Genomic DNA, 111,460 nt, shown 5'->3' with positions numbered 1-111,460 from the left:
GGGACCTTGGCCTCGGCCAGCAGCACGTTCATGTGCCCCGGCAGACGCCCCGCGACGGGGTGGATGGCGAAGCGGAACTCCTTGCCCGCCGCGCGCATCTTGCGGGTCAGCTCCGAGACCGACTGCTGCGCCTGCGCCACCGCCATGCCGTAGCCCGGCACCACGATGATCGAGTCCGCCTCCTCCAGCGCCGCGGCCACGCCGTCGGCGTCGATGGCGACCATCTCGCCCTCGACCTCCATCGCCGGGCCCGAGGTCCCGCCGAAGCCGCCCAGGATCACCGAGACGAAGTGCCGGTTCATCGCCTTGCACATGATGTAGCTCAGGATCGCACCGGAAGAACCGACCAGCGCGCCGACCACGATCAGCAGGTCGTTGCCGAGGCTGAAGCCGATCGCCGCCGCCGCCCACCCCGAGTAGGAGTTGAGCATCGACACGACCACCGGCATGTCGGCGCCGCCGATGCCCATGATCAGGTGGTAGCCGATGAACAGCGCGCAGATCGTCATGATCAGCAGGGGCGCCAGCCCGCCGGAGTTGAAGTACCAGATCAGCGACAGCACCGAGATCGCGGCCGCCGAGGCGTTCAGCACATGCCCGCCCGGCAGCTTCTTCGCGGCCGAGGTGACCTTCCCCGCCAGCTTGCCGTAGGCGATGACCGAGCCGGTGAAGGTGATCGCGCCGATGAACACGCCCAGGAACAGCTCGACGCGCAGGATCGCGATCTCCACCGCGTCCTTCTTGGCGAGCAGGGCCGCGAAGCCCTCCAGCCCCACGCGCGCCGCGTCGTCCATGGCCATGACCCGGCCCAGCTCGACATGGGCGTTGTAGCCCACGAAGACCGCGGCCAGACCCACCAGCGAGTGCATCGCCGCGACCAGCTGGGGCATCTCGGTCATCTGCACGCGCTTGGCGACGAAGAAGCCGATGATGCCGCCGGCCGCGATCAGGATCACCGACAGCAGCCACAGGCCCGAGCCGGGGCCCACCAGCGTGGCGGCGACGGCCAGCGCCATGCCGGCGATGCCGTACCAGACCGCGCGCTTGGCCTTCTCCTGGTTCGACAGGCCGCCCAGCGACAGGATGAAGAGAACCGCCGCGACCACATAGGCCGCGGTCGAGAATCCGTAGTCCATGCCCTCGCCCTCCTTACGATTTCTGGAACATGGCGAGCATGCGCCGGGTGACGAGGAAGCCGCCGAAGATGTTGATGCCGGCCATGAACACCGACAGCGCGGCGAGCACGATCACGATCCACGAGCCCGAGCCGATCTGCATCAGCGCGCCCAGGATGATGATCGAGGAGATGGCGTTGGTCACCGCCATCAGCGGCGTGTGCAGCGAATGCGCCACGCCCCAGATCACCTGGAAGCCGACGAAGACCGACAGCACGAAGACGATGAAGTGCTGCATAAAGCTGGCCGGAGCGACCAGGCCCACGCCCAGCAGCAGCGCCGCGCCCACGGCCAGCAGCGTGACCTGGCTGCGGGTCTGCTTCTTGAAGGCGGCGAGCTCGGCGGCCTTCTTCTCCTCGGGGGTCGGCTCCTTCACCTTCTCCTTCGGCTTCGCAGCCGCGATCGCCTTCACCTTGGGGGGCGGCGGCGGGAAGGTGATCTCGCCCTGGTGACACACGGTCGAGCCGCGGATCACGTCGTCGTCCATGTTCACGACCGGCTTGCCGTCCTTCTCGGGCGTCAGGTCGGACATCATGTGGGCGATGTTGGTGCCGTAGAGGTTCGACGACTGGGTCGCCATCCGGCTCGGCAGGTCGGTGTAGCCGATGATGGTGACGCCGTTCTCGGTGACGATCTTGTCGTCGGGCACGGTCAGGTCGCAGTTGCCGCCGCGCTCGGCGGCGAGGTCGACGATGACCGAGCCGTTCTTCATCGCGAGGACCATGTCCTCGGTCCACAGCTTCGGCGCGGGCCGGCCGGGGATCAGCGCCGTCGTGATGACGATGTCGACCTCGGGGGCCTGGGCGCGGAACAGCTCGAGCTGCTTCTCGCGGAACTCAGGGCTGGAGGGGGCCGCGTAGCCGCCCGTGCCGGCGCCGTCCTGGCTGTCCTCGAAGTCGAGGAACAGGAACTCGGCGCCCATGGACTCGATCTGCTCGGCCACCTCGGGGCGCACGTCGAAGGCGCGCACCACGGCGCCCATCGCCTGGGCGGCGCCGATGGCCGCGAGACCCGCGACGCCCGCGCCCACCACCAGGATCTTCGCCGGCGGCACCTTGCCCGCGGCGGTCACCTGGCCGGTGAAGAAGCGGCCGAAGTTGTTCGCCGCCTCGACCACCGCGCGGTAGCCGCCGATGTTGGCCATCGACGACAGCGCGTCCATCTTCTGCGCGCGGCTGATGCGGGGCACCATGTCCATCGCCAGGACGGTCATCCGCTTGGCGTTCAGGGCCGCGAGCATCTCTTCGTTCTGGGCCGGCCAGATGAACGAGATCAGCGTCTTGCCCTCGGGCGCGGCGGCGATCTCCTCGTCCGACGGGGCCCGCACCTTGACGATGACGTCGGCCTGGCTCCACAGGTCCGCGGCGGTCTCGACCACCGTGACGCCGGCCTCGGCATAGGCCTCGTCCTTGAAGCTCGCGGCTTCGCCGGCGCCGCTCTGCACCAGGCACTCGTAGCCCAGCTTCTGCAGGCGCTTCGCGCTTTCTGGCGTGAGGGCGACCCTCTTTTCGCCCTCGAAGATCTCAGCTGGGGCGCCGATCCTCATGCGTCCCTCCTCCATGTTCTCCTCCGGACGCAGCGGCGCCCGGAAGGGAACAGACCTTCCGGGCGCCGCTTTGTCCACCGTCGGTTTGGCCTAGACGTGCGAAACAGGCAAGACGTCCAGACCCCCACTTGCGCAATATTATTGCGCGGCCGTTCGCCGCGGCGCAGCGCCGCTGCGGAAACCGGCGGATTCGTCCGCCCGTTTCCGCAACCGCTCGCGTCGGATTCGCATCAAGGGGCGTCGCTGTCGAGATGCGAAGGAGTCGACGCGCCCGTTTCCGGGGGGTATCATGGCGGAAATTGGGCGCTAAGTTCGCATTCCTTACCGAACGCCCTCCCGTCATCGACCTGTCGCGAACCGCGGGCATCGTGCCATGCCCGCGCAACGATCCGACCGGACCCGCCCGAGCCAGCGGCCGCCAGCGTACCGCGTCCTGTCCCCCACGCGGGATGCGGCCGGCGCAAGCCCCGCGGCGTCCGCCCAATCGAAGGATTTGCCGTCATGACCCTCAAGGCCGTGATCTTCGACGTCGACGGAACCCTCGCCGAGACCGAGGAACTCCACCGCGCCGCCTTCAACGCCGCCTTCGCCGAGGCCGGCCTCGACTGGTCCTGGGACCGCGAGCGCTATCATGAGCTGCTGGCGGTGGAAGGCGGCCTCGCCCGCATGCGCCACTACGCCGAGGCGCACCGCCCCCGCGACCTGACCACCATGGAGCACGCCGGCGACTTCGAGCGCATCCATGAGCGCAAGCAGGCCCTGTTCGTCTCGATGATCGAGGAAGGCGCCGCCCTGCGCCCCGGCGTCGCCCGTCTGCTGGAGGACCTGCGCTCGTCGGGGGTGAAGCTCGCCGCCTGCACCACCTCGTCGCGCGAGACGTTCGAGGCGCTGATCCTCAACGCCTTCGGCTTCGAGGCGCTGGACTGGTTCGCGGTCGTCGTCACCCGCGAGGACGTCGAGACCTCGAAGCCCGATCCCGCCCCCTACCGCCTGACCCTGCAGCGCCTGGGCGTCCCGCCCGAGGCCGCCGTCGCCATCGAGGACAGCGCCCGCGGCGTCGCCTCGGCCAGCGGCGCCGGGCTCGAGGTGCTGGCCGCCCCCGGCCTCTACACCCGCGACGAGGATTTCTCGGGCGCGATGCTGGTGGTCTCCAGCCTCGGCGAGCCGCACACGCCCTTCGAGGTGCTGTCGGGCGACGCGGGGCCGTTCTTCCACGTCACCGCCGACGCGCTCCAGATCTGGCACGCGCGGCGCTGCCACGGCGAGGGCGCGGCGGCCTGAGCCGCGCTCGACGCCGCCCCGCCCCCCTTCCCGGCCGCGCGGCGGGCCTTCCGGCCCCCGCTGCGCGTGCTGCACCGCGGCGGACAGGAACGGTCGCCCTCCTCCCCCCTGCGGCAAGGATCTTGCCGCCGCCTCCGCCGACCGGCGCCGAATGCGGACCGGTCGCATCGCCCTGCGGAACGGGGAGCAATTTACTGCGATCCGCGGCGATCGCCGGTTGATTTCGTCTCCGAAACGTCATTTACGCCGCACCAGCCGCCGCCTAGGCTGCGGTCAGGTCCCTTGCGCATTCGGGAACCAACAGGGAGGTAGGACATGCGCTTTCTCAAGATCGCCGCGACCGCCGCGGCGGCGCTGATGATGACGACCGCCGCTCACGCCGCGTGCGACGCGGGCGAGATGGTCATCAAGTTCAGCCACGTCACCAACACCGACAAGCACCCCAAGGGCATCGCCGCCTCGCTCCTGCAGTCGCGGGTCAACGAGGAGATGAACGGCAAGGCCTGCATGGAGGTCTACGGCAACTCGTCGCTCTACAACGACGACCAGGTGCTCGAGGCGATGCTGAACGGCGACGTCCAGCTCGCCGCGCCGTCGCTGTCGAAGTTCGAGACCTTCACCAAGAAGTTCCGGATCTTCGACCTGCCGTTCATGTTCAAGAACATCGACGCGGTGGACGCCTTCCAGGCCTCCGAGACCGGGCAGGGCCTGCTCGACTCGATGCAGCGGCGCGGCCTGCAGGGGCTCGCCTACTGGCACAACGGCATGAAGCAGATCTCGGCCAACAAGCCGCTGCTGCTGCCCTCCGACGCCAAGGGGCTGAAGTTCCGCGTTCAGCCCTCCGAGGTGCTCAAGGCGCAGTTCGCCGCCCTCGAGGCCAACCCCCAGGCGATGGCCTTCTCCGAGGTCTACGGCGCCCTGCAGACCGGCGTCGTCGACGGGCAGGAGAACACCTGGTCCAACATCTACGGCCAGAAGTTCTTCGAGGTGCAGGACGGCACCACCGAGACCAACCACGGCGTCATCGACTACCTGGTGGTGACCTCGGTCGACTGGCTGGAAGGGCTCGACGCCGACGTGCGCGAGCAGTTCCTGACCATCCTCGACGAGGTGACGGCCGACCGCAACGGCGACAGCTTCCAGGTCAACGAGGAAGCCAAGCAGTCGATCATCGACGCCGGCGGCGAGGTCCGCCAGCTCACCGAAGAGCAGCGCGCCGCCTGGGTCGACGCGATGAAGCCCGTGTGGGCCGAGTTCGAGGGCGACGTGGGGGCCGAGAACATCGAGGCCGCCCAGAAGATCAATGCGTCCATGTAAGAGACCGGACGCCCCCGGCCGCCCTGCGCGGCCCGGGGGCGAACCCGTCCGCATCCATCGCCCGCCCCGACCGGCCCGCCCGGTCGGGGCGGCGCCGTCCGGCGCCGGGACCCTCTGGGAGGAGGCGGCCCCGGCTCGCTCCGGCTCCGGCGGCCGGTCGCGCGGCCTCAAGGCCTCGCGCGCCGCCGCTCCCAAGGGGGGGAGGCCCCATGCACTACAAGGCCCGCACGCCCGCAGGCCGCGCGATCAACGCCGTCGAAGAGACGCTGATCGCCGCGATCCTGGGCGCCATGACGCTGATCACCTTCGCCAACGTGGTCGCGCGATACGTCTTCAACTCCAACATCCTGTGGGCGCTCGAGACCACGTCGTTCCTGTTCGCCTGGCTGGTGCTGCTGGGCGCCAGCTACTGCGTGAAGGTCACCGCCCACCTGGGCGTGGACGCGGTGATCAACATCGTCTCGCCGCCGGTGCGCCGCACGCTGTCGCTGATCTCGGCCGCGATCTGCCTGGCCTTCGCGCTGCTGCTGCTGAAGGGCGCCTGGGACTTCTGGGCCCCCTACGGCGAGATGCAGCCGACCACCGGCCGCTGGTTCCCCACCGGCTTCGCCTCCGCCCGCGGCCAGGGCTGGTACGAGCTCAACGACGTGCCCATGCCCGCCTTCCTCAACCCGCTCTTCGCCGAGTGGTTCAACGAGGGCGAGGCCTACGAGAAGCTGCCCCGCCTGGTGCCCTACGTCATCCTTCCGATCTCGATGCTGCTGCTGGTGCTGCGCTTCGCCCAGGCGGGATGGGAGCTGCTGACCGGCGAGCGCGCCACCCTGATCGCCTCCCACGAGGCCGAGGAGGCGGTCGAGGACGCCCGCTCCCACCACGCCATCCCCGATCCCGGCGCCGCCGATCCGCTGCACCACCACGATCCCGCGCATCGCCGCGGCCCGACGGAGCGCTGAGACCATGGAAGTCGCCATCCTCTTCGCGGTCGTCGTGGGCCTGCTGCTGATCGGCGTGCCGATCGCGGTGGCGCTGGGCGTGTCCTCGACCCTGTTCCTGCTGGTGCTGTCGGACAGCTCGCTCGCCTCCATCGCCCAGACCCTCTACAACGCCATGGCGGGCCACTACACGCTGCTCGCCATCCCCTTCTTCGTGCTGGCCTCGACCTTCATGTCGACGGGGGGCGTGGCGAGCCGGATCATCCGCTTCTCCATCGCCTGCGTCGGCCAGTTCCGCGGCGGCCTCGCCATCGCGGGCGTCTTCGCCTGCATGCTGTTCGCCGCCCTTTCGGGCTCGTCCCCCGCGACGGTCGTGGCCATCGGCGGCATCGTCATCGCGGGCATGCAGCAGGTGGGCTACACGAAAAGCTTCGCCGCCGGCGTGATCTGCAACGCGGGCACGCTGGGCATCCTGATCCCGCCCTCGATCGTGATGGTGGTCTACGCGGCCGCCACCGACGTCTCGGTCGGGCGCATGTTCCTCGCGGGCGTGATCCCGGGGCTGGTGGCGGGCCTGATGCTGATGATCGGCATCTACGTCGCGGCCCGGGTCCAGAACCTGCCCAAGGGCGACTGGCTGGGCTGGGGCGAGGTCTTCGCCTCCGCCCGCGACGCCGGCTGGGGCCTGTTCCTGATCGTGATCATCCTGGGCGGCATCTACGGCGGCATCTTCACCCCGACCGAGGCCGCGGCCGTCGCCGCGATCTACGCCTTCCTGATCGCGAACTTCATCTACCGCGACATGGGCCCGCTGAAGGCGACCACCGAGGACGGCGCGCCGGTCGCCTTCTACCGCAAGCCCTGGACGGCGCTGACGGTCTGGGTCCACCCCGACACGCGCGACGCGCTGTTCGAGGGGGGCAAGCTGACGGTGACGCTGCTGTTCATCATCGCCAACGCGCTGATCCTCAAGCACGTTCTGACCGACGAGCAGATCCCCCAGGCCATCGCCACCTCGATGCTGGACGCGGGCTTCGGGCCGATCATGTTCCTGATCATCGTGAACCTGATCCTGCTGATCGGCGGCCAGTTCATGGAGCCGTCGGGCCTGATCATCATCGTGGCCCCGCTGGTCTTCCCCATCGCGATCAGCCTCGGGATCGACCCGATCCATCTCGGCATCATCATGGTGGTGAACATGGAGATCGGCATGATCACCCCGCCGGTGGGCCTGAACCTCTTCGTCACCTCGGGCGTGGCGGGCATGGCGATGTGGGACGTGGTGAAGGCGGCGCTGCCCTGGCTGGGCATCCTCTTCATCTTCCTGATCATGGTCACCTACATCCCGGGCATGAGCACCTTCCTGCCCACCTACTTCATGGGCCCGGAGCTGATCACCCGCTGAGCCGACGCGGACGAAAGCGAAAGGGCGCGACGGTCCCCCCGTCGCGCCCTTTCTCATCTCCGCCGACCGCCCGCCGCAGGCGCCCCTCGCCCCAGGCCCTGCCGGGAGCGCCTGTTCTCCGGAGCCGTCCGTCGCTGGCGGCCAACGGAGCGACTCGCCCCCTCCGGTCAAGGATCGCGCAGCGACCCCCGAAGGGGGCTTGTCCTTGACCGGCGGGGGCGAGTCGCTCAGGCAGGCCAGAAGCGATGGACGGCTCCGGAGAGCAGGCGCGCGCCTTGTTCTTTGGTGAGTCAGGAGCCCGCCGCAGGCTCCCGACCCGTCACGATCCGGCCCTGGCCTTCCCACCGGCGCGCCGCAGCCAGGCCCGCCCGCAGGGCGCCTGTAGTCCGGTCCTCGCCGGAGGCGTCAGACCTCGCCCACCAGGATCTCCCGCTTGCCGACCTTGTTGGCCGGCGTCACCACGCCCTGCTCCTCCATCTGCTCCACGAGCCGTGCCGCCCGCTGGTAGCCGATGGCGAGCTTGCGCTGGATGTAGGAGGTCGAGCACTTGCGGTCCCGCGCCACGATCGCCACCGCGCGGTCGTAGAGGTCGGCCTCGGAGTCGTCGCCCGAGCCCAGCCCCAGCACCGCGTCGATGTCGGCCGCGTTCTCCTCGTCGGGGCCGTCGGTGACGCCGCTGAGGTATTCCGGCTCGCCCTGGGACTTGAGGTGCATCACCACCTCCTCGACCTCCTCGTCGGAGACGAAGGGCCCGTGCACGCGCGTCACCCGACCGCCGCCGGCCATGTAGAGCATGTCGCCCATGCCCAGCAGCTGCTCGGCGCCCTGCTCGCCCAGGATGGTGCGGCTGTCGATCTTCGAGGTCACCTGGAACGAGATCCGGGTGGGGAAGTTCGCCTTGATCGTGCCGGTGATGACGTCGACCGAGGGGCGCTGCGTCGCCATGATCAGGTGGATGCCCGAGGCGCGGGCCATCTGCGCCAGGCGCTGGATGCAGGCCTCGATCTCCTTGCCCGCGACCATCATCAGGTCGGCCATCTCGTCGACCACGACGACGATGAAGGGCAGCTCCTCGGGCTCGAACTCCTGGGTCTCGATGATCGGCTCGCCGGTGTCGGGGTCGAAGCCGGTCTGCACGGACCGCGTGAAGGCCTCGCCGCGGGACTGGGCGTCGCGGACGCGCTGGTTGTAGCCCTCGATGTTGCGCACGCCCATGCGCGACATCTTGCGGTAACGGTCCTCCATCTCGGCGACCGTCCACTTCAGCGCGACCACCGCCTTCTTGGGGTCCGTCACCACCGGGCTCAGCAGATGCGGGATGCCGTCGTAGACCGACAGCTCCAGCATCTTGGGGTCGATCATGATCATCCGGCACTCCTTCGGCGACAGCCGGTAGAGCAGCGACAGGATCATCACGTTGATCGCCACCGACTTGCCCGAGCCGGTGGTGCCCGCGATCAGCAGGTGCGGCATCCGCGCCAGGTTCGCCACCATCGGCGCCCCGGCGATGTCCTTGCCCAGCGCGATCAGCAGCTTCTCCTTGGCATCCCCGAAGGACTTGGCCGCGAACAGCTCGCGGAGCAGCACCTTCTCGCGCACCTCGTTGGGCAGCTCGATGCCGATGATCGAGCGGCCCGGAACCGTGGACACGCGCGCCGCCAGCGCCGACATCGACCGCGCGATGTCGTCGGCCAGGCCGATCACGCGGCTCGCCTTCAGGCCCGGCGCCGGCTCCAGCTCGTACATCGTCACGACCGGCCCGGGCGAGACCTTCACGATCTCCCCGCGGATGCCGTAGTCGTCCAGCACCGCCTCGAGCATCCGCGCGTTCTCCTCCAGCGCCTCGGTCGAGTGCTGGGGGCGGGAGATCTCGCGCGGGCTCTGCAAGAGCGACAGCGGCGGGCAGGACCAGGCCGCGTCCTCGGAGAGGTCGTCGAACTCGAACTTCGGCTGCGCCTCGGCCTCGGCCCGGCGGCTGACCGGGACCTTCTTCACCGGCGCGGCGACCTCCGCCCGCGGCTGCGGGATCGGCGCCGGCGCCATGGCGCGGGGGACGGGCGCGGGCTCGTAGTCGTCATAGTCGTCGCGATCGTCGTAGAGGACCTCGTCCGCCTCCGGCTCCGGCTCGCGGCGGGTCATCGGGCCGGGCTCGATGCGCCTGGCGGCCGAGCGGATGCGGTCCAGCACGCTCGGCTCCCGCGCGGGAGGCTCGTCGTCGAGCGCCGAGCCCAGCTTCGGCGTGCGGCGGCGCGAGGTGAGGGGCGGCTCGTCCTCCTCCTCTTCCTCCTCCTCGTCGAAGGATCCGGCCGGCTCCCGCCGCGCCGCGCCATAGGGCTCGGGCGGGGCCACGCGGGCCGAGCGCGGGCGCGCCATGCGCCGCGCGGCGCCGCCGGCGGCGAGGCCCAGCAGACCCAGCGCCGTGCGCATCGCCCAGCCCAGGCCCGAGGCCAGCCAGCGCACCAGCTCGGCGGCCTCGGCCGTGTCCATGCCCAGCGCGAGCCCCCCCAGCGCCAGGGTCGCGGCCAACAGCCCGACCGAGAGCATCGGCAGCGCGATCTCCAGCCCCCAGGGCATGTAGGCGACCAGCGTGCGGTCGGCGCCGTCGCCGATCAGCCCGCCCAGCCCGTAGGGATGCGGCCAGGCCTCCGGCGGCACGTGGGCCGAGAGGCACGCGGCCGCGGCCAGGATCGCGAAGGGCGCCACCAGCAGGCGCGACCAGGCCCGCCACTCGCCCTCATGGGTCACCAGCCGCCAGCCCCAGACGCCGGGCAGCAGCACCAGCGACCAGGCCGCCAGCCCCAGCGTGCGCATCAGCGGGTCGGCCAGGTAGGCCCCCGGCAGCCCCAGCCAGTTCGACGGCGCCCCGTCCGAGGCGTTGAAGAAGCTGGGGTCGTTGGGATCGTAGCTCGCCAGCATCATCGCGGCGACGACCGCCAGCAGGCACAGGGCCAGGCCCGCGCCCTCCATGAAGCGGCGGCCGATGGCCTCGGACCAGCTTTCCGGCAGGAAGGCGTCGCGGCCGCCGAAGTCGTCGTCGAGGTCGGAGCGGGAGAAGAACGCCATCTGTGTGCCTGTCATCCTGTCGTTGCAGCCGCGCGCCCGGGCCGGCCCCGTCATGGGGCGGGCGGCGCGCCGGCCGGTCTCAGCCCAGCGCCTCGCGGATCAGGGTCAGCCCCCGCTCGACGTCCTCCACGGATTCCACCAGGGCGATGCGCACATAGGCCTCGCCCGGATCGCCGCCGCCCAGCCAGTCGGGCGAGGGGCGCGAGAGATAGGCCCCCGGCAACACCCGCACCCCGGTCTCCTTCCACAGGTGCAGGGTCGCGGCCTCGCCGTCCCCCCACTTCGCGGAGACGTCGAGCCACAGGAAGAACCCCGCCTCGGGCGGGCGGTAGCCCTCCATGTTCCCCAGGATCCGGTCCGCCATGGCGAACTTCTCGTGGTAGAGCGCGCGGGAGGCGTCCACATGCGCCTCGTCCCGCCACACGGCGGCCGAGGCCATCTGGATCGGCCCCGGCAGCGGCGCCCCGGTATAGGCCCGCAGTTTTCTCATGGCCGCGATGGCCTTCGGACCGCCCGCGCAGAAGCCCGAGCGCAGACCCGGCAGGTTCGAGCGCTTGGACAGCGAGTGGAACGCCAGAACCCGCTCGGGGTCGGCGCCCATCTCCTGGCTGGCCTGCAAGGCCGAGGGCGGGGGCGCGTCGCGCCAGATCTCGGAATAGCATTCGTCGGCGAAGACGAAGAAGTCGTGCTGTTCGGCGAGCGCGATCAGCCCCTTCCACCGCTCCATCCCCGCCACCACCCCCTGCGGGTTGGCGGGCGAGCACAGGTAGACCGCCGCGGTGCGCGCCAGCAGGTCCTCGGGCAGGCTCTCGAAGTCGGGCAGGAAGCCGCTTTCCGGCGTCGCGGGCACGTAGATCGGCTCGGCCCCGGCCGCGAGCGCGGCGACGGCGTAGCACTGGTAGAACGGGTTGGGGATCAGCACCGCCGGGCGCTGGCCGTTCTTGCGCTCGGGCACCAGCGCCAGGCAGGCCGCGAACAGCCCCTCGCGCGTGCCGTTCAGCGGGAACACGTGCCGCTCGGGGTCCGCGCGGTCCCCGGCGATCCCGAAGCGGCTTTGCAGCCAGCCCGCGATCGCCTCGCGCAGCTCCGGATAGCCCTCGTTCGGGGGGTATCGTCCGTAGAGGTCGTGGTGGCGCGCAAGCTCCTCGCCCAGGAAGGGCGGCAGCGGATGGCGCGGTTCGCCCAGCGACATGGGAAGCAGGGGACCGCCGGCGGGGGTCCCCTCCAACAGGGCGCGGAGCCGCGGAAACGCGTACTCCGGCAGGTCCGAGAATCGCTCGGGCTGCTGCATCTTGCCTGGCCTCATTCCGACGGGGCCGTCATTTGGCGCGGCCCTCGTTCGGGGAAAAGATACCTTGCGCAGGGGGATGCGTCCAGTTTTGGATGGCGTGCATGAACGTGTCGGAAATCCCGAGGCCCGAGCGCGCCCGCCAGGCCCCCCCGGTCGACGTCCCGGTCCTGACCTGGTGGGCCAGCATCTACCCCCACGCCTTCGTCGCGCCGAATCCGTTCTACCGCCTGCCCCTGCCCGGCGCCTTCGGCGAAGGGGCCTGGTCGTTCGCCCCCGTCGACCACCCCGACGGCATCGACGACCCCGACGAGGTCCACGAGGCCTTCGAGGCCCGCGCCAAGGCCTCCGCCCACACCCTCTCCTGGCCCGAAGCCCGCGCGCGGGCCGCGCCGGAGGCCCCGCCCGAGCTCTCCGACCGCGCCGCCTGGCTGCTGGCGATCCAGGGCCACGCGCCCGCCCGCGGCCCCGAACTCCTCGCCCTCCAGCACCGCCTCGAGGCGTGGATGCAGGCCGAGCGCTGGTTCCTGCCGACCGACGGCCGCCTGCCCCCTGCCGGCGAGCCCGCAATCGGCCGCTTCCTGGAGGCGCTCGGCGCCCACGAGGTCCTCGCGATCAGCGAGTTCGACGAGGTCTCGACCTCCATCCCCGTCTCGGCCCTCCGGCCCGGCGCCCCGGCCCTGCGTCTGACCCGACGCCTCCCCGACGGGCGGGAGCAGGGGCGCCCGGTCGACCGCCTGCACCTCCCCGACCCGGGCGTCCTCCTCGCCTGGGGCTTCGACTGCGCCGAGGCGCTGATCGGGATGACCGACGCGGCCCTCTCCCGCGCCCGTCCCGACGCGTTCTTCGAGGCCCGGCCGCTCGGCCCCGACGCCTTCTGCGACGTCTTCAACCCCCCGGATTTCCTGCGCCCCGCCCGCTGAGCCGCCCGCCCAGCCGCCCGCCGAGCCGCCCCCCGACCGCAGGTCGACACCGGCCGCGCAGCGGCCGGCTCCCCGGCCCGCGCAGGCTTGCCCGGCCGGCGTCGGCCGGCCGCCGGCGCCCCGGGCATGCCCCTTGGGCGCCCTTGAAACGCCTTGCGGAGGCACGACCTCTGCTGCGAGCGCCCCAGATCCGGAGATCGCACCCGGAGACCTCGACCGGAGACCCCGATGACCCACGCCGCCGCCGCCGATTCCGCCCCGCAGGGCCCGGAGTCCGGCCCGATCTCGACCGTCCTCGACCGCATCGAGGAGACCGCCCGGCAGGAGAAGCCCTCCGCCGGCGAGGTGATCGACGCCGTGGGCCAGCACTCCACCGTGACCCTGCTGCTGGTCCCGGCGCTGGTGGTGGTCACGCCGCTCTCGGGGGTGCCGCTGCTGTCGTCGATCTGCGGGCTGACCATCGCGCTGATCAGCCTGGCGGGGCTGCTGGGGCGCAGCCACGTGTGGCTGCCCGGCTTCGTCACCCGCCGACGGATCGAGGGCAGGCGCCTCTCCGAGGCGGTCGACTGGCTCCGCCGCCCCGTCGGCTGGATCGAGCGGCGCACCCGCCGCCGCCTCCCCGGCCTGGTGAACCCGCCCTTCGACCGGCTGCTTCTGGCGCTGTGCCTGCTCTGCGGCCTGGCGATGCCGGTCCTGGAACTGGTGCCCTTCACCTCCTCCTTCCTCGGCGGCGCCGTGGCGCTGCTGGCGATCTCGATCGTCGCCCGCGACGGCCTGTTCGCGAGCCTCGCCTTCATCGTGATGGCCGCCGTCTTCGCGACCCCCGTGATCCTGCTCGCCTCCGGCGGCGTCTGACCCTCCCGACGCCCGCCCCAGGCGCCCCCGGCCGGCCCCGAGCCCTGCCGGGAGCGCCTGTTCTCCGGAGCCGTCCGTCGCTGATGCCGTAAGAGCGGCTCGCCCGCTCCGGTCAAGGATCGCGAAGCGACCCGGCGCAGCCGGGCTTGTCCTTGACCGGGGCGGGCGAGTCGCTCAGGCATCGTCAGCGACGGACGGATCCGGAGGACAGGCGCGGCCCTGTTCTCGGGTGAGTCCAGAAGCGGCCCCCGCGGGCGCCCGCCCGCCGCGCGCAAGGCGCGCGCATGGCCGAGCGAGCCCCGCCTCGCGAGGCCCGCCCCAGGCGCCCCCGCCCGCCATGCGCCGCGAGCCGAACGGCCCCCGCCGGCGCCCCGCCCGACGCGGCGCCTCCCGCCCGCGAACGCGAAAGGGCCGCGCGATGCGCGGCCCTTGCAGTCTTCCGATCCGGTTCGGCGAAGATCAGTTCTTCGCGTAGAACTCGACGACCAGGTTCGGCTCCATCTGCACCGGGTAGGGCACGTCGCCCAGCGACGGGGTGCGCACGAAGGAGGCGGTCATCTTCGAGTGATCGACCTCGAGGTAGTCGGGCACGTCGCGCTCCGAGCTCTCGGCGGCGGCCATCACCAGCTCGAGCTGGCGGGACTTCTCCTTGACCGCGACCACGTCGCCCTCCTTCACGCGGTAGGAGGGGATGTTCACGCGGCGCCCGTTCACGGTCACGTGGCCGTGGTTCACGAACTGGCGGGCGGCGAAGATCGTCGGCACGAACTTGGCGCGGTAGACCACCGCGTCCAGGCGCCGCTCCAGCAGGCCGATCAGCAGATCGCCGGTGTCGCCGCGCAGACGCTCGGCCTCGGCGTAGATGCGACGGAACTGCTTCTCGGTGATGTCGCCGTAGTAGCCCTTCAGCTTCTGCTTGGCGCGCAGCTGCACGCCGAAGTCCGAGAGCTTGCCCTTGCGGCGCTGGCCGTGCTGGCCGGGGCCGTACTCGCGGCGGTTCACCGGGGACTTGGGACGGCCCCAGATGTTCTCGCCCATGCGGCGGTCGATCTTGTATTTCGCGGACGTGCGCTTGGTCATCGCAGTCGCTCCTCTGACAGGTCTCGCAATCGCGCGCCCTCCTCTGCGCCTCTCCCCGGGGAGAGGGCCGACAGGCCGGCCTGCGGACAGGACGGACCTCGGGCGGCGGTCCGGGCGGGGTCGCGCCGGACCCGCGCCTTTTACGCCCGGAGCGCCGCGAGTCAACCGCCGCCGCGCCCGCGCGCCTGCGGATCCCGCCCGCGCCTGACCTGGATCAAGGCGGCGCGCGGCCGACTCGCCGATCCTCCGCCCGGCGCCGACGACCGGAGGGCGCCCGTCCGCCGGTCCCGCGATCGCGGCCCCCGGGCCGGCCCCGTCGGGCCGCCCGGCCGGCCGCGGCCTCGCCCGCTCCCGGGCGGGGGCGCGCCTATCGAGGGGAGACGCCCCATGGCGATCAAGAACATTCTCGTCTGCTGGACCGGCCTGCCGGGCGCCGAGGACGCCCTGCGCCTCGCCGCCCTGATGGCGCGCAGGCACGACGCCCACCTGACCGGGATGCTGGTCCACGGGACCAGCCGCGCCGCCGCCGCGCTGGGTCCCTGGATCCCCTCCGGCGCCGCCGACCCCCTGCTTGCGGCCGAGCGCGAGCGCCGCGCCGCCATCGCCGCCGCCTTCCATGAGCTGACCCGCGAGCTGGAGCGCGACCGCCCCGGCAAGACCCATTACGTCGAGATCGCGGGCGAGCCCGACGCGGGCCTGATCGAGGCCGCGCGCGTCTACGACATCGTGGTGGTCGGCCGCGACGAGGCGGACGGCGACAGTCTTCACCTCGCGCCGCATCCCGACCTCCTGGCGCTGCGCTGCGGGCGCCCGGTGCTGATCGTGCCGCCCGGCTGCCGGATCGAGCGGCTGGCCGACCGCGCCATCCTCGCCTGGGACGGCGGCAAGGCGGCGGCGCGGGCGCTCTCGGACGCGATGGCGATCCTGGAGACGCAGGCCCATGTCTCGGTGGTCACCGTCGGCGATCCCGACGCCGCCCGCGGGAGCGAGGGCCGCGACGTCGTCGCCCATCTCGCCCGCCACGGCATCCAGGCCGACCTGCGCCGGGCCGAGCGCGGCCCGGGCGGCGTCGCCGCCGCCCTGCGCGCGGCGCTGGCCGAGCAGCGCTCGGGCCTGCTGGTGATGGGCGCCTACGAGCATTCGCGCCTCGCCGAGGAGATCCTGGGCGGCGTCACCCGCCGGATCCTCGCCGAGCTCGACGTCCCCGTCCTGATGGCCCACTGACCGCCGCCCCCGGGCGCCGCGCCGAGCGCCGCTGCGCGGTGGGCCGGCCTCTGTCCGCGCAGCCCGCCCGGCAGCGGCGGCGCGGCGGCGCTCCACGCTCGCCGCTTGCGGGCTGGGCCGGCGGTCCTCTGCGCTCCCCCCGGGGGCGCCGAGGGCCCGCCCTCCCCGCGCCCCGCCCGCGGGCGGCGGCGCGGCGCAGGGGCCGGTCCGTCTCCCCGGGCGGCCACGGAATCCCCGATCCCCGCGGTGCAGCGCCGGGACCGGGGGTCGCAGGCGGGCCGCCGCAAGCCCGCTTGCCGGCCTCGCCCCCCCGGGCGAGCATGCCCCCGGTCCCCTGCCCGGACCGGGGGCTCCGCCTTCCGGGGCCCGGCGCCGGGCCGGCCGCCGGGACGCCCGCCGCGCGTCTGCGCCTGCGCCCTGCCCCTCCTCCTCGGGCTCGGAACCGGGACCGGGCGAGCCTGGGGCGCGGGGCGACGCCGGGGCGACTGCATCGAAAGGGCCCGCATGCTCGACCGCGACCAGACCGTCCGCCTGCTCTCCGCCCTGGTGCGGGCCGAGAGCCCGGATCCCCCGGGCGACGAGACCCGGGTCTGCGCCGTGCTCGCCGCCGAGCTGCGCGCCCTGGGCTTCGCGCCCGAGATCGAGGAATTCGCCCCCGGCCGCTTCAACCTGCTCGTGCGTCTTCGCGGCGACGGCTCGCGCCCCGGCCTGGTCTTCTCCGCCCACATGGACACGCTGCCGCCGGGCGAGGGGGACTGGGCGCGCGATCCGTACTCGGGCCACGACGACGGGGCCCGCGTGCACGGGCGCGGCACGGCGGACATGAAGGCGGGGCTGGCGGCGCTGGTCTCGGCCCTGACCGACCTCGCCCGCGCGGCGCGCGACGGCGAGGCCGGGCGCGGCCCGCGCCTGCGCGGCGACCTGGTGCTGGCGGCGACGGGGGGCGAGAGCTCGAACTGCCTCGGCGCCCGGCGGCTGGTCGAGCGGCGGGCGCTCGACGGCGCGGCGGGGCTGCTGGTGGCCGAGCCGACCTCGCTGGACCTGGTGACGGCGACCACGGCGGCGCTGTGGCTGCGGGTCACGGCGCGGGGGCGGGCGGGGCACGGCTCGGGCGGGCCCGCGGGCGACGCCGAGGGCGGCGCGAACGCGATCGCGGCGATGCTCGAGGCCCTGCCCGGCCTGCCGGCGCTGCTGCCGGCGCAGACGCATCCGCTGCTCGGCGGGGCCACGCTGAGCGTGGGGCGGATCGCGGGCGGGACGGCGATCAACCTCGCCGCCGACCGCTGCACGGCGGAGCTCGACCTGCGCCTGCCCCCCGCGGCGGACGCGCCGGCGCTGGAGGCGGCGATCCGCGCCCGCCTCGGTCCCGGCTTCACGGTCGAGCGGCTGGATTTCAAGCCCGGGGTCGAGAGCCCGGCCGACGCGCCGCTGGCCGCGGCCGTTCTGGCCGCGGCGCAGGCCGAGCGCGGCCGGCCGCTGGCCCCGCGCGGGGCGCGCTATTTCACCGACGCCTGCGTGCTGGCCCCGGCCTTCGGGCTGGAGACGGCGACGCTGGGTCCGGGGGCGCTGGGAGCCTCCGGCGCGCTGGACGAGAGCGTGGCGGTCGCCGACATGCTGGCCGCCGCGCGGATCCACGCCGCGGCCGCACGGGCGATGCTGCTGGACTGAAGCGCCGGCGGCGGGCGGCGGAGGCGCCGCGTCGACCCGCGCGCCCGGCCGGGCGCCTCCGCCCGCGGCGCGCGGCTGCCGGCCCGCCCGGGGCGACCGCCGCCGGCCGCGAGGGCGCGCCGGACGCCCCGGGCCCTGCCCGGCCCGCCGCGGCGGCGCCTGCGGCCGGCGCCGCCCCGACCCTGCGGCCGGGCGCCCCCGGCCGGCGTCGGGGCCCCGGCCCCGCCCTCCCGCCCGGAGCTCCGCCCCGGGTCCCGGCCCGCCCCGACGCGCCCCGCCGGTCCCGCGCCGCGGGTCCGACGCCCGCCCCGGGCGCGGGGGAGACGCGGCGCGCCCGCGGCGTCGCCGCGGGCCCCCGGCCCCGGGAAACGCTGGCCTCGCCGAGGCAAACCCGTCATTCTGAACGACGGGCCGCGGCGATGCGCGCCTCTAGAACCCCGGTGCAGGCCGGCGTATTCCTCGACCCGGCCGGCCCCGCGCCGGCGCCCGAGGAGCCGCCGACCCGACCGACCACGAACGGAGCGCCCGCCGACCGCCAGCCGAGCCAGACCGCCCCGCGCCCCAGCCGGCCGCCGCCCAGGCGCCGCCGAGGGCGCCCGCCGGCCCAGACCCGACCGACCGTCTCCGCGCCCGACCCCGCCCGCAGCCGACCGTCCCGCCCGAACCGCCGCCCGCCTCATGTCCGCCGCCCGCCGATCCGACCCGACCTGCCGCCGCGATCCGCCGCCCGCCCGTCGTCCGCAAGCCGCCCCGACCGCCGCCTTCCGACCCTCCGCCGACCCCACGCGCCGCGCCCGCAAGACCCCCGCCCGCACCTCCGCCCCGACCTCCGCCGCCCGCCCGCCCCTTCCGCAGCCGTCCGCCCCCGGAGCCCGCCCGCGTTGATCGACTTCCTGCTCGCTCATGGACCGGCCCTGATCACCCTCGCGGTGCTCATCGGCATGTTCACGCTGTTCTGCCTCGAGCGCTTCTCGCCCGAGGTCGTGGCCATCGGCGGCGTCGCCGTGCTGATGGCGACCCGTGTGCTGGAGCCGGAGGTGATGCTGGGGGCCTTCTCCAACGCCGCCCCGATCACCATCGGAGCGATGTTCATCCTCTCCGGCGCCCTGGTGCGCACCGGCGCGCTCGACGCCTTCACCCGCCTCGCCCTGGTCTGGGCCGAGACGCGCCCCGCCGCCACGCTCGCCGCCTTCGCGCTGTTCACGCTGACCGCCTCGGCCTTCATGAACAACACGCCCGTCGTGGTGGTGCTGATCCCCATCGCCATCCGCCTCGCCCAGAAGGTCGGCACCACCGGCTCGCGCCTGCTGATCCCGCTGAGCTACCTCGCGATCCTGGGGGGCCTGTGCACCCTGATCGGCACCTCCACCAACCTGCTGGTCGACGGCGTCGCCCGCCAGGCGGGGATGGAGCCCTTCTCGATGTTCGAGGTCACGCCGCTGGGCATCGCCGTGGCGCTCGCCGGCGTCCTCTACCTGCGCATCGCCGCCCCCCGCCTGCTGCCCGAGCGCCAGGCGATCACCGACTTCCTGGGCGAGCGCAAGCGCCTGTCCTTCATGACCGAGGTCGCGGTCCCCCCCGGCTCCCCCGTCATCGGGCAGGAGGTGCTCAAGGTCGACCTCTTCCGCCGCCAGGGGATGCGGGTCATCGACGTGCTGCGCGGCGACGAATCGCTCCGCCGCAACATGGCCGGCGTGGTGCTGCAGGAGGGCGACCGCGTGGTCCTGCGCACCGGCGTCAACGAGCTCCTGGGCCTGCGCGAGACGCGCGCCCTGCACATGGTCGACCGGATCTCCGAGAAGAAGACCGTCACCGTCGAGGCGCTGATCGGCCCCGACTGCCGCCTCGTCGGCCGCCGCCTGGGCGAGCTGCGCCTGCGCCGCCGCTACGGCGTCTACCCGCTGGCGGTGCACCGCCGCTCCCAGAACCTGGGCCGCCAGCTCGACGACATCTTCGTGCGCATCGGCGACACCCTGCTGCTGGAGGGCGACCCCGACGACATCAAGCGCCTCGCCGAGGACGTGCGCCTGGTGGACATCGCCACGCCCACCGAACGCCCCTACCGCCGCGACCGCGCCTGGATCGTGATCTCGGTGCTGGCCGCGGTGGTGATCCTCTCGGCCGTCGAGATCGTGCCCATCGTCGCCGCCGCCGTCATCGGCGTCGCCGTGGTCCTCTTCACCCGCTGCATCGACGCCGACGAGGCGTTCCAGTCGGTCGAGGGCCGCCTGCTGGCCCTGATCTTCGCCATGCTCGGCATCGGCGCGGCGCTGGAGAGCTCGGGCGCCGTGCGCCTGGTGGTCGACGCCATCGCCCCCGCGCTGATGCAGGTGAACCCGCAGGTGGCGCTGTGGCTCCTGTTCCTGATCTGCTCGGCGCTGACCGAGCTGGTGTCGAACAACGCCGTGGCGGTGGTGATGACGCCGATCGCGATCACGCTGGCGCATACGCTCGGCGTCGACCCGCGCCCCTTCGTGGTGGCGGTGATGATCGCAGCCTCGGCCAGCTTCGCCACCCCCATCGGCTACCAGACCAACACGCTGGTCTACGGGCCGGGCGGCTACAAGTTCACCGACTTCGTGAAGATCGGCCTCGGGCTGAACCTTCTGGTCGGCGTCGTCGCCTGCCTGCTGATTCCCCTGATCTGGCCGCTGTGAGGGGCGCATGTCGACGCTGATCGCGCTCTTCGGTCTCGCCCTGCTCGCGGCCCTGACCGCCTGGGGCTGGACCGTGCGCGCCATGGTCCTGCGCATCGAGCGCGCCCACCCCGCCTTCGCCGAGGACCTGCGGATGCGCGCCGCGCGCAAGCCCGCCCGCATGGCCATCGCCTCCGAGCTGCAGAAGGCGCTGGGCCAGGGCGAGGCGCTGCCCCCCGACCCCGCGCTGACCGCCGCCGCCGCGCGCGAGCGGCGCCTGCGCACCGGCCTCATCTTCCTCGCGCCCGCCTTCCTGCTCGCCCTGTTCCTCGCCTGAGGCCCGGCGTCGCGCCGCGCCCGGGCGTCCGTCCCGCGGACCGGGCGCGACGGAGGGGACGGGGGGAGGGACGGCGGGGCCCGCAATCGGCGCCGGCCGCGGCGTCCCCCGCTCGGCGCGCCTTGCCCCCGACGGCGCCTTCGCCTAAGACGGCGGCCCATCGGGACATCGGAAAACCGCGCGAGAGGCTCGTCATGGCCGGCCATTCCAAATGGGCCAACATCCAGCACCGCAAGGGGCGCCAGGACGCGGCGCGCTCCAAGCTCTTCTCCAAGCTCGCCAAGGAAATCACCGTGGCGGCGAAGATGGGCGACCCGGACCCCGACAAGAACCCCCGCCTGCGCCTCGCGGTGCGGGAGGCGAAGTCCCAGTCGGTCCCCAAGGACGTGATCACCCGCGCGATCAACAAGGCCTCCGGCGGCGACGCCGAGACCTATGAGGAGATCCGCTACGAGGGCTACGCCCCCGGCGGCGTCGCCGTGATCGTCGAGGCGCTGAGCGACAACCGCAACCGCACCGCCTCCAACGTGCGCTCGCTGTTCTCCAAGCACGGCGGCAACCTGGGCGAGACCGGCTCGGTCCAGTTCATGTTCGACCGCAAGGGCCAGGTGATCTACGCCGCCTCCGTCGGCGACGCCGACACGGTGATGGAGGCCGCCATCGAGGCCGGCGCCGAGGACGTGGAATCCGACGAGGAGACCCACGTGATCTGGTGCGCCGCCGAGGACCTCAACGAGGTCTCGACCGCGCTGGAGGACTCCCTGGGCGAGGCGGAGACCGCCAAGCTCGTCTGGAAGCCGAACATCACCAACGACCTCGACCAGGAGGCGGCCGAGAAGGTGCTGCGTCTGATCAACGCGCTGGAAGACGACGACGACGTGCAGAACGTCACCGCCAACTTCGAGATGTCCGACGAGGTGATGGCCGCGCTCGCCGGCTGAGCCGCGCCCGCGACGCCGTCGACGAAAGCCCCGGGCCCCGCGCCCGGGGCTTTCGCGTCTGCGCCCCTCAGCGGTGCAGCGGCAGCGCGTCGATGCGGGCCTCGATCCGCGCCAGCTCGGCGCGGTAGGCGGGGCTGTCGATCTCGCCGTAGCGGGCCCGGAACGCCTCGCCCGACAGGATCCGGGGCACGCCCTCGAACGATACGATCACGTCGCCCTCCGCCTCGATCCGCGCGATCAGCTCCGGCCAGGCCTCCAGCGGGGCGGCCATGAAGGTGTTCGACAGCCGGATGCCGGAGTTGTTGGCGGCGATGTCGGTGAAGTCGAACCCGCCCGCCTTGACCGTGTCGTAAAGCTCCTTGAACTCCCCCACCGAGACGGCGAAGCCCCGGTTGCTCGCCGCCTGGATGGCGGCGGCGGTGGTGAAGTGCCGGCGGCTGTCGATGCGGCCGTTGAAGGTCAGCGCGTCGCAGCGCGCGGTCCACGCCCGCGGCTCCGGCGCGGGCGCGTCGCCGCCCATCAGGCTGCCCACCACCATCGCGAAGTCCTTCGCCCCGCAGGTCCGCGCCAGGGCGAAGAAGGCGGCGGTGTAGGCATTGGCCGGCCCGTGCTCGCGCGCCCCCTCCTGCGCGGCCTTCAGGGTGAAGACCAGGTAGGGCAGGTAGCTGCCCTCCAGCGGCAGCGCCCCCGCCTCCATCGCCTCGCGCAGCAGGCGGTGGTAGCGGTCGACCTCGGCGGCGACGGGCATCTCCTCGCCCCGCAGGGCGCCGAAGAGGCCGCGCATCACCCCGTTCTGGCCGAGCTGGTCGATGGCCAGGTCGAAGACCGCCGCGTCCCCCTCGATCCGCATCGCCTGCGCCGCGTCCAGCACCGTGTCGCCCAGCCGGTCGCCGAACAGCAGGTTGGCCCCGATCCGGCCCGCCTCCAGCGTCGGGCCGGGGGGCAGGGGCACGCCGCCGACCTCGACGCTCGACAGTCGGAAGCGGCCCTCGAAGGCGGGCGCGGCGGCGCGCAGGTTCAGCCACAGCCGCTCCCCCGCGCCGGGAACCGGGATCGAGGCCGCGCCGGTCACCCGCCCCTCGCCGATCGCCACCTCGCCCCGGAAGCCCGGCACGAAGCGCGCGCCCAGCCGGACCACGCTGTCGAGCTCGGATTCGGTGGTCGCGAAGCCCCCGTCCGCATCGGCCTGGATCGCCCCGCGCACGCCGCGCACGAAGCGCCGCGCCTCGGTCACGTCCTGCGCCGTGGGGGGCGCCGCGCGCGCGACCAGGGGCGCCGTCTCGAGGAAGACGACGCCCAGCGCCGCCGCGACGACGACCAGCAGCGCGACGAGCGCGAGCGCGATCCTGAAAAGCCTGGCGATCATGAGGAAGGGTCGGCGTCCGGAGCGGCGGGGCGGAACAGCCCGCGGTCGGGCGACGCTACCACGGGCGCGCCGCGATGACAGCCGAAGATGAACGGACCCCCCGGGCGGTCGGCCCGCCTGATCACGGCGTGAGAGACTTGTTTACCAAACGGTCACGTTTTCGCGCCCACGCTCGCGTGTCGCTTGATCCGCAGGCCCCGGCTCGCAGATCAAGGAGCAGGCAGAGCCGGAACGGCCGCCGCGCCGGCCGGGCCTTCGGCCGGGGATCGAGCACAGGGGAAACGCTGATGAACGCGCCGCAGGCGATCCACGCCGCCGAGCCCTCCTTCCGCCAGTCCGTCGAGATGATGTTCAGCCGCGCCGCGGCGCTGATGAACCTCTCGCCCGGGCTCGAGGAGAAGATCCGCGTCTGCAACGCCACCTACATCGTCCGCTTCGGGGTCCGCCTGCGCGGCGGCATCCGCACCTTCACCGGCTACCGCGCCGTGCATTCCGAACATATGGAGCCCGCCAAGGGCGGCATCCGCTACGCGCTCTCGGTCGACCAGGACGAGGTCGAGGCGCTGGCCGCGCTGATGACCTACAAGTGCGCCCTCGTGGAGGCGCCCTTCGGCGGCGCCAAGGGCGGCCTGTGCATCGACCCGCGCGAGTGGACCGAGGAGGAGCTCGAGCGCATCACCCGCCGCTTCGCCTACGAGCTGATCAAGCGCGACCTGATCAACCCCTCCCAGAACGTGCCGGCGCCGGACATGGGCACCTCGGAGCGGGAGATGGCCTGGATCGCCGACCAGTACCGGCGCATGGCCACCACCGACATCAACGCGCGCGCCTGCGTCACCGGCAAGCCGCTGACCCAGGGCGGCATCGCCGGGCGGACCGAGGCCACCGGCCGCGGCATCCAGTACGCCCTGCGGGAGTTCTTCCGCCACCCCGACGACGCCGCCGCCGCGGGGCTGGTGGGCGACCTCTCGGGCAAGCGCGTCATCGTGCAGGGCCTGGGCAACGTCGGCTACCACGCCGCGAAGTTCCTCTCCGAGCAGGACGGCGCCCGCATCGTCGCGGTGGTCGAGCACGACGGCGCGATCCTCGACCCCGACGGCGTCGACATCGAGGCGCTGAAGACCCACCTCGCGGCCTGCGGCGGCGTGCGGGGCTACGCGCAGGGGACCTTCCGCGCCGACGCCATGTCCGCGCTGGAGGAGCCCTGCGACATCCTCATCCCCGCGGCGCTCGAGGGCGCGATCCACGCCGGCAACGCCCACCGCATCCGCGCCAACCTGATCGTCGAGGCCGCCAACGGCCCGATCACCGCCGCCGCGGACGAGCAGCTCCGCGACCGGGGGGTGGTGATCATCCCCGACCTCTACGCCAACGCCGGCGGCGTCACCGTCTCCTATTTCGAATGGGTCAAGAACCTCTCCCACATCCGCTTCGGCCGCATGGAGCGGCGGCGGGAGGAGGCGCGCCACCAGCTTCTGGTCGACGAGCTCGACCGTCTCGGCGGCGGCGCGCCCGGCGAGGGGCTCTCGGCCGGGTTCCGCCAGAACTACCTGCGCGGGGCGACGGAGCTGGAGCTGGTGCGCTCCGGCCTCGACGACACCATGCGCGAGAGCTACCAGGCGATGCGCGAGGTCTGGCGCAGCCGCGACGACGTCCCCGACCTGCGCACCGCCGCCTATCTCGTCGCCATCGACCGGGTGGCGGAGAGCTACCGCGCCATGGGCCTCTGACGGCCGGCCCCCGACCGGGGGCAGCCCCCGGCCCCCGCGCGTCGGGGACGGACGCCGCCGCCCGCACGGGCCCTGCATCCGGCCCGCCGCCCCTCCCGAGGATCGCTCGGCGGGCGGGCCCGGGCGCGTCGTCCGCGCGCCCGGGCCGCCGCCCTCAGCGCCGCCGCAGGCTGGCGCCGCCGGTGGGCGCGAAGGAATAGATCACCGCGCCCGCCACCGTCAGCACGGCCGCGAGCCCCACCGCCAGCAGCATGATCCGCCGGCCGACCGCGTCGGTCTCGGCCGTCGGGGCCTCCACGATCGCCGGCGCCTCCTCGGCCGCAAGCGCGGCGGCGATCACGATGGCGGGGTTCAGCGCCGCGCCCCGGGCCGTGGCCAGCAGGGCGCCGGTCCGGATCGGGTCGTCGCGCCCGCGGAGCGCGTCCTGCAGCGGACCCTCGACGCCGTCGAAGAGCCGCGCCACCATGCCCGCCTCGTCGGGACCCGCCCGCTCGGGCGTCCTGGCGCGCAGCAGGCGGCGCAGGCGGGCGCCGGGCTCGGCCCGCGTCGCCGCCTCCGCCTCGCGCCGGGCCAGCGGATCCTCGAGGCCCGAGCGCAGCGCCGCCGCCGTCGCCTCGAAGCGCAGCGAGCGGCGGGCGGCCTCGGACAGGATCGTCGGCCCCTCGGCGCCGCCGGGCAGGTCGAGCAGCAGCTCCGCCCGCGGCCGGCCGCCGGCCTTCGCGCCCTGCGGCGGCATCACCGCCGCCCCGGTCGGCGCCAGGGGCGCCGGGGTCAGCGTCGCCGCCTCCTCGGTGTGAAAGAAACTGTCGAGAGCGCCGATCTCCTCGGCGTGGGCGGAACCGCCCGTCGCCGCGACGCCGGATCCGCAGGAGATCGCGAGCGCCGCCGCGATTCCCCGCACCGGAGCCAGGCCCGAAGCCCGCATCCTCCCGTCTCCTCGATAAGCGGCCGCGACAGGGCCGGAACGCATACGCATGACCGCAACATTAACACGACGTGCGCACGCGCGCATCGTCCCGACGTCGCAGGGGCTATCGCGGAGGAGGAGCGCGGCGCCGGCGCCTCAGGCGAGGCCGCGGGCGCCCATCTCGATGTACTTGCGACGCCGCGCGGCGCGGCGGTCGTCGGGGGACATCGCGTCGAGCTCGCCCAGCATCTCGCCGATCGCCTGGCCGACCCGCTGCAGGGTCAGGCCGCGGTCGCGCTGGGCGCCGCCGACGGGCTCGGGGATGATCCGGTCGCAGACGCCGAGCTTCCTGAGGTCCTGCGCGGTCAGGCGCAGCGCCTCGGCGGCCTCGCGCATCTTCTCGGCGTTCTTCCACAGGATCGAGGCGCAGCCCTCGGGGCTGATCACCGAGTAGACCGAGTGCTCCAGCATCGCCACGCGGTCGGCGGTGGCGAAGGCCACCGCGCCGCCCGAGCCGCCCTCGCCGATGATCACCGAGATCAGCGGCGCCTTGATCGTCAGGCACATCTCGGTCGAGCGCGCGATGGCCTCGGCCTGGCCGCGCTCCTCCGCGCCCTTGCCGGGATAGGCGCCGGCGGTGTCGACGAGCGTGATCACCGGCAGGTCGAAGCGGTCGGCGAGCTGCATCAGCCGCGCGCCCTTGCGGTAGCCCTCGGGCCGCGCCATGCCGAAGTTGCGGTCGAGCCGCGACTGGGTGTCGTGGCCGCGCTCGTGGCCGAAGACCACCACCGGGCGGTCGTTGAACCGCGCCAGGCCGCCGACGACCGCGCGGTCCTCGGCGAAGGCGCGGTCGCCGGCGAGCGGCGTGTATTCGGTGAACAGCGCCCCGATGTAGTCCAGGGCGTGCGGGCGCAGCGGGTGGCGCGCCACCTGGCATTTCCGCCAAGGCGTCAGCCCCTTGTAGATGTCCGCCAGCATCGTGCGGGCGCGGTCGTCGAGCGAGCGCGCCTCCTTCTCGACATCCATTTCGGGGTCCTGCCGGGCGAGGGCGCGCAGCTCCTCGGCCTTGCCCTCGATCTCGGCGAGCGACTTTTCGAAGTCGAGATAGGTCTGCATCGGCTCCAGCTGCTCCGTCGGATGGGCGTCGCGCCCTTGGCGGGTCGGCCGGGATTTAGGGCGCAAGGGGGGTCCGAGGCAAGGGCGCCCGCCCCGGATCCGCGCCCGGGGCCCCTGTGACGCCCCCGGTGACGCCCCCGGTCAGTCCAGCGGCGCGGGCGGCTTCACCGGCCGGAACAGATCCCGCGACGGGCCGTCGTAGACCGTTCCGGGCCCGTCCGCGCCGGTCCCCTGCAGCGCCATGCCGGGCCGCGTCTCCACCGGCGCGCGCTGTTGGGGCTGGGCGGGGGCGAGGCTCTCCACCCGCGGCGGGGCCGAGAGGGGCCCGGGCGCCTGCTGCTGCAGGCTCAGCCCCCGGGCCGCGCCGCGGGCGTCGTAGGGCTCGCAGCAGGGCTGCACCAGCGGCTGGCGGGCGACGCTGGGCAGGTTGGGCTGATACTGCGCCGCCGCCGGCCCGGCCGCGAGCGTCAAGGCCGCCAGCGGGACGGCGAGCCACGCGGCCGCCGCGGGCGCTGCGACGCGCGAACGGGCCCGGCGGGGTCGCGCCGGGCCCGACGGGCGGGCGACGGAGGGAGGATGCTGGGTCATGCCGCCAGTCTCCCCCGCGATTGCGGCGGAGCGAGGGCGGCGAGAGAGGCCCTCCCGCCCGCCTGTCCACCGCCGATCCGCGCCTCGCGGGCGCGGATCGGGGCGGAACCTCCCCGGCCCGGGCCCGATCCGCTCGGTTCCGGGCCCGGTCCGGTCTCCGGCCCGGTCAGCGCAGGACCGGGCGGCCGTCCTCGTCATGGGTCACGCGGGGCCCGTCGACGCTGCGCGGCGCATCGACGGTCACGTCCTCCTCGGTCAGCGAGGGGGGCGAGCCGAAGAACGGGTCCTGGCTCGAGACCCGGCCCGGCAGCATCGAGTCGCGCCGCGCCGCCTCCGCCCCGCCGTTCAGGGCGCGCAGGTCGTCCTCGTCCGCGGCGCCCAGGCGCTGCTTCATCGCCTCGCGGGCGCGGGCCTGCTCGACCTGCTCGCGATAGCGCCACTCGGCCCGGCGGTCCTGCAGGGCGTCGATCTCGGGCTTCGAGTCGACCGCGGTCTCGGGCGCGGGGCTGTTGAAGGCGTCGCGGGCGTCGGCCGGCAGCGGCGTGAAGCGGGTCCCGCCGCCGGGGTCGGGATAGGCGGTCTGGGCCGAGGCGGCGCCGAGGCCGACGCCGATCATCGCCGCGCAGGCGGCGGCGAGCGCGCCGCGGGTGAAACTGGACTTGGGCATGGTCTCCTCCTTCGCTGTCCGCTCGGATGTCTCCGTCCGGACCAGGAGATCGTCGCGCGGCAAGGCGGAACGGCGCCGATGTCCCGGCGGAACCGCGTCGATCCGCAGGGCGGAGGACCCATCCACCCGCCGAGGGGCGGAAGCCCGTCCCGAAGCCGCCCTCAGCCGTCCAGCGCGACCTGCGCCGGCTCGGCCAGGTCGGCGAGCTCGACGTTGCGCTCGGGGGCGGCGCGGTCGACCACCAGGAAGTCCTGCGCGGCCAGCGTCAGCAGGGGGAAGTGCCAGGCCCCGCGGGCGTATTGCGCGCCCTGGTCGCCGCGGGCGAGGAAGGCGCGCAGCGGCGCGCCCGGCGCCTGCGCGCAGACCGCCAGCCACGGGCGCCCCCCCAGCGGCACGAAGGCCTGGGTGCCGGACGGGTGACGCTCCAGCATGTCGATCACCAGCGGGCGCGGGCGGCCGCGGAAGATCGACAGGATCGGCGCGCCGCCCTCGACCTCCACCTCCGCCAGCGCGTGGAAGCGGGTGGTGAAGCCCGCGTTGATGCCGATGGCCGAGGCGGGGTCCGCCTCGATCACCGTGCCGAAGGGGGCGAAGGCCTCCGGCGTCAGGGGCTCCGGCCTCAGCCGCCTCACGTGCGCCGCCCGAAGATCCGCAGGCGCGAGACGCCCCCGTCGGGGTGGATGTTGAGCTTCACATGGGTGACCGGGCCCAGCGTCTCGAGCTGCTCCTTGCCGAAGACGTGGATCTTGTCGGCCTCCAGCTTCTGCTCCCCCATCAGGCGGGGCCAGAACATCGACTGGGTGACGACCGAGCTGTCAGTGCCCCAGCCCACGTCGGCCGCCTGGATCGAGGCGCGGTCGGGGTAGTTGCCCTTGAAATGCGCCGTGTCGAGCTCGATCCGCTCGACCACGCCCGCGGCGCCGAGCTGCACGATGATCCAGTCGTAGCCGGGCTCCCGCCGGCGCCGCGTCTCCCAGCCGTCGCCCATGTTGCGGCCGCGGCCCTCCGACAGGATCGCCCAGACGTCGCCGTAATGCGCGTCGTTCCAGCCCAGCACGCGCCCGCCGTTGCGCAGGGCCGACAGCTCCACGACGCCCTCGCGGTCCGACCCTTCCCAGCTCGGCGCGGGGGAGCCGTAGACGCGCAGCCGCGCCACGCCGCCGTCGGGATAGATGTTCAGGCGCACCCAGTTGAACAGGCCCGCGTCCCGGGTCTCGACGAAATGGTGCTGCGACGGGCCCAGCGTGACGGAGGGGACGATCTCGACCCACTCGGCGTCCTCGCCCGGGGCCTGCTCGCAATAGGTCGCCCAGACCGAGGCGGCGCGGGGGTAGTTGCCGGTGAAGAACGAGGTGTCGATGTCCACCCCGTGGATCGCGCCCTTGCCGCCCAGGCGCACCACGCACCAGTCGTGGCCCGAGTCGCGGCGGCGGCGGCTTTCCCAGCCGTCCATCCACTTGCCGTTGTCGTCGAAGGCGGCGGGGCGGAACACGGCGGGGCCGTCCTGCAGCATCCGGTTCATCTCGGCGAAGAAGTCGTTCGAGCACGCGACCGCCTCGGCCCCCAGGCGCGGCGAGGCGAGGTTGATCTTGTTCGCGGCCCACTCGGGCAGGTCGGGCAGCGGGGCGACGATCTCTTCGGCCATGGGATCTCCGGAGGGCGAGCGGATGGGGCCGGCGCAGGGCGCGCCCGGCCGGGTCGCCTCCGGTTTAGCGCCGAAACCGCCGCACGCAAAGGCGCCGACGCGCGGAGCGGGCGCCGCCAGGTGGAAAGCGGGAGCCTCCCCCGCGCGCGCCCCGCGGAGGGCGGGCCCGGCCCCGGCGCGCGCCCCCGCCCGCCCCGCCGGGCCCGGGGCCGGGCCCTTCCCGCAGCGGGCGCTCCCGCCGGCTTTCTTCAGGCTTTCTTCACCCTGGCGCGACAGCCTGTCCGGCGCCGCCGCTCTTCGGGCGCAGGCCGCTTGCGCGACGCAGGCGCCCCCGCCCGACGCAGGTCCGGCAGCCGGAGAAGCCGGTCGTCCCCAGGATCCCTGAAGGAGACCGTTCCCATGACCGACGCCGCATCCCCGTCCCGCTTCTTCGCCTTCGCCGGCGCCGTCGCGGCGCGCGCCGACCTCTCCGCCCGCGCCGCTTCCCCCTCCGCCGACCGCGACCCGACGGGCGAGCTTCGCCGCATCCCCGCCGCCGACGGCCGCGGAGGGTCGCGGGCGGACGCCCGGGAGATCGCCCGGCTCGACAGGCGCATCGTCCAGCTGAACCGCGCCCTGTCGCGGCTGATGCGCGGCTCGGGCGCGGCGGCCGGGATCGCGGTGGCGCCGGGGCGCTCCGCCGCCCTGATGCGGCTGGACTACGCGGCCGAGGTCCGCGTCGGCGGCGCCCTGGCGCGCGAGACCGCCTCCTACCGGGCCTGGCGCGATCTCGACGGCGCCGCCGGCCATGTGCAGACCGAATCCCGTTCCCTGACCATCGGCGACCAGAGCCTGAGCTGGCGCTTCGCCGCCGCCTCCGGGGTCCGCGCCGACGGCGCGGCCACGGTCTCCGCCGAGGACCGGATCGCGGGGTCGGACGTCGCCGACGTGCTGAGCTCGGTCGAGATCGACGCGATCTCGCTGGGCCGGTTCGGCGAGCGGCAGGTCCCGGGGGACCTCGACGCCGGCGCCGGCGACGACCGGGTGCTGTTCGACGGGCGGCTCGCCGGGCTCGACTACGGGCGCGTCGACCTGGGCGAGGGGGCGGACGTCTTCGCCGGCGCCGCGCGCTCGGTCCGCGACCTCGACGGCGGGGCCGGCGGCGACGCGATCTCCCTCCGGGTGCAGCTCGACGCCTCCGTCTCCGGCGGGGATGGGGGCGACGCCATCGCCCTCGTGGCGGGCGGGCGCGCGGCGGTCGACGGGGGCGAGGGCGGCGACGCGATCTCGGTCCTGGCGCAGGAGGCGCAGGTCGACGGCGGCGCAGGCGACGACGCGATCTCGGCGGTCGCCGGACGCGCCGCCGTCGACGCGGGGACCGGGGACGACGCCGTCTCGGTCCTCGCCGACCGGGTGGACCGGGTGGCCGGCGGCGCCGGGAACGACGCCCTGACGGTCGAGGGCCGGCGCATCGGCGCGGTCGAGGGCGGCGCCGGCGACGACGCGATCGCCGTCTCCGGCGGCGAGGCGCGGCGGGTCTCCGGCGGCGCCGGCGACGACCTGATCCTGGTGGCGGCCGAGCGCGCGACCGTGACCTTCGCCGCCGGCGACGGCCACGACCGGCTGACGGTCGCCCGGGGCTCCACCGTGCTGGTGCAGGCGGAGGGCGACCACGCCCTCTCCCGCCAGGACGACGGCGCCCTGCTCCTGACCCTCGCTGGCGGCGAGACCCTGCGGATCGAGGGCGCGGGCGAGGTCTTCTTCGCCCCGCCCGGCGGCCTCCCCGCCTCGATCCACGCGACCGCCATCGACGCCCGCCTCTAGGCCCTCCGCCCGGTCGCGCAGCCCGGCCCTGCCCGACGGATCCCGGCCTGCCGCGACGGGGAAGCAGGGCGGGGCGGTCGCGGCCGCGCAGCGGACGCGCCGGGCCGCCCGCGCCCCGCTCTCGCCCCCGCCGCAAGGAATGCTGCACTGCGGGGTTCTTTTTCATGTCGGTTTCCCGCTAACATCGTCGCGAATGGATCAGGCAGAGGAAGGACGACGCATGGCGCTGCTCACCACGGCCGAGGAGATTTCGGACATCGCCTTCGGCTTCATGGGATCCAAGGCCCTGTTCGCGGCGCTCCACTACGGGGTGTTCACCCACCTGGCCGCCGGTCCCCAGTCCGCCGAGCAGGTCGGCGAGGCCGCGGGCCTCCCGGCCGAGCGCGCCCGCACCCTGCTCACCGCGCTCGCCTCCCTGGGCCTCGTCTCGGTCGAGGACGGCGCCTTCGCCAACGCCCCCGCCGCCGAGGCCTTCCTCGTCCGGGGCGCCAAGTACGACTTCGGCGACTACCTGCGCCTGCAGGTCGACCGGCAGATGTACGGCCTGCTCGACCAGATCGAGCCGGCGCTCAACAACACCCTGCCCGACGAGGCCACCGCCTCCTACGCCCAGTGGTTCGAGGACCCGGAGGAGGCGCGCGTCTACTCCGAATCCCAGCACGCCGGCTCCCTCGGTCCGGCCCGCGGCCTGGCCAAGCTGGTGGACCTCTCCCGGGCGAAGAGCTTCCTCGACGTCGGCGGCGGCACCGGCGCCTTCGCCATCACGCTGTGCAAGACCTTCCCCGAGCTCGAGGCGACGGTCGTCGACTTCCCCAACGTGGCCCGGCTCGGCCGCGCCTATGTCGAGGACGCGGGCCTGTCGAACCGCATCCAGTACGTCGACGGCAACGCGCTGGAGACGGAGTGGCCCGCCGGCCAGGACGCGATCCTGATGAGCTACCTGTTCTCCGGCGTCCCGGGCGAGAGCCACGCCGGCCTGATCGCGCGCGCCTACGACACGCTCGCCCCCGGCGGCGCCTTCCTGCTGCACGACTTCGTGGTCGACGCCGAGCGCACCGGCCCCAAGCTCGCCGCCCTCTGGCAGCTCCAGCACACCGCCTTCACCCCCGAGGCGCGGTCCCTCGACGACGCCTGGCTGGCCGAGTCCCTGGGCGAGGCCGGGTTCGAGGACGTCTCGGTGCGCCCGATGATCCCCGGGATGACCATGCTCGCCATGGGCCGCCGCCCCGACTGAGCGGCCCGCCGCCCCGACCCGCCTGCGGCCGGCGCCTCCCCAGGGAGGCGCCGTCGTCGTTTCGGGCCCCCCGGCCCGCGCCCCCGACGCCGGCGCGGGCGAATCGAGGGCCCGCGGCGCCCCGCGGGTCATGCGCCGCGCGCATGGCTTGGGGCGGCAATCGGGCGGCGGCGGGCGGGGCCGTCGCGAAGTTTTCGCAGTGCCGCCATAAACCCTTCATAATGCAGGGTTTCTCGCCGCTTCGGCCACGCAGCGCCTTTACCTGCCGGCCTTGCCGCCCGATCTTTTCATCCCGACGCAGTCCGTCGGGAGATCCCACATGGCCATCGCCGCACCCCTCGTCCTCGCCTTCACGCTGCTCTCGGGCGCGCTCCTGGGCGCGCTCCTGCTGCAGGCGTTCTTCCGACGGCGCTCGGGGTTCTGGCCCTCGCCGAAGGGCTCGCGCGCGCATGCGATCGCCTTCGGCCTGTTCCGCGCCTTCTGCGGGGGGACGGTGGCCTTCGCGCTGCTCGACTGGGGCTCGCTGGGCTGGGATCACTGGAGCCGGCTGGCGCTCGGCGCGCCGCTGATGCTGGGCGCCTTCGCGGTGACCCTGCGCGGCTACCTGTTCCTGGGGCTCGACAACACCTATTGCGCCCAGGACGGGCTGGTGACGGGGGGCATCTACGCCTATTCGCGCAACCCGCAGTACGTCAGCTCGGTGATCGCCACGGTGGGGCTGGCGATCTTCGCCGGCTCCTGGCTCACCTTCTTCCTCGCGGGGGCGCTGTTCGTGCTCTACCTGCTCTTCGCCCTAAACGAGGAGCGCTGGCTTCACGCCTCCTACGGCGAGCGCTTCGCCCAGTACATGCGCGAGGCGCCCCGCTTCCTCGACGCCCGCTCCTTCCGCCGGGCGCGCGCGGCGCTGGCGGCCTGAGGCGCCGGCGCCGGCGCGGGCCGACTCCCCGGCCCGGAGGCGCCCTGCGGGCGGGCCTGGGCGCGCCGCGGCCGGCGCGCCCCGCCGGCTCGGGTCTCGGATCAGGTTTCGGCCGGGGCCAGCAGGGTCATGCCGACGTCCTGCGCCACCGCCATCACCTTCGCGAGGTCCGGCGGCCCGTCCATCGGCGCGGGCGCGACGGTGTCGTCGGGGACCGGACGCCCGACCTCGGTGAAGAACCGCTCGTGCATCAGGCCGGGCGCGTTGAGGATCAGCACCCGCGCGGGCCTGTCGCCCCGCGCCGCGAAGGCATGGGGCGCGCCGTCGGGGATGCGCACATGATCCCCGGGACCGGCGAGGATCGTCTCGCCCGCCACCATGAACTCGATCTCGCCCTCCAGCACATGGAAGGCTTCCGTCTCGCCGGCGTGGTGGTTGGGCGGCGCGCCGAGGCCGGGCGGGACCACCGCCTCGACCAGGCAGTATTTGCCCTGCACATCCTCCGGAAAGGCATGGAATTTCATCAGGATGCCCAGGGTCTCATAGGTCCGGGGCCGAGGCGGCGTGGTCATGGCTCGAAGCTCCGCTTGCCGATTCCGCTTGCAGGCATTAAAGAGACAGAAGTCTCATCATAAGACAAGCGTCTCATGAAAACGTCCTGCCCCCGGGGCCCCCGATGACCGCCGACACGCCCGCCCGCGCCGCGCAGAAGGCGCGCACCCGCAAGGCTTTGCTGGCCGGCGCCCGCGCCCTGACCGCCCGCGGCGAGGAGGTGACCGTCGCCGCCGCCGCGGCGGAGGCCGGCATCTCCAAGGCCACCGCCTACCGCTATTTCTCCGACCCCGCGGCGCTGGCGGCGGAGGCGGGGCTGGACGTGGCGGTGGCCAGCTACGAGGAGGTGACGGCGCAGGCCCGCGACCTGCGCGGCCGGCTGGCGGCGATCAGCCTCTATTTCTACGAGCTCGCCTGCGATCACGAACCGGCCTTCCGCCAGTTCCTGGCGCGCAACCTCGACGCCTCGCTGACGCCCGCGCGGGAGCGCACGCGCCGCGGCGCCCGCCGGGTGGCGATGTACGAGCGCGCGCTGGCCGAGGACGGGACCACGCCGCGCCCCCTCCGCGACCGCCTGGTGCGGGAGCTGTCGATGGCCACCGGGGCCGAGGCGATGATCGCCCTCTTCGACATCGTCGGCGCCAGCCGGGAGGAGGGGCGCGAGGCCGTTCTGGGCGTGGTCGAGGCGGTCTGCGACCGCCGGCTCGGCCCCCGCGGGACCCCGGCCCCGTAACCCCGCGTTAACCGTCAGATGCAAAAAAAGGCGGCGACCCCGAAGGATCGCCGCCGTCGTCTGGTTCAGGGGATTCGCCGGGCGCCGGGCGATGTGGCCGCTGTGGTGGGGCCAGTCCAGGCCGCTGGGGCCGGAGACGCCGTGTCGGGGGATCCCCTGGAAGAGGCTCGCCTCAGGCGGCGGCCTTCTCGTCCTCGTCCTCGTCGCGCTCGCCGCGCAGGGCGACCGAGGTGCGGATGCCCTTCTCGACGAAGGCCATCAGCCCCTTGACCGACCGCTCGTTCGGCTCGATGCCGGCGCAGGACAGGACCTCGCGGCCGTCCTTCGAGCGCGCCCAGCGGGCGATCGATTCGACGCCGGTGCCGGACTTGCGCTGCTCCATCACGGCGTCGTCGAGCGCGGCGAGCACGACGGCGGAGAACAGCTTGCGGGCCCGGGCGCCCTGGTCGTTGGTGTAAGAGCTCATGTCGGCAGCGTCGAACATCGCGCCGGTTCCTCCTGCGGGGTGTGTCGGAAAGTTGCCGGGTACATAGTCCGTCGCATTTCCTTCAAGCTAGGAGCAGAAATGCATGGCAGCCATGCGTCTAATGCATGGCTCGCAAACCACCGCTTGCCCGCGCCCCCCCGCCCGGTCATTCTCGCCGGACCCGAGACGGCGGTGGAGTGCCCCCCTCAAATGCCTGCGACGATTGCAAAAACCGCGCCGCCGAACGGTCGCGCCAGGTGGGCCTGGATGCTGTTCGACTGGGCCGCGCAACCGTATCATACGCTGATCATCACCTTCATCTTCGCGCCATATTTCGCCTCCGCCGTGGCGCCCAATCCCATTCTGGGGCAAGAAATGTGGGCCTGGGCGGCCTCCGCCGGCGGCCTCGTCATCGCCCTGACCGCCCCGATCCTGGGCGCGCTGGCCGATGCGACCGGCCCGCGCAAGCCCTGGATCGCGGGATTCTCGGTCTGCTACGCGCTCGGCTCGGCGCTGCTGTGGCTCTCCGAACCCGGGGCCGCGGACCCGGTGCTGGTGCTCGCCTTCTTCGTGCTGGGCCTGATCGGGGTCGAGTACGCGACCGTCTTCACCAACGCCATGCTCCCCGACCTCGCCCCGCGCGACGCGGTCGGCCGTCTCTCGGGCGACGGCTGGGCGCTGGGCTACGTGGGGGGCGTGGTCAGCCTCGCGATCATGCTGCTGCTTCTGGCGGAGAACGAGCAGGGCGTCACCCTGCTGGGCGCCCCGCCCGCGCTGGGCCTCGACCCCGCGACGCGCGAGGGCACCCGCGCCGTCGGCCCCCTGACCGCCGCCTGGTACCTGGTCTTCGTCCTGCCCCTGTTCCTGTGGGTCCCCGACGCGCCGCGGCGCGGCTCGCGCCGCGGCGCGCTGGCCCGCGGGCTGGCGGAGCTGAAGGCCGACCTGAAGGCGCTGCCCGCCCGGCGGAGCCTCGCGTGGTTCCTCGGCGCCTCGATGATCTACCGCGACGCGCTGAACGGGTTCTACGTCTTCGGCGGGGTCTACGCGGCGGGGGTGCTGGGCTGGTCGGTGGTCGAGATCGGCGTCTTCGGCATCCTCGCCGCCGTGGTCGGCGCCCTCGGCGCCTGGCTCGGCGGCATGGCCGACCATGCCCGCGGGCCCAAGCCGGTGGTCGCGGGCTGCCTCGTGCTGCTGATCCTGTTCTCCGCCGCCGCCGTCTCGGCCAGCCGCGAGGCGATTTTCTTCTGGGTTCCGGTGGACGCGGGCTCCAACCTGCCCGACATCCTGTTCTACATCGCCGGCGCCGGGGTGGGCGGCGCGGGCGGCGCGCTGCAGGCGGCCTCGCGCACGCTGCTGGTGCGCCAGGCCGATGCGGGGCGGATGACCGCCGCCTTCGGCCTCTATGCGCTTGCGGGCAAGGCCACCGCCTTCCTCGCGCCCCTCGCCGTGGCCGTCGCCACGGGCGTGTTCCAGAACCAGCAGGCCGGCGCCGCGCCGGTGATCGGCCTGTTCCTGCTCGGCCTGCTGATGCTGGCCCCCGTCGACCCGGAGGGAGAGAGATGACCCGCCTCGCGCTCCTCGCCGCCGCGCTGGCCGCGGCGCTCGCCGCGCCCGCGGCCGCCGCCCCCCTCGCCAAGACCCTGTTCGGGTCCGAGGCCCGCGGCTCCGACCAGTCGCCCGCGCCCATCGGCTCCTACGCCGAGGGCTGCCTCGCCGGCGGCGTGCCCCTGCCCGCCTCCGGCCCGGGGTGGGAGACGGTGCGCCTGTCGCGCAACCGCTACTGGGCGCATCCGGAGGGGTTCAGCTTCCTCACCCGCCTCGGCGAGGCCGCCCGGACCGCCGGCTGGCCGGGCGTGATGGTCGGCGACGTCAGCCAGCCCCGCGGCGGGCCGATGGTGGACGGGCATTCCTCCCACCAGGTGGGGCTCGACCTCGACATCTTCCTGCGGCCCGCGCCCGCCGGGGGCCTCAGCGACGCGGCGCGCGAGGGGGCGGGATCGGTCTCGGTGGTCGCGGGCGACCGGCGCAGCGTCACCGCCGACTGGACGTCCACCCATCTCGCGGTGGTCCGCGCGGCGGCGCAGGACCCGGCCGTCGCCCGCATCTTCGTCAACGCCGCGATCAAGGCCGAGCTCTGCCGCGCCGCCCCGCAACCGCGGGACTGGCTGCGCAAGGTCCGGCCATGGTGGGGGCACGACGCCCATTTCCACGTCCGCCTCGCCTGCCCCGAGGGCGCGCGCCTGTGCCTCAACCAGGCGCCCCCGCCGCCCGGCGACGGCTGCGACGCCTCGCTCGACTGGTGGTTCTCGGACGAGGCGCTGAACCCGCCCCCGCCCAAGGGCCCGGTCGTGCGGGCGCGGGACGTGATGACGCTCGCGGACCTGCCGGCGGAGTGTCGGGGCGTGCTGGATGCAGACTAGGCGCTGGCTGGCGCTCGCCGCCGCCGTCCTCGTCGCCTGCGGGCCCCGCCCCGCGGCCGAGGGGGCGACGGAGGGCCCCTCCCCCCTCGTCATTGCCGCCCATCCCTTCCCGGTCGAGCTGCCCGTGGGGTCGCGCCTGCGCCTGCTCTCGGCGATCGAGCTGCGCGGCGACCGGCCGGACTTCGGCGGCCTCTCGGCGCTGGAGGTCGATGCCCGGGGCGAGCGGTTCGTGGCCCTCACCGACCAGGGCGCCTGGGTCGAGGGGCGCCTGCAGCGCGCCGGCGGCCGCCTCACGGCGGCGAGCGAGGCGCGCTTCGCGCCGATGCTGAGCGGCGGCGTGCGCCCGTCCCCGCGGATGCGCGACGCCGAGGGGCTCGCCATCGCCGCCCCCGACCTCTCCGGCCCCCGCCACGTCGGGTTCGAGCGGCGCAAGCGCGTCGAGCGGATGCCCGGCGGCGCCGAAGGCCCGGGCGAGGGCGTCATCGTCGCCGAGCCCGAGGCCTGGCTGATCCCCGGCCCCAACGCCGGCCCAGAGGCGCTGGCCGCCGCCCCCGACGGCCGCATCCTCGCGGTCATGGAGAAGCCCTTCGCGCGCGGCGAGCCCTTCTCCGCCGCCTGGATCGGCCCGGGCCCCGAGGCCCCCGCACCCTACCGGCGCGCCACGGTCCCGCAGCTCCTGCCGATGTCGGCCACCGGCGCCGACTTCGACGACAAGGGCCGGCTGTGGCTGCTGATGCGCGACTTCGACTTCGCCGCCGGCTTCTCCTTCGCCATCGTGCGCTTCCGCCGGGAGGGGGACGGCTTCGTCGACGGCGAGGTGATGCTCGAAATGCCCCCCGGCCCCGGTTCGGACAACGCCGAGGGGATCGCCGCCTGGACCGACCCGCTGGGCCGCACCCGGCTGCTGGTGGTCACGGACGACAACCTCAACCTGCTCCAGCGCACCGTGATCTACGAGTTCGAGTCGCCCGACTGAGCCGCGCCCTCACCCCTCGCCGGAGGACAGCACCAGCGTGCCCGCGTCCTCGGCCAGGTCCTCGATCCCCAGCGGGGACTGGGGCCGGGCGATGCGGTTGCGGGTCACCCAGATCAGCCGCTCCTCGGCCCGGGTGATGGCGACGTAGGCCAGCCGCTTCCACAGCGGCAGCCCCGCCTCGTTCCGCCCCGCGCGCCAGGCGGCGTAGAGGTCGGGCGCGTAGACCTGCACCGTGTTCCACTGGCTGCCCTGCGCCTTGTGGATCGTCGCCGCCGCCCCGTGCAGGAAGGCCGCGCCCATGGTGGCGGCGGTGGGGATGAAGGGCTCCTCCTGGTCGGGCAGCTCGATCTGGATGATCGCGGCCACGTTGACCTTGGGCTCCTCGGCGCCGAGCACGTGGATGCGCGCGAACCCCGGCTTGCGCCCGGGGCCGAGGTAGATGCACTGCGCCCCCTTCACCAGCCCGCGCGCCTCGAGGTCGATGCGCTTGCGGCGGTGCTTCATCGGCAGCTCGACCCCGTCGCAGATCAGCGGCTCGCCCGGCAGCAGCTCGGTCTCCGGCGCGCCGTGGACCTGGCGGAAGGCGTGGATCAGGCGGATGCGGGTGGCGTTGCGCCACACCAGCATCGGCGAGCGGGCCATGGCCCCCGCGTCCGCCCGCTCCCCCAGCACCACGCGGTCGTCGCGGCGGGCGGCCTGCTCGACCATCCGCTCGAAGTCCGGGAAGTCCACCGCCGGGTCCGCCAGCGCGTGCGCGAGGTCGAGGATCGGGTTGTCCGCCGCCTGCCGGTGGATGCGGCTCAGCTCGAACTTGCGCTCCTCGGGCAGCTTGTCGAAGACCATCGCGCCGGACTGGCCGACGGGGGCGAGCTGCGCCGGGTCGCCGAACAGGACGATCAGGCGAAAGAGGGCCCGCAGGTCCTCCATCTGCCGGTCGTCGATCATCGAGGCCTCGTCGACCAGCGCGATGTCCAGCGGATCGTCGCGCCGGGTCCAGCCCTTGATGAAGTCCGAGCCGCGCAGCCCCATCGCCGCCAGCGCCCCGGGGATCGAGCCGTGGGACTTGTAGGCGGCCTCGGCGCGGGCGAGCTGCTCCTCGGTGATGGTCTCGCTCTCGGGCCGGTCGGCCTCGCCCGACAGCCACTGGGCGATGCGCTCGTATTCGGGGTCGTAGACGGGCGTGTAGACGATGCGGTGGATGGTGGTCGCCGGGACCCCGAGGTTGCGCAGCACCGAGGCCGCCTTGTTGGTCGGGCTCAGCACCGCGAAGGTGCGCCGGTCGCGCTTCTTGCGGTTCTCCCAGTCGGAGGACACCGCCTCGACCCCCGCCGCCTCCAGCTCCTTGACCAGCGAGGCGAGCAGCCGGGTCTTGCCCGAGCCCGCCTTGCCCAGGATCGCCACCACCTCCGCCGCGCGGGCGTCGTCGTCCTCGATCGACTCGCTCGAGGCCGCGTCGAGGTCCACGCCCAGCCCCTCCAGCCGCGCGGCGACGATGGCGCGCGCGTGGGCCTGGTCCTCGGAGAACTCGATGCGGGCGACGCCGGCGTCCATGCGGGCCTCTGCGGTCGGCTGCGGGGGGACGGGGCGCGGGGCCCCTGCCCCGCCTTCCTATCCCCTCCCGCCCGCCGAGGGAATCCCGGCCGGCCCGGGGCCGGCCCGCGGCCCGCTCAGCCCTCGGGGCGGCCGTCGCCCGCCGCCAGCGCCCGCTCGACCATGGTCCGGTCGTCGGGATCGTCCAGCGCCGCCGCGGCGCGGGCGACGCGGGCGATCAGGCGCTCGGCGGCGTCGCGGTCCTCGGGCGCCGTCGCGGCGTCGCGCAGGGCCGAGAGGCCGCGCGCCGCCGTCTCCAGCACCTGGGCGTGGTGGCGGCCGGCGTGGATGATCGGGTGGATCAGCCGCGGCGCGAGCCACGCCGCCCCGCAGCCCGGCGCCGCCAGGATCGCCTCGCCCCCCGGCTCCCGCCGCAGGCGCGAGGGCGGGCCGCGGCGCGCGAGCCGCAGGCACCCCTCCAGGATCCGGTCGAGGCAGGCCCGCGCCGTGAACGGGTCGTTGAGCGAGGGCGAGAGCGCGCGCATCGCGATCTCCGACAGGGCGTCGCCCTCGAAATCCGCCACCCCGGTGCGCCGGCGGCGCGGGGTCAGCGCCAGGCGCGCGCGCAGCGCGTCCTCGACGCCCCCGGTCCGGTCGGCGTCGTGCATCCCCACCGCCAGCGCCAGCGGGGCGCCGGGCAGCAGGTGGTCGTTCTCCCGCGCCACCAGCACCAGGCGCAGCCCGTGCCCGCGGGCCCATTCCGCCAGCCCGTCGAGGTCGACCGCGGCGAGGTATCCCGCCGAGGCGGCGGGGATCGCCCGGCCCTCGGCCCGCGCCAGCGCCTCCAGCGCCTCCGCCTCGCGGTATTCGCGCTCGTCCGCGCGCTCGGCCGCGTCGGAGGCCACCGCCTCGCAGAACATGTCGCCCACCCGCGCCACGGTGGCGTCGGCCCGGATCGCCTCGGACATCCGCGTGGCGAACAGCACCACCGCCACCAGCGTCAGCGAGCCCAGAACCGAGGCGATCATCACCGCGGTCAGCGAGGACGCGCCCCCCGGATCGCCCTGGGTCAGCACCAGCAGCCCGGACAGCGAGGCGAAGAAGGCCGACAGGCTCAGCCCCAGCAGCGCCTGGGTGACGTTGGCCTGCAGCCAGAAGTCGATGATCCGCGGCCCGATCTGCTGGGAGGTCAGGGTCAGCGCCACGAAGCTCAGCGAGAAGACGATGGAGATCACCGTCACCATGCCGCCCGCGATCATGGTCAGCAGGTCGCGCGCCGCGCTCGCGTCGTAGCCGCTCTCCAGCTCCCGCACCCGGGCGGCGAGGTCGTCGAGCCCCAGCAGGGTCAGGGCCGCCGAGGGCTCGGCCCCCGTGGTCAGCGCCGGCAGCACCAGCGCCTGGCTGACCGCCAGCATCGCCAGCGGCACGAACCACAGGCTTTCCAGCGCGGCGGAGATCAGGCCCCTGAGGCGCGTGCGCACCGCCCTCAGCCCCGGTCCGGCAGGGCGCCGGGCGCCTGCGCGGGGTCGCGCTCGGCGGGATCGCCGGCCTCGGCCGGGGCGGGGGGCCAGCCCTCGGCCCGCATCTCCTCGATGCGCGAGGCGGTGCGTTCGAACTCGAAGGCGCCGGGGCCGTCCTCGTAGAGGCTCTCGGGCTCCGCCGCGGCGGAGACGTAGAGCTTGGTCTTCGCCTCGTAGAGCGCGTCGATCAGGGTCACGAAGCGCTTGGCCTCGTTGTTGCGGGCGCGCGAGAGGCGGGGGACGTCCTCGATCATCACGACCTTCACCGCGTCCGCCAGCGCCAGGTAGTCGGCGGGCCCCAGCGGCCGGGCGCAGAGCTCCTCGAAGCCCGCCCGCAGGGCGCCCGGCTTGCCGCGCTGGAAGGTCTCCTTCCGGCCCGGAAATTCCAGCGTCAGGGGCGCCTCGGGCGCGTCGCCCTGCTCGGCCCAAAGGCGGTCCATCTCGGCTGCGGTCTCGGGGCCGAGCGGCGAGAGATAGCGAACGTCGCCGCGGGTGCGGTCCTGCCGGTGGTCGGCGGCGCCGTCGAGGTGGTGGACGTCGAGCCGGTCCTTCAGGATCTCGATGAAGGGCAGGAAGATCGCGCGGTTGAGCCCGTCCTTGTAGAGGTCGTCGGGGTGGCGGTTGGAGGTGGTCACCACCACCACGCCGCGGGCGAAAAGCGCCTCGAACAACCGCCCCACGATCATCGCGTCGGCGATGTCGGTGATCTGCATCTCGTCGAAGCAGAGCAGCGTGGCCGAGTCGGCGATGGCCTCGGCCACGGGCTGGATGGGGTCCTTCTCGTGCTTCTCGCGGGCCTTCCTGATGCCCGCGTGCACCTCCTGCATGAAGGCGTGGAAGTGAACGCGGCGCTTGGGCGAGACCGGGGCGATGTCGCAGAACAGGTCCATCAGCATCGACTTCCCGCGCCCGACGCCGCCGTAGATGTAGAGCCCGCCCAGCGTCTCCTGCCGGTTCTTCTCGCGCCCCCAGCCGAACCAGCCGCGGGCGACCTTCTTGCCGGCCTTGGGGTCGTAGTTCTTCAGCCGGTCGTGGAGGAGCTGCAGCTGCTCCGCCGCCTGGGCCTGGGCCGGGTCCGCCTTGAGCGTCCCCGCCTTGACCAGGGCGCGGTAGCGGGAGAGGGGCGTCTCGGCGGAGGAGGTCATCGGCAGGCGGGATCCGGGATCGGGGGCGGGACGGGCGCAGGGGGCCGCGAGGCCCGCCCCCGTGAAAAGGCGCGGGCGGGCGGGATGTCAACCGTTCCTGTCTCTCCCGGGGCCGGGCGGGCGGCCTCGGGGGCGTCGAGCCCCCTCGGCCGCGCGGCGGCTGCGCGCCGACAGCCCGAGGGTGCAGGCGCGGGGCGGGAGGCCGGCGAAAGAGGCCCCGGGTCAAGCCCGGGGCGCCCGCGGGTCGGCCGGAGCGAATGCCGGGCGACGGCAGGCGCGAGGGCAGCGGGCGTCGGGCGGGAAGGTCGACAGGCGCGAGCGGCGGCAGACGCGAGAGGCGACAGACGCGAGAGGCGACAGGCGCGAGGGGCGGCAGGCGCGAGCGGAGGCAGGCGCAAGGGGCGGCTGCACCGAGGGTCCACGGGGCCGGCGAGGCGGCGGCGGCGGCCTTCGGGCGGAGCGGATCCGGCGCTCGAATGGCGCGCATCACGAGAATCCATGGCCGCGTTCCGAAAGGGAACCTTGCCTTCGGAGCGCCGAGGGGGTTTTGTGGCGCCTCGCGCGGCCGCCGGCCGCGGCCCCTTCCCGGACCCCCCGCCGGACCGCCTGCCATGACCGCCGCCCCCACCCCTCCCGGCCACTTCATCGAAGGCCACGCCATCGTCTCGCCCGAGGGGATGATCGCCGACGCGCAGGGCGCCTTCCCCCCGGCGCTGGGCGACGACGAGGACTGGGCGCGCTTCCAGGCGGCGCTCGACGCCTGCGTGGCGACCGTGCTCGCCCGCGCCAGCCACGTCGCCACCCCCAATCGCGCCAACCGCCTGCGCGTGGTGATGAGCCGGGGCGCACGGGGCCTGAGCCGGCGCGAGGACGCCTGGTGGTGGAACCCCGCCGAGGTCCCCCCCGCCGCGATGCTGGCGAAGGTCGCCCCCGGCGGCGGGCGCATCGGCGTGCCCGGCGGACGCGCGGCCTTCGACCTGTTCCTGCGCCCCGCCCCCGGCCAGCCCGGCTTCGACGCCTTCCACCTGGCCACCAACCCCGACTGCCCGCTGCCGGGCGGGCGGCCCGTGTTCTCCGGCCTCGCCCCCGGGCGCGGCCCCGAGGCGCTGCTCGCCGAGGCCGGCCTGGTCCCGGGCGAGCCCGAGATCCTGAACCCCGCGCGCGGCGTCAGCCTGCGCATCTGGCGGCGGGAGGGGGGCGAGGCGCCCTCCGCCCGCGGCTCCGTCCTGCCAGGACAGTGAGGACACGACCGATGTCGACCCAGACCGCCCCCGCCCGCGCGGATCGCCTGTTCACCCCGATGCTGGTCTCGGGCGCCGTGATCCTGGCGCTGGGCTTCGGGGTGCGGGCGGCCTTCGGCCTGTTCCAGATCCCCATCGAGTCCACCTTCGGCTGGCCGCGGGCGGAATACTCCCTCGCCATCGCCCTGCAGAACCTCGCCTGGGGCGCCGCGCAGCCGGCCTTCGCGGCGATGGCCGAGAAATACGGCACCCGGCGCACCCTGGCGCTGGGCATGGCGATCTACGCGGTCGGCCTGCTCGGCTCGGCCTGGGCGACGACGCCGGCGGGGCACCAGCTCTTGAACGTGCTGATCGGCTTCGGCATCGCGGGCTCGGGCCTCGGCGTGATCCTGGGCGCGGTGGGGCGCGAGGCGTCGGACGCCAACCGCTCGCTGGCGCTGGGCATCGTGACCTCCGCCGCCTCGGTCGGCCAGCTGGTGCTGCCGCCGATCCTGGGGATGCTGCTGACCGGCATGGCCTGGGAGGACGTGTTCCTGGTCTGCGTCGCCATCCTGGGCGCCGCCGCCCTGCTGCTGCCCCTGACCACCGGCGCCCCCGCGCCCGCGGTTCCCGGCGCCCCGGCGGACGGAGGCTCGCTCGGCCAGGCGGTGAAGCGCGCGATGACCGACCCGTCCTTCATCCTGATCTTCCTGGGCTTCTTCTCCTGCGGCTATCAGCTGGGCTTCATCACCGCCCACTTCCCCGCCTTCATCACCGAGGCCTGCGCGGCCGTGGACCCCGCCGGCCTGCTCGCCTCGGTCGGCATCTCCTCGACCGCGGCGCTGGGGGGCTGGGCGCTGGCGCTGATCGGGGCGGCCAACATCGGCGGCACCCTGCTGGCGGGACGGCTGGGGGGCGTGTTCCCCAAGCGCTGGCTGCTGACGGTGATCTACCTGCTGCGCGCCGCGGTCTGCGCCGCCTTCATCGTGATCCCGATGACGCCGGCGACGGTGCTGTTCTTCTCGGTCGCCATGGGCTCGCTGTGGCTGGCCACGGTGCCGCTGACCGCGGGGCTGGTCGGCTTCATCCACGGCATGCGCTACATGGGGACGCTCTACGGGATCGTGTTCTTCTCCCACCAGGTCGGCGGCTTCCTGGGCGTGTGGCTGGGCGGCGCGCTGCACGACCGCTTCGGCGACTACAACGCCGTGTGGTGGATCGGCGTCGCGATCTCCCTTTTCTCCGCCGCCGTCCACATCCCGGTGCGCGAGAAGCCCCTGCCGGCGCTGGGCGCCGCGGCCTGAGACGGCCCTCGATGCGGGCGCGATCGGGGCCTCTTGCCCCGGTCGCCCCTCGCGTGTATATCCCCCTCGACATAGCGGCGTCGCTGGTTCCCTCGGGAGCCTCCGACGACCGGACCGAAAGGGCGGGCCGCTGAGGCCCGCCTTTTTCATTTCTGGAGCGACCGCATGACCGATCGCGACATCACCGGACTGGTGGCGAAAGCCCCTCTCGACCAGCGCATCGCGCAGATCGTGCGTCCCACCGTCGAAGGCATGGGCTTCGAGCTGGTGCGCCTGCGCTACATGGGCGGCGCTAAGCGCGCGACCCTGCAGATCATGGCCGAACGCCCCGACGGCACCATGGAGGTCGACGACTGCGCCGACCTCTCCCGCGCCGTCTCGGCCGCGCTCGACGTCGACGACCCCGTGGAGGGCGCCTACGCGCTCGAGGTCTCGTCGCCCGGCATCGACCGCCCCCTGACCCGGCTGAAGGACTTCGAGCGCTTCGCCGGCTGGGAGTGCAAGCTCGAGACCAACGAGCTGATCGACGGCCGCAAGCGCTTCAAGGGCGAGCTGGAGGGGGTCGAGGACGACGAGGTCCTGATCCGCATCCCCGAAGGCGTGATCGGCCTGAAGTTCGAGTGGATCGCCGACGCCAAGCTGCTGCTGAGCGACGCGCTGATCGCCGAGTCGCTCAAGGCCCGCAAGGCCGCCGGCACCGCCCAGCCGGACATGGACGAATCTCTCTACGACGACATCGAGGACGCCTCCGACGACGACGCGGACGGCGACGACGAGGAGGATGACGATGGTCAGCGCCAACAGGCTTGAGCTCCTGCAGATCGCCGACGCGGTCGCGCGCGAGAAGCTGATCGACCCCGGCCTCGTGATCGAGGCGATGGAGGACAGCCTGGCCAAGGCCGCGCGCTCCCGCTACGGCGCCGAGTACGACATCCGCGCCGAGATCGACCGCAAGACCGGCGAGCTGCGCATGTCCCGCGCCCGCGAGGTCGTCGAGGAGGTGGAGAACCACTTCACCGAGATCGCGCTCAGCGAAGCCCGCGCCATGAACCCCGAGGCCGAGCCCGGCGACTTCATCGCCGAGCCGCTGCCGACGCTGGAGTTCGGCCGCATCGCCGCCCAGACCGCCAAGCAGGTCATCGTGCAGAAGGTCCGCGAGGCCGAGCGCGAGCGCCAGTACGACGAGTTCAAGGACCGCGTCGGCACGATCATCAACGGCGTGGTGAAGCGGGTCGAATACGGCAACGTCATCGTCGACCTCGGCCGGGGCGAGGGCGTGATCCGTCGCGACCAGCTGATCCCGCGCGAGATGTACCGCAACGGCGACCGCATCCGCGCCTTCATCCGCGACGTCCGCGCCGAGACCCGCGGCCCGCAGATCTTCCTCTCGCGCACCGCGCCCGAGTTCATGTCCGAGCTCTTCAAGATGGAAGTGCCGGAGATCTACGACGGCGTGATCGAGGTGAAGGCCGTGGCCCGCGACCCCGGCTCGCGCGCCAAGATCGGCGTGATCTCGCACGACAGCTCCATCGACCCCGTCGGCGCCTGCGTCGGCATGAGGGGCTCGCGCGTGCAGGCCGTGGTCTCCGAGCTCTCGGGCGAGAAGATCGACATCATCCCGTGGTCCGAGGACCCGGCGACCTTCATCGTCAACGCCCTGCAGCCCGCCGAGGTGGCCAAGGTCGTGCTCGACGAGGACGCGCGCCGCATCGAGGTGGTGGTGCCCGACGAGCAGCTGTCGCTCGCCATCGGCCGCCGCGGCCAGAACGTGCGCCTCGCCAGCCAGCTCACCGGCTGGGACATCGACATCCTGACGGAGGAGGAGGAATCCGCCCGCCGCCAGGCCGAGTTCGCCGAGCGCACCAACCTGTTCATGGAGACCATGAACGTCGACGAATTCGTCGCCCAGCTGCTGGTCTCCGAGGGTTTCACCACCCTCGAGGAAGTCGCCTACGTCGAGATGGACGAGCTTCTGTCCATCGAGGGCGTGGACGAGGAGACCGCCGAGGAGCTCCAGGCCCGCGCCCGCGAGAGCCTCGAGGAGCTCAACCAGCAGGCGCTGGAGAAGGCGCGCGAGCTGGGCGTGAAGGACGACCTGGTTGAATTCGAGGGGCTCACGCCCCAGATGATCCTGGCGCTGGCGCAGGACGGCGTCCTCACGCTCGAGGATTTCGCCACCTGCGCGGACTGGGAGCTTGCCGGCGGCTGGACCGTCGTGGACGGCAAGCGCCAGAAGGACGACGGCGTGCTCGAGCCCTTCGACGTCAGCCTCGAGGAAGCGCAGGCCATGGTCATGCGTGCGCGGCTCGGCCTCGGCTGGGTCACCGAGGAGGACCTCGCCGCCGCCGAAGAGGGCGACGCGGCCGAGGCGGAGGCCGAGGCCTGATCGCGGCTCCCGGCACGGAGGGCGCGATCATGACCCGAGGCGGACGACGCAAGGACCGCGAAACCGGTCCCGAGCGGCGCTGCATCGTCACCGGTGAGAGCGGATCGACCTTCGGGCTGATCCGCTTCGTGGTGGGGCCCGACGGCGAGATCGTTCCCGATCTCGCCGAAAAGCTCCCCGGCCGGGGCGTCTGGCTGAGTTCGGACCGCGACTCGCTGCGCACCGCGGTGAAGAAGCGGGCCTTCTCGCGGGCGGCGCGGACGCAGGTGACGGTTCCCGAGGGGCTCGAGGAGCTCCTCGAATCGTTGCTGGCGCGCCGCGCGGTCGATTCGCTGGGCCTCGCCAGGAAGGCGGGGCTTGCGGTGACGGGGTTCGAGAAGGTAAAGGCTCGCCTCAAGCAGGGTCCGACGGCCGCGCTGCTCCATGCGCGCGACGGCTCGGACCAGGGCCTGGGCAAGCTTCGCCCGCTGGCCCGGGGATCTTCCGTGGTGAATGTCCTTTCCAGCGAAGAACTGGGATTGGCCTTCGGGCGGGACTATGTGATACACGCCGCGCTTGACGCCGGCGGAGCCGCGGACCGTTTCCTCCGGGAGGCGGAGCGGCTGGCGGGCTTCCGGCCCACCGCGCTTCCCCCCTGGGGCGACGCCGGGCCGGACCCGGACCCGGCCGGAAGCGGGGGTGAGGATCGCCAGACCGGCGACGACCCTGCCGGGAGAATCGCTTCTCCGGCAGAGGGTCGCCGGGAAATCGACCCCAAGGCGGGGCCGGCCTGACCGGCGCCGCGGAAGAACGAGAGGGGCGCCGCCGTCCGGCGGGGCCCTGATGGCCGTGGAGGGGTCCCGGACCCCGCCGCGAAACGCAGCCGGGCGCCGAGACCAGGTCCGGCGATCAGCTTGGCGCGAAGGCGAACAGGACGTTGATGGACGACAGAATGGACGGCAACGACAAATCCGGCGGCATGAAGACCCGATCGCGTCCCGGCGGCGAAGGCCCCGGGCGCGTGCGGCAGAGCTTCAGCCATGGCCGGACGAAGTCGGTCGTGGTGGAGACCAAGCGCAGCAAGAAGCTGACGAAGCCGGGCGAGGCCGCGCCTGCGGCCGCCGCCCCCGCTTCGCCGGCTTCCGGCGGCGCGGCCGCGCCCCGGCCCTCCGTGGCCTCGGGCCTGCGCGGGGGCTCCGGCTCCGTGCGCCCGACCGGCGGCGCCGAGGCCCCCGCGGCCGCGGCCGCCCAGCGCGCGGCGGGCTCCGACGCGAAGCCCCAGCGCCGTCAGGGCAAGGGCAACGTGCTGAAAAGCCTGTCGCCCGAGGAATATGAGCGCCGCAAGAAGGCGCTCGAGGCAGCCAAGCAGAACGAAGGCGCCCGCCGCGCCAAGGAAGAAGCCGAGGCCAAGGAACGCGAGGCCGAGCGCCAGCGCCTTCTGAAAGAGAAGGAAGAGCGCGAGCGCAAGGAGGCCGAGGAGCAGATCCGCCGCGAGCGCGAGGAGTCCGAGCGGCTCGCCGCCGAGGAGGAAGCCCGCAAGAAGGCCGACGCCGACAAGAAGGAGCGCGAGCGCGCCAAGGCGGAGCGCGAAGCCGCCCGCATCGCCGCGCCCGATCCGGCCTCCGCCCCCCCTGCCGAGGGCGAGGGCAAGGACCGCACCATGCGCGGCACGCCGCCGCCGCGTCGCGCGGCGCCTGCCGACGACAAGAAGCCCAGCCGCGGCCGCGGCGCCGACGAGCGTCGGCGCTCCGGCAAGCTGACCATCTCTTCGGCGACCTCGGGCGACGAGGGCGGGCGCCAGCGCTCGCTCGCCGCCATGCGCCGCAAGCAGGAGCGTCAGAAGCGCCAGATGGGCGGCCGCGGGCCCGAGCGTGAAAAGGTCATGCGCGACGTGAACGTGCCTGACGCGATCACGGTGCAGGAGCTCGCCAACCGCATGGCCGAACGCGCCGCGGACGTGGTCAAGATGCTGTTCAAGTCGGGCATGATGGTCACCATCAACGACACGCTCGACGCGGACACCGCGGCCCTCGTGGTCGAGGAGTTCGGCCACACGGTCGTGCGCGTCTCCGACTCGGACGTCGAGGACGCGATCTCCACCACCGTCGACTCCGAGGGCGAGCTGAAGCCGCGCGCCCCGGTGGTGACGATCATGGGCCACGTCGACCACGGCAAGACCTCGCTGCTGGACGCGATCCGCAAGGCCAACGTCGTCTCCGGCGAGGCCGGCGGCATCACCCAGCACATCGGCGCCTACCAGGTGACGACGGACTCGGGCGCGCCGGTGACCTTCCTCGACACGCCGGGCCACGCCGCCTTCACCTCGATGCGCGCCCGCGGCGCGCAGGTGACGGACATCGTGATCCTGGTGGTCGCGGCGGACGACGCGGTGATGCCCCAGACGATCGAGGCGATCCACCACGCGAAGGCGGCGAACGTGCCGATCATCGTGGCGATCAACAAGTGCGACAAGCCGGACGCGAACCCCCAGAAGGTGCGCACCGACCTGCTGCAGCATGAGATCGTGGTCGAGGAGATGTCCGGCGACGTGCAGGACGTCGAGGTCTCGGCCAAGACCGGCATGGGTCTCGACACCCTGCTCGAGGCCGTGGCCCTGCAGGCCGAGATCCTCGAGCTGAAGGCCAACCCCGAGCGCGAGGCCGAGGGCGCCGTGATCGAGGCCAAGCTCGACACCGGCCGCGGCCCCGTGGCCACCGTGCTGGTCCAGCGCGGCACCCTGAAGCGCGGCGACATCTTCGTGGTCGGCGAGCAGTGGGGCCGCGTGCGCGCCCTGATCAACGACCAGGGCGAGCGCGTCGACGAGGCAGGTCCCTCGGTTCCGGTCGAGGTCCTGGGTCTCCAGGGCACGCCGGCCGCCGGCGACGTGCTGAACGTGGTCGAGTCCGAGGGCAAGGCCCGCGAGATCGCCGACTACCGCCAGCGCAAGGCCAAGGAGAAGCAGGCCGCCGCCGGCGCCCGCGGCACGCTCGATCAGCTGCTGGCCCAGGCCAAGGCCGACGAGAACGTGGCCGAGCTGCCGGTGCTGGTGAAGGCCGACGTGCAGGGCTCCGCCGAGGCGATCGTCCAGGCGCTGGAGAAGATCGGCAACGAGGACGTCCGCGTCCGCGTGGTCCACTCCGGCGTCGGCGCGATCACCGAGACCGACGTGGGCCTGGCCGAGGCGTCGAACATGCCGGTGATCGGCTTCAACGTCCGCGCCAACGCGCCGGCCCGCGAAGCCGCCAACCAGAAGGGCGTGGAGATCCGGTACTACTCGGTGATCTACGACCTGGTGGACGACGTGAAGATGGCCGCCCAGGGTCTTCTCAAGCCGGAGGTCCGCGAGACCTTCATCGGCTACGCGAAGATCAAGGAGGTCTTCAAGGTCACCGGCGTGGGCAAGGTCGCGGGCTGCGAGGTCACCGAGGGCGTGGCGCGCAAGTCGGCGGGCGTCCGCCTGCTGCGCGACGACGTGGTGATCCACGAGGGCAAGCTGAAGACGCTGAAGCGCTTCAAGGACGAGGTGAACGAGGTTCGCTCCGGCCAGGAGTGCGGCATGGCCTTCCAGAACTACGAGGACATCCGCGAAGGCGACGTCATCGAGATCTTCACCACCCAGGAGGTGGAGCGCACCCTGTAACGGGACCGCGCTGGATCGGGAAACCGGAACGGCCGGGGCGAAAGCCCCGGCCGTTTCGCGTTCCGGGCCGCGCCGGCGCCCGGGATTTACGGGCCATAAACCTTCCCCGGCGCAGGGTCCGGCCGTTCCGACGCCCGCCCGCCCCTGCCGTTTCCGGGAGACCGCCGCGCATGACCATCCGGGCCCGCATCCTGCGCCTGACCCCCGCCGCCGTGGCGATCCTTGCCGCGATCGCCGTGACCATCGTCGCGGCCTCGGTGTTCGAGGGCGCGGCCCGCGACCGCCAGGCGGAGGCGCAGCGCCGGCTGCACGCCGCCGACATGGCCCAGCTCGGATTCCTCGGCGCCGCCGAGGCGACGCTGCGCTTCGCCGCCGCCCCCTCCGACGCGATCGAGGCCGACTACCGGGCCGAGATGAGCCGCGCCGACGCCGCCGTGGCCGAGCTCGCCCAGGGCGGGGCCGCGCCCGAGGCCGCCGCCATCGCCCAGGCGCTCGAGCGTCACCGCGCCCTCTTCGACGAGCTGGTCGCGGCCGAACGCAGCCTCGGCTACGACGAAACCGCGGGGCTGGAGGGGGCGTTGCGCGCCTCGGTCCACGCCGCCGAGACCCGGCTGGAGGAGATCGGCTCGCCCGAGCTGACCGCCAAGATGCTGATGATGCGCCGGCACGAGAAGGACTTCATGCTGCGCAGCGACCCCGAATACGTCGCCCGCCTCGACGCCCGGATCGGAGAGTTCGCGGCCTTCCCCTCGTCGCTGTTCGCCTCTCCCGCCGCGCGGGACGGGATCCTGGACCTGCTCGCCGCCTACCGGGCCGACTTCCACCGCTTCGCCGAGGTGCGGGCCGCTTCCGCCGGCCTGCAGGTCCGGATGTCGGAGACGCTGGCCGGCGCCGCGCCCGCCTTCCGCGCGCTGACCGGCGCCGCCCGCGCCGAGGCGTCGGCCGCGGACGAGGCGGCGGGCTTCGCGGCCACCGCGCGCATGGCGGGGGTGGCGGTCTCGGTCGTGCTGGGGATCGCGGCGATGACCGTGATGACCCGCCGCCTCGCCGCCGCGGTCAGCCGCCCGCTGAGCGACACCGCCTCGGCGCTCTCCGACGTGGCCGACGGCCGCCCCGCCGACATGCGCGGGCGCGAGCGCGCCGACGAGATCGGCGACATCGCCCGCGCCTTCGACCGCCTGCAGGAGCGTCTGCGCCGCGAGGCGGAGACGCGGGAGGCCGAGCTGCGCGAGACCTCGCGCCGCGACGCCCGCCGCACGCAGGAGGAGGCCGAGGCCGCCCGCGCCGCCCAGGCCCGCACGAATCGGGTGATCGAGGCGATCGGCAGGGCGCTCGACCAGCTCGCCGCCGGCGATCTCGGCGCCCGCATGGGCGCGGAGGTCGACGGCGAGTTCGCGGCCCTGCGCGAGGCCTTCGACGACACGCTCATGCGGCTCTCCGACCTGGTGCGGCGCATCAAGGCCGCCAGCGCCGAGATCGTCTCGGCGACCGAGGGCTTCTCCGCCGCCTCCCGCGATCTCGGCGAGCGGACCTCCCGCCAGGCCGCTTCGCTGGAGGAGACGGCGGCGACGGTGGAGCAGATCTCGGCCACCATCCGCAGCTCCGCCGACAGCGCGCGCCACGCCGACGCCGGCGTGCGCGAGGCCGCCCAGCGCGCCGACCGCGGCGGCGTGGTGGTGCGCGACGCGGTCGAGGCGATGGGCCGGATCGAGGACAGCGCCGGCCGGATCTCCGAGATCAACGCGGTGATCGACTCGATCGCCTTCCAGACCAACCTGCTGGCCCTGAACGCCGCCGTCGAGGCGGCCCGGGCCGGCGAGGCCGGCAAGGGCTTCGCCGTCGTCGCCTCCGAGGTCCGCACGCTCGCCCAGCGCAGCGCGGATGCGGCGCGCGACATTTCGGCCCTGATCGGCGAGAGCGCGGGCCATGTCGACCACGGCGCCCGCCTGGTGCGCGAGACCGGCGACGCGCTGGCGCAGATCGAGCAGTCGATCTCGGCCATCGTCGCCGACATCGCCGGCATCTCCTCGGCGAGCGCCGAGCAGGCGACGGCGGTGACCGAGATCGGCACGACGATCAGCGGCCTCGACGACGCCACCCAGCGCAACGCCCAGACCGCCGAGGACGGCGCCGCCCGCGCCGGCGCGCTGGCCGCCGAGGCCCGCGCCCTGAACGCCCTGGTCGACGCCTTCACCCTCGACGCCGCCCCCCGCCGCGCCGCCTGACCCCTTCCGCCGGTCCGGGCGGGCGCCCGCGGGGGCCTCGAACACCCCCGGCCCACCGGCCGGGGGGCCGCCCGGCGCCGCGCGCAAGCCCTCGGCCGACGCCGCGCCCGCGCCCCTGCCGGCGACCGCGCCGGCGTCAGAATCACCGTCGGAGGCAGGGTCGGCGTCACCGTCCGAGGCAGGGTCGGCGCGCCGCCGACGGCGCCGGCCTCGTCCGGCCTCGCTCCGGCATCTCCCCGGCGCAGCCCGGAGGGCGGGCCGCGGGGCGCGATCAGCCCCGCGGCCCGCCCTCTTCCAGCCAGCGCCGGGCCTCCGGGTCGGGGACCAGCTCCGCCATCCGCTCGGCGTAGCGGGGCAGCGCCGCCTGCGGCACCGTCTCCCGCCAGCGCCCGGCGCCGCCCTTGGCGAAGAAGCCGGCGTCGTCGAACCAGAAGCCCGTGCCGGGCTCGGGGACATAGCGGTCGGCCTGCGCGCGCATGGCCTCGAAGGCCGTCGCCGCGACGATGGCGTCGACCAGCGCCGGCGCCGCCTCGACCCCGATCGCCTTCGCCAGCCGCACCACCGCCCCGCGGTGGTCGGCGACCATGTCGGCGTAATGCATCGCCAGCAGGTCCGGCAGGCGCCCCGACAGCGCCGTCTCGCGATAGTGCCGGGTCACCGTGTCCAGGGTGTCCTCGTCGAAGGCGTCGAGCTCCGCCGGATCCTCCAGATACCCCGCCAGCGCCTCGTCCAGCGGCCGCCGCAGCCGGTGGAAGGCCCCCGCCGTGGCCCGGTTGGCGACGTGGGAGCGCAGCGAGACGAAGACGTCCAGCGGGTGGCGGTAGACCGCGATCACCGTCACCCCCTCCCACACCGGAAAGCCGTCGGCGGGGGTGTGGGTCTTCACCACGCGCCGCCCGGTCTGCGCGGCCAGCTGCGCGCGCACCGCCTCCGGGTCGCCCAGCGCCGAGTCGACCCAGGGGCTGATCGCCCCGATCCGGTCCGTCAGCTCCGCCTTCCCCGCCAGCAGCATGGCGACGATGGTCTGGGTCCAGGTGGTCCCGCATTTCGGCGGCGTGCAGACCAGCACGTCGCCCCGGCGCGGGACCCAGGTGGACCACCGCTCGGGACAGGTGACGTCGCCGCGATAGGTCGCGTCGGCGGGTCGGATCTCGGCTGCGCGCGTCATGGCTCCCCCCTGGTTCGCCGCCAGCCTAGGCCCGCGCCGAATCCCGGTCCAGCGCCTGCCGCCTCCGGCTGGATTCCGCCATGCGAATCGGCTCAGCATCCGGACCGACGCAACGGCAGCCGACGGGAGCGGCAGGAACCATGGCGGGCGAGACGACGGTGCTGGCGGGAACCACCAAGGGCGTGTTCCTGATCGAGGGCGACCCCGCCCGCCGCCGCTGGACGGTGCGCGGCCCGTTCTGCGACGGCTGGCCGATCAACCACGTGATCGGCGACCCCGCCACCGGCCGCCTGTGGGCCTGCGGCGGGGGCGAGTGGCCCGGCGCCGGCGTCTGGCGCTCGACCGACGGGGGCGAGAGCTGGACGCTCAGCCTCTTCGCCAACGGCCAGTTCGACGAGATGCTGGCCAACGACCCCGAGGTCCGCGCCTATGTGGGCCGCGACCCGAACCCGCCCGCGCCCTTCACCGGCGAGATCGAGGCGCTGTGGTCGCTGGCGCTCGCGGCCGACGGCACGCTCTACGCCGGGGCCAAGCCCGCCACGCTCTTCGCCAGCCGCGACGGGGGCGAGCGCTGGGAGAAGGTGCAGGGCCTCTCCGACCACCCCTCCCGCGACAGCTGGCAGCCGGGGGGCGCCGGCCTGACCCTGCACACCATCGTCCCCGCCCCCGCCGACCCCGCGCGCCTGTGGCTGGGCATCTCGGCCGCCGGCGTCTTCGCGACCGAGGACGCGGGCGCCACGTGGGAGCGGCGCAACCGCCGCGACAACGCCGAGCCCCACCGTGACGACGACGGCCACGGGCACGACCCCGCCGAGGTCGGCCACTGCGTGCACAACATGGTCCGCGCCCCGGGTCCCGCGGGGGAGGACCTGCTCTACCAGCAGAACCACCACGGCGTGTTCCGCTCGTCGGACGGCGGGCGAAGCTGGCACGAGATCGGCGCGGGCCTGCCCTCCACCTTCGGCTTCCCGGTCGCGGTGCACCCCCGCGACCCGCAGACCCTGTGGACCCTGCCCCTGAACGGCGACAGCATCGGCCGCTTCCCGCCCGAGGCCGCGGCCGCGGTCTGGCGCTCCCGCGACGGGGGGGCGAGCTGGGAGGCGCGGCGCGACGGCCTCCCCCAGCAGGCCTGCCATTTCACCGTCCTGCGCCAGGCGATGGCGGTGGATCGCCACGCGCCGGCGGGGGTCTATTTCGGCACCAACAGCGGCTCGATCTTCATCTCCGCCGACGAGGGCGAGACCTGGGACGAGCCGGTGCGCCACCTGCCCACCGTGCTCTCGGTCGAGGTGCTGCAGCGGGCCTGAGGCTGGACCGACCCTCCCCGCCGCGCTACCCCGGCGGGAAAGGAGACGCCGATGCTCGACCTCGCCGCTTTCGCCGACGACCTCGCCGCCCGCGCCGCGGCGCTGCCCCCTGGCCGGCGCCTGCTGGCCGCGCTGGCGGGCCCGCCGGGCGCGGGAAAATCCACGGCGGCGGAGGCGGTCGCGGCTCGGGTCACGACCCTCGGCCAGCCCGCCCAGGCGGTGCCGATGGACGGGTTCCACTACGACGACGCCGTGCTGCGCGAGCGCGGCCTGCTGGCGATGAAGGGCGCGCCGGAGACCTTCGACGTCGCCGGCCTCGCCGCGCTGCTCGACCGGCTGCAACCGATGCAGGAGGTCGCCGTCCCCCTCTTCGACCGCACGCTGGAGATCTCCCGCGCCGGCGCCCGCATCGTGCCGGCCCAGACCCGGGTGATCGTGGTCGAGGGCAACTGGCTGCTGCTCGACGAGGCGCCGTGGGACGCCATCGCGCCGCGCTTCGACGTCCGCGCCCTGCTGACCTGCCCCATCGAGACCCTGCGCGAAAGACTGACCCGCCGCTGGCAGGACCTGGATTTCCCGCCCGAGGCCATCGCGCGCAAGCTCGACGCGGTGGACCTGCCCAACGCCCGGCGGGTGCTGGCCGGATCGTCGCGGGCGGACGTGGAGGTGGACGGGACCGACCCCGCCGCCCTCTAATCATTGCGCCGCCCCCCCGTCGGCGTTATGACGCGGCCCTCTTTCCGCAGGAGACTGTCATGCACCGCTCCCGGCACGGCGAAGGCCGCGGCCCCTCCCAGCGCCAGTTGAAGGTCGGCGAGCTCGTTCGCCGGGCCGTCTCCGACGTGCTGATGCGCGGCGACCTGCACGACCCCGACCTCGAGCGCTTCTCGATCACGGTCTCCGAGGCCCGGATGTCCCCCGACCTGCGCCATGCGGAGATCTTCGTGATGCCGCTGGGCGGCGCCGGCGAGGACGAGGTGGTGGCGCTCCTGGACCGCAACCGGCAGGAGCTGCGCCGCGCGGTGACCCGCGAGGTGAAGCTGAAGTTCTCCCCCGACCTGCGCTTCCGCCTCGACCGCAGCTTCGACCGCATGGACGAGACGCGCCGCCTGCTCGCCGACGACCGGGTGAAGCGCGACCTCGACGAGGACGACGCGCCCGAGGACGACGACGGCGAGGCGCGCTGAGCCATGGGCCGGCGCAGGAACGGCCGCGACGTCCACGGCTGGCTGATCATCGACAAGCCGCTGGGCGTGGGCTCGACCGAGGTGGTCTCCAAGGCCCGCTGGGCGCTGCAGGCGAAGAAGGCGGGCCACGCGGGCACGCTCGACCCGCTGGCGACCGGCGTCCTCGCCGTGGCCTTCGGCGAGGCGACCAAGACCGTGCCCTTCGTGACCGACAGCGAGAAGGGCTACCGCTTCACCGTCCGCCTCGGCCAGCGCACCACCACCGACGACCGCGAGGGGCCGGTGGTCCAGACCTCCGACCTCCGCCCCACCGACGACGAGATCCGCGCCGCGCTCGCGCCCTTCCGCGGCGACATCCAGCAGGTCCCCCCCCAGTTCTCGGCCGTGAAGGTCGACGGCGAGCGCGCCTACGACATCGCCCGCGACGGCGAGACCATGGAGCTGGCCGCCCGGCCGCTGCATGTCTCGCGCCTGGAGCTGGTCGCCCGCCCCGACCCCGACCATGCCGAGCTGGAGATGGTCTGCGGCAAGGGCGGCTACGTCCGCTCCATCGCCCGCGACCTTGGCGAGGCGCTGGGATGCCACGGGCACGTGGCCGCCCTGCGCCGCACCTTCGCGGGCCCGTTCCGGGTCGAGGACGCGAAGATCGCCTTCGCGGACCTGGACTCGCTCCGCGACGCGCCCGAGACGGCGCCCCTCGCGCCGCTCGAGATCGGCCTCGCCGACCTGCCCGAGGTGCGGGTGAGCGAACAGGCCGTCGCCGACCTGCGCCAGGGCCGCCTCGGCGCCGCCGTCCATGCCCCCGAGGGCCTGGCCTGGGGAGCGCCCTGCTGGGCCTCGCGCGGGGGCGAGGCCGTCGCGGTGGGCGTCTGGGAAGGCGGCCGGGTCAAACCCAATCGCGTCTTCGTGCGCGAGGGCTGACGCCCCGCCGTCCCGCGCCACGGCGGGCGCGCGCTAGTCTTCGGCAGCGGCGGGACAAGAGCCTCACGCGAATTTTTACGTCGTGATCCCATGGGCTTGGGGCTTCGTAGAGGGATCCGAGACGTCGATGACGGCGTCCCGGACGCAAGCGAAAGGAGCCCCCCATGTTCCGCACCCTTCCCGCCGCCCGCACTTCCCTGGCGCTGGCCGCCGCCGCCCTGGCCGGCGTCGCCGCCACCGCCGCCTGGGCCGACTCCCACGCCGCCAAGAAGACCATCGTCGAGATCGCCCAGGAGAACGGGAACTTCACCACCCTCGTCGCCGCCGTGCAGGAGGCGGGCCTCGTCGAGACCCTGTCGGGCGAGGGTCCGTTCACCGTCTTCGCCCCCACCGACGCCGCCTTCGAGGCCCTGCCCGAGGGCGTCCTCGAAGACCTGCTCGCCGACCCCGAGGCGCTGACCGCGGTGCTGACCTACCACGTGATCCCGGCGGCGGTGATGTCCTCCGACCTCTCCGACGGGATGACGGCGACCACCGTCTCGGGCGACGACGTGACCATCGCCATCGAGGGCGACGCGGTGAGGGTGAACGGCGCGACCGTGACCATGGCCGACATCGAGGCCTCGAACGGCGTGATCCACGTGATCGACACGGTGATCGTCCCGGCGTCCTGACCCGGGCCGGTCGCCTCGCCCGGGGTCCGATTCCTCGCTCCGGACCCCGGGCGTCCCCTTCCGTCCATGCCATCCGGTCGGAAGGGGCGGGGGGCCGTCCGCATCCGGCCCCCCGATCTCCGCTCCCGGCCGCTCAGCCCAGCAGGCCGGTCGCGCCGTCGAAGACCAGCTTGGTCCCGGTGATCGCCAGCAGGGCGTAGAGCACCCGGAAATACCACCGCTCCGGCACGTGGGTATGGGCCCAGACCCCGGCGAGGAAGCCCAGCACCGCCAGCGGGGCCAGCGCCAGCGCCGCCATCGGCTGGCCCTGGCCGAACAGGCCCACCGCCCAGTAGGGCCCCAGCTTCACGATGTTGACCCACCAGAACAGGATCACCGTGGTCGCCTGGTAGGTGGTCTTCTCCAGCCCCCGGCCCAGCAGGTAGATCGCCGCCGGCGGCCCGCCGGCGTGGCTGGCGAAGCTGGTGAAGCCGCAGACCGCCCCCCAGAAGCCGCCCCGCGCGCCGGAATAGGGCCGCCCGCCGCCGCCCGCCATCCAGCCCCGCGCCCGGGCGAGCTGGAAGGCGAGGAACCCCAGCGCGATCAGCCCGATCAGCAGGCGCAGCCCGTCGGTGGGAATCAGCGTCACGACCGCCGCCCCCAGCGCGATCCCGGGCACGGCGCCGGCCATCAGCGCGCGCGCGTCGGGCCAGCTCCACCGGCCCCGGTAGGCGCGCAGCCCCGTCAGGTCCATCACGCACAGCAGCGGCAGCATCACCCCCACGGCGACTTCCGGCGGCAGGACCAGCGCCATGATCGGGGTCGCCGCGAAGCCCGCCCCGCCCCCGAATCCGCCCTTCGAGATCCCCGCCACCAGCACCGCAGGCGCAGCGGCGGCGAGGAAAAGCGGATCGAACGGGTCGACGGTCATGGGGATCCTTTCGCGTGAAACCGCTGAGGCGGGGCGTGAAATCGGCCGGCGCCGGCGGCGGCCGGCCCGCGCCCGCGCCGCGCAAGTTTCGTTCGCGCTTGCGGCAGCGCCCGGAACGGAGTAGCCCCGAGCCCCGGATGACACCATTCGCGGGAGAGATCGCAAGATGTCCAGACCCAAGATCGCCCTGATCGGCGCCGGCCAGATCGGCGGCACCCTCGCCCACCTCGTCGGGCTGAAGGAACTGGGGGACGTCGTCCTCTTCGACATCGCCGAGGGCACGCCGCAGGGCAAGGCGCTCGACATCGCCGAGAGCTCGCCGGTCGACGGCTTCGACAGCGCCCTGACCGGCGCCAACGACTACGCCGCCATCGCGGGCGCGGACGTGTGCATCGTCACCGCCGGCGTGCCGCGCAAGCCGGGCATGTCGCGCGACGACCTGCTGGGCATCAACCTCAAGGTCATGAAGTCCGTGGGCGAGGGCATCGCGGCGAACGCGCCGAACGCCTTCGTGATCTGCATCACCAACCCGCTCGACGCGATGGTCTGGGCGCTGCAGAAGTTCTCGGGCCTGCCCAAGGAGAAGGTCGTCGGCATGGCCGGCGTGCTCGACTCCGCGCGCTTCCGCTACTTCCTGGCCGAGGAGTTCGGGGTGTCCGTGAAGGACGTCACCGCCTTCGTGCTGGGCGGCCACGGCGACACCATGGTGCCGCTGACCCGTTACTCCACCGTCGGCGGCATCCCGCTGCCCGACCTGGTGAAGATGGGCTGGACCACGCAGGAGAAGCTGGACGCCATCGTGCAGCGCACCCGCGACGGCGGCGCCGAGATCGTCGGCCTGCTGAAGACCGGCTCGGCCTTCTACGCCCCCGCCGCCTCCGCCATCGCCATGGCCGAGAGCTACCTCAAGGACCAGAAGCGCGTCCTGCCCTGCGCGGCGAACGTGGACGGCGCCTACGGGCTCGACGACATGTATGTGGGCGTGCCCACCGTGATCGGCGCCAAGGGCATCGAGAAGATCGTGGAGATCGAGCTCGACAAGTCCGAGAAGGCGATGCTCGACAAGTCGATCGAGGCCGTGAAGGGCCTGGTCGAGGCCTGCAAGGGCATCGACGGCTCGCTCGCCTGATCGCGCCTCGCAGCGTCTGAAAGCGCCCCCGCCCGGGAGACCGGGCGGGGGCGTTCGCGTTTCGGGCTCCGCCCCGCGGCCGCTAGAGCAGCGAGAGGTCGATCTCCGCCTCCGCGGCGGCGCCCCCCAGCCTCAGCAGATCGTCCAGGCGGGCGACGAGCGTCTCGGCGTCGAGATTGCGGATCAGCAGGTCGAGATCCGCCGCCGTCCCGTTGGCCGAGCCGTCGGCGAAGAGCCGCAGGCGGACGTCGTCCTCCAGCCCGTCGCGGCCGAGCGCGACCCGCTCGACGACGATGCGCTCGACCGCGGGCCCGTCCCGGCCGCCGATGCGCAGGACGTCCTCCTCGGCGGCGAAGTCCCGGACCGTGGTCTCGGCCGCGACGCGCTGGCCGCCCTGGCCGACGCCGCGGATCACGAACACGTCAGCACCCTCGCCTCCGATCAGGTCGTCGTAGCTGCCGGCCTCGACCACCAGCCGGTCGTCGCCCTCGCCGCCCCACAGGCCGTCGTCGCCGCGGCCGCCGAACAGCCGGTCGTCGCCGCGCCCGCCGAACAGGCCGTCGCCGCCCTGCTCGCCGTAGAGAAAGTCGTCGCGCCGCCCGCCGGCGAGCACGTCGCGGCCCAGGCCGCCGAACAGGAAGTCGGTCCCGTTCCCGCCCCAGGCGACGTCGTCGCCGCGATAGCCGTAGGCGGTGTCGACGCCCGGCCCCCCCTCCAGCCGGTCGTCCGCCTTGTAGCCCTGCAGAAGGTCGCGCCCGAAGCCGCCCTCGAGCTTGTCCCGGCGCGAGCCGCCGTGCAGCGTGTCGCCGCCGCCCAGGCCCAGGATCAGGTTGCGCAGATCGTCGTCGCCGATCAGCGTCTCGCCCGCCTCCGTGCCCACCGTCCGTTTCCGTGCCATACGCCGATCCCCCTGTTGACGCGACTGCCTGCCCCACCATCGGCCGAATGGCGCGCATAGGCCAGCGGCGTCCGCCTCCCGCTTGCCTCCCGCCCCCCCTTGCGCTACCCGAAGGCAGCCGTACGAGGAGCGCCAGCCGATGGACAAGTTCACGAAACTCGAGGGCGTCGCCGCGCCCCTGCCGATCGTCAATGTCGACACCGACATGATCATCCCCAAGCAGTACCTGAAGACCATCAAGCGCACCGGCCTGGGCAAGGGCCTCTTCGACGAGATGCGCTACGACGCCGACGGGAACGAGAACCCCGACTTCGTGCTCAACAAGCCCGCCTACCGCAACGCCCAGATCCTGGTCGCCGGCGAGAACTTCGGCTGCGGCTCCTCGCGCGAACATGCGCCCTGGGCCCTGCTCGACTTCGGCATCCGCTGCGTGATCGCGCCCAGCTTCGCCGACATCTTCTTCAACAACTGCTTCAAGAACGGGATCCTCCCGATCGTGCTGCCGCAGGAAGAGGTCGACAAGCTGATGGACGACGCCCAGCGCGGCGCCAACGCCGTGCTGACCGTCGACCTGGAGAACCAGGTGATCAACGGCCCCGACGGCGGCGAGATCGCCTTCGAGGTCGATCCGTTCCGCAAGCGCTGCCTGCTGGAAGGCCTCGACGACATCGGCCTGACCATGGAGAAGGCGTCGTCCATCGACGCATACGAGACGCGCGCCCGCGCGGCGCAGCCCTGGCTCGCCGCCGGCTGAGGCGCCTCTTCGGGCGCCTGGGAGAGTCGGGCGGGATCTCCTGGCCCCGCCTCTCCCACGGACAGGTGCGCGACGCCGGCCTGCGGGCCGTGCTGGCGGCCGCCATCGCGGCCGTGCCCGCCCTGTTGCTGACCTCCGCCCCCGGCGGGGGCGACTCGCGCACCGCGGGCCTGGTGCTCGCGGCCGCCGCCGGCCTCTACGTGCTGGTCGAGTACGGGGCCCGCACGCCGGCGCTGATCGACTTCCGCTTCGCCCCGCCGATCAACCGCCTGCGCTTCGCGCTGGCGGCGCTGACCCTGCTCGCCACCACCGCCTGCGTCAGCTTCGCCGACGGGCCGGGGCCGCTGGCGGCCACCTTCGCGGGCTTCGGCGCGGCGATGGACTTCCCCTTCAGCCCGGTGCGCATGGCGGCCGACATCTTCACCCGCGCCTCCGCCCCCGCCCCCGACCCGGCGGTGGAATACGCCGCCGCCACCGCCTTCTGCGTGGCGCTGGCCTGCACCCTGGCCTTCGGCGCGGCGATCTGGTTCGGCGCCTGGCCGCGGGCGGGCGAGCGGATGAACCTGCTGGTCAACCTGCCCACCTTCGACGTCGAGCGCGACGACCGCGGCGCCCCGCGGCTGCGCCTGCTGGGCGCGCAGGTGCTGGTCACCGCCGCGGGCACGCTCTTCGCCATGCTGGTGGTCGGCGGCTTCGCGGTGGCGCTGCTGGCGCCGGGGGTCGAGATCTCGCCCCTCGCGCTGGTCTGGTCGGCGACGCTCTGGGCCGCGGCGCCGGGCGCGATGGCGCTGCGGGGCGTGGCGCTCCTGAAGCTCGCGCGCCGCCTGCGCCGCGACGGCGGGCTCGGGCCGGACCGCCGGGGATGAGCCTGCGCGCCGCCCTGCTGACGGCGGCGCTGGCCGCCGCCCCCGCCGCGGCCCCCGCGGCCGAGGACTGGCCGCCCCCGCCCGCGCCCGGCTCGGTCCGGGTGGCGACCTTCAACGCCTCCCTCAGCCGCGCCGGCGCCGGGCTCGCCTGGAAGGCGGTGGCCGAGCGCCAAGACCAGGCGCTCGCCGTCGCGCGCATCCTGCTGACCGTGCGCCCCGACGTGCTGCTGGTGCAGGAGCTCGACCACGATCCCGAGGGCCTGGCCCTCGCCGCGCTCGCCGACCTGCTGGAGGCGGGGGTCGAGGACGGCCCCCCCGGCCTCGCCTACCCGCACCGCTTCTCGGCCCCGCCCAACACCGGCGTGCCCAGCGGGCTCGACCTCGACGGCGACGGCGCGGCGCGGGGGCCGGACGACGCCCAGGGCTGGGGCCGCTTCGCCGGCCAGTACGGGATGGCGGTGCTCTCGCGCCTGCCGCTCGACGTCTCCGCCGCGCGCACCTTCCGCCGCCTGCCCTGGGCGGCGATGCCGGGCGCGCTGCTGCCGGCCGAGGCCTATCCCGCCGGGGCGCCCGCCCGCCTGCGCCTCTCCTCCAAGTCCCACTGGGACCTGCCCGCGATCCTGCCCGACGGCCGCCGCCTGCACCTGCTGGCGAGCCACCCGACCCCGCCGGTCTTCGACGGCCCCGAGGACCGCAACGGCCGGCGCAATCACGACGAGATCCGCTTCTGGGCCGACTATCTCTCGGGCGAGGGCTGGATGGTCGACGACGCCGGCCGCGCCGGCGCGCTGCCCGAGGGCGCCTCGGCGGTGGTGCTGGGCGACCTCAACGCCGACCCGATGGACGGCGACGGCCGGCGCGAGGGGATCGGCGCCCTGCTCGACCACCCGCGCCTGCAGGACCCCCGCCCCCGCAGCCCCGGCGGCGCCGCGGCCGCGCAGGCCCAGGGCGGGGCCAACGCGGGCCAGCGCGGCGACCCCGCGCTCGACACCGCCGACTGGCGGGACGCGCGGGGGCCGGGCAACCTGCGGGTGGATTTCGTGCTGCCGACCCGCGACCTCGAGGTCGCCGGCGCCGGCGTGTTCTGGCCCGCGCCCGAGGATCCGCGCGCGGCCTGGGTCGAGCCCGGCCGCCGCCCCGTCTCCTCCGACCACCGGCTGGTCTGGGTGGACCTGCGCTGAGCCGGGCCCGGGGCGGGGCCCTCAGCCCTTCCGCCCCACCTTCTTCAGCGCCGCCGAGAAGGCCAGGCACGGCTCGTCGTTCGCGGTCAGGATGCCCCGCACGAAGACGATCGAGCGGCCGGCCCGCGTCACCTCGCCCGTCGCCCGCACCACGTCGCCCTCCCGCGCCGAGCCCAGGAACTCGGAGTTGAAGGTCGCCGTCACCGCGCCGGCGGCGTCGCGCAGATGCTCCTGGGCGAAGTGGAACAGCGCGTGGTCGGCGAAGGTCATCAGCACGCCGCCATGCACCATGCCCAGGCCGTTGCGGTGCCGCCGGTCGACCTTGAACGCGCATTCGATCGAGCCGTCGGGATGCCGGCGCGAGTAGAACGGGCCGCAGTGATTGTACTCGAACGTATCGCGCGGCAGGATCTTCCAGCCGGCGAACTCGCCCTCGGTCACGGTCTGAAGCCCCGTGCGCTCCGTCGGCGTCGCCTTCTCGCTCTCGGCCCCGTCCATCCGCGCGTCTCCCTTGGTGTTCTTGTCTGCCAGTCGGCAGGTAGACGCATTCCGCCCCGGATTTCCAGAGGGCGCGTGGGCCCGCCGGCGCGCGGCGGGGCCTCAGGCGCCCGGCCCGCGCTCCGCCGTCTCGGGCTTGCGCCCGCCGGTGGCGAGGTCGCCCAGCGAGCGCGCGACCAGGTTGCGGGCCTTCGGCGCCGGCAGGGCGGCGAAGGGCAGCGGCCGGCAGACCTCGATCGCCGCCACGCCCACGCGGGCGGTCAGGGCGCCGTTCACCAGCCCCTCGCCGAAGCGGCGCGAGAGCTTGGCCAGCACGCCCCCGCCCAGCACCGGGCCCAGCAGGTCGTCCCCCGCGGCGACGGCGCCGGTGGCGACCAGGTGGGCGGCCACCGCGCGGAACAGCCGCCAGGCGCCCAGCGCGCCGCCGCGCCCGCCGTAGATCTCGGCGATGCGGCGGATCATGCGCAGGTTCAGCGACAGCGCCGCCAGCACGTCCGCCGCCGGGATCGGCACCAGCGCCGTGGCGGTGGCGACCTGGCGGGCGGCCTTCTCGGCCACCCTGCGGGCCTCGGCGTCGAGGGGCGTCAGCCACTCCCGCTCGGCCAGCGTCAGCAGGCCCTCGGCGTCGATCATCTCGGCGCGCCGCTCGCGCACCCGCTGGGAGGCCCATTCCAGGTCCCGGCGCGGGGCGTAGAGGCGGGCCAGCCGGTCCACCGCCGCCGCCGCGCGGTCGCGGTCGGCCTCGCGCAGGGCGCGCTCGGCCTCGGTGCGGGCTGCGTCGATGCGGCCCAGCCGGATCAGCGCCCAGGTCTCGCGCCCCAGCAGCATCACCAGCGCGCCCAGCGCCACGATCCCCAGCACGGCGGCGGCGAGGCCGACGGCGGGGTTCGTCTCGATCAGCCCGCGCACCCAGTCGACGGCGGCGACGGTGACGAAGACGCCCAGGAACCCGCCCGCCGAGGCCAGGAACACCCCCAGCGGCCCGGGACCGGAGCCCTTCGCCGCGGCGATCGAGGTCGCGCGGGTCATCGCCTCGCCCTGGGGCGCGTCCCAGGGGGGCGTCTCCTCGGGCGAGGGGGCGGGGGCGGCGAGCGCGGGGTCGTCGTCCTCGATCAGCAGGGGGCCGCGGCGGGGGGGCGTCTCGGTCACAGCTTGTCTCCCAGCAGGAACTGGGCGGCGCGATCGAGCCGCACATGGGGGGGGCCGTCGCCGGGCTTCAGGCTCAGCTTCGGGGGGGAGAAGGTCATGGCGCGGAAGCCGCCCTCCAGCCAGCCGCGCGCGGGATCGTGGCCGCGTTCGGTCCCGTGGCGGGCCGCCTCCAGCACTTCCGAGGGGCTTTCGGGCAGGTCGCCGGGGAAGAGGGCGGCCTCCCGGCCGGTCTCGGCCAGGGTTCCGCGCACGCAGGGCAGCGCCCGGCCGTCGCGCATCACCTCCTGCTCGGTCGTGGCGCGGATCGCCGCGACGGCCATGGCGCGGGTCTTGGCGCCCTTGAAGGCGGCGCGGTCCTCGGCCTCGCGCAGCAGGGCGCGCAGGATCGCGGTCAGGCGGTCGTGCTGGGTGTGGTGGATGTGGTCGGCCTTGGTGGCGGCGAACAGGATCCGGTCGATGCGCCGGCCCAGCAGGGGCGCGAGCCACGACCGCTCGCCCGGCCGGAACGCCTCCAGGATCTTCGGCAGCGCCCGGCGCAGGTCCTCGACGGCGGCCGGGCCGGCGTCGAGGGCCGAGAGCAGGTCCACCAGCACCACCTGCCGGTCGATCTTCGCGAAATGGTCGCGGAAGAACGGGCGCACCACGGCGCGCTTGTAGGCCTCGAACCGTCGGTCGAGTTCGCTGCGCAGGCCCTTGCGCGGCCCCGGCGGCAGGGGCGCGAAGGCCAGCGCGGGCGAGCCCTCCAGCTCTCCCGGCATCAGGAAGCGGCCGGGGGCGAGGCCCGACAGCCCCGCCTCGCGGCAGGCGTCGAGATAGGCGGTGAAGGCGGCGGAGAGGGCGCGGGCGTCCGTCTCCTCGAAGGGCTTCCCGGCGAGGTCGTGGGCGAGGCGCAGCCACTCTCCGGCATGGGGCGCGCGCGCGGGCTCCTCCGCCTCGGCCAGCGCCTTGGCGGACCACTCGGCGTAGGACTGGGACATCAGGGGCAGGTCCAGCAGCCACTCGCCCGGGTAGTCGGTGATGTCGAGGTGCAGGGCGCCGGGGCCGGTGAGGCTTCCCAGCAGGCCGCCAGGCCGGGTGCGGAAGCTGACCCTGAGCGTGGAGACGTTGCGCGTCGAGCTCGGCCAGTGCGGTTCGGGCCCCAGCAGGGCGGCGCGGTGGCCCTCGAAGTCGAAGCGCGGGGTCTCGCGGTCCGGGCCGGGGCGCAGGGCGGCGGCGAGGATCCGCCCCTCGGCCTGCGCCTCGAGATGCAGCATCCGGCCGCGGTCCAGCAGGTTCGCGACCAGCGAGGTGATGAACACCGTCTTGCCGGCCCGCGACAGGCCGGTGACGCCCAGGCGCAGGGTCGGCTCGGTCAGGCCGCTGAGGCCCTCCTGCGCGTCCTCGACCCAGCGGGAGAGATCGTCGGCGATGTCGAAAATGCCCAAGACTGGCGGCCCTTTCCCCTCGTGTCCGGGTCGATATAGGGCGGATCGGCGGATGTCGGGAGGGGGCGGGCGGTCTGCAGGCGCCCTGCGGGCGGGCTTGGCTGCGTCGCGCGGCCGGGGGGCGGGGCGTCGGATCGGCGAAGGTCGGAGCCTCCGGCGGGCTCCTGACTCACCCAAGAACAAGAGCGCCCGCGCCTGTTCTCCGGAGCCGTCCATCGCGTCCGATGCCTGAGCGACTCGGGGGGGCGGTCAAGGACAAGCCCGGCTTCGCCGGGTCGCTTCGCGATCCTTGACCGCTCCCCCCGAGTCGCTCTGATCGGCATCCGCGATGGACGGCTCCGGAGAACAGGCGCTCCCGGCGGCGCGTGGGGCCGGGGGGCGCTTGCGTCGGGCGGGGGCGCGGGGCATGAGGCGGGCATGCCTCGCTACAAGCTCACGGTGGAATACGACGGCGGGCCCTTCGCGGGCTGGCAGCGCCAGGCCGACCAGCCGTCGGTGCAGGAGGCCATCGAGACGGCCCTGCGGCGGCTGGAGCCGGAGGCGCCGGGCATCGGCGGCGCCGGGCGCACCGACGCCGGCGTGCACGCCACCGGGCAGGTCTGCCATTGCGACATGGCGAAGGACTGGGCGCCGTTCCGCCTCGCGGAGGCGGTGAACTGGCACCTCAAGCCCGCGCCGGTGGCGGTGATCGGGGCCGAGCGGGTCGCCGACGACTTCCACGCCCGCTTCGACGCGGTCGAGCGGCGCTACACCTACCGCGTCGCCGTGCGCCGGGCGCCGCTGACGCTGAGCAAGGGGCTCGCCTGGCGGGTTCCCGGGCCTCTGGACCTCGCGGCGATGCGCGAGGCGGCGGGGCGGCTGGTGGGGCGGCACGACTTCACCACCTTCCGCTCCACGCTCTGCCAGGCGAAGTCGCCGGTGAAGACCCTGGACGCGCTGGAGGTCGAGGCGACGGCGGAGGGCGTCGCCTTCCACCTGCGCGCGCGGAGCTTCCTGCACAACCAGGTGCGCAGCCTGGTCGGCACGCTGGAGCGGGTCGGCGCCGGCGCCTGGACGCCCGAGCGCGTGCAGGAGGCGCTCGAGGCCCGCGACCGCGCCGCCTGCGGGCCCGTGGCGCCGCCCGACGGGCTCTACCTGACCCGGGTCATCTATCCCGACGCCTGAGGCCTCGGGGGCGGGCGGACGGGGGTGGGCGGGCGGGCCGTTCGCCCGCCCCCGCCGCGCCGGAGGCGCGCAACGGCAACGCTGCCGGAGGCGCGCATCTGCAACGTTGCCGGAGGCGCGCATCTGCAACGCGGCCGGAGGCGCGCATCTGCAACGCAGCCGGAGGCGCGCAACGGCAACGCTGCCGGAGGCGCGCAGCCCCCGCCGGCGCGCGGGCGGCTCACGCCAGCAGCGGGGCCAGCTTCGGCCAGGCGTCGGCGTCGGCCACCGACTTGTCCCGGCAGAACGGGTTGCAGAAGCCGATCACCCGCCCCTCGATCTCGGCCAGCGAATCCGCCGCGACCGGGCGGCCCGAATAGGGGCAGGCCGCGTTCACCGCCGTCGCCTCCGGCGGGGCGGCCCGGGCGACGCGGGGGGCGGGACCGAATCGCCGGGCCTCCGGCAGATCCATCTCGTACTCCTCGATTCGCCTTTTTTCCGCCACGCCCATCGCCCGCCAGCGCCGGAACGGCCCCCAGGCGTAGAGCGTCTCCTGCAGGCGCGCGGTGACCTCCGACTCCCCCAGTCCGTAGGTCACGAACCGCGTGATCACGGGCGCGAACATCAGGTCCGCCGCGCAGGGCCGCGGGCCGAAAAGCCAGGGCCCCTCGCCGCCGAAGCGCTCCGCCGCCCAGGTCCAGAGCGTCTCGATCCGGGCCACGTCCTCGAGCACCGCGACCGAGGGCTCGAAGCCCGCGTAGCGCCGCTCCAGGTTCATCGGGCAGGCGGCGCGCAGGGCCTGGAAGCCCGCGTGCATCTCCCCGGCCAGCGAGCGGGCGGCGGCGCGGGCCGCGGGCGCCTCCGGCCATAAGCCCGCGTCTGAGAAACGCGTCGCAAGTTCTTCGATGATCGAAAGACTTTCCCACGCCATGGCGCCGTCGTCGAAGCGCAGGACCGGCACCGTCAGGGCCGGAAAATTGTCCTCGCGCAGCCGGGCGAACGCCTCCGAGCCCTTGGGGGCGGCGCGCACCGTGCAGGGCGCGCCGACCAGCTCGATCGCCAGCCAGGCGCGCAGCGACCAGCTCGAATATCTGCGGTCGATGATCGAAAGTTCCATGGAAATCCTCCCCGGGTCCGCGACGGAGCATGCCCCGGCCCGCGCAGGCCGCCAAGCGCGTCGCGCGCCCCTCTGCGCGGGGGCCCCGAAGCGACCGCGGCGCGGGGCGCGATCCGCAGGGCGGAAACCCCGGCGCCGCGATTCTCAGGGACCAAATCCATTCCAGGCCGCAACCAAGTGATCCGTCGCCACAGGGACGCCGTAAACGGGTGACACGACTTGAGAGGTCGAAGGCCGGGCGCGTCGAACAGCCGGCCGATCAACAGGAGATTAAAATGGCACTCGACGGCAGGAACGCGAGCGCACTCACCCAGACCGCGATGAGCGCGGAACTTCTCGACGCCGAAACCGAGCTGGAGCTCGCCCGCCGCTGGCGAGACCATGGCGACGAGGCCGCCCTGCACCGCCTGGTCACCGCCTACATGAGACTGGCCGTTTCGATGGCCGCGAAATACCGCCGCTACGGCGCGCCGATGGCCGACCTGACGCAGGAAGCCGGCGTGGGCCTGATGAAGGCGGCCGAGAAGTTCGATCCCGACCGCGGGGTCCGCTTCTCGACCTACGCCGTGTGGTGGATCAAGGCCTCGATCCAGGACTACGTGATGCGCAACTGGTCGATGGTGCGCACCGGCTCGACCTCGTCCCAGAAGTCGCTGTTCTTCAACATGCGCCGGGTCCGCGCCCGGCTGGAGCGGGAGTCCGAGGCGCTCGGCGACCACATGTCCGGCGACGAGATCCGCCGCCGCATCGCCGAGGACCTGGGCGCCCCCCTGCGGGACGTGGAGATGATGGAGGGCCGGCTGGCCGGCTCCGACTTCTCGCTCAACGCCCAGCAGGCCGGCGACGAGGGGCGCGAGTGGCTCGAGACGCTCGAGGACGACTCGCCGAACCCCGAGGCCACCGTCGGCCGCGAGCATGACCTGCAGGCCGCCCGCGGCTGGATCGCCGACGCGATGACCGCGCTGACGGACCGCGAGCGGATGATCATCGTGGCCCGCAAGATCGAGGACGATCCGGAGACGCTGGAGAGCCTCGGCGGCAAGCTCGGCCTCTCCAAGGAGCGGGTCCGCCAGCTCGAGAGCCAGGCCCTGCGCAAGATGCGCCGCCGGCTCGAGGATACGCTAGGCGACGCGCCCAAGGACCTCGCGTCCACCTTCTGACCCGCGGCGCCTCTCCGGCGGCGCCGCCCCGACTGCCGACGACCGCGGAATGCCGTCCGCGGTCGTCGCGCGTTTTGGGGGGTGGGTTTTCCCTGCGGATCCAGGGACTTCAGCCCTCCAGCCGGGCGGGGTCCAGCAGGGGCATCCGCGGGCCCGGCAGCAGGTCGTAGGGGGCTCGCCAGCCCGGCAGCGCCCGGATCCGGTCCAGCCAGGCGGCCACCGCCGGGTGGCTGCGGGCCCAGTCGAAGCCGTGCTCCTGCGCCGAATGGATGACGTAGCCGCAGGCGGAGACGTCGGCGACCGTCGCCCGCGGCAGGGCGAGGAACGGGCTCGCCGCCAGCCGCGCCTCCAGCACCCCCAGCACGTCGCGCAGCCGCCTGCCCAGGAAGCGCAGGTCGGCGGGATCGGGCGCCTCGACGAAGGCGCGCAGGAAGCGGTAGGGGGCGAGGTTTCCGGTCAGCTTGTGATTGTCCCAGAACAGCCAGCGCAGGATCTCGAAGCGCTCCTCCTCCGTCTGCGGGCCGTAGAGGCCGAAGCGGTCGGCGAGGCGCAGCAGGATCGGCGCGGTCTGGGTCAGCTTGCGGCCGTCCTCCTCCAGCACCGGGATCTCGCCCATCTCGTTGACCGTGGCGCGCCACTCGGGCGTGCGGGTGACGCCGGCGGCGAAGTCGGTCCAGACCGGCTCGAACGACTGGCCGCAGAGGCTGAGCATCAGGGCGAGCTTGTAGCTGTTCCCGGATTCGGGGAAGTGATGGAGACGGTAGACAGGCATCGTCGGCCCTCCAAAGGCCGTCCGGCCCGCTGAAAACGGAACGAACGACTCGCATGACGGAACATTTGTTCTGGAATACGGCCTGCGCGGCCCACCGGTCAAGCCGGGAGCGGGGCGCGTGAGCGCGGAGGCCGATCCGCAGATGGAGGCGGCGCTGCGCGTGATCGGGCGCCGCGGGCTCGAGTCCCTGACCCACCGCGCGGTGGCGGCGGAGGCCGGCGTCTCGCTGGGCGCGGTCACCCACCGGCACCGGCGACGCGACGACCTCGCCGCCGCCGCCATGGCCTACGCGGTGGCGCAGGAGACGGCGCGGGCCGAGGCCTTCGCCCTGCGACTCCAGGCCGAGGCCTTCGACCTGCCCGCCTGGATCGCCGCCGTCGCCGCCCATTACGAGCGCGAGCTGGAGACGAATCGCGACCGCCACGCCGCCTGCTGCGAGGCGCTGCTCGCCGCCGCCCGCGACCCCCGCCACCGGCCCGCGGTGGAGGCCTGGCTTGCGGCCTGGCGCCGCGCGCCGGAGCTCGCCCTGCGCGCCGCGGGCGTGCCCGCGCCGGACCTGCGGGCGGCCGAGCTGGTCGACGCCATGGTCGGCGCCGTGCTGCGCCAGCTCGCGGTTCCGCAAGCGGAATTCGGGCGCGCGCTGAAGCGGATGCTGGCCGCGCTGATCGGGGGCTGGATGCAGGCGGGACGCGGCGGGCGATAGTCCCTCCAGAGACTGTGAAATAAATCCGCGGCGCAATCGTGATTGTGAAACCCCTTCCAATCGATGTTGCGATGCGCCAACTAGCGACGAGACCCTGCGCGCGCCTGCCCGATGGCGGCGCGCGCGCAGCGCTGTTAGGACCGAGCTGACCGGAGGAAAGCGGGATGCGTGCGATGCAGCAGGAAGTTCGGGCCGGCTCGGCCGCCCAGGAATTCGAGTGCCCCGCCTCGGCCTTCGCCGAAACGGTTCTGTCGGTGAAGCACTACACCGACCGGCTGTTCAAGTTCCGCCTGTCGCGCCCGCCGAGCTTCCGCTTCCGCTCGGGCGAGTTCGTGATGATCGGCCTGCCGGGCGAGAAGCCCGTGTGGCGCGCCTATTCCATCGCCTCGCCCTCCTGGGACGAGGAATTGGAATTTTACTCGATCAAGGTGCCGGACGGGCCCCTGACCTCCGAGCTGCAGAAGATCCAGGTCGGCGACACGGTGTGGTTCCGCAAGAAGCCGACCGGGACGCTGGTGCTGGACGCGCTGATCCCGGGCAAGCGGCTGTGGATGTTCTCGACCGGCACCGGCATCGCGCCTTTCGCCAGCGTGATCCGCGACCCCGAGACCTATGAGAAGTTCGAGGACGTGATCCTCCTGCACACCTGCCGCGACGCCGCCGAACTGACCTATGGCCAGGAGCTGGTCGAGGCGACCCGCGGCGACGAGCTGGTGGGCGAGGAAGCCTCGAAGAAGCTGCGCCTGTTCTCCTCGACCACCCGCGAGACGACGGACGTCATGGGCCGCCAGACCGACCTGATGGCCTCGGGCAAGCTGTTCGAGATGCTGGGCGTGCCGCCGATCGACCCCGCGACCGACCGCGGCATGATCTGCGGCTCTATGGCGATGCTCAAGGACACCAAGGCCGCGCTCGAGGGCTATGGCCTGACCGAGGGCGCCAACAACCGCCCCGCCGAATTCGTGGTCGAGCGCGCCTTCGTCGGCTGACGCCTCGGCCCCGTGTGCGAAAGGGCCCTGCGGAGCGATCCGCGGGGCCCTTCCATTTCCAGCCCTCGCCGGTAATGATCCTGGGCGTTCCCGAAAGCCGCGAGACGCCCCGTGTCCGAGATCACCCTGCTGATGCCGCTGCTGGACGAGGGAACGCCGGTCTGGCGCCCGGTCGCGGCGCAGCCGCTGCCCGACGGCGCCTTTCGCATCCTCGGCCCCGCGCCAGAGGGCGAGCGCTGGGCCTTCCCGCCCGGCGCCCGCGTCGCGGCCCGCGCCCACGTCTTCGCGGATGGAACGACCCGCCAGGTGGCCGCTCCCCTGCCCGCCTAGCGGTGTTGCGCGTGGTATTCGTCGTTCGGGCGCATGTCGACGGCGCTGGCCATGCGGTTGGACATGTTGAAGAAGCTCGCCGTCGCCGCGATGTCCCAGATGTCGGCGTCGGAGAAGCCGGCGCCGCGCAGCGCCTCGCGGTCGGCCTCGACGATGCGGTGGGACTCGGTCGTCATCTTCTCGGCGAAGCTCAGCATGGCGACCTGGCGGGGGGCGAGGTCGGCCGCGCGCCAGTTCATCGCCAGCGCTTCGCCCAGCTTCGGATCGCCCGACAGCTGCCGGACCGCCGCGCCATGGGCGGTCAGGCAGTAGAAGCAGCGGTTCACGGCGCTGACCGCCACCGCGATCATCTCCCGCTCCAGCTTCGTCAGGCCCGAGGGCGCCAGCATCAGGTCGTTGTACATGCCCGAGAAGGCGCGCAGCTTCTCGGGCGCGAAGGCGTAGGCGGCCAGCACGTTGGGAACCATGCCCAGCTTCTCCTCGCAGACGGCGAAGTATTTCGCGACGTCCTCGGGGAGCGGGTCGACCGGCGGCAGGTCCAGCGCGGTCGGGCCGGGGGCCTTCGCGGCGGACGTCTTCGCGGCTTTCTTCTTCGGGGCTTTCTTCGCGGCCTTGGCCATCCTCGGGTCCTCCCGTGCGGGGGACCGGGACGGCCCCCGTCATTTTCCCTGACGGTAGTGGTAGCGCGCCACGGTTTCCATGCCCGCGCCTTCGTAGAGCGCTCGGGCCGGGGCGTTCGCCTCGGTCACCGCCAGCGCCACCCAGGCCGCGCCGAGGTCGAGCGCGAAGCGCGCCGCCCCGGCCAGCGCGCCGCGCCCCGCCCCCTGGCGGCGGTGGGAGCTGCGCACCTCGACCGCGTGCAGCATGGCGACGTCGCCGTCGACGGCGACATGGGCCACGCCCGTCACCCGGTCGTCGGAGCGGACCATGATCTGGGTATGCGGCCCCTGGCAGCGGGCCATGACGGCGCGCCGCTCGGGCCCGACGCCGCCGGCGGTCCAGATCTCGTTGAGCAGCGCCAGGCGCACGCCCACGGGGACCGCGCGCACATGCTTGCCGAGTTCCAGCTTCGCCAGCGCCTCCGCCTCGCCGACCATCAGGACGGTGGGGTCGACCACCTCCCAGCCCGCGGCCGCGAGCTTCGCGTCCAGCGCGGCGGCGGAGCCGGGGACCTGCACCAGCGGAACCTCTCCGCGCGCGCGCATCGCGGCGGCCAGCGCCTCGACGTCGTCCGAGCCGGTGGAGACCGCGGCCGAGACCCGCTTGCCCCCGCCCGCCCCGTCGCGCAGCCGCCAGCCGGGCGCCGCCTCGGCGTCGCTCGAGACCGGCGGCCAGGTCGCCTCCAGCGCCTGCATCAGGCGGGTTTCGTCCGGAAAGTTCATGCCCTCGTCCCTCCCATTCCCGCGCCCTGCCCGCGCCCCGGCCCGGTCGGCGCGAGGGTGGGCGGGCGGGGAGCGCCGGCCGGGCCGGGGCGCGGGCAGGGCGCGCGCCCCCCACCGGCTCAGCCGTGCTGCTTGAGCAGCCGCTGCTTGTCGCGGTTCCAGTCCCGCTGCTTCTGCGTCTCGCGCTTGTCGACGGTCTTCTTGCCCTTGGCGATCCCGAGCCGCAGCTTGGCGATGCCGCGGTCGTTGAAATACATCCGCAGGGGCACGATGGTCATGCCGCCGCGCCGGGTCTCGTTCCACAGCCGCGACAGCTCGCGCTTCGAGACCAGCAGCTTGCGCCGCCGGCGCTCCTCGTGGCCGAACTTGTCGGCCTGGCCGTAGGGGGCGATGTAGCTGTTGATCAGCCACAGCTCCCCGTCCTCGACCGAGGCGTAGCTCTCCGCGATGTTGGCCTGCGCGTGGCGCAGCGCCTTCACCTCCGAGCCCTGCAGCACGATCCCGGCCTCGAAGTCCTCCTCGATGGCGTAGTCGAAGCGCGCGCGACGGTTCTCGGCGATCAGCTTCGAGTTGGGATCGGATTTCTGGGCCATGGGCTCCTACCTGGGTCGTCCGGCCCCCCGTTCCAGAGGGGCCGGCTGGTTTTCGGGATCTCAGATCAGGCCGGCATGCTCCATGGCGGCCTTCACCTCGGCGCGGGTGGCCTCGGTGGGGGCGACCATCGGCAGGCGGACCTCCTCCTCGCAGACCCCCAGCAGCGAGAGCGCATACTTGGGGCCGCAGGGGTTCGGTTCGCGGAAGAGGGCGATGTGGAGCGGCATCAGGCGGTCCTGGATCTCCAGCGCCGTGCGGTAGTCGCCGGCCAGCGTCGCCTCCTGGAACTGGGCGCAGAGCTTCGGGGCCACGTTGGCGGTCACCGAGATGCAGCCCACCCCGCCCTGGGCGTTGAAGCCCAGCGCCGTGCCGTCCTCGCCCGAGAGCTGGATGAAGTCCTTGCCGCAGCTCAGCCGCTGCTTCGAGACCCGCGCGAGGTCGCCGGTCGCGTCCTTCACCCCCACGATCCGCGGCAGCTTGGCGAGCTCGCCCATCGTCTCCGGCAGCATGTCCACCACCGAGCGGGGCGGGATGTTGTAGATCACGATCGGCAGGGTGCAGGCGTCGTGGAGCGCCGCGAAATGGGCGATCAGGCCGCGCTGGGAGGGCTTGTTGTAGTAGGGCGTGACCACGAGGACCGCGTCGGCGCCCGCGCTCTGCGCATGCTGGCAGAAGCCCACCGCCTCGGCGGTGTTGTTCGACCCCGCGCCGGCGATCACGGGAACCCGGCCGGCGGCGGTCTCGATCACGATCGAGATGACGCGGCGGTGCTCCTCGTGGGTCAGCGTGGGGGACTCGCCCGTGGTGCCCACCGGGACCAGCCCGTGCGAGCCCTCGGCGATCTGCCACTCGACCAGTTTCTTGAGCGCGGCCTCATCCACCTTGCCGTTCTTGAACGGCGTCACGAGGGCGGTGATGGACCCCTTGAACATGTCGCGCTCCTGTATCGAGTCGTCCCCGCCGCGATGGGTTGAGCGGCGGAATGCATGCGTGGCCCGACAGCCGACTCGCGCGCATCGCGAGCCGGTTCGGGCGGGCCGGGACACTATGCGCGCCGGGGACGCCCGGCAAGCGCGCGCAGGCGGGATTCGGACGCGATTCGCCGGCCGTGGCGCCGGCGCCCGCTCCGCGCCGCTGCGCGGGGGCTGGCGCGCCCTGCGCCGCCGGGGCATGGTCGCCCTGTCCCATCCGTCCGGGAGGTTCCCCATGCGCGCCCTGTCCCTCGCCCTGCCGTTCCTCGCCGCCCTGCCGGGCGCCCCGGCCTCGGCCGCGGACCCCTCCTTCGACTGCGCCAAGGCCGAGCACGAGGTCGAGACGCTGATCTGCGCCGACGAGCGTCTCGCCGCGCTGGACCGGGAGGTGGCGCGGCTCTACGGCCTCGCCCGCAACGGGCCGCACATGGACGAGGGCCGCGCGAAGCAGCTCGCCGCATACCAGCGCGGCTGGATCAAGGGCCGCAACGACTGCTGGAAGGCGGGGCCGGAGGACGCGGCGAAGATCGCCTGCACGGCGGGGGAGTCGATGATCCGCATCCTGGAGCTGCGCCAGGGCTATTTCGACGCCCGCCAGGACGACGACGCCGGCATCTCCGGCGGGCCGATGGCGCTGGACTGCGAGGGCTGGGCGGTGGGCGTCGGCTTCGCCTGGGCCGTGACCGATCCCGGCATGGCCGCGATCCAGTGGATGGACGCGACCGTGGCGCTGGAGCAGGCGATGGCGGCCTCGGGCGTGCGCTATGTGGGAACCTCGTGGGACGGCGACTACGAGCTGTGGACCAAGGGCGACGAGGCGATGCTCACGATCCCGGGGCGCGAGACGATGACCTGCCGGATCGAGGAAATCGGCTGATGGCGATCGCGCTGCGCCTCGCGACCGAGGCCGACCGTCCCGCCCTGACCGAGCTGATGCGCCGGGCGATCGACGCGCTGCAGACCGATTTCCTGACCGCCGAGCAGGTCGCCGCCAGTCACGCGATCATGGGCATGGACCCCGAGCTGATCGCCGACGGCACCTATTTCGTGGCCGAGGAGGACGGGGCGCCGCTGGGCTGCGGCGGCTGGAGCCGGCGGCGGACCCTGTTCGGGGGCGACCACACGGCGGGGCGCGACTCGGGGCTGCTGGACCCCGCGGCCGAGCCCGCGCGGGTGCGGGCGATGTACACCGACCCCGCCGCCGCCCGCCGCGGCGTCGGGCGCCTGATCCTCGCCGCCGCCGAGAGCGCCGCGGCCGCCGAGGGCTTCCGCCGCGGCGAGCTGGTGGCCACGCTCTCCGGTGCGCCCCTCTACCGCGCCTGCGGCTGGGAGGTGATCGAACGCTTCGAGGCCGAGACCCCCGGCGGCGTCCCGGTCCCGGTGATCCGCATGGGCAAGGCCCTCTCCTGACCGCCCGCCCGGCGCACCAGGGGCGCCCCGGGCCCGACCCGGGGCCTCGCCCCGCCCCCGGCGCTGGACCCGCCGCGGGGGGGGAGCGCGCCGCGTCCCGCCCGGCGCCTTCCCACGCGGGGCGTCTTCCGCGGGCGGGAACATTCCGCTAACTTCCGCGCCATGACCCTCGCCCCGCCCCGCCCCGATCCTGCGCCGGCCTCCGGCGCGCTGGCCTTCAAGCTCGCCGGCGCACGGCTGGAGGCGCGGCCCTCGGGCGCGCTGTGGTGGCCGGAGCGGGGGGTGCTGACGGTCTCGGACCTGCACCTGGGCAAGTCGGAGCGCATCGCCCGCCGCGGCGGGACCCTGCTGCCGCCCTACGAGACGCTCGAGACGCTGGACCGGCTGGCGGGGGAGATCGCCGCCACCGGCCCGCGCGCGGTGGTCTGCCTGGGCGACAGTTTCGACGACCTCGAGGCCGCCGCCCTGCCCAGCCCCCAGGCCGAGCGGCTGGCGGCGATGATGGCCGGCCGCCGCTGGATCTGGATCGAGGGCAACCACGATCCCGGCCCCGTGGCGCTGGGGGGCGAGCACCTGGCCGAGCTGCGCGAGGGCCCGCTGGTCTTCCGCCACGCGGCGGCGGAGGCCTGCCCGGAGGCCGGCGAGCTCTCGGGCCATTTCCACCCCAAGGCGCGCACGCGGGGCGGCGCGCGGCGCTGCTTCGTGCTGTCGCCGCCGCGGCTGATCCTGCCGGCCTTCGGGCGCTACACCGGCGGGCTGGACGTGGGCGCGCCGGCCCTGCGGCGGGCGGCGCCGGGGGGGCTCGCGCTGCTCGCGGGGGCGCGGGTGCTGGCGGCGCCGCTGGAGCGGCTGCGCGGCTGACCCTGCGTCCGGCTTGCGGGGCGCCGCGGCGGCGGCTCAACTGCGCGCGGACCGGATTTCAGGGAGGAGCCACGATGGCGGATTTCGCGCCGCGCAACCCGGAGTGGGATCGCCAGATCCGCGAGGTCTTCGCCTCGAACGCGATGATGCGGCACCTGGAGATCACGCTCGACGAGATGGCGCCGGGGACGGTGAGCGTGCGGGCGCCGATCTCGGCGAACGTCACCCAGCACCATGGCTACGCCCATGCGGGGCTGGCCTTCGCCATGGGCGACAACGCCCAGGGGATGGCGGCCTATTCCCTGATCGAGCCGGGCCAGGGGATCGTGACCATCGAGATGAAGATCAACCTGCTGGCCCCCGCCGTCGGCGAGAGCCTGGTCGCCCGCGGCTTCGTCGAGCGCGCCGGGCGGCGGGTGATCGTCACCCGCGGCGAGGTGGCGGCGCTGAGCGGGGGGCGCGAGAAGGTCGTGGCGCTGATGCTCGGCTCGATGGCGGTGGTCTGAGCGGGCCGGGGGTCAGCCCTTCGGGTCGGCGGGCGGATCGGCGCGGGGGCGATCCTCGTCCTGGAACAGGATCCGGGCGGCGTCGCCCTCGAGGTCGCGGTACTGGCCGCGCCTGAGCGACCACAGGAAGGCCGCGAGGCCGAGCCCGCCCAGCACCAGCGAGGCGGGGATGGTGGCGAGCAGGATGGTCATGCGGGACCTCCGGTTGCGGGGGGAGCGCCGAGGGCCTCGCCGGCCGCCTCGGCCGCGCGGCCGGCGCGGCGCATGCGCAGGGCGTTCAGGGTCACCACGATCGAGGAGCCCGACATCGCCAGCGCCGCGATCAGCGGCGTGACGAAGCCGAAGGCCGCGAGCGGCACCGCGCAGGCGTTGTAGAGGGCGGCGAAGGCGAAGTTCTCGAACACCCGGGCCTTGGCCGCGCGGGCGACGTCCAGCGCCACCACCACCGGGTTCAGCCGGGAGCCGGCGAGCGCCATGCCGGCCGCGGCGCGGGAGACGTCGGCGGCGGAGGCCGGGGAGATCGAGGCGGCGGCGGCGGCCAGCGCCGGCGCGTCGTTGATCCCGTCGCCGACCATCAGCACGGTGCGGCCCTCGGCCGCCAGGGCCTCCAGCGCGGCGACCTTGTCGGCGGGGGTCGCGCCGGCGCGCCAGCGGGCGATGCCGGCCTCGGCCGCGGCGCGCGCCACGGCGGCCTCGGCGTCGCCGGAGATCAGGCGCACCTCGAGGCCGCGGGCCTGGAGGGCGGCGACGGTGGCGGCGGCGTCGGGGCGCAGCGGATCCTCGAAACCGAAGCGGACGGGGGCCTCGTCGCCCAGCCGCAGCCAGACGGCGGAGCCGGCGTCGGCGGCGGCCTCGGCCCCGCACCAGTCGGCGCGGCCGAGGCGGGCGGGGCGGCCGTCGATCTCGCCCTCGACGCCGCAGCCGGGGACTTCCTTGAGGGCGGTCGCCGGGGCGGCGGGGAGGCCGCGGGCCTCGGCGGCGGCGGCCAGCGCCTTCGAGAACGGGTGGCGGGAGACCTGGGCCAGGGCGCGGGCGGCGGACCAGAGGGCGGGGGCCTCGGGCGCCTCGACCAGGGTGGGCTCGCCGGTGGTCAGCGTGCCGGTCTTGTCGAAGACGGCGACGTCGACGTCGGCGAGCCGCTCCAGCGCCGCGCCGTCCTTGAGGAAGATGCCGGCGCGGAACAGGCGGCCGCCGGCGGCGGCGTGGACCGCAGGGGCGGCGAGGCCCAGGGCGCAGGGGCAGGTGATGATCAGCACCGCCGCGGCGATCAGGACGGCGTCGCGCAGGTCGAGGCCCGCCAGCAGCCAGCCGGCGAAGGTGACGGCGGCGGCGAGATGGACGATGGGAACGTAGAGCTTCGCGGCGCGAAGGGCCCAGTCGACGTAGCGGGTGCGCGCGCCCTCGGCGGCCTGGATCATCCGCGCGATGCCGGCGAGCGCGGTGTCGTCGCCGGTCGCCGTCGCCTCGACCAGCAGGGGGGCGGAGAGGTTGAGGACGCCGGCGTGGATCTCGGCCCCGATGGCGGCGGGCTCGGGGCGGCTCTCGCCGGTGATCATCGAGCGGTCGAGGTCGGAGGCGCCCTCGATCACCCGGCCGTCGGCGGGGGCGCGCTCGCCGGCGGCGACCTCGATCCGGTCGCCGGGGCGCAGGTCCTCGACGGCGACGACGCGGCGGAGGCCGCCCTCGCCCACCACGGTGGCGGAATGGGCCTGCAGGCCGCCGAGCTCGGCCGCGGCGAGGCGGGCGTGGCGCCGCGCGCCGTGGTCGAGGACCCGGCCGAGCAGCAGGAAGAAACAGAGCGACACGGCGGCGTCGAAATAGGCGTGGGTCCCGCTCTCGGTCACCTCGAACAGGCTGACGCCGACGGCGAGGATCAGGGCCAGCGAGATCGGCACGTCCATGTTGACGTGCCCGTGGCGCAGCACGCCGAGCGCCGAGCGGAAGAAGGGCACGCCCGCGAAGGCGGTGGCGGGCAGCGCGATCAGGGCCGAGACCCAGTGCAGCAGGTCGCGGGTCGCGTCCGTGGCCCCGGACCAGACCGCCACCGACAGCAGCATCACGTTCATCGCCGCGAAGCCGGCGACGGCGAGGCGGGCGAGCAGGTCGCGCCCCTCGCCGTCGCGCTCGGCGTCGTGCATGGCCCGCGCGTCGAAGGGGCGGGCGGGGTAGCCGAGGCGCGACAGCGCCTCGACCACGTCCTCGGGCTCGGCCCGGGCGGGGTCGTAGGTGGCGGAGACGCGGCGCAGGCTCAGGTTCACGCGGGCGGAGCGCAGGCCGGGGGTCTTCGGCAGCGCCTCCTCGATGCGCTGGATGCAGGCGGCGCAGTGCACGCCCGGAACGAGGAGGTCGAGGCGCTTCAGCCCCTCGCCCGCGTCGGAGACGAAGCGGGCGAGGCCGCCGGTGCGCGCGAAGCCGACCGCCGCCCCGGTGGGGCAGCAGGCGCCGGGCGTCGACCACTCGGGCTGGCCGGGGGCCGCGCCGGAGGCGCGGGGGAGAGGTTCGGCGAGGCTCACCCGTCGCTCCCGGGCGCGGGGGCGGCGTCCTCGGCGGCGACGTAGATCTCGTCGGTGATGTGGTAGCGGTCCTCGCCGCGGCGCGCGTCGATCTCGACCCGCCACATGCCGGCCCCGAGGGGCAGGCGGGTGGCGTAGGCCCCGCGCAGCCCGGGCTCCGGGGCGAGGCCCAGCTCCCGGTCCTGCTGGAGGGTGGCGGGGCGGCCCACCACCGCGGTGACGGCGAGACCGTCGAGCGGCGCGCCGTCGGGGCCGGCGATGCGCACCGTCAGGGCGCCGTCCTCGTAGTCGGAGGCGAAGCGCCAGCCCAGCGCCCGTTCGGCCTTCAGCTCGGCGTCGAAGCGCTGCGCCTCGGCATAGGCGTTGTCGGAGACGAGGCCGGGGAAGCCGCCCACGGCCAGCGTCGCCATGGTCACGTTCACCGCGATGATCACGCCGAAGAAGGCGACCGCGATCATCAGCACCTTGCGCCCGGTCAGCTCGCGGGCGGGCGTCTTCGAAGAGGGAGGGGTCATCGGCGGCGCTCCAGCAGGGTCAGGGGGGAGAGGGGGGCGGTCACGGCCCCCAGTCCCCCGGCTCCGGCGCGAGGAAGAAGGTGTCCACCTGCGCCCGCTCGCGCGTCTGCAGGTCCTCGATCCAGATCTCGACCTCGGCGCGCTCGGTCGGGCGGGCGAAGGGGAGGGTGGTGAGGAACAGGCGCATCTGGCGCAGCTTGTCGGCCTCGACCTGGAACTCCAGCCACTCGAGGCCCTGGATCTCCGCGGTCAGCGGCAGGTCGGAGCGGAAGGAGAGCACGAAGTCGTGGGGCTCCTGGTTCTGGTTGGCCACCTTGATGGTGTAGCCGTTGCGGATCGCGCCGTCGGAGAGGACGACGAAGGTCGGGTTGCGGTCGCGCGCCACGGTCAGGTCGATCGAGTCGCGCATGAACAGCGACACCATCATGCCCACGCCGATCGCGGACCACATCACGAAGTAGAGGATCGTGCGCGGGCGCAGGATGCGCTTGACCAGCGGGATCGGGGCGGCGCCCCTGGTCTCGATCTCCTCGTCCTGGAGGGTGACGTAGTCGATCAGGCCGCGGGGCTTGCCGACCTTGGCCATCACGTCGTCGCAGGCGTCGATGCACAGCGCGCAGGTGATGCAGGCGAGCTGCTGGCCGTCGCGGATGTCGATGCCCATCGGGCAGACCGCCACGCAGGCGTTGCAGTCGATGCAGTCGCCGAGATCCGCGTCGGCGTTCTTCTTGCGGTGCTTGCCCCGCGGCTCGCCCCGCCAGGAGCGGTAGCCCACGGTGATGGTCTTGTCGTCCATCATCGCCGCCTGGATGCGGGGCCAGGGGCACATGTAGATGCACACCTGCTCGCGCATGAAGCCGCCGAAGACGAAGGTGGTGGCGGTCAGCACGCCGACCGAGGCGTAGGCGACGAAGGGCGCCTGGCCGGTGAAGAGATCCGACATCAGCGTCGGCGCGTCGGCGAAGTAGAACACCCAGGCGCCGCCGGTGGCGACGGCGATCAGCAGCCAGACCAGCCACTTGGTCGCGCGCAGCCGGGCCTTGCGCGCGTCCCAGCCCTGCTGGTGCAGGCGCACGCGGGCGTTGCGGTCGCCCTCGATCCAGCGCTCGACGGTGATGAAGAGGTCGGTCCACACGGTCTGCGGGCAGGTGTAGCCGCACCAGACCCGGCCGAGCGCCGAGGTGAACAGGAACAGGCCCAGGCCCGCCATGATCAGCAGGCCCGCGACGTAGATGAACTGCTGGGGCCAGATCTCGATCCAGAAGAAGAAGAACCGGCGGTTGGCGAGGTCGACCAGCACCGCCTGGTCCGGCATCGCCGGCCCGCGGTCCCAGCGGATCCAGGGGGTCAGGTAGTAGATCGCCAGGGTCACGCCCATGATCCACCACTTCAGCGTGCGGAAGGTTCCCTTCACGCGGCGCGGGAAGATCGGGACGCGGGCGGCGTAGAGAGACTGGCTCGGGTTTGGGGCCTGGGTGCTCATCTTTCGCCTCGAAACGATTTCGTCGGGGCCCTCATGCGCCCCCGGCGGCGGCGGAACCTTGACGCAGGTCAACGCCGGATGCGGCGTCCTGTCCGCGGACGTCGCGTCGGCCCCGGATCTCACGCGACGGTGATGCGTCGGCGCGGGCCGCGAGGGCGGCCGGGCCCGGCGGGGCGGTCTGCGATTCCCGCATCGCGGGAGGTCGGGGAGAAGTGTAGCCGTCAGGCGGCCGGCGCCAAGACGGCCCGGCGCCGCAAGCGACGCCGGGCCGGCCGGATGCCCGACGATACGCAGCCGGGCGCGCCATGCTGGGGACATGGCCTGGACGTGGAACGCGACGGCCGTCCAGTCGCCGTGCCCCCTGAATGCCCGAAGCCGCCCCGAGTCGCCTTGATGCAGCTCAACCCGAGGCGTGCGGCCGGGTGAACCCGGGGGCGCGGAGCGGGCCGGGGAGCGGCGGCGCGGCGAATCGGGAGGGCGTGGCATCGCCCTGCGGGCGAGTCGTCGGCGGGGCCGGCGGAAGAGCGTCCCGGGGAAGGGATCGGGGCGCGTCCGGAAACACAGCGGCCCGGCGCTGGGGAAAAAGCGCCGGGCCTGTGGAGCCGGTTGGCCGAGCCGATACGCGCTCGGGGCGCCACGCTGGGGACGTGGCTGGAGCCGGATACGCAAGAGCGGCTCGTCGTGCCCGACGCTGGGGTCGTCGCCGCCCACCCCGCCCCCTCTATGCCAGATCGCGGGCCAGAACAGAAACGTTTTTGAATCTAACTATATGCGATCAAATGAGCCCAATATCATTATACGAATTGAAACTATTGCTGATCATGCCCCGGTTCTTCCAAACCAGCCGTCGGCAAGTCGTCGGCTGCAAGAGAAACGCCCGGCCGAGGACGGCCGGGCGCATGATGACTTCAACGTCAACTTGCCGCCGCGCCCCGAAGCGGCGCGGCGGGGGCGCGATCACTGGGCCGCGTCTTCGCCGCCGCCCAGGCCGTGGACGTAGATCGAGACCTGCTTGACCTCGGCCTCGGTCAGGCGGCCGAGCCAGTTGGGCATCACGCCGAAGCGGGCCTCGTGCACCGACTGGGAGATCGCCGCCCGGTCGCCGCCGTAGAGCCAGATGGCGTCGGCGAGGTTCGGGGCCCCCTGCTCCTGCATGCCGCGGCCGTCCTCGCCGTGGCAGGCGGCGCAGTTGTCGAGGAACACCTGCTCCCCCGGGCCTGCCAGCGCGGGGTCCGCGTCGGGGCGCGAGAGGCCGTAGACGTATTCGACCACCTGGTCGATCGCCTCGTCCTCGAGCAGGCCGTCGCGGCCGAAGGCGGGCATCTGCGACCAGCGGGTGTCGGGGTCGGCGTCCCAGCGGATCCCGTGGGAGACGGTCTGCACGATCGCCTCGCGCGTGCCGCCCCACAGCCAGTCGTCGTCGTTGAGGTTGGGATAGCCCACCGCCCCCGCCGCGCCCGAGCCGTGGCACTGCGCGCACCAGGTCTTGAACAGGGCCGAGCCGCCGGCGGTCGCGAACTGCAGAAGCTCGGGGTCCTGGGCGATGGACTCGACGTCCATGGCGGCGATCTTGTCCACGTAGATCGACTGGGCGTCGCGGGCCTCGGCGATGTCCTGCATCACGTCCTGGCGCGAGGAATAGCCCAGCACGCCCCCGGTGGCCGAGGAGATCAGCGGCCAGGCCGGGAAGGCGATGGTGTAGAGCAGCGCCCAGACCACCGTCGCGTAGAAGGTGTAGAGCCACCAGCGCGGCATCGGGTTGTCGAGCTCCTTGATGCCGTCCCACTCGTGTCCGGTGGTGGCGACGCCCGAGAGCTCGTCGACGTCTTTCCTGTCGTGGTCGGCCATGTCAGCGCCCCCCCTCCGTGCGGGGTCCCGTCGTCTTCGGGCCCGAGGCCGGCGCGGCGTCGTAGTCGTCGCGCAGCGGGATCTTCGAGATGTCGCGGTGCAGCTTCCGGGAGCCGGGGCGCAGCGCGAACAGCACGCAGCCGATGAAGAAGCTCATCATCAGCAGCAGCCACCAGCTGTCGGCGAAATGCCGGAGCAGGGTGTAGGTGTCTTCCATCTGTCCCTCCCTCGGCTCAGCGGCTGGTTTCGACTTCGTAGGTCGAGAAGTCGACCATCGTGCCCAGCACCTGCAGATAGGCGATCAGGGCGTCGAGCTCGGTGATCTCGGCCCGGCCGTCGAAGTTGCGGATGTTGGCGCCCGGATAGGCCTCGAGCAGCGCGTCGTAGCGGGCGCTGTCGGGGTCCACCTGGGCCACCACGTCGGCCCGGGCGAAGGCGACGTTGTCCTCGGTGTAGGGCACGCCGACCATGATCTGGGCCGAGAGGTGGTCGCCCACATGCTCGAAGTCGAGCGGCGTCTCGATCAGGTGCGGGTAGGCGGGCATGATCGACTCAGGCACCACCGAGCGCGGGTCCTGCATGTGGTCGATATGCCAGGCGTCGGAATACCGCCCGCCCACGCGGGCGAGGTCCGGCCCGGTGCGCTTGGAGCCCCACTGGAACGGGTGGTCGTACATCGACTCGGCCGCCAGCGAGAAATGCCCGTAGCGCTCCACCTCGTCGCGCATCGGCCGGATCATCTGGGAGTGGCACACGTAGCACCCCTCCCGGATGTAGATGTCGCGGCCCTTGAGCTCGAGCGGGGTGTAGGGGCGCACCCCTTCCACCTTCTCGATGGTGTTCTGCAGGTAGAATAGGGGCGCGATCTCCACCAGGCCGCCGATCGCGACCACGATCAGCGAGCTGACCAGCAGCAGGGTGGCGTTCTTCTCGAGGATCGCGTGCTTGTTGATCAGCTTGCGCTCGGGGAGGATCGCCTCCGGCGCGCCCTCGGTCTTGGGGTTGTCGGGGGCGGTGTCGGTGGTCTTGTCGTCGCTCATGACGCCCTCCTCACTCGGCCGGCACGGCGGCGGGGGCGGGCTCTTTCCGCTCCCCGCGCGTGGCGGTCATCCACAGGTTCCAGCACATGATGATCGCGCCGGCGAGGAACATCAGGCCGCCGAGCGCCCGGATGATGTAGTAGGGGTGAAGCACCGCGACCGTGTCGGCGAAGGAGTTCACCAGGAAGCCGAGGCTGTCGTACTCGCGCCACATCAGGCCCTGGGTGATGCCCGACACCCACATCGACGCGGCGTAGAGCACGATGCCCAGCGTCGCGAGCCAGAAGTGCCAGTTCACCGCCGAGAGGCTGTAGAGGTTCTTCTTGTTCCACAGGCGCGGCACCAGGAAGTAGAGCGCCCCGAAGGTGATCATGCCGTTCCAGCCCAGCGCGCCGGAGTGGACGTGGCCGATGGTCCAGTCGGTGTAGTGGCTCAGCGAGTTCACGGCCTTGATGGACATCATCGGCCCCTCGAAGGTCGACATGCCGTAGAAGCCCACCGAGATGGTCAGCATCCTGAGCACCGGGTCGGTGCGCAGCTTGTCCCAGGCGCCCGAGAGGGTCATCAGGCCGTTGATCATGCCGCCCCACGACGGCATCCACAGCATGATCGAGAACACCATGCCCAGCGTCTGCGCCCAGTCGGGCAGCGCGGTGTAGTGCAGGTGGTGCGGCCCCGCCCAGATGTAGAGGAAGATCAGCGCCCAGAAGTGGATGATCGACAGCTTGTAGGAGTAGACCGGCCGCTCGGCCTGCTTGGGGATGAAGTAGTACATCATCCCCAGGAAGCCCGCGGTCAGGAAGAAACCCACGGCGTTGTGGCCGTACCACCACTGGGTCAGCGCGTCCTGCACGCCCGAGAAGGCCGAGTAGCTGACCGAGCCGAAGACCGAGACCGGGATCGCCAGGTTGTTGACCACGTGCAGCATCGCGATGGTCACGATGAAGGCGAGGAAGAACCAGTTGGCGACGTAGATATGCGGCTCCTTGCGCTTGATCAGCGTGCCGAGGAAGACCGCGAGATAGGCGACCCAGACGACCGTGATCAGGATGTCCACGTACCAGGTGGGCTCGGCGTATTCCTTGCCCTGGGTGCCGCCGAGCACGTAGCCCGAGGCGGCGAGCACGATCACCGTCTGCCAGCCCCAGAACACGAACCAGGCGAGGTTGCCGCCCCACAGCCGCGTCGCGCAGGTGCGCTGCACGATGTAGAACGAGGTGCAGATCAGGGCGTTTCCGCCGAAGGCGAAGATCACGCCGGAGGTGTGCAGCGGCCGCAGCCGGCCGAAGGTGGTCCAGGGCAGGTCGAGGTTCAGCAGCGGGAAGGCGAGCTGGAGGGCGATGACCACCCCCACCAGGAAGCCCACGATCCCCCAGCCCGCGGTGGCGATGACGCCGGCGCGGATCACGTCGTCCATGTATTCGGACTCGGCGCCCCCGGCGGGGACGGGCTTCTCCTCGCCCACGCCGCGCAGGATCCACAGGAACATGCCCGCCGAGACCAGCAGGACGATCAGCGCGTTGACCTGGTAGGCGAGGTCACGCGCGAAGCTCGCGGCGACAAGCGCCAGAACGGCGATCACGGCGAGCGCGAGAAGTTTGAATGTCGAGGCCAATGTCCCCTCCTTCGCCGTGCTTGCGACGGCCTTCCGGTCGGACCCCGAACCGGGGCTCCGCATGGCGGTCCTCATCGGCGAAGGGTCCCGCCTCCGCCTTGATCCATATCAACGCCGTTTCCGGGAGCGATCGGTCCCGGGGCGCAACCGTCGAAAACCGAGACGGTTTCCGCCCCTCCACGATACAGCATCGTGGCTTTAACGCACTGTTAAACTTACGTCATTGTTTCGGGAGGCGCGCCGAACGGCCCCCGGCCCGGCCGCCCCGGGCGCGGCGCATCGGCCGCGGAGAGCGCGTTTTCCGGCGCGGCGCGCCGCCGCAGGACCTTGCGGCAGGGGCTTTCGGCCCCCACCCGGCCGGACGGCAGGCGCTCCGGCCGGGGGGCCGGGAGGAGGGTCGGGGGAGTCGGCCTCCACGGCCCCGCTCGCGCGAGCCGCGCGGGCGGGTCCTGGCCGACAGGGGATCGGGGTTGGCCGGTCTTCGCCGGGCCGCAGGGTCCGGGCGCTTCGGGTCCGCCGGGACCCGGCGTCAGACCGCGGCGAGCTCTCCGCCCGCGGCTTCCTCGAGCGCTTCCCAGCTCGGGATCAGCAGGTGGCGGGCGTCGATCAGCTCGATCACGCCGGATTTCTTGAGGGCGCCGATCTGGCGGCTGACCGTCTCGATGGTCAGGCCCAGGAAGTCGGCCATGTCCTCGCGCGTCAGGGGCAGTTCGATCAGGATGCCGTCCATCGGGCGGCGACGCTCCAGCCGCAGGGCGCGCTGGGCGGCCATGATCATGAAGGAGCACAGCTTCTCCTGCGCCGACTTGCGGCCCAGGAGCACCATCCACTCGCGCGCCGAATCGAGCTCGTCGAGCGTCATCTCCAGCAGGCGCTGCTCCAGCGCGGGGGTTTCGCGCAGGGTCGTCTCGAATTGCGGGCGATTGAACGCGCAGACCCGCAGGTCGGTGACGGCCACGTAGTCGAAGGGCGAGACCGGGCTGAACGGCCGGCCCACGAGGTCGCCGGGGAACAGCAGCCCCACAACCTGGCGGCGACCGTCGGACAGGATGCGCGACATCGAGGCCACGCCCTCGACCACGGTGCCCATGAAGGCGGCGCGCTCGCCCATCTCAAGCAGGCGATCGCCGGCCTTGTAGCTCTTGTAAGTCTTTATGTTGGTGAGGAAGTCCAGCTCGGGCGCGGAACAATCGGAACAGACCGCGTGCTGTCGGATGGCGCAGTCGAGGCAGTGTCCCCGAGCCCGGATGTCAGGCGCTCCCGTAGTCGCCGCATGCAGCATTGCTTTCATAAAACAACAGTCCGCCGATTCAGGAGTCGCGTCAACGGGATCGGAGATGGTTCTTAGACGAGAACGATTTTTTTTGAATGCGACGGCGGCCCGCAGGCCCGATCCGGTCCCCGCGGCCCCCCCCCGTCCGCCCATTCGCCGCAGTGCAGCGTCAAACTTTCGCGTGCAACTCAGGGGCCTGGGTTGCTATCAATCCGGTTGGGATGTGAATGGCGTGATGCGGACGTCGCGGGCGGATCGGGGGATCCAGGGGACCGCGGCGAAGCGAAAGGTGGACGCGGTGGACGACTATCCGGGGAACCGTAAGGACGATGCGCGCCGCGGCGCGGACCTGCCGGAAGGACTGAGACGCGCGGTGAGCGAGCCCGCTCCCCCGCCGCCCGACGACGAGGTCGACATCGGCGCGCTTGTCCAGTCGGTCTGGCAGCGCAAGTGGGTCGTGGCCGCCTTCGGCTTCGGCTTCGCGATCCTGGCGATGGCGATCGCCTACTGGCTGACGCCGCGCTACACCGCCACCTCGGTGGTGATGCTCGACCGCAGCCAGTCCAACATCATCGACGTCGAGGCGGTGACCTCCGGCCTCGGGCAGGACTACTACACCATCCTCGCCCAGCGGCAGGTGCTGTTGTCGCGCGCGCTGGCCGAGCGCGTGGTCGACGCGATGGACCTGCAGAACGACCCCTATTTCAACCCGATGCTGGTCGAGGAGGAGGACCCGAGCCTGGTCGCCTCGATCCTGTTCGGGGGCATCGAGCTGCTGAAGACCACGGTGCGCGGCGCCGTCACCGAGGAGACCGAGGGCCCGACCCTGCGCGACACGCTGGGCGCGGACTACTGGGGCCGCAAGCTCGCGGTCGACACGCTGCTGCGCTCGCTCGAGGTGCAGTCGGTTTCCGACACCTACGTCTATTCGCTCTCGGTCACCACCGAGAGCCCGATCCAGGCCACCGACATCGCCAACCGGATGGCGGAGCTCTACATCACCGACCAGCTCGAGACCAAGTTCGAGGCCACCCAGGCCGCGACCGAGTGGCTGTCGGACCGCGTCGCCCAGCTTCGCGTCGAGGTGGAGGAGGCCGAGGCCGCGGTGGAGGCCTACAACTCCTCCTCCACGCTGATCTCCGAGGCGACGCTGGCCAACACCAACCGCCAGCTCAAGGAGCTGCGCGAGCGGCGCGACGAGATCGTGCGCCAGCAGACCGTGGGCGACCGCGAGCCGGAGCTGCGCGCGATGCTCGAGCAGGGCGACTACGCCGGCTTCGCCGAGGTGGTGAACCTGCCGCGCCTGTCCTCGCTGGCCCAGAACATCGAGACGGCCGAGGGCGACGAGCGCGCCGCGCTGGTGCAGACCTTCGAGGTGCTCGCCAGCCGCCTGGTCGACCAGGCCGGCATCGAGCGCGAGCGCGCCGAGAGCCAGCGCGCCAACATCTCCGCCTCGATCGACGAGCTGGAGCGCCAGCTGGCGAGCCAGACCGAGGACGTGGTCGAGCTGCGCCAGCTTGAGCGCGAGGCCGAGGCCACCCGCCGCATCTACGAGCAGTTCCTGCGCCGCCTGAACGAGACCTCCGTGCAGGAGGGCACCCAGCAGGCCGACGCAAGGGTGCTGTCGGAGGCGGTGGTGCCGCTGATCCCCAGCTTCCCGCAGAAGACCCTGATCGTGCTGATCGCCGGCTTCCTGGGCGGCGTGGTCGGCATCGCCTACGTGATGGTGATCGAGCAGATGAACAGCGCCTTCCGCTCCTCGGAGGAGCTGGAGAAGGCGACCGCCCTGCCGGTCATGGGCCAGATCCCCGTGGCCCCGGTGCGTCTGCGCAAGGGCCTGCTGGACTACGCGGTGGAGCGGCCCTCCTCGGCCCTGGTCGAGGCGATCCGCAACCTGCGCACCGGCGTGATGCTGGCCAACATCGACCGGCGGCCGGAGCTGATCATGCTCACCTCCACCCTCCCCAAGGAGGGCAAGACCACCTGCTCGCTGCTGCTCGCGCAGAATGCGGCCGGGCTGGGCAAGAAGGTGCTGCTGATCGAGTGCGACCTGCGCCGCCGCACCTTCCGCACCTATTTCCCGGGCGCGCCCAAGGTCGGCATGATGTCGATCCTGTCGGGCGACAAGACCTGGGACGAGGTCGTCTACCACGACGAGCGCACCGGCCTCGACGTGATCATGGGCGAGGAGACCAAGGTCAACGCGGCCGACGTCTTCCACTCGCAGCGGTTCCAGGACTTCCTGGCCGAGGCGCGCCGGCGCTACGACTTCGTGGTGATCGACACGCCCCCGGTGATGGCGGTCCCCGACAGCCGCGTGATCGCGCCGATGGTGGATGCGGTGATCTACTGCGTTCGCTGGAACTCGACCCACAAGGACATGGTCCGCGCGGGCATCGCCCAGTTCACCCAGATCGGGATCGGCATCTCCGGCCTGGCGCTGACGCAGATCAACCTCAAGAAGATGGCCCGCTACGGCTACGGCGGCTACAACTACTACTACTACAAGTCGTACAACCGGTATTACCTCAACTGAGGTCCCGGCCCGGGCCGACCGGCTTCGGGACGGCGAAAGACCCCGGGCCCCGTCGCGACGCGACGGGGCCCGATCCGTTTCCGGGCGGCGCCCCGGTCCGCCCCTCCAGCCCCGCGAGGAGACATGCAGGGACGCGTCGCGATCGTCGGCTACGGCTCGCTGATCTGGGACCTCGAGATCCTGGCCCCCTGGGTCGAGGGCCCGTGGCGGATGGGCGGCGGCCCGGCCCTGCCGCTGGAGTTCTCGCGCGTGTCGCCCAAGCGGCGGATGGGGCTGGTGGTCTGCGTGGACCCGGTCCACGGCGCCCCCTGCCCCAGCCACGCCATCGCCTCGCGCCGCGAGGACGTCGAGGAAGCGCGCGCCGATCTCGCCGCGCGGGAGCGCGCGCCGCTCGCGCGGATCGGGATGGCGTGCCTGCGCTCCGGCCGGCGGGAGGGGCGCATCGCCGGCGCCGTCGCCGCCTGGGCCGAGGCGCAGGGCCTGGCGGGCGCGGTGTGGACCGAGCTCGACCCGAATTTCGCCGAGCACGCCGGCCGCCCCTTCGACTTCGAGGCCGGCGAGGCCTGGCTGCTGGCGCTGGCGGGCGAGGACCGCGACGAGGCGGTGCGCTACATCGCCAACGCCCCCGCCGCCACCGACACGCCCTTCCGCCGCCGGCTGGCCGCGCGGCCCTGGTGGCGGGCCGAGGCGGCCCGCGTCGCCGCCCTGGACGCCGCCGCCGGCGCGCCCTGGGCGAGCGCGGGCCGCGCCGCGCCGCCCCCGCTCGCCGGCCGCCCGCCCCGGTCCTGACCCGGGGCCGCCCCGTCGCGGGCCTCGGGGCGCCGGGCGCCCTCAGGCGGCCTTGGAAAAATCCTCGGCCAGCAGCGCGGCGACGCCCATCAGGATCAGCGCCGCCATGGCGAGGTTGAACAGCCGCAGCCGCCAGCCGCGGCCCAGGAACCGTCCCATCACCGCGCCGAAGGCCGCCCAGGCGTGGGTCGAGAGCAGCCCCGCCGCCGCGAAGACCGCCGCCGCCGCCAGCGCGTGACGCACCGGCGAGGCGGCGTCGACGAAGGGCGCGGCGATGCCCAGCGCCATCACCCAGGCCTTGGGGTTCACCCACTGGAAGGCCGCCGCCTGCACGAAGCTCCACGGCCGGGCGCCGTCCTGCGCCGGCGCCGCGGGCCCTTCGGCCGGGCCGGCCGGGCGCGCCGAGGCGATCTTCCACGCGAGCCAGGCCATCAGCGCCGCCCCGCCCCAGCGCAGGGTCTCGCGCAGGACCTCGCTTTGCTGGAAGGCCTGGCCGACGCCCAGCGCCACGCAGAACACCATCAGCGGAAAGCCCAGCGCCACGCCGCGGGCATGGGGCAGCGTGGCCCGCAGCCCGAAGCGCGCCCCCGAGGCGGAGAGCAGCGCGTTGTTCGGCCCCGGCGTGAAGGTCGCCGCCAGCGCCAGCGCGGCCAGCGCGGCGAGGTTCTCGAAGCCGATGGTCGCTCCGGTGGTGTCCATGGTCCCGGCCTCCTGCAGCCGCTTGCGTCAGCCTTGCTGACCTGCCTGGCGAGACCATCCGGCGCAGATCGTCTCCAGGCAAGCGACGGATCGTGATGCCCCCGATCACCGTCGCCTATCGCGCCCCCTGCTTCCGACGGTCCCCCGGCCCCACGCCGCCCCCGCCTCCGGCGTCGCTCCCCCCGCCCCCGGCCGGAGCCGGCCCGGCCGCCGGCGCGGAACGAGGCGGAGAGGCGGAGAGGCGGAGAGGCGGAGAGGCGGAGAGGCGGAGAGGCGGAGAGGCGGAGAGGCGGAGAGGCGCCTGCCTCGACCGGCCGCCGCGCGTCAAGACGAAAACCGTCGCCGCCTGCGCGCCGCCGCCTGGGCGCCGCCGCCCGCGACCGGCCCCGCGCCGGGGCGCTCGGGCGGGCCGCCTCGGGCGCGCAGCGCCCGACAGGTCCGTCCGGGCGGCCGCGGCCGGGCGCCCCGCAACCGGCCGGCGGCCCCCGAGACGACGCGCGCGCGGGACAGCCCGGCAGGGCGGCGGCGGCGGGCGCTTCGGGGATCCCGGTCGACGCCGCGCGGCGCCGGAGGGGCGCTCAGGCGTCGAGCATCTCGCCGCGGGTGGCCTGGAAGTCGGAGCGGACCCACTGGTCCTCGAGCGCCGCGAGGCGGCGGCCCAGCGCCGGGCCCGGCTTCATGCCGCGGGCCACCAGGTCCTGGGCCTGCACCGGGAAGGTCGCCGTGGCCCCGCGGGCCACGTCGCGGCCCAGCGTGCGGGGCGGCGGCGTGCCGGTGGCCGCGGCGCGCAGCAGCGCCGCGTCGCGGGCGGCCTCGGCCCCGTGGCGATAGGCGACCTGGGCCACCGGCGCGTCGCTCTCCATCGCCCGGCGCGTCGCCTCCAGCGCGCGCAGGTCGGCGCGCGACAGGCGCATCAGGTCGACGGCGGCCTTCGGCTCCACCCCCATCGCCAGCAGGCGGCGCTTCCAGTCGGGCAGCGGGGCGGCGCGCGCCTCCATCGCCGCCAGCGGCGCGATCTGTTGCGCATCCGCCCCCGGCAGCACCCGGCCCAGCACCCCGCAGGCCGCCATGGCGCAGAGCGCGGGGCCCGGATCCTCGGCCCCCAGCAGCTTGCGCAGCTCCGCGCCCACGCGCTCCTTGGGCAGGGTCTCGACGCCCTCGGCCTGCGCGGCGCAGGCGGCGAGGCCCTCCTCGTCGATGCCCCGCCAGGCGTCGCCGTAGAGGGCGTGGAAGCGGAAGAAGCGCAGGATGCGCAGGTAGTCCTCGCGGATCCGCGCCGTCGCGTCGCCGATGAAGCGCACCCGGCGCAGGGCGATGTCGCCCAGCCCCGTGCCCAGCGGGTCGGTCACCACCCCCTCGGCGTCGGCGTAGAGCGCGTTGATGGTGAAGTCGCGCCGGGCGGCGTCCTGCGCGAGGTCGGCGCCGAAGGCGACCGTGGCGCGGCGGCCGTCGGTCTCGACGTCGCGGCGGAAGGTGGTGATCTCGAAGCCGCGGTTGGAGAGCACGGCGGTCACCGTGCCGTGCTCGATGCCCGTCGGCACGGTGCGTATGCCGGCCTCGGTCAGCAGGCGGCGGACCTCGGCGGGCTCGGCGTCGGTGGCCATGTCGAGGTCGCCCACCGGCCGGCCCAGCAGCGCGTCGCGCACGCAGCCGCCCACGAACAGCGCCCGGGCGCCGCCGGCGGCGAGCGCGCCGATCACCTGGCGCGCGGCGCGGTCGTCGAGCCACGCGCCCTCGACCCGCAGGGGCGCGGCGGTCTCGGCGTCCGGGCGGGCCGGACGCACGGAATCGTCGTCGATGGTCACCGGGGCCGGCCCGTCGGCCAGCCGCACGCCGGTTCGGTCACGACTCATCCCCCCAGCTCGTCGTCCGCCGCGACGGAGGCGATGCGCTCGGACAGCCCGACCAGCATCCGCGCCGTCGCCCCCCAGATGTAGCGCCCCTCCCACGGCATTGCATAGAAAAACCGCCGCTGGCCCTGGTAGAGCCGGCTCTCGCGCAGGTGGTTGGCGGGGTTCATCAGGAAGGCGAGCGGCGGCTCGAAGACCTCGGCGACCTCGCCCGGGTCGGGGCGGGCGACGAAGCCCGCGTCGATGAAGCCCACGAAGGGGGTGACCGAGAAGCCGGTGACCGTCTCGTGCCCGTCGATCTCGCCGACCACGTCGACGGCGTCGGGGGAGAGGCCGATCTCCTCGTCCGCCTCGCGCAGGGCGGCGTGGAGGAGGCTCGCGTCCCCCGCCTCGAAGCCGCCGCCGGGGAAGGCGACCTGGCCCGCGTGCTTGCGCAGGTGGTCGGCGCGGCGGGTCAGCACCACCCGCAGCCCGGCGCCGTCGTCGCGGTCGACCAGCGCGCAGAGCACGCCCGCCTGGCGCAGCGGGGCGGCGGGGGCGTCGGGGCGCACCACGTGGGGGTTGAGGTCGAAGTCCGAGCTCGCCCCCCGGCGACCGCGCAGCACCGCCTCGCGCACCAGGTCGGGCGTGAGGGGGACGGCGGGGCGGGGATCGGGGGCGGGAGCGGCGTGGCGGGTCATCCGCAGGGAATTGGGGCCAAAAGCGGGCCGAGGCAAGGGCGGATGCATCCGCCGCGACGGCAGGGCCCTGCGCGGGCCGTCCCGGAGCGCCTCCACGGCCCGCCGGAGGACGCGCCGCCGGGGGCCCGCATCCCCGGCGCGCGCGGGTGGGCGGGCGGGGCGTGCGCCGGGGATGCGGGCCTGCGCGCGACGTCTGCGCACGGGGCGGGCGCCGTCACGCGCCCGGCCCGGAGGCGGTCGATGGCCTGCCGCCGACCGCTCAGAGGACCTCCCGCGCCGGCGCCTGGGCGCGGGCCGCGAGAGGCCCCGGGTCGAGCCCGGGGCGCCTGTGGGGGGGAGCGTCGCGCGGTCCCTCCGGCCGAGGCGGCCGGGGGGAAGGGGTGGAGGGTCCAGGGGCCGGGGGTCAGCCGGCGGCGGCGGCTTCGCCCTGGGCGCGGGCCTGGGAGAGGGTCTGGACGGGGGTCAGCGCCTCGGGGTCCACGACCAGCTCGATCAGGTAGGGGACCGGGCTCGCCATGGCGCGGGCCAGCGCCGCGGGGAACTGGGCGGTCTCGGTCACCTGCTCGCCCTCGCCGCCGTAGGCCCTGGCGAGCATCACGAAGTCCGGGTTGACCAGGTCGGTGGCGATGGTGCGGCCGGGGTGGTGACGCTCCTGATGCATGCGGATGGTGCCGAACATGCCGTTGTTGACCACGAGGCTGATCAGCTTGGCGTTCTGCTGGCGGGCCGTCGCCAGCTCCTGCGCGGTCATCAGGAAGCAGCCGTCGCCGCCCATGGCGATCACCGTCTTGCCCGGCTGGGTGATGGCGGCCGAGACCGCCGCCGGCACGCCGTAGCCCATGGAGCCGGAGGTGGGCGCAAGCTGCGTGCCGTGCCGGCGCAGGGTGCGGAACTTGTGCAGCCAGATCGTGTAGTTGCCCGCGCCGTTGGAGATGATCGCGTCGTCCGGCAGGACCCGGTTCAGCTCGGTCATCACCGCGCCCATGTCGAGGGCGAAGGGGCTTTCGGGCGGGGTCGAGAAGGCCTCGAACGCCTTGCGCAGAACCGCCACGCCGGGGGTCTGCCCGCCGCGGGGGGCGAGGGAGGCGGCGGCCTCGAGGAAGGCGGCGGAGGTGCAGGCGAAGCTCAGGTCGGGGCTGTAGACCGCGCCCAGCTCCTCCGGCCCCGGGTGCACCTGCACCAGCTTCTGCTTCATCACCGGGATCGAGAACAGCTCGTAGCCCTGCGAGGCGATCTCGCCCAGCCGCGAGCCGAGGTTCAGGACCAGGTCGCACTCCTCGCGGATCCACTTCAGCAGGGCGGGATTGGCGCCGATGCCCAGCGTGCCGCAGAAGTTGGGATGGGCGTTGTCCATGTAGTCCTGGCGGCGGAAGGCGGTGACGACCGGCAGGCCCTGCGCCTGCGCGAAGGCGGCCGCCGCGTCGGCGGTCGCCTGGGACCATCCGGGGCCGCCGATCACCATCAGCGGGGCCTTGGCGGCGGCGAGCATCTCGCCGACCTTCGCCACGTCGGCGGGGGCGGCCGAGGGCGGGGTCCAGGGCTTCAGGTCGTGGACGCGGGCCTGGTCCGAGAGGGTCTCCTCGGGCAGGGCCAGGACCACCGGGCCGGGGCGGCCGGACATGGCGACGGCCCAGGCGCGGCCGATGAACTCGGGGATGCGCTCGGCGCTCTCGATCTGGGCGACCCATTTGGCCATGGGGCCGAACATCTGGCGGTAGTCGATCTCCTGGAACGCCTCGCGGGCGAAGTGATCGCGGGAGACCTGGCCCACGAACAGGATCATCGGCGTCGAGTCCTGGAAGCCGGTGTGCAGCCCGTTGCAGCCGTTGGTGGCGCCGGGGCCGCGGGTGACGGCGGCGATGCCGGGCTTGCCGGTCAGCTTGGCGTGCGCCTCGGCCATGTTGGTGGCGCCGCCCTCGTGCCGGCAGGCGACGGTGCGGATGGCGTTGGCGTGGTCGTGCAGCCCGTCGAGCAGGCCCAGGAAGCTCTCGCCCGGGACGCAGAACACCGTGTCCGCGCCGAGGATCGCCAGCTGGTCGGCGAGGATCTTCCCCCCGTGGCGCAGCGGCGGCAGGTCGGGCTGGGCGGGAGCGACGGCATCGGTCATGGGGGGGTCTCCAAAGGATCGGCGGCCCCTGCTTAGCGCGCCCGCGCGGCCCCGGCAAAGGGCGCGTGACCGGATCGGACGCAGCGTCACGGTCGTGTCACGGCGAATCGTTTCATCTGCCGACGTCTGGCGTAGGAGGCCGGGAGTTCGAGCGGCGTGTCCCGGCGAGGCGTGGAGAAAGCGTATCGGTTCCGGGCCCGTTGGCGGCCCGCGTGGAGTGTTCCTGAATTTGCGTGCGCGTGTCGTCGTCCGCGGCGGGGCTCCCTCGGCCCCGCCCGTTCGGCGTCCGGGGCCCCTCATGCGGGAGGGGCCGCGTCCGGCCTGCGGCGGCGGGGCGCGTCCGTCGCGCTCGCGCCTGCGGGCCGGGGGCGCCATGATCCCCCGATGACCCGACCCCGACTGACCTTCTGGTTCGAGTTCGCCTCGACCTATTCCCATCTCGCCGTGCAGCGGGCCGAGGCGCTGGCCGACGCGCGCGGCGTGGCGCTGGACTGGCGTCCGATCCTGCTGGGCCCGATCTTCGCGGCGCAGGGCTGGACGACCTCGCCGTTCAACCAGCTGCCGGTGAAGGGCGCCAACATGTGGCGCGACATGGAGCGCCAGGCCGAAAAGCTGGGCCTGCCCCCGATCGTGCGCCCCGATCCGTTCCCGCAGAACAGCCTGCTGGCCGCCCGCGTCGCCACGACGCTGGCGCCCGAGACCCGGCCCGCCTTCGCGCGCGAGGTGTTCCTGGCCGAGTTCGCCCGCGGCGAGACCATCGCCGACCCCGCCGTGATCGGCCGGGCGCTCGCCGCCGCGGGCCAGCCGGTGGAGAGCGTGCTGGAGCTCGCCGCCGAGCCCGAGGCCAAGGCCGCGCTCCGCGCCGCCACCGAGGAGGCGCAGGCGCTGGGGGTCTTCGGCGCCCCGACCTTCACCACCGCCGACGGCGAACTGTTCTGGGGAAACGACCGGTTCGAGGACGCCCTGGACTGGGCCCTGGCCCGCGGCTGAGAGAGCGGGCCGGACGCGCCGGCCCGCGGACCGCTCAGTGGCGGAAGTGGCGCATCCCGGTGAAGACCATGGCGAGGCCGGCCTCGTCGGCGGCCGCGATCACCTCGGCGTCGCGCATCGAGCCGCCGGGCTGGATCACCGCCGTCGCCCCGGCCTCGGCCGCGGTCAGCAGGCCGTCGGCGAAGGGGAAGAAGGCGTCGGAGGCGACGACCGAGCCCTTTGCGGGGCTTTCGGCCAAGCCCAGGGTCTTCGCCATGTCCTCGGCCTTGCGGGCGGCGATGCGGGTGGAGTCGACGCGGCTCATCTGCCCCGCGCCCACGCCGACCGTCGCCCCGTCGCGGGCGTAGACGATGGCGTTCGACTTCACGTGCTTGGCGACCTTCCAGGCGAAGAGCAGGTCGGCCATCTCCGAGGACGTGGGCTTGCGCTTGGTCGCCACGGTCAGCGCGCCGGGGTCGAGCCGGCCGTTGTCGCGGTCCTGCACCAGGAAGCCGCCCGCCACCTGGCGGAAGCTGGTGGTCGGCGCGCCCACGTCGGGCAGGCCGCCGGTGGTCAGCAGGCGCAGGTTCTTCTTGGCGGCGAAGATCGCCTCGGCCTCGGGCGTGACCGAGGGGGCGATGACCACCTCGGTGAAGATCTTGGCGATCTCGGCCGCGGTTTCGGCGTCGAGCTCCATGTTCAGGGCCACGATGCCGCCGAAGGCGGAGGTGGAGTCGCAGGCGAGCGCGCGGGCCCAGGCCTCGGCCGGGCTCGCCCCCTGGGCCACGCCGCAGGGGTTGGCGTGCTTGACGATCACGCAGGCGGGGCCGTCGGCGGGATCGAACTCGGCCACGCATTCGAAGGCGGCGTCGGTGTCGTTGATGTTGTTCCAGCTCAGCTCCTTGCCCTGGAGCTGCCGGGCGGTCGCCACCCCCGGGCGGTTCGAGCCGGTGGTGTAGAAGGCGGCCTTCTGGTGGGGGTTCTCGCCGTAGCGCAGGGTCTGGGCGAGCGTGCCGGCGAAGGCGCGGCGGCGGGGCGCGGTCTCGCCGGCGTGGTCGGCCATCCAGGCGGAGACGGCGGCGTCGTAGGCGGCGGTGCGCGCATAGGCGGTGGCGGCGAGGCGCGTGCGCAGGGTGGGGGTGGTCCCGCCCTCGGCGATGGCCTCGAGCAGGGGGGCGTAGTCCTCGGGGTCGGTGACCACGGCCACGAAGGCGTGGTTCTTGGCGGCGGCGCGGATCATCGCGGGGCCGCCGATGTCGATGTTCTCGATGCACTCGTCAGGGCCGGCGCCCGACGCCACCGTCGCCTCGAACGGGTAGAGGTTCACCACCAGCAGGTCGATGGGCAGGATGCCGTGCTCGGACATCGCCGCGACGTGGCCGGCGTCGTCGCGCAGCGCCAGCAGGCCGCCGTGGACCTTGGGGTGCAGGGTCTTGACGCGGCCGTCCATCATCTCGGGGAAGCCGGTCAGCTCCGACACGTCGCGCACCGGCAGGCCGGCGTCGCGGATCGCCTTCGCGGTGCCGCCGGTGGAGACCAGCTCCGTGCCGGCCTCGTGCAGGGCGCGGGCGAGGTCGGTCAGCCCGGTCTTGTCCGAGACGGACAGCAGGGCGCGGCGGACGGGGAGGCGGGCGTCGGTCATGGCGGGGCTCCGGCTGGGACGGGCGGCGGCCAGGGGGTCGCCGGGCAGGCGGCGCGGTCTTAGCGAAGACGGCGCGGCAAGGCCAGCGAACGCGAGGTCGCGCGCTACAGCGCCAGGACCAGGAGCAGCGCGAGGCCGGAGACGAACGCCCAGGCCAGCGCCCCCAGCGCCAGGGGCCGCAGGCCGACGGCGCGCAGGCGGGCGAGGTCGATCTCGCAGCCCATCGCCGCCAGCGCCGTGGTCAGCAGGACGGCCGCGGTCTCGGCCAGCGCGGCGGAGGCGGCGGGGGGGAGGGAGACCGCGGAGTTCAGCGCGGCGGCGGCGACGAAGCCCAGCACGAACCAGGGCGCCGGCGGGCGGGCGGCCCCCGGCTCGGCCCGGCGCAGGGCCGCGAGGGACAGGACCAGGGGGGCCAGCAGCATCACCCGGGCGAGCTTCGCCACGGTCGCCGACTGGCCCGCCGCGTCGCCCAATGCAAAACCGGCGCCGGCGGCCTGGGCGACCTCGTGCACGCTGGCGCCGACCCAGAGGCCGTAGTCCGGGGCGGCGAGGCCGAGGGGGCCGGCCAGCAGCGGGAACAGCAGCATCGACAGCGTGCCGAAGACGGTGACGCAGGCGATGGCGAAGGCCACGTCCTCGTCCCGCCCGCGGGCGACGGCGTTGACGGCCATCACGGCGGAGGCGCCGCAGACGGCGGTGCCGGCGGCGATCAGCTCGGCCAGGCGGCGGTCGACGCCCAGCGCCCGGCCGGCGGCTTTGGTGAAGACGAAGGTCAGGCCGAGGGTGGCGGCGATGGCCGCGAGCCCCGGCGCGCCGACCTGCGCGAGGTCGCCCAGCGTCAGGCGGAAGCCGAGCAGCACGATCCCCAGCCGCAGCAGCGTGCGCATCGCCAGCGCCAGCCCCGGCGCCGCCGCCGCCGGCACGCCGCCGAGATTGCGCAGCGCGATGCCGGCGACCAGCGCCAGGACCATCGGGCTCAGCGCCCCGATCCCCGACAGGCGCTGCGCCGCCATCGCCCCCAGCGCCAGCGCGGCGACGAGGCCGAGGCCGGGGGCGAGGGCCGCCGCCCGCGCGGGGAGGCGCGCGGCGCGGGGCGGTCGGGAGGGGGCGGCGAGGGGGCGGGACATGGGGTCTCTGCACCGGGGGTTTCGGGGGCTGCGGGCGATGGGGAGAAGATCGGGGCGCGACGTCCTCAAGTCCAATCGATTGGTCTTGGCAGATCGATCGGAAACGTCGATCATTTGGGCATGACGCTGGAGCAGTTGCGCATCTTCCTCGCCGTGGCCGAGCGCGGGCACATGACCCGCGCGGCGGAGGCGTTGCACCTGACCCAGTCGGCGGTCTCGGCGGCGGTGTCGGCGCTGGAGCGGCGCCACGGGGTCAGGCTCTTCGACCGGATCGGGCGGGGGATCGCGCTGACCGAGGAGGGGCGCGGCTTCGTCGCCTCGGCCCGCGCGGTGCTGGCGCAGGCGGAGGCGGCGGAGCTGCTGCTGGCCGATCTCGCGCAGCGCCCACGGGGGCGGCTGCGGCTGCGGGCCAGCCAGACGGCGGCGAGCCACTGGCTGCCGGCCCGGCTCGCGGCCCTGCGGCGGCGGCACCCGGAGGTGGAGATCGCGCTCGCCATCGGCAACACCGCCGAGGCGGCCCGGGCGGTCGAGGAGGGGGCGGCGGACCTCGGCTTCGTCGAGGGGCCGCTGCCGGCCTCGGACCTGCGGCGGCAGGTGGTGGCGCGCGACGAGCTGGTGCTGGCGGTGGGGCTGGACCACCCAGCGGCCTCGGGGGCGATCCGGGGGCAGGACTACCGCCGGTGGGCCTGGGCGCTGCGGGAGGCGGGCTCGGGCACGCGCGCGGAGGTCGAGGCGCATTTCGCGGGCCTGGGGCTGACGGTGGCGGACCTGCAGGTGGCGCTTGAGCTGCCCTCGAACGAGGCGGCGCTGGCGGCGGCGGCGGAGGGGGGCTGCGCCACGATGCTCTCCCGCCGGGCGGTGGGGCCGGCGCCCGAGGCGCGGGGCCTGGCGCTGCGCCGGGTCGACTGGGCGCCGCGGCCGGAACGGGCCTTCGCGGTCCTCTCCCATCCCCGGCGGCGCCGGACCCGGGCGGTGGAGGCGCTGCTGGGGATCATCGAGGAGATGCGGGAGACGGGGGACTGAGGGCGCGGCGAGCGCATGGGCGGCGCACGGCGCGGGGGCGGCGGGCCGGGGGAGGCGGCTAGAGCCTCCGGAACCCCCAGGCGACGACGGCGGAGTCGCCGGCGAGGCGGGAGGGGACCACGATCTGGCGGGCGGCGCGGGGCTCGGGCTCGCCCGGCTCGAAGTAGACGCTGTCGCGCAGCTTCGGGGCCGCGCCGGTGACCACGAAGCGCCAGCGGGACTCGGGGAGCGTCAGGATCACGATCTCGCCGTCCAGCTCCGCCTCCACGTCGGGGTGCAGGTGGAAGTGGATCGCGAAGGGCACGCCGACGGGGCCGTGGTTGCGCAGCACCTTCTCGAAGCGCGCGCGGGTGCGGGCGTCGGTGGGCTCGAGCAGGTCCTCGCCGCGGAAGTCGCGGCCGTCGGGGGAGAGGAACAGGCGGCGGCGGTGGGCGAGGCCGTGGCTGGCCGCGTAGCCGTCGTGCACGCCGAGGAACCAGGCGCCGTCGAGGTCCTGGGTGGTCTCGGCTTCCACCGTCTTCGGGCCTTCCACGAACGGGTGGGGGCCGGGGCCGCGGGCGGTCGAGGAGATGCGCGAGGAGCTGACGCCCTCGATCGACAGCGCCGACTGGGCGGCGGTGGCGCGGCAGGCGGCGGCCCAGTCGCCCTCGGCGGCGCCGGCGGGGCCGCAGTTGACCACCAGCCGGGCGCCGCCGACCGCGAGCTCGAAGGCCAGCGTCGAGGCGTGGGCGTTGCGGCCCCTGGGCGGCGCGGCGGCGTCGATCGCCGCCGTCACCCGGCCGGCGGAGAGGCGCACGAAGCCCATGGCGCGGTCCCGCGGCGGGGGCGCCTTGCGGGGATGGGCGAGCGACAGGGCGTGGTCGAGCCGGCCGGGCGCGCCCGGCCCGCCGCCGTGGAACCGCGGCAGGCCGCCGTCGCGCATCCGCAGGGCGCGCAGGGCGGACTGGGCGCGGAACACGGCGTCGGAATGGGCGCGCTCGGGCTCGACCCCGGCCTCGCGCAGGCGGCGGGCGCCGACGGCGAGCAGGATCAGCGCCTCGCACAGGCGCTCGGGGTTGCGGGAGGCGAGGCCGCCGTCCTCGTCGATCGCCAGCCCCGCGGCGGCGCCGAGGCGGCGCGCGGCGGCGGCGCGGCCGGCGTCGGAGGGGTCGGTCGCCAGCACCGCGTGCAGCAGGCCGGTCGCGGCGCGCAGGCGGCCCAGCCCCTCGGGCGCCTGGTCGAGGCCCTTGCGCAGGCGCTTGGCATGGACCGCGAGGGATTTCAGGAACCGCCGCAGCAGGTCGTCGGAGGCGCCGTCGAGGACGAATTCCGCCCGCTCCAGCCAGTGCATGGCGCGCTGGCCGGCGACCTCGGGGCCCCAGCCGGCGCCCTGCCCGTCGCCGTGCTGGGCGATCCAGCCGAACACCCAGGACTGGGCGGTGCGGCGCGCCTCGCGCGTGCCCAGCGCCGCGAGATCGTCGAGCCAGGCGAAGCCGTGCAGCGCGTCGGCGAAGTCCTGGCTGGGCGGCGAGAGACGCCAGGGACCCAGGTCGCGGGCGCGCACCTCCTGGCCGGCGAAGCGGAAGGTTCCCCCCATCAGGCGACGGGCGGCGGCGGCGTCGCCGATCCACAGGGGCTCGGCCTTGAAGGCGAGTTCCCGCGGGGCGCGAGGCCCCAGCCCGAGGCTGTCCAGCAGTCCGCTCACGTTGGTCCTTGTCGCCTTTCCTCTCGTCGGCAGCACGAAACCCGCGACGAGCGCAGCTCGGCGCGGTCCCAGCCCCTGACGCGGCGCAACATGGCCTGCGCGGGCGGGCGTGTCACGGCCTGTTGAGGAATCCTGCGGCGAAAAACCCGTCCAAACCCCCGGACTGTGGCCAGAAATCCGGCCTCGTGCGCAGGAAACCGGCCGGCGAGACCCACTCGGCCGGGATCCCCAGCTTCTCGGGATCGGCGGGGAGGGCGGCGGCCGCGGGGGTGCGGGCGAGGAAGCCCTCGGCCCGGATCTCGCCCTCCTCCGGCAGCAGGGAGCAGGTGGCGAAGACCAGGCGCCCGCCGGGGACCAGCCAGCGGAAGGCGCGGTCGAGGAGCCGGTCCTGCAGCGCGGTCAGGGCGGCGAGGTCGAGGTCGCCGCCGCGCAGGTGGATCATGTCGGGATGCCGCCGCCCGGTGCCGGTGGCCGAGCAGGGGGCGTCGAGGAGGATCGCGTCGTAGGGCGCGTCGGGGCGCCATTCGAGGGCGTCGGCGGCCAGGATCTCGGCCGAAAGCCCCATGCGCCCGAGGTTCTCGTGCAGCCGCTCGAGCCGGGGCTCGGAGATGTCGAGCGCGGTGACCTGCGCCCCGGCGGCGGCGAGCTGCAGGGTCTTGCCGCCGGGCGCGGCGCAGAGGTCGAGGACGCGCAGGCCCGCGACCTCGCCCAGCATCCGGGCCGGCAGGGCGGCGGCGGCGTCCTGCACCCACCACTCGCCGCCCTCGAACCCCGGCAGGGCGGAGATCTGGGCCCGGCCGCGCAGGCGGATCGAGCCGGTGGGGAGCAGGTCGGCGCCCAGCTTCTCGGCCAGCGCCTCGGCGCCGGCGGGGTCGCGGGGCGTCAGGTCGGCGGGGGGCGCGGCGAGATGGGCGGCGGCGATGCCGCGCACCGCCTGGGCGCCCCAGGCCGAGGACAGCCGCCCGCGCAGCCAGTTGGGCATGGCGTCGCGCTCGGGGTCGCGGGCGGCCCACAGCGGCGCGCCCTCGTCCGCGATCCGGCGCGCGACGGCGTTGACGAGGCCGGTCAGCCGCTCGCCGCCCTTCTGGGCGCGCACGGCGGCCACGGCCCCGTCGGCGACGGCGTGGGGCGCCTCGGAGAGGTGCAGCATCTCGACGGCCGCGAGGCGCAGGGCGTCCTGGGCGGGGGGCGGAGGCGTGCGGCGCAGGAAGCGCGCCAGCACGGCGTCGGCCTGGCCGAGCCGGCGCAGCGTCTCGGCCGCGCGGTGCCCGGCGCGGGCGCGGATCGCGGGGGGCAGGTCGGGGGCGGTCGCGGTGAGGTCGGCCAGGGCGCGGCGCTCGCGCAGCACGCCGGTCAGCAGGCGCAGGGCCTCGATCCGCTCGGCATGGGGGCGCTCGGCCGGGGAGGCGGCCTCGCTCCGCGGGGCGGGCGCCTCGCCGTTCGGAGGGCGGGGGCCCTTGCGGCGGGGGCGGGGCGGCTGGGTCACGGCTGGCGGCTCACGGCTCGGGACGATCCTTGCAGGGGCCCGTCGCGCGGCCCCGGGGGGCCGTCGGGCGCTTGGCACGCGCCTTAAAGCCCCCGCGGCCCCGGCGCCAGAGCCCGCGGCGTCACCGCCAGGGGCCGGCCCGGCCGCCGGAGCGGGGGATGCGGGTGGGGGCCTGGCGGACCGGGCCGGGGCGCGCGGGGTCCTCGGCGCCGGCGTCGACGGTCTCCTCCTCCGCCGCCAGCGGGTTCCAGCCGGCGGGGGCGGCGCGGTGGCCGCCGCCGGGGCGGCCCATCCCGCGGGCCAGCGCCTCGAGCGCGGCGATGCGGTTGGCGGTGGCGGGGTGGGTCGAGAACAGGTTGTCCGCCCCGCGCCCGGCCAGCGGGTTGACGATGAACATGTGGGCGGTGGCGGGATCGCGCTCGGCGCTCTCCATCACCCGCGCCTTGCCGCCGCCGGCGATGCGGCGGAGCGCCGAGGCCAGCGCCAGCGGGTCGCCGCAGATCTCGGCCCCGGCGCGGTCGGCGGCGTATTCGCGGGTGCGCGAGATCATCATCTGGATCAGCATCGCCGCGAAGGGCGCGAAGAGCGCCGCGGCGATGACGCCGACGATGCCCAGCGGGTTGCGGTCGTCCCGCGCGCCGCCGCCGAAGAACAGGCCGAACTGGGCGAGCATCGAGATCGCGCCGGCCACGGTGGCGGCCATCGTCATGATCAGCGTGTCGCGGTTGCGGATATGGGCGAGCTCATGGGCGACGACGCCGGCGAGCTCGTCGCGGTCGAGCTGGCGCATCAGGCCGGTGGTGACGGCGACGGCGGCGTTCTGGGGGTTGCGGCCGGTGGCGAAGGCGTTGGGCTGCTCGGCCTCGATCACGCAGACCCTGGGCATCGGCAGGCCGGCGTTCTTCGCCAGCCGCGCGACCATGGCGTGCAGCTCGGGCGCGGAGGCGGCGTCGACTTCCTTCGCGCGGTGGGCGCGCAGGGCCAGGCTGTCGGAATTCCAGTAGGCGAAGGCGTTCATGCCGATCGCCACGACCAGCGCGATCACCATCCCCGAGCCGCCGCCCAGCAGGTAGCCCACGCCCATGAAGAGCGCGGTGAGGAAGGCCAGCAGCATCGCCGTCTTGACGTAGTTCATGGCTTCGCAGTCCCGCACGAAGGAGGTCCGCCCCGCCCGGGGGTTTGCGGCCGGCGCCTTCGCGGACTATGTCCGGGGAGGCGCGGAGCACGCGCGCGCCAGGCGGCTCGGGAGAAGATATATGGCGGACGGGACCGGCGAGAAAGAGGCGCGGCTGCGCGCCGCCGCGGAGCGCGCGCTGGCCGAGGCCGCCGTGCGCCGCGAGGAGGAGGCCAGGCGCCCTCCCCTGCCCCCCGAACTGGGCGGCCGCGACGGCCCCGAGCCCACCCGCTTCGGCGACTGGGAGAAGAAGGGCATCGTCTCGGACTTCTGACGCCGCGCACCGCCCCCGGCGCGGCCGGGAACGGGCGTGGAGGCGCGTCAGCCGGCGACCCGCGCCTGCTGGCGCTTGGCCTCGATGTCGACCAGCCGCTCGGTGCGGCGCTGCTCGGCGATCTCGACCTGGCGCGTGCACTCGTCGCCCGCGGTGCAGGCGGCCTTGATCCGGGCGATCGTGTCGGCGGCCTCGGCCATGTAGTCGTCGCGCAGCTTGTCGAAGAACCGGTCCCGCTCCCCCTGCGACTCGAATCGGTCTGGCAGGAGGGCGATGGTCACCATCGGTTCGTAGTCGTTCATCGCCCCCGAGGCCGCGTCGACGGCCACCCCGATCACCCCGCCGAAGACGATGTTGCCGAAGGTCATCGCCTGGAACTCGGAGCCGACGGAGCCGACGGCGGGCTGGTAGCCCTCCTTCTCGCAGCGCACGGCCAGGTCGTGCTTGCTCTTGGGAACCATGATCGTGCCGGGCGTGGGGTCCACCCGCGCCACCTGCGCGCCGCCCTGCGTCACCGTGCAGGAGGCGCCGGAGGGCCGGGTGTCGATGCTCACCGTGTCGGTGGAACCGTGGGTGATGGTGGCGCAGCCGGCGAGAGCCGCGAGCGCGAGGGCGGCGACGAGACGAGCGACGAGCAATTCGGAAGTCCTTCCCCTGGCGGATCCGCCCGCGCGGATCCGGTGATGAATTCATTTTTCATTCAGTTATATTAACGAACAGCGCGGCAGCCAGCGCTTCTCGCCGGCGCCGCGACTCTCCGCGATTCGGCCCCTGCTGCGCCGGCTCGCGCGACTCGACGGTCGGCGAGCCAGTCGTCGACAGATTGCGGCGATCGACGCCGCGGGGGGATGACGCCGCCATCCGGACGGCGTTCTGTTGCCATATTGAGATCAATACGGGCCGAAACGATCAGTCCGGCTCAGAAAAACGTTTGACACAGGTCAAGGCGAAACCGTCGGCCGGCCCCTATGGTCTTCCTCAGAATCGAACAAGTGGGACGCGACCGATGCTCCTCCAGGCCTTTCTGCCGTTCCGTATCGCGCGGCTCGCCGCGCGGACGTCCGCCGCCATCAGCCAGGTCTATGCCGACGCCCACGGCCTCAGCCGCGACGAGTGGCGGGTGCTGGCTGCGACCGGCGAGGCCGAGGCCCAGCCCACCCGCGCCATCGCCGAGCAGACCGGGCTCGACAAGGTCGCCATCTCCCGCGCCGCCTCGGCGCTGGAGGACCGCGGCCTGATCCGGCGCTCGGAGGACCGCGCCGACCGGCGCATCAAGATCCTGCGCCTCACCCCCGAGGGCGCCGAGGCGCTGAAGGAGATCGAGCGCCAGGTGCGCGAGCGCGAGGCCTATCTGCTCGAGGCGCTGACGCCCGAGGAGCAGGCGGCGCTGGAGACCGCGATCGAGAAGCTCAGCGCCCGGGCCGAGACCCTGACCCAGGACCGGGAGGAGGTCGCAGAGGACGGCGCCCCCTTTCGCCCGTATCGCTTCCGGGCCATGAGCCCGCGTCGCCTGGCGCCGCTCTACGCCGCCGAGTGACCTGACGAGACGCCGCCGAAGGCCGCCGGGGGGCGGGCCGACGCCGGCCGGGGCGCGCGAGGGGGAGACCCGTCGCGCGCCTTTTTCATGGGCGCCGTCCAGATGCGCGGCCGCCGCGGGCGCGGCCCGGCGGGGCCGCGGGCCCGGACCGGACGCGGACGCGGGCGGTCAGACCAGGTCCTTGGGCGTGGCGAAGAGGACGAATTCCGCCTCGCCCCAGCCGGTCTCGGCCCAGGGGCGGGGCAGGTCCAGCGCCGCCACCGCGGCGGTGGGGAACTTCTCGAAGGCCCGCGCGAGCCGCGCCTCGGGCCGGCCGCCCACCAGCCGGCGCAGCAGGGCGCTGGTCCCGGGCTCGTGGCCCTGGACGAGGACGGTTCCGGCCTCGGCCCCCTCCTCGCGCAGGATCGCGAGGGCCGTGTCGGGCTCGGCCATGTAGAGGTCGGGGATGGCGCGGGTCCGGGCCGGCGGCTCGAACCCCGCGGCGGCGGCGGCGCGCCGCCAGGTGTCGCGGGTGCGCAGGGCGGGAGAGAGCAGGACGAGGTCGGGGCGCAGGCCCTCCTCGGCCAGGAACCCGCCCATCAGCGCGGCGGCGAGCCGCCCGCGGCGGGAGAGCGGCCGGTCGATGTCCGGCAGGTCCGGATCGTCCCAGGCGGACTTGGCGTGACGGAACAGCACCAGGCGGGGCATCGGGCATCCTTCGTGAGGGCGGGCGGCGCGCGGGGCCTGCGCCGGGACCGGCGCGGGCGGGGTTCTGGCGCCGGGCCCGGCCGCTGTCCACAGCGACCTTGGACGACCCGGCGTCAGCCGGCCGCGCCCTCGGCCCGGCGGGCGCGCAGGAAGGCGGCCATGTGGAAGGCCGCCTGCGCCGGCCCGTGCGCCGCCGCCCGCCCCACCGGGCAGGCATGCCGCGCGAGGCAGCCGCCCTCCCGGCAGGGGGCGCCCTGCGGGGTCTCGAGATGGGCGACGCAGGCGGGGACGTCGTAGCGGGGGCCCTGCGGGGTCTCGGCGAAGGCGCCGGCGGGGCAGGCGCGCAGGCAGGCCGCGGGGCAGGCGTCGCAGGGGCGCGGCCCGGGGGCGGGGGGCGGCGGCGCCCCCTCCAGCGCCCCGAAGACCAGCGCCGCGCGCCAGGAGGCCCAGAGCCCCCTCCGCGCATGAAGCAGCGGACCGAGGCGGGAGGGCCAGGCCGGCTCCGCCCGCAGCGCCCAGGCGAGGAACGGGGCCCAGGGCGGCCCGTCGCCGGGCAGGACCGCGCGGCCCCCGAAGCGGTCGGCCAGCGCCCCCGCCACCCGCGCCGACCAGCGGTCGAGCGGATCGGGGGCGCCGTCGCGCGCCTCGGGCGAGGCCTGGAACCGCGCCCAGGTCGTGCCGTCGGCCGCCAGCAGCACCCCCGCGGCGGCAGGCGCGCCGGGGCGATCGGCGGGGAGCTCTCCGTCCCGGGGGGCGAAGGCGGCGGCGCGCAGGCCCTCGGCCGCGGCGGCGCGGGCGATCTCGGGGAAGCGCGGGGTCACGGGGCGCGCCGGAAGGGCAGCAGGAGCGTCCAGCCGAGCCGCGCGGGGGCCGCGTCCTGGTGCTCGGCCAGACCCAGGCGCAGGCCCGCCTCGCCGCCCCTCGGCCGCTCCGAGTAGAGGCCCGAGAGCCGGTCCCACCAGCTCACCGAAAAGCCGAAGTTGGTGTCGTGCTCCTCGCGGATCACCGAGTGGTGGATGCGGTGCATCTCCGGCGTGACCAGCACGGCGCGGACCCGACGCTCCCACGCCGGCGGCAGGGCGACGTTGGCGTGGTTGAACAAGGCGCAGCCGTTGAGCAGCGCCTCGAAGGCGAGCACGGCCCAGGCGGGCGCCCCCAGCGCGTAG

At 73.9% G+C, this 111,460-nt stretch carries 101 protein-coding genes (2 of these 101 cut by a window edge); 50 read left to right on the top strand and 51 right to left on the bottom strand.

Annotated features, from left to right (window positions below; genetic code table 11):
- Positions 1 to 1,136, bottom strand: the 5' portion of a protein-coding gene (locus tag BM064_RS21320) for an NAD(P)(+) transhydrogenase (Re/Si-specific) subunit beta (protein ID WP_092863595.1). The gene continues 298 nt to the left of window position 1, outside the view; only the first 1,136 of its 1,434 coding nucleotides appear in the window; its start codon is at positions 1,134 to 1,136; the stop codon falls past the left edge of the window.
- A 13-nt stretch (positions 1,137 to 1,149) separates the two neighbouring features.
- Entirely contained in the window at positions 1,150 to 2,721 is a 1,572-nt protein-coding gene (locus tag BM064_RS21315; protein ID WP_092863592.1) for a Re/Si-specific NAD(P)(+) transhydrogenase subunit alpha, read from the bottom strand.
- A gap of 501 nt (positions 2,722 to 3,222) precedes the next feature.
- Here BM064_RS21315 and BM064_RS21310 point away from each other — a divergent pair.
- The 4 genes from BM064_RS21310 (at position 3,223) to BM064_RS21295 (ending at position 7,656) form a co-directional block, all read left to right on the top strand.
- The gene (locus BM064_RS21310; RefSeq protein WP_092863589.1) at positions 3,223 to 4,002 is read left to right on the top strand and encodes an HAD-IA family hydrolase; all 780 of its coding nucleotides are present in this window, start codon (positions 3,223 to 3,225) and stop codon (positions 4,000 to 4,002) included.
- Between the two features lie 315 nt (positions 4,003 to 4,317).
- On the top strand, positions 4,318 to 5,319 hold the full coding sequence (locus tag BM064_RS21305; protein WP_092863586.1) for a DctP family TRAP transporter solute-binding subunit: 1,002 nt from the start codon (positions 4,318 to 4,320) through the stop codon (positions 5,317 to 5,319).
- Between the two features lie 209 nt (positions 5,320 to 5,528).
- The gene (locus tag BM064_RS21300) at positions 5,529 to 6,272 is read left to right on the top strand and encodes a TRAP transporter small permease (RefSeq protein ID WP_092863583.1); all 744 of its coding nucleotides are present in this window, start codon (positions 5,529 to 5,531) and stop codon (positions 6,270 to 6,272) included.
- Between the two features lie 4 nt (positions 6,273 to 6,276).
- A complete protein-coding gene (locus BM064_RS21295) occupies positions 6,277 to 7,656 on the top strand; it encodes a TRAP transporter large permease (protein ID WP_092863580.1) in 1,380 nt (459 codons plus the stop codon).
- Between the two features lie 405 nt (positions 7,657 to 8,061).
- Here the strand turns inward: BM064_RS21295 and BM064_RS21290 are convergent, their stop codons facing one another.
- Positions 8,062 to 10,719, bottom strand: coding sequence for a DNA translocase FtsK (locus tag BM064_RS21290; protein ID WP_245779239.1), 2,658 nt, complete (start codon positions 10,717 to 10,719; stop codon positions 8,062 to 8,064).
- 79 nt (positions 10,720 to 10,798) lie between these two features.
- The gene (locus BM064_RS21285; RefSeq protein ID WP_092863577.1) at positions 10,799 to 12,010 is read right to left on the bottom strand and encodes an aminotransferase class I/II-fold pyridoxal phosphate-dependent enzyme; all 1,212 of its coding nucleotides are present in this window, start codon (positions 12,008 to 12,010) and stop codon (positions 10,799 to 10,801) included.
- 101 nt (positions 12,011 to 12,111) lie between these two features.
- On the opposite strand from BM064_RS21285, the gene BM064_RS21280 reads away from it, so the two are divergent.
- The gene (locus tag BM064_RS21280) at positions 12,112 to 12,930 is read left to right on the top strand and encodes a hypothetical protein (protein ID WP_092863574.1); all 819 of its coding nucleotides are present in this window, start codon (positions 12,112 to 12,114) and stop codon (positions 12,928 to 12,930) included.
- A gap of 228 nt (positions 12,931 to 13,158) precedes the next feature.
- A complete protein-coding gene (locus BM064_RS21275; RefSeq protein ID WP_092863571.1) occupies positions 13,159 to 13,785 on the top strand; it encodes an exopolysaccharide biosynthesis protein in 627 nt (208 codons plus the stop codon).
- A 459-nt stretch (positions 13,786 to 14,244) separates the two neighbouring features.
- On the opposite strand, the gene rpsD is transcribed toward BM064_RS21275, so the two are convergent.
- Complete coding sequence (gene rpsD, locus BM064_RS21270) at positions 14,245 to 14,865, bottom strand: 30S ribosomal protein S4 (protein WP_092863568.1); 621 nt, start codon at positions 14,863 to 14,865, stop codon at positions 14,245 to 14,247.
- Between the two features lie 387 nt (positions 14,866 to 15,252).
- Between rpsD and BM064_RS21265 the strand changes: the two genes are divergently transcribed.
- From BM064_RS21265 to BM064_RS21245, 5 genes are all read left to right on the top strand, one after another.
- Complete coding sequence (locus BM064_RS21265; RefSeq protein WP_092863565.1) at positions 15,253 to 16,089, top strand: universal stress protein; 837 nt, start codon at positions 15,253 to 15,255, stop codon at positions 16,087 to 16,089.
- Positions 16,090 to 16,593: 504 nt separating this feature from the next.
- Entirely contained in the window at positions 16,594 to 17,757 is a 1,164-nt protein-coding gene (locus BM064_RS21260) for a M20/M25/M40 family metallo-hydrolase (protein WP_092863562.1), read from the top strand.
- A gap of 941 nt (positions 17,758 to 18,698) precedes the next feature.
- The gene (locus BM064_RS21255; protein ID WP_092863770.1) at positions 18,699 to 20,414 is read left to right on the top strand and encodes an SLC13 family permease; all 1,716 of its coding nucleotides are present in this window, start codon (positions 18,699 to 18,701) and stop codon (positions 20,412 to 20,414) included.
- Positions 20,415 to 20,421: 7 nt separating this feature from the next.
- On the top strand, positions 20,422 to 20,730 hold the full coding sequence (locus tag BM064_RS21250) for a hypothetical protein (protein ID WP_092863559.1): 309 nt from the start codon (positions 20,422 to 20,424) through the stop codon (positions 20,728 to 20,730).
- A 194-nt stretch (positions 20,731 to 20,924) separates the two neighbouring features.
- The gene (locus BM064_RS21245) at positions 20,925 to 21,671 is read left to right on the top strand and encodes a YebC/PmpR family DNA-binding transcriptional regulator (protein ID WP_092863556.1); all 747 of its coding nucleotides are present in this window, start codon (positions 20,925 to 20,927) and stop codon (positions 21,669 to 21,671) included.
- A 67-nt stretch (positions 21,672 to 21,738) separates the two neighbouring features.
- Here the strand turns inward: BM064_RS21245 and BM064_RS21240 are convergent, their stop codons facing one another.
- On the bottom strand, positions 21,739 to 23,037 hold the full coding sequence (locus tag BM064_RS21240) for a hypothetical protein (RefSeq protein WP_092863553.1): 1,299 nt from the start codon (positions 23,035 to 23,037) through the stop codon (positions 21,739 to 21,741).
- A 287-nt stretch (positions 23,038 to 23,324) separates the two neighbouring features.
- On the opposite strand from BM064_RS21240, the gene BM064_RS21235 reads away from it, so the two are divergent.
- Positions 23,325 to 24,767: a Glu/Leu/Phe/Val family dehydrogenase gene (locus BM064_RS21235; RefSeq protein WP_092863550.1), complete on the top strand. Its 1,443-nt coding sequence runs from the start codon at positions 23,325 to 23,327 to the stop codon at positions 24,765 to 24,767.
- A 154-nt stretch (positions 24,768 to 24,921) separates the two neighbouring features.
- Here BM064_RS21235 and BM064_RS21230 read toward each other — a convergent pair whose 3' ends face one another.
- The 6 genes from BM064_RS21230 to alc form a co-directional block, all read right to left on the bottom strand.
- A complete protein-coding gene (locus tag BM064_RS21230; protein ID WP_092863547.1) occupies positions 24,922 to 25,692 on the bottom strand; it encodes a hypothetical protein in 771 nt (256 codons plus the stop codon).
- 138 nt (positions 25,693 to 25,830) lie between these two features.
- Positions 25,831 to 26,790, bottom strand: coding sequence for an acetyl-CoA carboxylase carboxyltransferase subunit alpha (locus BM064_RS21225; RefSeq protein WP_092863544.1), 960 nt, complete (start codon positions 26,788 to 26,790; stop codon positions 25,831 to 25,833).
- A 141-nt stretch (positions 26,791 to 26,931) separates the two neighbouring features.
- Complete coding sequence (locus tag BM064_RS21220; protein ID WP_092863541.1) at positions 26,932 to 27,378, bottom strand: hypothetical protein; 447 nt, start codon at positions 27,376 to 27,378, stop codon at positions 26,932 to 26,934.
- Between the two features lie 166 nt (positions 27,379 to 27,544).
- Complete coding sequence (locus BM064_RS21215; RefSeq protein ID WP_092863538.1) at positions 27,545 to 28,045, bottom strand: hypothetical protein; 501 nt, start codon at positions 28,043 to 28,045, stop codon at positions 27,545 to 27,547.
- Between the two features lie 161 nt (positions 28,046 to 28,206).
- Positions 28,207 to 28,677: an ureidoglycolate lyase gene (locus BM064_RS21210; protein ID WP_092863534.1), complete on the bottom strand. Its 471-nt coding sequence runs from the start codon at positions 28,675 to 28,677 to the stop codon at positions 28,207 to 28,209.
- Positions 28,674 to 29,690, bottom strand: a complete 1,017-nt coding sequence (gene alc, locus BM064_RS21205) for an allantoicase (RefSeq protein WP_218161098.1) — start codon at positions 29,688 to 29,690, stop codon at positions 28,674 to 28,676. The genes BM064_RS21210 and alc overlap by 4 nt, the downstream gene beginning before the upstream one ends.
- 399 nt (positions 29,691 to 30,089) lie before the next feature.
- On the opposite strand from alc, the gene BM064_RS28395 reads away from it, so the two are divergent.
- From BM064_RS28395 to BM064_RS21190, 3 genes are all read left to right on the top strand, one after another.
- Complete coding sequence (locus BM064_RS28395; RefSeq protein ID WP_092863531.1) at positions 30,090 to 31,493, top strand: calcium-binding protein; 1,404 nt, start codon at positions 30,090 to 30,092, stop codon at positions 31,491 to 31,493.
- 220 nt (positions 31,494 to 31,713) lie between these two features.
- Positions 31,714 to 32,727: a methyltransferase gene (locus BM064_RS21195; RefSeq protein ID WP_092863529.1), complete on the top strand. Its 1,014-nt coding sequence runs from the start codon at positions 31,714 to 31,716 to the stop codon at positions 32,725 to 32,727.
- A gap of 319 nt (positions 32,728 to 33,046) precedes the next feature.
- A complete protein-coding gene (locus BM064_RS21190) occupies positions 33,047 to 33,643 on the top strand; it encodes a methyltransferase family protein (RefSeq protein ID WP_092863526.1) in 597 nt (198 codons plus the stop codon).
- A 101-nt stretch (positions 33,644 to 33,744) separates the two neighbouring features.
- Here the strand turns inward: BM064_RS21190 and BM064_RS21185 are convergent, their stop codons facing one another.
- Entirely contained in the window at positions 33,745 to 34,215 is a 471-nt protein-coding gene (locus tag BM064_RS21185; protein ID WP_092863523.1) for a cupin domain-containing protein, read from the bottom strand.
- A 104-nt stretch (positions 34,216 to 34,319) separates the two neighbouring features.
- Between BM064_RS21185 and BM064_RS21180 the strand changes: the two genes are divergently transcribed.
- Complete coding sequence (locus BM064_RS21180) at positions 34,320 to 34,928, top strand: TetR family transcriptional regulator (protein ID WP_092863520.1); 609 nt, start codon at positions 34,320 to 34,322, stop codon at positions 34,926 to 34,928.
- Between the two features lie 172 nt (positions 34,929 to 35,100).
- Here BM064_RS21180 and BM064_RS21175 read toward each other — a convergent pair whose 3' ends face one another.
- Entirely contained in the window at positions 35,101 to 35,412 is a 312-nt protein-coding gene (locus BM064_RS21175; protein ID WP_092863517.1) for a DUF6280 family protein, read from the bottom strand.
- Positions 35,413 to 35,661: 249 nt separating this feature from the next.
- On the opposite strand from BM064_RS21175, the gene BM064_RS21170 reads away from it, so the two are divergent.
- Genes BM064_RS21170 through BM064_RS21160 form a run of 3 tightly spaced genes read left to right on the top strand, consistent with a single transcriptional unit; the run spans position 35,662 to position 38,790 of the window.
- On the top strand, positions 35,662 to 36,957 hold the full coding sequence (locus BM064_RS21170; RefSeq protein WP_218161097.1) for an MFS transporter: 1,296 nt from the start codon (positions 35,662 to 35,664) through the stop codon (positions 36,955 to 36,957).
- Complete coding sequence (mepA, locus tag BM064_RS21165) at positions 36,954 to 37,814, top strand: penicillin-insensitive murein endopeptidase (RefSeq protein ID WP_092863511.1); 861 nt, start codon at positions 36,954 to 36,956, stop codon at positions 37,812 to 37,814. Before BM064_RS21170 ends, mepA begins: the two co-directional genes overlap by 4 nt.
- The gene (locus BM064_RS21160; protein ID WP_092863508.1) at positions 37,804 to 38,790 is read left to right on the top strand and encodes an esterase-like activity of phytase family protein; all 987 of its coding nucleotides are present in this window, start codon (positions 37,804 to 37,806) and stop codon (positions 38,788 to 38,790) included. Before mepA ends, BM064_RS21160 begins: the two co-directional genes overlap by 11 nt.
- A 9-nt stretch (positions 38,791 to 38,799) precedes the next feature.
- Here BM064_RS21160 and BM064_RS21155 read toward each other — a convergent pair whose 3' ends face one another.
- The 3 genes from BM064_RS21155 to zapE all read right to left on the bottom strand — a co-directional run bounded on the left by BM064_RS21155 (position 38,800) and on the right by zapE (position 42,985).
- Positions 38,800 to 40,341: an ATP-dependent DNA helicase gene (locus BM064_RS21155; protein WP_092863505.1), complete on the bottom strand. Its 1,542-nt coding sequence runs from the start codon at positions 40,339 to 40,341 to the stop codon at positions 38,800 to 38,802.
- Positions 40,342 to 40,457: 116 nt separating this feature from the next.
- Positions 40,458 to 41,801, bottom strand: a complete 1,344-nt coding sequence (locus BM064_RS21150; protein WP_092863502.1) for a DUF2254 family protein — start codon at positions 41,799 to 41,801, stop codon at positions 40,458 to 40,460.
- A 5-nt stretch (positions 41,802 to 41,806) separates the two neighbouring features.
- The gene (zapE, locus tag BM064_RS21145) at positions 41,807 to 42,985 is read right to left on the bottom strand and encodes a cell division protein ZapE (protein ID WP_092863499.1); all 1,179 of its coding nucleotides are present in this window, start codon (positions 42,983 to 42,985) and stop codon (positions 41,807 to 41,809) included.
- Between the two features lie 611 nt (positions 42,986 to 43,596).
- Here zapE and BM064_RS21140 point away from each other — a divergent pair.
- The 7 genes from BM064_RS21140 (at position 43,597) to BM064_RS21110 (ending at position 53,739) form a co-directional block, all read left to right on the top strand.
- The gene (locus BM064_RS21140) at positions 43,597 to 44,226 is read left to right on the top strand and encodes a hypothetical protein (RefSeq protein WP_218161096.1); all 630 of its coding nucleotides are present in this window, start codon (positions 43,597 to 43,599) and stop codon (positions 44,224 to 44,226) included.
- 11 nt (positions 44,227 to 44,237) lie between these two features.
- Entirely contained in the window at positions 44,238 to 45,509 is a 1,272-nt protein-coding gene (locus tag BM064_RS21135) for an MFS transporter (protein WP_092863496.1), read from the top strand.
- A 180-nt stretch (positions 45,510 to 45,689) separates the two neighbouring features.
- Entirely contained in the window at positions 45,690 to 46,319 is a 630-nt protein-coding gene (gene rimP / locus BM064_RS21130; protein WP_177236361.1) for a ribosome maturation factor RimP, read from the top strand.
- Complete coding sequence (gene nusA / locus BM064_RS21125) at positions 46,291 to 47,895, top strand: transcription termination factor NusA (protein ID WP_092863490.1); 1,605 nt, start codon at positions 46,291 to 46,293, stop codon at positions 47,893 to 47,895. Before rimP ends, nusA begins: the two co-directional genes overlap by 29 nt.
- Positions 47,896 to 47,924: 29 nt before the next feature.
- Positions 47,925 to 48,668, top strand: a complete 744-nt coding sequence (locus BM064_RS21120) for an RNA-binding protein (protein ID WP_092863487.1) — start codon at positions 47,925 to 47,927, stop codon at positions 48,666 to 48,668.
- A gap of 158 nt (positions 48,669 to 48,826) precedes the next feature.
- Positions 48,827 to 51,514: a translation initiation factor IF-2 gene (infB, locus tag BM064_RS21115; protein ID WP_425426186.1), complete on the top strand. Its 2,688-nt coding sequence runs from the start codon at positions 48,827 to 48,829 to the stop codon at positions 51,512 to 51,514.
- Between the two features lie 170 nt (positions 51,515 to 51,684).
- Positions 51,685 to 53,739 (top strand): methyl-accepting chemotaxis protein, encoded by a 2,055-nt coding sequence (locus BM064_RS21110; RefSeq protein ID WP_092863485.1) that lies wholly within the window; start codon positions 51,685 to 51,687, stop codon positions 53,737 to 53,739.
- Between the two features lie 271 nt (positions 53,740 to 54,010).
- On the opposite strand, the gene BM064_RS21105 is transcribed toward BM064_RS21110, so the two are convergent.
- Positions 54,011 to 54,907 carry a sulfotransferase domain-containing protein gene (locus BM064_RS21105; RefSeq protein WP_177236356.1) on the bottom strand — a complete coding sequence of 299 codons (897 nt, stop codon included), beginning with the start codon at positions 54,905 to 54,907 and terminating at the stop codon, positions 54,011 to 54,013.
- A 140-nt stretch (positions 54,908 to 55,047) separates the two neighbouring features.
- Between BM064_RS21105 and BM064_RS21100 the strand changes: the two genes are divergently transcribed.
- From BM064_RS21100 to BM064_RS21080, 5 genes are all read left to right on the top strand, one after another.
- Positions 55,048 to 56,214, top strand: coding sequence for a WD40/YVTN/BNR-like repeat-containing protein (locus BM064_RS21100; protein WP_092863479.1), 1,167 nt, complete (start codon positions 55,048 to 55,050; stop codon positions 56,212 to 56,214).
- A 51-nt stretch (positions 56,215 to 56,265) separates the two neighbouring features.
- Positions 56,266 to 56,910 carry a nucleoside/nucleotide kinase family protein gene (locus tag BM064_RS21095; protein WP_092863476.1) on the top strand — a complete coding sequence of 215 codons (645 nt, stop codon included), beginning with the start codon at positions 56,266 to 56,268 and terminating at the stop codon, positions 56,908 to 56,910.
- Positions 56,911 to 56,969: 59 nt separating this feature from the next.
- Positions 56,970 to 57,401 (top strand): 30S ribosome-binding factor RbfA, encoded by a 432-nt coding sequence (gene rbfA / locus BM064_RS21090; protein ID WP_092863473.1) that lies wholly within the window; start codon positions 56,970 to 56,972, stop codon positions 57,399 to 57,401.
- A 3-nt stretch (positions 57,402 to 57,404) separates the two neighbouring features.
- A complete protein-coding gene (truB, locus tag BM064_RS21085) occupies positions 57,405 to 58,322 on the top strand; it encodes a tRNA pseudouridine(55) synthase TruB (protein WP_092863470.1) in 918 nt (305 codons plus the stop codon).
- A gap of 164 nt (positions 58,323 to 58,486) precedes the next feature.
- On the top strand, positions 58,487 to 58,996 hold the full coding sequence (locus tag BM064_RS21080) for a fasciclin domain-containing protein (RefSeq protein WP_092863467.1): 510 nt from the start codon (positions 58,487 to 58,489) through the stop codon (positions 58,994 to 58,996).
- Positions 58,997 to 59,129: 133 nt separating this feature from the next.
- Here the strand turns inward: BM064_RS21080 and BM064_RS21075 are convergent, their stop codons facing one another.
- On the bottom strand, positions 59,130 to 59,906 hold the full coding sequence (locus BM064_RS21075; protein WP_092863465.1) for a sulfite exporter TauE/SafE family protein: 777 nt from the start codon (positions 59,904 to 59,906) through the stop codon (positions 59,130 to 59,132).
- 166 nt (positions 59,907 to 60,072) lie between these two features.
- On the opposite strand from BM064_RS21075, the gene mdh reads away from it, so the two are divergent.
- Positions 60,073 to 61,035: a malate dehydrogenase gene (mdh, locus tag BM064_RS21070; protein ID WP_092863463.1), complete on the top strand. Its 963-nt coding sequence runs from the start codon at positions 60,073 to 60,075 to the stop codon at positions 61,033 to 61,035.
- Positions 61,036 to 61,117: 82 nt separating this feature from the next.
- On the opposite strand, the gene BM064_RS21065 is transcribed toward mdh, so the two are convergent.
- A complete protein-coding gene (locus BM064_RS21065) occupies positions 61,118 to 61,933 on the bottom strand; it encodes a calcium-binding protein (protein WP_177236355.1) in 816 nt (271 codons plus the stop codon).
- A 139-nt stretch (positions 61,934 to 62,072) separates the two neighbouring features.
- Between BM064_RS21065 and leuD the strand changes: the two genes are divergently transcribed.
- From leuD to BM064_RS21050, 3 genes are all read left to right on the top strand, one after another.
- Positions 62,073 to 62,687, top strand: coding sequence for a 3-isopropylmalate dehydratase small subunit (gene leuD / locus BM064_RS21060; protein ID WP_092863458.1), 615 nt, complete (start codon positions 62,073 to 62,075; stop codon positions 62,685 to 62,687).
- A 65-nt stretch (positions 62,688 to 62,752) separates the two neighbouring features.
- Positions 62,753 to 63,553, top strand: a complete 801-nt coding sequence (locus BM064_RS21055) for a hypothetical protein (RefSeq protein ID WP_092863455.1) — start codon at positions 62,753 to 62,755, stop codon at positions 63,551 to 63,553.
- Positions 63,550 to 64,734 carry an endonuclease/exonuclease/phosphatase family protein gene (locus BM064_RS21050; RefSeq protein WP_092863452.1) on the top strand — a complete coding sequence of 395 codons (1,185 nt, stop codon included), beginning with the start codon at positions 63,550 to 63,552 and terminating at the stop codon, positions 64,732 to 64,734. Before BM064_RS21055 ends, BM064_RS21050 begins: the two co-directional genes overlap by 4 nt.
- A 21-nt stretch (positions 64,735 to 64,755) precedes the next feature.
- Here the strand turns inward: BM064_RS21050 and BM064_RS21045 are convergent, their stop codons facing one another.
- The 3 genes from BM064_RS21045 to BM064_RS21035 all read right to left on the bottom strand — a co-directional run bounded on the left by BM064_RS21045 (position 64,756) and on the right by BM064_RS21035 (position 67,805).
- On the bottom strand, positions 64,756 to 65,232 hold the full coding sequence (locus BM064_RS21045; RefSeq protein WP_092863449.1) for a PaaI family thioesterase: 477 nt from the start codon (positions 65,230 to 65,232) through the stop codon (positions 64,756 to 64,758).
- Positions 65,233 to 65,334: 102 nt separating this feature from the next.
- Complete coding sequence (locus BM064_RS21040) at positions 65,335 to 66,381, bottom strand: YcjF family protein (protein WP_092863446.1); 1,047 nt, start codon at positions 66,379 to 66,381, stop codon at positions 65,335 to 65,337.
- The gene (locus tag BM064_RS21035) at positions 66,378 to 67,805 is read right to left on the bottom strand and encodes a YcjX family GTP-binding protein (RefSeq protein WP_245779238.1); all 1,428 of its coding nucleotides are present in this window, start codon (positions 67,803 to 67,805) and stop codon (positions 66,378 to 66,380) included. Before BM064_RS21035 ends, BM064_RS21040 begins: the two co-directional genes overlap by 4 nt.
- Positions 67,806 to 68,222: 417 nt before the next feature.
- Here BM064_RS21035 and truA point away from each other — a divergent pair, with 417 nt between their 5' ends.
- Positions 68,223 to 68,969, top strand: a complete 747-nt coding sequence (gene truA / locus BM064_RS21030) for a tRNA pseudouridine(38-40) synthase TruA (RefSeq protein WP_092863440.1) — start codon at positions 68,223 to 68,225, stop codon at positions 68,967 to 68,969.
- Positions 68,970 to 69,189: 220 nt separating this feature from the next.
- Here truA and BM064_RS21025 read toward each other — a convergent pair whose 3' ends face one another.
- A complete protein-coding gene (locus tag BM064_RS21025; RefSeq protein ID WP_245779237.1) occupies positions 69,190 to 70,065 on the bottom strand; it encodes a glutathione S-transferase in 876 nt (291 codons plus the stop codon).
- A 275-nt stretch (positions 70,066 to 70,340) separates the two neighbouring features.
- Between BM064_RS21025 and BM064_RS21020 the strand changes: the two genes are divergently transcribed.
- Positions 70,341 to 71,225, top strand: a complete 885-nt coding sequence (locus tag BM064_RS21020; protein WP_092863435.1) for an RNA polymerase factor sigma-32 — start codon at positions 70,341 to 70,343, stop codon at positions 71,223 to 71,225.
- 109 nt (positions 71,226 to 71,334) lie between these two features.
- On the opposite strand, the gene BM064_RS21015 is transcribed toward BM064_RS21020, so the two are convergent.
- Complete coding sequence (locus tag BM064_RS21015; protein WP_092863432.1) at positions 71,335 to 71,997, bottom strand: glutathione S-transferase family protein; 663 nt, start codon at positions 71,995 to 71,997, stop codon at positions 71,335 to 71,337.
- Between the two features lie 118 nt (positions 71,998 to 72,115).
- On the opposite strand from BM064_RS21015, the gene BM064_RS21010 reads away from it, so the two are divergent.
- The 3 genes from BM064_RS21010 (at position 72,116) to BM064_RS21000 (ending at position 74,019) form a co-directional block, all read left to right on the top strand.
- Positions 72,116 to 72,700 (top strand): TetR/AcrR family transcriptional regulator, encoded by a 585-nt coding sequence (locus tag BM064_RS21010; protein ID WP_218161094.1) that lies wholly within the window; start codon positions 72,116 to 72,118, stop codon positions 72,698 to 72,700.
- A 173-nt stretch (positions 72,701 to 72,873) separates the two neighbouring features.
- Entirely contained in the window at positions 72,874 to 73,689 is an 816-nt protein-coding gene (locus BM064_RS21005) for a ferredoxin--NADP reductase (RefSeq protein ID WP_092863755.1), read from the top strand.
- 111 nt (positions 73,690 to 73,800) lie between these two features.
- Entirely contained in the window at positions 73,801 to 74,019 is a 219-nt protein-coding gene (locus BM064_RS21000; RefSeq protein ID WP_092863429.1) for a hypothetical protein, read from the top strand.
- Here the strand turns inward: BM064_RS21000 and BM064_RS20995 are convergent.
- From BM064_RS20995 to dapA, 4 genes are all read right to left on the bottom strand, one after another.
- A complete protein-coding gene (locus tag BM064_RS20995) occupies positions 74,016 to 74,639 on the bottom strand; it encodes a peroxidase-related enzyme (RefSeq protein WP_092863426.1) in 624 nt (207 codons plus the stop codon). The genes BM064_RS21000 and BM064_RS20995 overlap by 4 nt on opposite strands.
- Before the next feature lie 39 nt (positions 74,640 to 74,678).
- On the bottom strand, positions 74,679 to 75,401 hold the full coding sequence (locus BM064_RS20990; RefSeq protein ID WP_092863424.1) for a GNAT family N-acetyltransferase: 723 nt from the start codon (positions 75,399 to 75,401) through the stop codon (positions 74,679 to 74,681).
- Between the two features lie 119 nt (positions 75,402 to 75,520).
- Positions 75,521 to 75,994 (bottom strand): SsrA-binding protein SmpB, encoded by a 474-nt coding sequence (smpB, locus tag BM064_RS20985; protein WP_092863421.1) that lies wholly within the window; start codon positions 75,992 to 75,994, stop codon positions 75,521 to 75,523.
- A gap of 60 nt (positions 75,995 to 76,054) precedes the next feature.
- On the bottom strand, positions 76,055 to 76,927 hold the full coding sequence (gene dapA, locus BM064_RS20980; RefSeq protein ID WP_092863417.1) for a 4-hydroxy-tetrahydrodipicolinate synthase: 873 nt from the start codon (positions 76,925 to 76,927) through the stop codon (positions 76,055 to 76,057).
- Positions 76,928 to 77,201: 274 nt separating this feature from the next.
- On the opposite strand from dapA, the gene BM064_RS20975 reads away from it, so the two are divergent.
- From BM064_RS20975 to BM064_RS20960, 4 genes are all read left to right on the top strand, one after another.
- Positions 77,202 to 77,843 (top strand): MliC family protein, encoded by a 642-nt coding sequence (locus BM064_RS20975; protein WP_092863414.1) that lies wholly within the window; start codon positions 77,202 to 77,204, stop codon positions 77,841 to 77,843.
- The gene (locus tag BM064_RS20970; RefSeq protein WP_092863411.1) at positions 77,843 to 78,376 is read left to right on the top strand and encodes a GNAT family N-acetyltransferase; all 534 of its coding nucleotides are present in this window, start codon (positions 77,843 to 77,845) and stop codon (positions 78,374 to 78,376) included. The genes BM064_RS20975 and BM064_RS20970 overlap by 1 nt, the downstream gene beginning before the upstream one ends.
- Before the next feature lie 162 nt (positions 78,377 to 78,538).
- Positions 78,539 to 79,237, top strand: a complete 699-nt coding sequence (gene pdeM, locus BM064_RS20965) for a ligase-associated DNA damage response endonuclease PdeM (RefSeq protein ID WP_092863408.1) — start codon at positions 78,539 to 78,541, stop codon at positions 79,235 to 79,237.
- Positions 79,238 to 79,311: 74 nt separating this feature from the next.
- A complete protein-coding gene (locus tag BM064_RS20960) occupies positions 79,312 to 79,743 on the top strand; it encodes a PaaI family thioesterase (RefSeq protein ID WP_092863405.1) in 432 nt (143 codons plus the stop codon).
- A 12-nt stretch (positions 79,744 to 79,755) separates the two neighbouring features.
- Here the strand turns inward: BM064_RS20960 and ccoS are convergent, their stop codons facing one another.
- From ccoS to BM064_RS20915, 9 genes are all read right to left on the bottom strand, one after another.
- Positions 79,756 to 79,935: a cbb3-type cytochrome oxidase assembly protein CcoS gene (ccoS, locus tag BM064_RS20955; RefSeq protein WP_092863402.1), complete on the bottom strand. Its 180-nt coding sequence runs from the start codon at positions 79,933 to 79,935 to the stop codon at positions 79,756 to 79,758.
- On the bottom strand, positions 79,932 to 82,256 hold the full coding sequence (locus tag BM064_RS20950; RefSeq protein WP_143103404.1) for a heavy metal translocating P-type ATPase: 2,325 nt from the start codon (positions 82,254 to 82,256) through the stop codon (positions 79,932 to 79,934). The genes ccoS and BM064_RS20950 overlap by 4 nt, the downstream gene beginning before the upstream one ends.
- A complete protein-coding gene (locus tag BM064_RS20945) occupies positions 82,253 to 82,771 on the bottom strand; it encodes a FixH family protein (protein WP_092863396.1) in 519 nt (172 codons plus the stop codon). Before BM064_RS20945 ends, BM064_RS20950 begins: the two co-directional genes overlap by 4 nt.
- A 40-nt stretch (positions 82,772 to 82,811) precedes the next feature.
- The gene (gene ccoG, locus BM064_RS20940; protein WP_092863392.1) at positions 82,812 to 84,254 is read right to left on the bottom strand and encodes a cytochrome c oxidase accessory protein CcoG; all 1,443 of its coding nucleotides are present in this window, start codon (positions 84,252 to 84,254) and stop codon (positions 82,812 to 82,814) included.
- A 957-nt stretch (positions 84,255 to 85,211) separates the two neighbouring features.
- Positions 85,212 to 86,102: a cytochrome-c oxidase, cbb3-type subunit III gene (gene ccoP / locus BM064_RS20935; RefSeq protein WP_092863389.1), complete on the bottom strand. Its 891-nt coding sequence runs from the start codon at positions 86,100 to 86,102 to the stop codon at positions 85,212 to 85,214.
- A gap of 1 nt (position 86,103) precedes the next feature.
- On the bottom strand, positions 86,104 to 86,319 hold the full coding sequence (locus BM064_RS20930; RefSeq protein ID WP_092863386.1) for a cbb3-type cytochrome c oxidase subunit 3: 216 nt from the start codon (positions 86,317 to 86,319) through the stop codon (positions 86,104 to 86,106).
- A gap of 16 nt (positions 86,320 to 86,335) precedes the next feature.
- Positions 86,336 to 87,142, bottom strand: a complete 807-nt coding sequence (gene ccoO / locus BM064_RS20925; RefSeq protein WP_092863383.1) for a cytochrome-c oxidase, cbb3-type subunit II — start codon at positions 87,140 to 87,142, stop codon at positions 86,336 to 86,338.
- Positions 87,143 to 87,152: 10 nt separating this feature from the next.
- A complete protein-coding gene (gene ccoN / locus BM064_RS20920; protein WP_092863380.1) occupies positions 87,153 to 88,757 on the bottom strand; it encodes a cytochrome-c oxidase, cbb3-type subunit I in 1,605 nt (534 codons plus the stop codon).
- A 529-nt stretch (positions 88,758 to 89,286) separates the two neighbouring features.
- Positions 89,287 to 90,039, bottom strand: coding sequence for a Crp/Fnr family transcriptional regulator (locus BM064_RS20915; protein ID WP_092863752.1), 753 nt, complete (start codon positions 90,037 to 90,039; stop codon positions 89,287 to 89,289).
- 364 nt (positions 90,040 to 90,403) lie between these two features.
- Here BM064_RS20915 and BM064_RS20910 point away from each other — a divergent pair, with 364 nt between their 5' ends.
- Both BM064_RS20910 and BM064_RS20905 read left to right on the top strand, forming a co-directional pair.
- Positions 90,404 to 92,566 (top strand): GNVR domain-containing protein, encoded by a 2,163-nt coding sequence (locus BM064_RS20910; RefSeq protein ID WP_177236354.1) that lies wholly within the window; start codon positions 90,404 to 90,406, stop codon positions 92,564 to 92,566.
- Positions 92,567 to 92,689: 123 nt separating this feature from the next.
- The gene (locus BM064_RS20905) at positions 92,690 to 93,355 is read left to right on the top strand and encodes a hypothetical protein (RefSeq protein WP_092863374.1); all 666 of its coding nucleotides are present in this window, start codon (positions 92,690 to 92,692) and stop codon (positions 93,353 to 93,355) included.
- 42 nt (positions 93,356 to 93,397) lie between these two features.
- Here BM064_RS20905 and BM064_RS20900 read toward each other — a convergent pair whose 3' ends face one another.
- The 4 genes from BM064_RS20900 to BM064_RS20885 all read right to left on the bottom strand — a co-directional run bounded on the left by BM064_RS20900 (position 93,398) and on the right by BM064_RS20885 (position 98,691).
- Complete coding sequence (locus tag BM064_RS20900) at positions 93,398 to 94,054, bottom strand: LysE family translocator (RefSeq protein WP_092863371.1); 657 nt, start codon at positions 94,052 to 94,054, stop codon at positions 93,398 to 93,400.
- A 578-nt stretch (positions 94,055 to 94,632) separates the two neighbouring features.
- Positions 94,633 to 95,799: a CCA tRNA nucleotidyltransferase gene (locus tag BM064_RS20895; RefSeq protein ID WP_092863750.1), complete on the bottom strand. Its 1,167-nt coding sequence runs from the start codon at positions 95,797 to 95,799 to the stop codon at positions 94,633 to 94,635.
- Between the two features lie 104 nt (positions 95,800 to 95,903).
- A complete protein-coding gene (locus tag BM064_RS20890; RefSeq protein WP_092863367.1) occupies positions 95,904 to 96,584 on the bottom strand; it encodes a CoA pyrophosphatase in 681 nt (226 codons plus the stop codon).
- Between the two features lie 403 nt (positions 96,585 to 96,987).
- Positions 96,988 to 98,691: a thiamine pyrophosphate-binding protein gene (locus tag BM064_RS20885; protein WP_177236353.1), complete on the bottom strand. Its 1,704-nt coding sequence runs from the start codon at positions 98,689 to 98,691 to the stop codon at positions 96,988 to 96,990.
- 384 nt (positions 98,692 to 99,075) lie between these two features.
- On the opposite strand from BM064_RS20885, the gene BM064_RS20880 reads away from it, so the two are divergent.
- Positions 99,076 to 99,681 (top strand): 2-hydroxychromene-2-carboxylate isomerase, encoded by a 606-nt coding sequence (locus BM064_RS20880; RefSeq protein ID WP_092863364.1) that lies wholly within the window; start codon positions 99,076 to 99,078, stop codon positions 99,679 to 99,681.
- A 34-nt stretch (positions 99,682 to 99,715) separates the two neighbouring features.
- Here the strand turns inward: BM064_RS20880 and purH are convergent, their stop codons facing one another.
- On the bottom strand, positions 99,716 to 101,302 hold the full coding sequence (gene purH, locus BM064_RS20875) for a bifunctional phosphoribosylaminoimidazolecarboxamide formyltransferase/IMP cyclohydrolase (protein ID WP_092863361.1): 1,587 nt from the start codon (positions 101,300 to 101,302) through the stop codon (positions 99,716 to 99,718).
- A gap of 104 nt (positions 101,303 to 101,406) precedes the next feature.
- Positions 101,407 to 102,429, bottom strand: coding sequence for a YeiH family protein (locus BM064_RS20870; RefSeq protein WP_092863358.1), 1,023 nt, complete (start codon positions 102,427 to 102,429; stop codon positions 101,407 to 101,409).
- A gap of 120 nt (positions 102,430 to 102,549) precedes the next feature.
- Between BM064_RS20870 and BM064_RS20865 the strand changes: the two genes are divergently transcribed.
- Positions 102,550 to 103,452: a LysR family transcriptional regulator gene (locus BM064_RS20865; RefSeq protein ID WP_092863355.1), complete on the top strand. Its 903-nt coding sequence runs from the start codon at positions 102,550 to 102,552 to the stop codon at positions 103,450 to 103,452.
- A 58-nt stretch (positions 103,453 to 103,510) separates the two neighbouring features.
- On the opposite strand, the gene BM064_RS20860 is transcribed toward BM064_RS20865, so the two are convergent.
- The 3 genes from BM064_RS20860 to htpX form a co-directional block, all read right to left on the bottom strand.
- Positions 103,511 to 105,136: a heparinase II/III family protein gene (locus BM064_RS20860; protein ID WP_092863352.1), complete on the bottom strand. Its 1,626-nt coding sequence runs from the start codon at positions 105,134 to 105,136 to the stop codon at positions 103,511 to 103,513.
- 112 nt (positions 105,137 to 105,248) lie between these two features.
- Positions 105,249 to 106,622, bottom strand: coding sequence for an RsmB/NOP family class I SAM-dependent RNA methyltransferase (locus BM064_RS20855; protein ID WP_245779235.1), 1,374 nt, complete (start codon positions 106,620 to 106,622; stop codon positions 105,249 to 105,251).
- Between the two features lie 121 nt (positions 106,623 to 106,743).
- The gene (htpX, locus tag BM064_RS20850) at positions 106,744 to 107,757 is read right to left on the bottom strand and encodes a zinc metalloprotease HtpX (protein ID WP_092863349.1); all 1,014 of its coding nucleotides are present in this window, start codon (positions 107,755 to 107,757) and stop codon (positions 106,744 to 106,746) included.
- Positions 107,758 to 107,878: 121 nt separating this feature from the next.
- Between htpX and BM064_RS20845 the strand changes: the two genes are divergently transcribed.
- Entirely contained in the window at positions 107,879 to 108,070 is a 192-nt protein-coding gene (locus BM064_RS20845) for a DUF1674 domain-containing protein (protein WP_092863346.1), read from the top strand.
- 47 nt (positions 108,071 to 108,117) lie between these two features.
- Here BM064_RS20845 and BM064_RS20840 read toward each other — a convergent pair whose 3' ends face one another.
- A complete protein-coding gene (locus tag BM064_RS20840; protein WP_092863344.1) occupies positions 108,118 to 108,708 on the bottom strand; it encodes a peptidase associated/transthyretin-like domain-containing protein in 591 nt (196 codons plus the stop codon).
- Between the two features lie 368 nt (positions 108,709 to 109,076).
- On the opposite strand from BM064_RS20840, the gene BM064_RS20835 reads away from it, so the two are divergent.
- Positions 109,077 to 109,607 (top strand): MarR family winged helix-turn-helix transcriptional regulator, encoded by a 531-nt coding sequence (locus BM064_RS20835; protein ID WP_092863342.1) that lies wholly within the window; start codon positions 109,077 to 109,079, stop codon positions 109,605 to 109,607.
- Positions 109,608 to 109,775: 168 nt separating this feature from the next.
- On the opposite strand, the gene BM064_RS27830 is transcribed toward BM064_RS20835, so the two are convergent.
- The 3 genes from BM064_RS27830 to BM064_RS20820 form a co-directional block, all read right to left on the bottom strand.
- The gene (locus tag BM064_RS27830; RefSeq protein ID WP_092863340.1) at positions 109,776 to 110,294 is read right to left on the bottom strand and encodes a SixA phosphatase family protein; all 519 of its coding nucleotides are present in this window, start codon (positions 110,292 to 110,294) and stop codon (positions 109,776 to 109,778) included.
- 113 nt (positions 110,295 to 110,407) lie between these two features.
- Positions 110,408 to 111,115, bottom strand: a complete 708-nt coding sequence (locus BM064_RS20825) for a hypothetical protein (RefSeq protein ID WP_092863338.1) — start codon at positions 111,113 to 111,115, stop codon at positions 110,408 to 110,410.
- Positions 111,112 to 111,460, bottom strand: the final stretch of a protein-coding gene (locus tag BM064_RS20820) for a sterol desaturase family protein (protein ID WP_092863335.1). Its footprint extends 443 nt past the window's final position; the window shows 349 of its 792 coding nt (coding positions 444-792); its start codon lies beyond the right edge, outside the window; its stop codon occupies positions 111,112 to 111,114. The genes BM064_RS20825 and BM064_RS20820 overlap by 4 nt, the downstream gene beginning before the upstream one ends.

It is taken from the genome of Albimonas pacifica, from assembly GCF_900113695.1.
In the GTDB taxonomy this organism is placed as follows: domain Bacteria; phylum Pseudomonadota; class Alphaproteobacteria; order Rhodobacterales; family Rhodobacteraceae; genus Albimonas; species Albimonas pacifica.
Note: the sequence above shows the minus strand (reverse complement) of the source record. Positions and strands in the feature narration are given on the sequence as shown.

Excerpts from the sequence above, each read along its gene's own strand:
- BM064_RS21315 (WP_092863592.1), bottom strand. The coding sequence starts at position 2,721 with ATGAGGATCGGCGCCCCAGCTGAGATCTTCGAGGGCGAAAAGAGGGTC.
- BM064_RS21310 (WP_092863589.1), top strand. The coding sequence starts at position 3,223 with ATGACCCTCAAGGCCGTGATCTTCGACGTCGACGGAACCCTCGCCGAG.
- BM064_RS21305 (WP_092863586.1), top strand. The coding sequence starts at position 4,318 with ATGCGCTTTCTCAAGATCGCCGCGACCGCCGCGGCGGCGCTGATGATG.
- BM064_RS21300 (WP_092863583.1), top strand. The coding sequence starts at position 5,529 with ATGCACTACAAGGCCCGCACGCCCGCAGGCCGCGCGATCAACGCCGTC.
- BM064_RS21295 (WP_092863580.1), top strand. The coding sequence starts at position 6,277 with ATGGAAGTCGCCATCCTCTTCGCGGTCGTCGTGGGCCTGCTGCTGATC.
- BM064_RS21290 (WP_245779239.1), bottom strand. The coding sequence starts at position 10,719 with ATGGCGTTCTTCTCCCGCTCCGACCTCGACGACGACTTCGGCGGCCGC.
- BM064_RS21285 (WP_092863577.1), bottom strand. The coding sequence starts at position 12,010 with ATGCAGCAGCCCGAGCGATTCTCGGACCTGCCGGAGTACGCGTTTCCG.
- BM064_RS21280 (WP_092863574.1), top strand. The coding sequence starts at position 12,112 with ATGAACGTGTCGGAAATCCCGAGGCCCGAGCGCGCCCGCCAGGCCCCC.
- BM064_RS21275 (WP_092863571.1), top strand. The coding sequence starts at position 13,159 with ATGACCCACGCCGCCGCCGCCGATTCCGCCCCGCAGGGCCCGGAGTCC.
- rpsD (WP_092863568.1), bottom strand. The coding sequence starts at position 14,865 with ATGACCAAGCGCACGTCCGCGAAATACAAGATCGACCGCCGCATGGGC.
- BM064_RS21265 (WP_092863565.1), top strand. The coding sequence starts at position 15,253 with ATGGCGATCAAGAACATTCTCGTCTGCTGGACCGGCCTGCCGGGCGCC.
- BM064_RS21260 (WP_092863562.1), top strand. The coding sequence starts at position 16,594 with ATGCTCGACCGCGACCAGACCGTCCGCCTGCTCTCCGCCCTGGTGCGG.
- BM064_RS21255 (WP_092863770.1), top strand. The coding sequence starts at position 18,699 with ATGTTCACGCTGTTCTGCCTCGAGCGCTTCTCGCCCGAGGTCGTGGCC.
- BM064_RS21250 (WP_092863559.1), top strand. The coding sequence starts at position 20,422 with ATGTCGACGCTGATCGCGCTCTTCGGTCTCGCCCTGCTCGCGGCCCTG.
- BM064_RS21245 (WP_092863556.1), top strand. The coding sequence starts at position 20,925 with ATGGCCGGCCATTCCAAATGGGCCAACATCCAGCACCGCAAGGGGCGC.
- BM064_RS21240 (WP_092863553.1), bottom strand. The coding sequence starts at position 23,037 with ATGATCGCCAGGCTTTTCAGGATCGCGCTCGCGCTCGTCGCGCTGCTG.
- BM064_RS21235 (WP_092863550.1), top strand. The coding sequence starts at position 23,325 with ATGAACGCGCCGCAGGCGATCCACGCCGCCGAGCCCTCCTTCCGCCAG.
- BM064_RS21230 (WP_092863547.1), bottom strand. The coding sequence starts at position 25,692 with ATGCGGGCTTCGGGCCTGGCTCCGGTGCGGGGAATCGCGGCGGCGCTC.
- BM064_RS21225 (WP_092863544.1), bottom strand. The coding sequence starts at position 26,790 with ATGCAGACCTATCTCGACTTCGAAAAGTCGCTCGCCGAGATCGAGGGC.
- BM064_RS21220 (WP_092863541.1), bottom strand. The coding sequence starts at position 27,378 with ATGACCCAGCATCCTCCCTCCGTCGCCCGCCCGTCGGGCCCGGCGCGA.
- BM064_RS21215 (WP_092863538.1), bottom strand. The coding sequence starts at position 28,045 with ATGCCCAAGTCCAGTTTCACCCGCGGCGCGCTCGCCGCCGCCTGCGCG.
- alc (WP_218161098.1), bottom strand. The coding sequence starts at position 29,690 with ATGGCCGAAGAGATCGTCGCCCCGCTGCCCGACCTGCCCGAGTGGGCC.
- BM064_RS28395 (WP_092863531.1), top strand. The coding sequence starts at position 30,090 with ATGACCGACGCCGCATCCCCGTCCCGCTTCTTCGCCTTCGCCGGCGCC.
- BM064_RS21195 (WP_092863529.1), top strand. The coding sequence starts at position 31,714 with ATGGCGCTGCTCACCACGGCCGAGGAGATTTCGGACATCGCCTTCGGC.
- BM064_RS21190 (WP_092863526.1), top strand. The coding sequence starts at position 33,047 with ATGGCCATCGCCGCACCCCTCGTCCTCGCCTTCACGCTGCTCTCGGGC.
- BM064_RS21185 (WP_092863523.1), bottom strand. The coding sequence starts at position 34,215 with ATGACCACGCCGCCTCGGCCCCGGACCTATGAGACCCTGGGCATCCTG.
- BM064_RS21180 (WP_092863520.1), top strand. The coding sequence starts at position 34,320 with ATGACCGCCGACACGCCCGCCCGCGCCGCGCAGAAGGCGCGCACCCGC.
- BM064_RS21175 (WP_092863517.1), bottom strand. The coding sequence starts at position 35,412 with ATGTTCGACGCTGCCGACATGAGCTCTTACACCAACGACCAGGGCGCC.
- BM064_RS21170 (WP_218161097.1), top strand. The coding sequence starts at position 35,662 with ATGCTGTTCGACTGGGCCGCGCAACCGTATCATACGCTGATCATCACC.
- mepA (WP_092863511.1), top strand. The coding sequence starts at position 36,954 with ATGACCCGCCTCGCGCTCCTCGCCGCCGCGCTGGCCGCGGCGCTCGCC.
- BM064_RS21160 (WP_092863508.1), top strand. The coding sequence starts at position 37,804 with ATGCAGACTAGGCGCTGGCTGGCGCTCGCCGCCGCCGTCCTCGTCGCC.
- BM064_RS21155 (WP_092863505.1), bottom strand. The coding sequence starts at position 40,341 with ATGGACGCCGGCGTCGCCCGCATCGAGTTCTCCGAGGACCAGGCCCAC.
- zapE (WP_092863499.1), bottom strand. The coding sequence starts at position 42,985 with ATGACCTCCTCCGCCGAGACGCCCCTCTCCCGCTACCGCGCCCTGGTC.
- BM064_RS21140 (WP_218161096.1), top strand. The coding sequence starts at position 43,597 with ATGACCGCCGCCCCCACCCCTCCCGGCCACTTCATCGAAGGCCACGCC.
- BM064_RS21135 (WP_092863496.1), top strand. The coding sequence starts at position 44,238 with ATGTCGACCCAGACCGCCCCCGCCCGCGCGGATCGCCTGTTCACCCCG.
- nusA (WP_092863490.1), top strand. The coding sequence starts at position 46,291 with ATGACGATGGTCAGCGCCAACAGGCTTGAGCTCCTGCAGATCGCCGAC.
- BM064_RS21120 (WP_092863487.1), top strand. The coding sequence starts at position 47,925 with ATGACCCGAGGCGGACGACGCAAGGACCGCGAAACCGGTCCCGAGCGG.
- infB (WP_425426186.1), top strand. The coding sequence starts at position 48,827 with ATGGACGGCAACGACAAATCCGGCGGCATGAAGACCCGATCGCGTCCC.
- BM064_RS21110 (WP_092863485.1), top strand. The coding sequence starts at position 51,685 with ATGACCATCCGGGCCCGCATCCTGCGCCTGACCCCCGCCGCCGTGGCG.
- BM064_RS21105 (WP_177236356.1), bottom strand. The coding sequence starts at position 54,907 with ATGACGCGCGCAGCCGAGATCCGACCCGCCGACGCGACCTATCGCGGC.
- BM064_RS21100 (WP_092863479.1), top strand. The coding sequence starts at position 55,048 with ATGGCGGGCGAGACGACGGTGCTGGCGGGAACCACCAAGGGCGTGTTC.
- BM064_RS21095 (WP_092863476.1), top strand. The coding sequence starts at position 56,266 with ATGCTCGACCTCGCCGCTTTCGCCGACGACCTCGCCGCCCGCGCCGCG.
- rbfA (WP_092863473.1), top strand. The coding sequence starts at position 56,970 with ATGCACCGCTCCCGGCACGGCGAAGGCCGCGGCCCCTCCCAGCGCCAG.
- truB (WP_092863470.1), top strand. The coding sequence starts at position 57,405 with ATGGGCCGGCGCAGGAACGGCCGCGACGTCCACGGCTGGCTGATCATC.
- BM064_RS21080 (WP_092863467.1), top strand. The coding sequence starts at position 58,487 with ATGTTCCGCACCCTTCCCGCCGCCCGCACTTCCCTGGCGCTGGCCGCC.
- BM064_RS21075 (WP_092863465.1), bottom strand. The coding sequence starts at position 59,906 with ATGACCGTCGACCCGTTCGATCCGCTTTTCCTCGCCGCCGCTGCGCCT.
- mdh (WP_092863463.1), top strand. The coding sequence starts at position 60,073 with ATGTCCAGACCCAAGATCGCCCTGATCGGCGCCGGCCAGATCGGCGGC.
- BM064_RS21065 (WP_177236355.1), bottom strand. The coding sequence starts at position 61,933 with ATGGCACGGAAACGGACGGTGGGCACGGAGGCGGGCGAGACGCTGATC.
- leuD (WP_092863458.1), top strand. The coding sequence starts at position 62,073 with ATGGACAAGTTCACGAAACTCGAGGGCGTCGCCGCGCCCCTGCCGATC.
- BM064_RS21050 (WP_092863452.1), top strand. The coding sequence starts at position 63,550 with ATGAGCCTGCGCGCCGCCCTGCTGACGGCGGCGCTGGCCGCCGCCCCC.
- BM064_RS21045 (WP_092863449.1), bottom strand. The coding sequence starts at position 65,232 with ATGGACGGGGCCGAGAGCGAGAAGGCGACGCCGACGGAGCGCACGGGG.
- truA (WP_092863440.1), top strand. The coding sequence starts at position 68,223 with ATGCCTCGCTACAAGCTCACGGTGGAATACGACGGCGGGCCCTTCGCG.
- BM064_RS21025 (WP_245779237.1), bottom strand. The coding sequence starts at position 70,065 with ATGGAACTTTCGATCATCGACCGCAGATATTCGAGCTGGTCGCTGCGC.
- BM064_RS21020 (WP_092863435.1), top strand. The coding sequence starts at position 70,341 with ATGGCACTCGACGGCAGGAACGCGAGCGCACTCACCCAGACCGCGATG.
- BM064_RS21015 (WP_092863432.1), bottom strand. The coding sequence starts at position 71,997 with ATGCCTGTCTACCGTCTCCATCACTTCCCCGAATCCGGGAACAGCTAC.
- BM064_RS21005 (WP_092863755.1), top strand. The coding sequence starts at position 72,874 with ATGCAGCAGGAAGTTCGGGCCGGCTCGGCCGCCCAGGAATTCGAGTGC.
- BM064_RS20995 (WP_092863426.1), bottom strand. The coding sequence starts at position 74,639 with ATGGCCAAGGCCGCGAAGAAAGCCCCGAAGAAGAAAGCCGCGAAGACG.
- BM064_RS20990 (WP_092863424.1), bottom strand. The coding sequence starts at position 75,401 with ATGAACTTTCCGGACGAAACCCGCCTGATGCAGGCGCTGGAGGCGACC.
- smpB (WP_092863421.1), bottom strand. The coding sequence starts at position 75,994 with ATGGCCCAGAAATCCGATCCCAACTCGAAGCTGATCGCCGAGAACCGT.
- dapA (WP_092863417.1), bottom strand. The coding sequence starts at position 76,927 with ATGTTCAAGGGGTCCATCACCGCCCTCGTGACGCCGTTCAAGAACGGC.
- BM064_RS20975 (WP_092863414.1), top strand. The coding sequence starts at position 77,202 with ATGCGCGCCCTGTCCCTCGCCCTGCCGTTCCTCGCCGCCCTGCCGGGC.
- BM064_RS20970 (WP_092863411.1), top strand. The coding sequence starts at position 77,843 with ATGGCGATCGCGCTGCGCCTCGCGACCGAGGCCGACCGTCCCGCCCTG.
- pdeM (WP_092863408.1), top strand. The coding sequence starts at position 78,539 with ATGACCCTCGCCCCGCCCCGCCCCGATCCTGCGCCGGCCTCCGGCGCG.
- BM064_RS20960 (WP_092863405.1), top strand. The coding sequence starts at position 79,312 with ATGGCGGATTTCGCGCCGCGCAACCCGGAGTGGGATCGCCAGATCCGC.
- ccoS (WP_092863402.1), bottom strand. The coding sequence starts at position 79,935 with ATGACCATCCTGCTCGCCACCATCCCCGCCTCGCTGGTGCTGGGCGGG.
- BM064_RS20945 (WP_092863396.1), bottom strand. The coding sequence starts at position 82,771 with ATGACCCCTCCCTCTTCGAAGACGCCCGCCCGCGAGCTGACCGGGCGC.
- ccoG (WP_092863392.1), bottom strand. The coding sequence starts at position 84,254 with ATGAGCACCCAGGCCCCAAACCCGAGCCAGTCTCTCTACGCCGCCCGC.
- ccoP (WP_092863389.1), bottom strand. The coding sequence starts at position 86,102 with ATGGCCGACCACGACAGGAAAGACGTCGACGAGCTCTCGGGCGTCGCC.
- BM064_RS20930 (WP_092863386.1), bottom strand. The coding sequence starts at position 86,319 with ATGGAAGACACCTACACCCTGCTCCGGCATTTCGCCGACAGCTGGTGG.
- ccoO (WP_092863383.1), bottom strand. The coding sequence starts at position 87,142 with ATGAGCGACGACAAGACCACCGACACCGCCCCCGACAACCCCAAGACC.
- BM064_RS20915 (WP_092863752.1), bottom strand. The coding sequence starts at position 90,039 with ATGCTGCATGCGGCGACTACGGGAGCGCCTGACATCCGGGCTCGGGGA.
- BM064_RS20905 (WP_092863374.1), top strand. The coding sequence starts at position 92,690 with ATGCAGGGACGCGTCGCGATCGTCGGCTACGGCTCGCTGATCTGGGAC.
- BM064_RS20900 (WP_092863371.1), bottom strand. The coding sequence starts at position 94,054 with ATGGACACCACCGGAGCGACCATCGGCTTCGAGAACCTCGCCGCGCTG.
- BM064_RS20890 (WP_092863367.1), bottom strand. The coding sequence starts at position 96,584 with ATGACCCGCCACGCCGCTCCCGCCCCCGATCCCCGCCCCGCCGTCCCC.
- BM064_RS20885 (WP_177236353.1), bottom strand. The coding sequence starts at position 98,691 with ATGACCGATGCCGTCGCTCCCGCCCAGCCCGACCTGCCGCCGCTGCGC.
- BM064_RS20880 (WP_092863364.1), top strand. The coding sequence starts at position 99,076 with ATGACCCGACCCCGACTGACCTTCTGGTTCGAGTTCGCCTCGACCTAT.
- purH (WP_092863361.1), bottom strand. The coding sequence starts at position 101,302 with ATGACCGACGCCCGCCTCCCCGTCCGCCGCGCCCTGCTGTCCGTCTCG.
- BM064_RS20870 (WP_092863358.1), bottom strand. The coding sequence starts at position 102,429 with ATGTCCCGCCCCCTCGCCGCCCCCTCCCGACCGCCCCGCGCCGCGCGC.
- BM064_RS20865 (WP_092863355.1), top strand. The coding sequence starts at position 102,550 with ATGACGCTGGAGCAGTTGCGCATCTTCCTCGCCGTGGCCGAGCGCGGG.
- htpX (WP_092863349.1), bottom strand. The coding sequence starts at position 107,757 with ATGAACTACGTCAAGACGGCGATGCTGCTGGCCTTCCTCACCGCGCTC.
- BM064_RS20845 (WP_092863346.1), top strand. The coding sequence starts at position 107,879 with ATGGCGGACGGGACCGGCGAGAAAGAGGCGCGGCTGCGCGCCGCCGCG.
- BM064_RS20835 (WP_092863342.1), top strand. The coding sequence starts at position 109,077 with ATGCTCCTCCAGGCCTTTCTGCCGTTCCGTATCGCGCGGCTCGCCGCG.
- BM064_RS27830 (WP_092863340.1), bottom strand. The coding sequence starts at position 110,294 with ATGCCCCGCCTGGTGCTGTTCCGTCACGCCAAGTCCGCCTGGGACGAT.